110 protein-coding genes, 1 tRNA gene and 2 pseudogenes are annotated in these 115,343 nt (G+C 57.5%); 90 read left to right on the forward strand and 23 right to left on the reverse strand.

Going from position 1 to position 115,343, the window contains the following annotated elements:
- On the reverse strand, positions 1–506 hold a 506-nt coding region (locus J3352_RS00005), incomplete at its 3' end, for a sigma-E processing peptidase SpoIIGA (protein WP_207700484.1).
- Positions 507–831: 325 nt separating this feature from the next.
- Between J3352_RS00005 and J3352_RS00010 the strand changes: the two genes are divergently transcribed.
- The 9 genes from J3352_RS00010 (at position 832) to J3352_RS00050 (ending at position 9,664) form a co-directional block, all read left to right on the forward strand.
- A tRNA-Asn gene (locus J3352_RS00010) sits at positions 832–908 on the forward strand.
- Positions 909–1,380: 472 nt separating this feature from the next.
- The gene (locus J3352_RS00015; protein ID WP_156067475.1) at positions 1,381–3,738 is read left to right on the forward strand and encodes a peptidase domain-containing ABC transporter; all 2,358 of its coding nucleotides are present in this window, start codon (positions 1,381–1,383) and stop codon (positions 3,736–3,738) included.
- A gap of 110 nt (positions 3,739–3,848) precedes the next feature.
- Positions 3,849–4,256: a hypothetical protein gene (locus J3352_RS00020; protein ID WP_156067473.1), complete on the forward strand. Its 408-nt coding sequence runs from the start codon at positions 3,849–3,851 to the stop codon at positions 4,254–4,256.
- 319 nt (positions 4,257–4,575) lie between these two features.
- Positions 4,576–4,968: an endonuclease domain-containing protein gene (locus J3352_RS00025; protein WP_005932154.1), complete on the forward strand. Its 393-nt coding sequence runs from the start codon at positions 4,576–4,578 to the stop codon at positions 4,966–4,968.
- A gap of 248 nt (positions 4,969–5,216) precedes the next feature.
- Positions 5,217–5,672 carry a hypothetical protein gene (locus J3352_RS00030; protein WP_035393983.1) on the forward strand — a complete coding sequence of 152 codons (456 nt, stop codon included), beginning with the start codon at positions 5,217–5,219 and terminating at the stop codon, positions 5,670–5,672.
- Between the two features lies 1 nt (position 5,673).
- The gene (locus J3352_RS00035) at positions 5,674–6,786 is read left to right on the forward strand and encodes an HlyD family secretion protein (RefSeq protein WP_156067471.1); all 1,113 of its coding nucleotides are present in this window, start codon (positions 5,674–5,676) and stop codon (positions 6,784–6,786) included.
- 36 nt (positions 6,787–6,822) lie between these two features.
- Entirely contained in the window at positions 6,823–8,325 is a 1,503-nt protein-coding gene (locus J3352_RS00040; protein WP_156067469.1) for an Ig-like domain-containing protein, read from the forward strand.
- A 143-nt stretch (positions 8,326–8,468) separates the two neighbouring features.
- The gene (locus tag J3352_RS00045; protein WP_005932167.1) at positions 8,469–9,464 is read left to right on the forward strand and encodes an SPFH domain-containing protein; all 996 of its coding nucleotides are present in this window, start codon (positions 8,469–8,471) and stop codon (positions 9,462–9,464) included.
- Positions 9,464–9,664 (forward strand): PTS ascorbate transporter subunit IIC, encoded by a 201-nt coding sequence (locus J3352_RS00050; protein WP_005932170.1) that lies wholly within the window; start codon positions 9,464–9,466, stop codon positions 9,662–9,664. Before J3352_RS00045 ends, J3352_RS00050 begins: the two co-directional genes overlap by 1 nt.
- Before the next feature lie 147 nt (positions 9,665–9,811).
- On the opposite strand, the gene J3352_RS00055 is transcribed toward J3352_RS00050, so the two are convergent.
- From J3352_RS00055 to aroF, 3 genes are all read right to left on the reverse strand, one after another.
- Entirely contained in the window at positions 9,812–10,909 is a 1,098-nt protein-coding gene (locus tag J3352_RS00055) for an FAD:protein FMN transferase (protein WP_154276426.1), read from the reverse strand.
- Positions 10,906–11,328 carry a DUF3783 domain-containing protein gene (locus J3352_RS00060; protein ID WP_156067467.1) on the reverse strand — a complete coding sequence of 141 codons (423 nt, stop codon included), beginning with the start codon at positions 11,326–11,328 and terminating at the stop codon, positions 10,906–10,908. The genes J3352_RS00055 and J3352_RS00060 overlap by 4 nt, the downstream gene beginning before the upstream one ends.
- 116 nt (positions 11,329–11,444) lie before the next feature.
- Positions 11,445–12,458, reverse strand: a complete 1,014-nt coding sequence (aroF, locus tag J3352_RS00065; protein ID WP_035393988.1) for a 3-deoxy-7-phosphoheptulonate synthase — start codon at positions 12,456–12,458, stop codon at positions 11,445–11,447.
- 211 nt (positions 12,459–12,669) lie between these two features.
- Here aroF and ybaK point away from each other — a divergent pair, with 211 nt between their 5' ends.
- From ybaK to J3352_RS00175, 22 genes are all read left to right on the forward strand, one after another.
- On the forward strand, positions 12,670–13,152 hold the full coding sequence (gene ybaK / locus J3352_RS00070) for a Cys-tRNA(Pro) deacylase (protein WP_005932182.1): 483 nt from the start codon (positions 12,670–12,672) through the stop codon (positions 13,150–13,152).
- Between the two features lie 470 nt (positions 13,153–13,622).
- The gene (gene purE / locus J3352_RS00075) at positions 13,623–14,123 is read left to right on the forward strand and encodes a 5-(carboxyamino)imidazole ribonucleotide mutase (protein ID WP_005932189.1); all 501 of its coding nucleotides are present in this window, start codon (positions 13,623–13,625) and stop codon (positions 14,121–14,123) included.
- A 9-nt stretch (positions 14,124–14,132) separates the two neighbouring features.
- A complete protein-coding gene (purF, locus tag J3352_RS00080) occupies positions 14,133–15,611 on the forward strand; it encodes an amidophosphoribosyltransferase (protein ID WP_097770595.1) in 1,479 nt (492 codons plus the stop codon).
- A 4-nt stretch (positions 15,612–15,615) separates the two neighbouring features.
- Positions 15,616–16,662 carry a phosphoribosylformylglycinamidine cyclo-ligase gene (gene purM / locus J3352_RS00085; protein WP_156067465.1) on the forward strand — a complete coding sequence of 349 codons (1,047 nt, stop codon included), beginning with the start codon at positions 15,616–15,618 and terminating at the stop codon, positions 16,660–16,662.
- Positions 16,656–17,252 carry a phosphoribosylglycinamide formyltransferase gene (gene purN, locus J3352_RS00090; RefSeq protein ID WP_156067463.1) on the forward strand — a complete coding sequence of 199 codons (597 nt, stop codon included), beginning with the start codon at positions 16,656–16,658 and terminating at the stop codon, positions 17,250–17,252. The genes purM and purN overlap by 7 nt, the downstream gene beginning before the upstream one ends.
- A gap of 122 nt (positions 17,253–17,374) precedes the next feature.
- Positions 17,375–18,175 carry an IMP cyclohydrolase gene (locus J3352_RS00095; RefSeq protein WP_207700485.1) on the forward strand — a complete coding sequence of 267 codons (801 nt, stop codon included), beginning with the start codon at positions 17,375–17,377 and terminating at the stop codon, positions 18,173–18,175.
- Positions 18,176–18,199: 24 nt separating this feature from the next.
- Positions 18,200–19,381: a phosphoribosylaminoimidazolecarboxamide formyltransferase gene (locus J3352_RS00100; protein ID WP_005932199.1), complete on the forward strand. Its 1,182-nt coding sequence runs from the start codon at positions 18,200–18,202 to the stop codon at positions 19,379–19,381.
- Between the two features lie 203 nt (positions 19,382–19,584).
- Entirely contained in the window at positions 19,585–20,886 is a 1,302-nt protein-coding gene (gene purD, locus J3352_RS00105; RefSeq protein WP_156070717.1) for a phosphoribosylamine--glycine ligase, read from the forward strand.
- A 20-nt stretch (positions 20,887–20,906) separates the two neighbouring features.
- Entirely contained in the window at positions 20,907–24,599 is a 3,693-nt protein-coding gene (locus tag J3352_RS00110) for a phosphoribosylformylglycinamidine synthase (RefSeq protein WP_207700486.1), read from the forward strand.
- A 140-nt stretch (positions 24,600–24,739) separates the two neighbouring features.
- Positions 24,740–26,185, forward strand: a complete 1,446-nt coding sequence (purB, locus tag J3352_RS00115; protein ID WP_035393994.1) for an adenylosuccinate lyase — start codon at positions 24,740–24,742, stop codon at positions 26,183–26,185.
- A 195-nt stretch (positions 26,186–26,380) separates the two neighbouring features.
- Positions 26,381–27,088, forward strand: a complete 708-nt coding sequence (locus J3352_RS00120) for a pseudouridine synthase (RefSeq protein WP_005932211.1) — start codon at positions 26,381–26,383, stop codon at positions 27,086–27,088.
- 258 nt (positions 27,089–27,346) lie between these two features.
- Positions 27,347–28,432 carry a CdaR family transcriptional regulator gene (locus J3352_RS00125; protein WP_005932217.1) on the forward strand — a complete coding sequence of 362 codons (1,086 nt, stop codon included), beginning with the start codon at positions 27,347–27,349 and terminating at the stop codon, positions 28,430–28,432.
- A 104-nt stretch (positions 28,433–28,536) separates the two neighbouring features.
- A complete protein-coding gene (ftsE, locus tag J3352_RS00130) occupies positions 28,537–29,268 on the forward strand; it encodes a cell division ATP-binding protein FtsE (RefSeq protein WP_082210781.1) in 732 nt (243 codons plus the stop codon).
- Positions 29,265–30,173 carry an ABC transporter permease gene (locus tag J3352_RS00135; RefSeq protein ID WP_097770602.1) on the forward strand — a complete coding sequence of 303 codons (909 nt, stop codon included), beginning with the start codon at positions 29,265–29,267 and terminating at the stop codon, positions 30,171–30,173. The genes ftsE and J3352_RS00135 overlap by 4 nt, the downstream gene beginning before the upstream one ends.
- 18 nt (positions 30,174–30,191) lie before the next feature.
- Entirely contained in the window at positions 30,192–31,499 is a 1,308-nt protein-coding gene (locus J3352_RS00140) for a murein hydrolase activator EnvC (RefSeq protein ID WP_179860368.1), read from the forward strand.
- 157 nt (positions 31,500–31,656) lie between these two features.
- A complete protein-coding gene (locus tag J3352_RS00145; RefSeq protein ID WP_156066275.1) occupies positions 31,657–33,042 on the forward strand; it encodes a S41 family peptidase in 1,386 nt (461 codons plus the stop codon).
- A gap of 167 nt (positions 33,043–33,209) precedes the next feature.
- On the forward strand, positions 33,210–34,064 hold the full coding sequence (gene rsmA / locus J3352_RS00150) for a 16S rRNA (adenine(1518)-N(6)/adenine(1519)-N(6))-dimethyltransferase RsmA (protein WP_097770604.1): 855 nt from the start codon (positions 33,210–33,212) through the stop codon (positions 34,062–34,064).
- Between the two features lie 451 nt (positions 34,065–34,515).
- Complete coding sequence (locus tag J3352_RS00155) at positions 34,516–36,546, forward strand: ABC transporter substrate-binding protein (protein WP_156066273.1); 2,031 nt, start codon at positions 34,516–34,518, stop codon at positions 36,544–36,546.
- 54 nt (positions 36,547–36,600) lie between these two features.
- Complete coding sequence (locus J3352_RS00160) at positions 36,601–37,551, forward strand: ABC transporter permease (protein ID WP_156066271.1); 951 nt, start codon at positions 36,601–36,603, stop codon at positions 37,549–37,551.
- Positions 37,551–38,492: an ABC transporter permease gene (locus tag J3352_RS00165; RefSeq protein ID WP_156066268.1), complete on the forward strand. Its 942-nt coding sequence runs from the start codon at positions 37,551–37,553 to the stop codon at positions 38,490–38,492. Before J3352_RS00160 ends, J3352_RS00165 begins: the two co-directional genes overlap by 1 nt.
- A 20-nt stretch (positions 38,493–38,512) precedes the next feature.
- Positions 38,513–39,568, forward strand: coding sequence for an ABC transporter ATP-binding protein (locus J3352_RS00170; protein WP_005932249.1), 1,056 nt, complete (start codon positions 38,513–38,515; stop codon positions 39,566–39,568).
- Entirely contained in the window at positions 39,561–40,502 is a 942-nt protein-coding gene (locus J3352_RS00175) for an ATP-binding cassette domain-containing protein (RefSeq protein WP_156057481.1), read from the forward strand. Before J3352_RS00170 ends, J3352_RS00175 begins: the two co-directional genes overlap by 8 nt.
- Positions 40,503–40,656: 154 nt before the next feature.
- Here the strand turns inward: J3352_RS00175 and J3352_RS00180 are convergent, their stop codons facing one another.
- The gene (locus tag J3352_RS00180; RefSeq protein WP_156066266.1) at positions 40,657–42,672 is read right to left on the reverse strand and encodes an ABC transporter substrate-binding protein; all 2,016 of its coding nucleotides are present in this window, start codon (positions 42,670–42,672) and stop codon (positions 40,657–40,659) included.
- A 359-nt stretch (positions 42,673–43,031) separates the two neighbouring features.
- Between J3352_RS00180 and J3352_RS00185 the strand changes: the two genes are divergently transcribed.
- From J3352_RS00185 to J3352_RS00220, 8 genes are all read left to right on the forward strand, one after another.
- Complete coding sequence (locus J3352_RS00185) at positions 43,032–43,454, forward strand: hypothetical protein (protein ID WP_099357215.1); 423 nt, start codon at positions 43,032–43,034, stop codon at positions 43,452–43,454.
- 12 nt (positions 43,455–43,466) lie between these two features.
- Entirely contained in the window at positions 43,467–46,064 is a 2,598-nt protein-coding gene (locus J3352_RS00190; protein WP_156066264.1) for a translation factor GTPase family protein, read from the forward strand.
- Positions 46,065–46,228: 164 nt separating this feature from the next.
- On the forward strand, positions 46,229–47,122 hold the full coding sequence (locus tag J3352_RS00195) for an NAD(P)H-hydrate dehydratase (RefSeq protein ID WP_097772382.1): 894 nt from the start codon (positions 46,229–46,231) through the stop codon (positions 47,120–47,122).
- 109 nt (positions 47,123–47,231) lie between these two features.
- Entirely contained in the window at positions 47,232–47,957 is a 726-nt protein-coding gene (locus J3352_RS00200) for an NAD-dependent protein deacylase (RefSeq protein ID WP_097772381.1), read from the forward strand.
- Between the two features lies 1 nt (position 47,958).
- On the forward strand, positions 47,959–48,921 hold the full coding sequence (locus tag J3352_RS00205; protein WP_097772380.1) for a D-2-hydroxyacid dehydrogenase: 963 nt from the start codon (positions 47,959–47,961) through the stop codon (positions 48,919–48,921).
- Between the two features lie 16 nt (positions 48,922–48,937).
- Complete coding sequence (locus tag J3352_RS00210; RefSeq protein WP_097772379.1) at positions 48,938–49,825, forward strand: aldose 1-epimerase family protein; 888 nt, start codon at positions 48,938–48,940, stop codon at positions 49,823–49,825.
- Between the two features lie 245 nt (positions 49,826–50,070).
- Positions 50,071–51,201: a sodium ion-translocating decarboxylase subunit beta gene (locus J3352_RS00215; protein WP_097772378.1), complete on the forward strand. Its 1,131-nt coding sequence runs from the start codon at positions 50,071–50,073 to the stop codon at positions 51,199–51,201.
- A 13-nt stretch (positions 51,202–51,214) separates the two neighbouring features.
- Positions 51,215–51,343 (forward strand): oxaloacetate decarboxylase, encoded by a 129-nt coding sequence (locus J3352_RS00220; RefSeq protein ID WP_097770616.1) that lies wholly within the window; start codon positions 51,215–51,217, stop codon positions 51,341–51,343.
- Positions 51,344–51,398: 55 nt separating this feature from the next.
- Here J3352_RS00220 and J3352_RS00225 read toward each other — a convergent pair whose 3' ends face one another.
- Both J3352_RS00225 and dapF read right to left on the reverse strand, forming a co-directional pair.
- The gene (locus tag J3352_RS00225; protein ID WP_097772377.1) at positions 51,399–52,586 is read right to left on the reverse strand and encodes an LL-diaminopimelate aminotransferase; all 1,188 of its coding nucleotides are present in this window, start codon (positions 52,584–52,586) and stop codon (positions 51,399–51,401) included.
- A 176-nt stretch (positions 52,587–52,762) separates the two neighbouring features.
- Positions 52,763–53,602, reverse strand: a complete 840-nt coding sequence (gene dapF, locus J3352_RS00230) for a diaminopimelate epimerase (RefSeq protein WP_097772376.1) — start codon at positions 53,600–53,602, stop codon at positions 52,763–52,765.
- 287 nt (positions 53,603–53,889) lie between these two features.
- On the opposite strand from dapF, the gene acpP reads away from it, so the two are divergent.
- The 6 genes from acpP to mgtE all read left to right on the forward strand — a co-directional run bounded on the left by acpP (position 53,890) and on the right by mgtE (position 59,383).
- Positions 53,890–54,123: an acyl carrier protein gene (acpP, locus tag J3352_RS00235; RefSeq protein ID WP_005932296.1), complete on the forward strand. Its 234-nt coding sequence runs from the start codon at positions 53,890–53,892 to the stop codon at positions 54,121–54,123.
- A gap of 133 nt (positions 54,124–54,256) precedes the next feature.
- Positions 54,257–55,696 carry a proline--tRNA ligase gene (gene proS, locus J3352_RS00240; RefSeq protein WP_097772375.1) on the forward strand — a complete coding sequence of 480 codons (1,440 nt, stop codon included), beginning with the start codon at positions 54,257–54,259 and terminating at the stop codon, positions 55,694–55,696.
- 143 nt (positions 55,697–55,839) lie between these two features.
- Positions 55,840–56,211: a GntR family transcriptional regulator gene (locus J3352_RS00245; RefSeq protein WP_005932304.1), complete on the forward strand. Its 372-nt coding sequence runs from the start codon at positions 55,840–55,842 to the stop codon at positions 56,209–56,211.
- Between the two features lie 3 nt (positions 56,212–56,214).
- On the forward strand, positions 56,215–57,057 hold the full coding sequence (locus J3352_RS00250; protein WP_156066260.1) for an ABC transporter ATP-binding protein: 843 nt from the start codon (positions 56,215–56,217) through the stop codon (positions 57,055–57,057).
- A complete protein-coding gene (locus J3352_RS00255) occupies positions 57,054–57,704 on the forward strand; it encodes an ABC-2 transporter permease (protein WP_156066258.1) in 651 nt (216 codons plus the stop codon). The genes J3352_RS00250 and J3352_RS00255 overlap by 4 nt, the downstream gene beginning before the upstream one ends.
- Before the next feature lie 299 nt (positions 57,705–58,003).
- Positions 58,004–59,383 (forward strand): magnesium transporter, encoded by a 1,380-nt coding sequence (gene mgtE / locus J3352_RS00260; protein ID WP_347562992.1) that lies wholly within the window; start codon positions 58,004–58,006, stop codon positions 59,381–59,383.
- A gap of 164 nt (positions 59,384–59,547) precedes the next feature.
- On the opposite strand, the gene J3352_RS14435 is transcribed toward mgtE, so the two are convergent.
- The 6 genes from J3352_RS14435 to J3352_RS00290 all read right to left on the reverse strand — a co-directional run bounded on the left by J3352_RS14435 (position 59,548) and on the right by J3352_RS00290 (position 67,459).
- Positions 59,548–60,693: a GNAT family N-acetyltransferase gene (locus tag J3352_RS14435; protein WP_005932317.1), complete on the reverse strand. Its 1,146-nt coding sequence runs from the start codon at positions 60,691–60,693 to the stop codon at positions 59,548–59,550.
- Between the two features lie 265 nt (positions 60,694–60,958).
- A complete protein-coding gene (locus tag J3352_RS00270; RefSeq protein ID WP_156066254.1) occupies positions 60,959–61,441 on the reverse strand; it encodes a YhcH/YjgK/YiaL family protein in 483 nt (160 codons plus the stop codon).
- Positions 61,442–61,444: 3 nt separating this feature from the next.
- Complete coding sequence (locus tag J3352_RS00275; RefSeq protein WP_005932322.1) at positions 61,445–62,350, reverse strand: SPFH domain-containing protein; 906 nt, start codon at positions 62,348–62,350, stop codon at positions 61,445–61,447.
- A 16-nt stretch (positions 62,351–62,366) separates the two neighbouring features.
- Complete coding sequence (locus tag J3352_RS00280) at positions 62,367–62,816, reverse strand: NfeD family protein (protein ID WP_005932324.1); 450 nt, start codon at positions 62,814–62,816, stop codon at positions 62,367–62,369.
- 149 nt (positions 62,817–62,965) lie between these two features.
- Positions 62,966–64,822, reverse strand: a complete 1,857-nt coding sequence (locus J3352_RS00285) for a glycoside hydrolase family 13 protein (RefSeq protein WP_156066252.1) — start codon at positions 64,820–64,822, stop codon at positions 62,966–62,968.
- A 240-nt stretch (positions 64,823–65,062) separates the two neighbouring features.
- Entirely contained in the window at positions 65,063–67,459 is a 2,397-nt protein-coding gene (locus tag J3352_RS00290) for a glycogen/starch/alpha-glucan phosphorylase (RefSeq protein WP_098922739.1), read from the reverse strand.
- Positions 67,460–67,790: 331 nt separating this feature from the next.
- Here J3352_RS00290 and zapA point away from each other — a divergent pair, with 331 nt between their 5' ends.
- The 9 genes from zapA (at position 67,791) to mgsA (ending at position 76,943) form a co-directional block, all read left to right on the forward strand.
- Positions 67,791–68,180 carry a cell division protein ZapA gene (gene zapA / locus J3352_RS00295; RefSeq protein ID WP_156066248.1) on the forward strand — a complete coding sequence of 130 codons (390 nt, stop codon included), beginning with the start codon at positions 67,791–67,793 and terminating at the stop codon, positions 68,178–68,180.
- Between the two features lie 39 nt (positions 68,181–68,219).
- Positions 68,220–70,289 (forward strand): U32 family peptidase, encoded by a 2,070-nt coding sequence (locus J3352_RS00300; protein WP_156068722.1) that lies wholly within the window; start codon positions 68,220–68,222, stop codon positions 70,287–70,289.
- 166 nt (positions 70,290–70,455) lie between these two features.
- Complete coding sequence (gene dut, locus J3352_RS00305) at positions 70,456–70,902, forward strand: dUTP diphosphatase (RefSeq protein WP_035394001.1); 447 nt, start codon at positions 70,456–70,458, stop codon at positions 70,900–70,902.
- Between the two features lie 5 nt (positions 70,903–70,907).
- Positions 70,908–71,462, forward strand: a complete 555-nt coding sequence (locus tag J3352_RS00310) for a nucleoside triphosphate pyrophosphatase (protein WP_156066244.1) — start codon at positions 70,908–70,910, stop codon at positions 71,460–71,462.
- Between the two features lie 184 nt (positions 71,463–71,646).
- On the forward strand, positions 71,647–72,669 hold the full coding sequence (locus J3352_RS00315) for a rod shape-determining protein (protein ID WP_005932353.1): 1,023 nt from the start codon (positions 71,647–71,649) through the stop codon (positions 72,667–72,669).
- A 66-nt stretch (positions 72,670–72,735) separates the two neighbouring features.
- Positions 72,736–73,566, forward strand: a complete 831-nt coding sequence (gene mreC / locus J3352_RS00320) for a rod shape-determining protein MreC (RefSeq protein WP_099357213.1) — start codon at positions 72,736–72,738, stop codon at positions 73,564–73,566.
- A gap of 12 nt (positions 73,567–73,578) precedes the next feature.
- On the forward strand, positions 73,579–74,112 hold the full coding sequence (mreD, locus tag J3352_RS00325) for a rod shape-determining protein MreD (protein ID WP_098922735.1): 534 nt from the start codon (positions 73,579–73,581) through the stop codon (positions 74,110–74,112).
- 26 nt (positions 74,113–74,138) lie between these two features.
- Entirely contained in the window at positions 74,139–76,376 is a 2,238-nt protein-coding gene (locus J3352_RS00330; protein WP_156066242.1) for a penicillin-binding protein 2, read from the forward strand.
- A 162-nt stretch (positions 76,377–76,538) separates the two neighbouring features.
- On the forward strand, positions 76,539–76,943 hold the full coding sequence (gene mgsA / locus J3352_RS00335; protein WP_097770635.1) for a methylglyoxal synthase: 405 nt from the start codon (positions 76,539–76,541) through the stop codon (positions 76,941–76,943).
- Positions 76,944–77,020: 77 nt separating this feature from the next.
- Here mgsA and J3352_RS00340 read toward each other — a convergent pair whose 3' ends face one another.
- The 4 genes from J3352_RS00340 to J3352_RS00355 all read right to left on the reverse strand — a co-directional run bounded on the left by J3352_RS00340 (position 77,021) and on the right by J3352_RS00355 (position 80,268).
- Positions 77,021–77,533, reverse strand: coding sequence for a nitroreductase family protein (locus tag J3352_RS00340; protein WP_005932370.1), 513 nt, complete (start codon positions 77,531–77,533; stop codon positions 77,021–77,023).
- 96 nt (positions 77,534–77,629) lie between these two features.
- Positions 77,630–78,526 carry a hypothetical protein gene (locus J3352_RS00345; protein ID WP_156066240.1) on the reverse strand — a complete coding sequence of 299 codons (897 nt, stop codon included), beginning with the start codon at positions 78,524–78,526 and terminating at the stop codon, positions 77,630–77,632.
- Positions 78,527–78,528: 2 nt separating this feature from the next.
- Positions 78,529–79,320, reverse strand: a complete 792-nt coding sequence (locus J3352_RS00350) for a DUF975 family protein (RefSeq protein WP_156066238.1) — start codon at positions 79,318–79,320, stop codon at positions 78,529–78,531.
- Between the two features lie 117 nt (positions 79,321–79,437).
- Positions 79,438–80,268 (reverse strand): AraC family transcriptional regulator, encoded by an 831-nt coding sequence (locus J3352_RS00355; RefSeq protein ID WP_243137852.1) that lies wholly within the window; start codon positions 80,266–80,268, stop codon positions 79,438–79,440.
- Between the two features lie 216 nt (positions 80,269–80,484).
- Here J3352_RS00355 and J3352_RS00360 point away from each other — a divergent pair, with 216 nt between their 5' ends.
- From J3352_RS00360 to J3352_RS00375, 4 genes are all read left to right on the forward strand, one after another.
- Positions 80,485–81,873 (forward strand): MFS transporter, encoded by a 1,389-nt coding sequence (locus J3352_RS00360; protein ID WP_097772359.1) that lies wholly within the window; start codon positions 80,485–80,487, stop codon positions 81,871–81,873.
- Positions 81,874–82,629 carry a S9 family peptidase gene (locus tag J3352_RS00365; RefSeq protein WP_097770641.1) on the forward strand — a complete coding sequence of 252 codons (756 nt, stop codon included), beginning with the start codon at positions 81,874–81,876 and terminating at the stop codon, positions 82,627–82,629. It abuts the gene before it with no gap.
- Positions 82,630–82,641: 12 nt separating this feature from the next.
- A complete protein-coding gene (bilR, locus tag J3352_RS00370; protein WP_156066234.1) occupies positions 82,642–84,567 on the forward strand; it encodes a bilirubin reductase, long form in 1,926 nt (641 codons plus the stop codon).
- 255 nt (positions 84,568–84,822) lie between these two features.
- Positions 84,823–85,299 (forward strand): hypothetical protein, encoded by a 477-nt coding sequence (locus J3352_RS00375; protein WP_156066232.1) that lies wholly within the window; start codon positions 84,823–84,825, stop codon positions 85,297–85,299.
- A gap of 148 nt (positions 85,300–85,447) precedes the next feature.
- Here the strand turns inward: J3352_RS00375 and J3352_RS00380 are convergent, their stop codons facing one another.
- Both J3352_RS00380 and J3352_RS00385 read right to left on the reverse strand, forming a co-directional pair.
- Positions 85,448–85,807, reverse strand: coding sequence for a DUF2500 domain-containing protein (locus tag J3352_RS00380; RefSeq protein ID WP_005932392.1), 360 nt, complete (start codon positions 85,805–85,807; stop codon positions 85,448–85,450).
- A gap of 1 nt (position 85,808) precedes the next feature.
- Complete coding sequence (locus tag J3352_RS00385) at positions 85,809–86,156, reverse strand: DUF6054 family protein (protein ID WP_156066230.1); 348 nt, start codon at positions 86,154–86,156, stop codon at positions 85,809–85,811.
- A 155-nt stretch (positions 86,157–86,311) separates the two neighbouring features.
- On the opposite strand from J3352_RS00385, the pseudogene J3352_RS14200 reads away from it, so the two are divergent.
- A pseudogene (locus J3352_RS14200) lies at positions 86,312–86,614 on the forward strand (sigma factor); the annotation flags it as partial.
- On the opposite strand, the gene J3352_RS00395 reads toward J3352_RS14200, so the two are convergent.
- Positions 86,546–88,399, reverse strand: coding sequence for a recombinase family protein (locus J3352_RS00395; RefSeq protein WP_242699826.1), 1,854 nt, complete (start codon positions 88,397–88,399; stop codon positions 86,546–86,548). The pseudogene J3352_RS14200 and the gene J3352_RS00395 sit on opposite strands and share 69 nt — an antisense overlap.
- Positions 88,400–88,557: 158 nt before the next feature.
- Here J3352_RS00395 and J3352_RS00400 point away from each other — a divergent pair.
- Positions 88,558–89,154 (forward strand): annotated as a pseudogene (locus tag J3352_RS00400) (replication initiator protein A); the annotation flags it as partial.
- Here J3352_RS00400 and J3352_RS00405 read toward each other — a convergent pair.
- On the reverse strand, positions 89,139–90,362 hold the full coding sequence (locus J3352_RS00405; RefSeq protein WP_097772354.1) for an ATP-binding protein: 1,224 nt from the start codon (positions 90,360–90,362) through the stop codon (positions 89,139–89,141). The pseudogene J3352_RS00400 and the gene J3352_RS00405 sit on opposite strands and share 16 nt — an antisense overlap.
- A gap of 452 nt (positions 90,363–90,814) precedes the next feature.
- On the opposite strand from J3352_RS00405, the gene J3352_RS00410 reads away from it, so the two are divergent.
- The 6 genes from J3352_RS00410 to J3352_RS00435 all read left to right on the forward strand — a co-directional run bounded on the left by J3352_RS00410 (position 90,815) and on the right by J3352_RS00435 (position 93,994).
- On the forward strand, positions 90,815–91,114 hold the full coding sequence (locus J3352_RS00410) for a helix-turn-helix domain-containing protein (protein ID WP_005932405.1): 300 nt from the start codon (positions 90,815–90,817) through the stop codon (positions 91,112–91,114).
- Between the two features lie 85 nt (positions 91,115–91,199).
- A complete protein-coding gene (locus tag J3352_RS00415; RefSeq protein ID WP_005932409.1) occupies positions 91,200–91,661 on the forward strand; it encodes a DUF523 domain-containing protein in 462 nt (153 codons plus the stop codon).
- The gene (locus J3352_RS00420) at positions 91,646–92,422 is read left to right on the forward strand and encodes an HAD-IIB family hydrolase (protein WP_097772353.1); all 777 of its coding nucleotides are present in this window, start codon (positions 91,646–91,648) and stop codon (positions 92,420–92,422) included. The genes J3352_RS00415 and J3352_RS00420 overlap by 16 nt, the downstream gene beginning before the upstream one ends.
- 57 nt (positions 92,423–92,479) lie before the next feature.
- Complete coding sequence (locus J3352_RS00425) at positions 92,480–92,929, forward strand: low molecular weight protein-tyrosine-phosphatase (RefSeq protein WP_097772352.1); 450 nt, start codon at positions 92,480–92,482, stop codon at positions 92,927–92,929.
- 12 nt (positions 92,930–92,941) lie between these two features.
- Positions 92,942–93,529 carry a pentapeptide repeat-containing protein gene (locus tag J3352_RS00430; RefSeq protein ID WP_097772351.1) on the forward strand — a complete coding sequence of 196 codons (588 nt, stop codon included), beginning with the start codon at positions 92,942–92,944 and terminating at the stop codon, positions 93,527–93,529.
- A 12-nt stretch (positions 93,530–93,541) separates the two neighbouring features.
- Positions 93,542–93,994, forward strand: coding sequence for an aminoacyl-tRNA hydrolase (locus J3352_RS00435; RefSeq protein ID WP_005921358.1), 453 nt, complete (start codon positions 93,542–93,544; stop codon positions 93,992–93,994).
- 15 nt (positions 93,995–94,009) lie between these two features.
- Here the strand turns inward: J3352_RS00435 and J3352_RS00440 are convergent, their stop codons facing one another.
- Positions 94,010–94,891: a DUF5131 family protein gene (locus J3352_RS00440; protein WP_346655397.1), complete on the reverse strand. Its 882-nt coding sequence runs from the start codon at positions 94,889–94,891 to the stop codon at positions 94,010–94,012.
- A 114-nt stretch (positions 94,892–95,005) separates the two neighbouring features.
- On the opposite strand from J3352_RS00440, the gene J3352_RS00445 reads away from it, so the two are divergent.
- The 14 genes from J3352_RS00445 to J3352_RS14440 all read left to right on the forward strand — a co-directional run bounded on the left by J3352_RS00445 (position 95,006) and on the right by J3352_RS14440 (position 106,477).
- Positions 95,006–96,037, forward strand: coding sequence for a macro domain-containing protein (locus tag J3352_RS00445; protein ID WP_097772350.1), 1,032 nt, complete (start codon positions 95,006–95,008; stop codon positions 96,035–96,037).
- Positions 96,038–96,127: 90 nt separating this feature from the next.
- Complete coding sequence (locus J3352_RS00450) at positions 96,128–96,787, forward strand: vWA domain-containing protein (RefSeq protein WP_005932423.1); 660 nt, start codon at positions 96,128–96,130, stop codon at positions 96,785–96,787.
- Positions 96,788–96,801: 14 nt separating this feature from the next.
- A complete protein-coding gene (locus J3352_RS00455) occupies positions 96,802–97,602 on the forward strand; it encodes an ADP-ribosylglycohydrolase family protein (protein WP_156066226.1) in 801 nt (266 codons plus the stop codon).
- A gap of 165 nt (positions 97,603–97,767) precedes the next feature.
- A complete protein-coding gene (locus tag J3352_RS00460; RefSeq protein ID WP_156066224.1) occupies positions 97,768–98,595 on the forward strand; it encodes a purine-nucleoside phosphorylase in 828 nt (275 codons plus the stop codon).
- 10 nt (positions 98,596–98,605) lie between these two features.
- The gene (locus J3352_RS00465) at positions 98,606–99,082 is read left to right on the forward strand and encodes a hypothetical protein (protein WP_156066222.1); all 477 of its coding nucleotides are present in this window, start codon (positions 98,606–98,608) and stop codon (positions 99,080–99,082) included.
- 215 nt (positions 99,083–99,297) lie between these two features.
- Positions 99,298–99,762, forward strand: a complete 465-nt coding sequence (locus J3352_RS00470; protein WP_156061397.1) for an Hsp20/alpha crystallin family protein — start codon at positions 99,298–99,300, stop codon at positions 99,760–99,762.
- A 249-nt stretch (positions 99,763–100,011) separates the two neighbouring features.
- Positions 100,012–100,869 carry a YitT family protein gene (locus J3352_RS00475; protein ID WP_005932434.1) on the forward strand — a complete coding sequence of 286 codons (858 nt, stop codon included), beginning with the start codon at positions 100,012–100,014 and terminating at the stop codon, positions 100,867–100,869.
- 63 nt (positions 100,870–100,932) lie between these two features.
- Entirely contained in the window at positions 100,933–101,967 is a 1,035-nt protein-coding gene (locus tag J3352_RS00480) for an alcohol dehydrogenase (RefSeq protein WP_035394006.1), read from the forward strand.
- A gap of 173 nt (positions 101,968–102,140) precedes the next feature.
- Positions 102,141–103,880, forward strand: a complete 1,740-nt coding sequence (ade, locus tag J3352_RS00485; protein ID WP_156066220.1) for an adenine deaminase — start codon at positions 102,141–102,143, stop codon at positions 103,878–103,880.
- Between the two features lie 154 nt (positions 103,881–104,034).
- Entirely contained in the window at positions 104,035–104,517 is a 483-nt protein-coding gene (locus tag J3352_RS00490) for a GNAT family N-acetyltransferase (RefSeq protein WP_005935263.1), read from the forward strand.
- 60 nt (positions 104,518–104,577) lie between these two features.
- Positions 104,578–105,069 (forward strand): HD domain-containing protein, encoded by a 492-nt coding sequence (locus J3352_RS00495; protein WP_097772341.1) that lies wholly within the window; start codon positions 104,578–104,580, stop codon positions 105,067–105,069.
- A 2-nt stretch (positions 105,070–105,071) separates the two neighbouring features.
- Entirely contained in the window at positions 105,072–105,584 is a 513-nt protein-coding gene (locus J3352_RS00500) for an NAD(+) diphosphatase (protein ID WP_097772340.1), read from the forward strand.
- A gap of 138 nt (positions 105,585–105,722) precedes the next feature.
- A complete protein-coding gene (locus tag J3352_RS00505) occupies positions 105,723–106,310 on the forward strand; it encodes a hypothetical protein (protein ID WP_005932453.1) in 588 nt (195 codons plus the stop codon).
- Between the two features lie 50 nt (positions 106,311–106,360).
- Complete coding sequence (locus J3352_RS14440; RefSeq protein WP_143405736.1) at positions 106,361–106,477, forward strand: hypothetical protein; 117 nt, start codon at positions 106,361–106,363, stop codon at positions 106,475–106,477.
- 131 nt (positions 106,478–106,608) lie between these two features.
- On the opposite strand, the gene J3352_RS00515 is transcribed toward J3352_RS14440, so the two are convergent.
- Positions 106,609–107,613, reverse strand: coding sequence for a LacI family DNA-binding transcriptional regulator (locus tag J3352_RS00515; RefSeq protein ID WP_097772339.1), 1,005 nt, complete (start codon positions 107,611–107,613; stop codon positions 106,609–106,611).
- Between the two features lie 213 nt (positions 107,614–107,826).
- On the opposite strand from J3352_RS00515, the gene J3352_RS00520 reads away from it, so the two are divergent.
- The 10 genes from J3352_RS00520 (at position 107,827) to J3352_RS00565 (ending at position 115,198) form a co-directional block, all read left to right on the forward strand.
- On the forward strand, positions 107,827–108,894 hold the full coding sequence (locus tag J3352_RS00520; protein ID WP_005932462.1) for an iron-siderophore ABC transporter substrate-binding protein: 1,068 nt from the start codon (positions 107,827–107,829) through the stop codon (positions 108,892–108,894).
- Positions 108,891–109,892, forward strand: a complete 1,002-nt coding sequence (locus J3352_RS00525) for an iron ABC transporter permease (RefSeq protein WP_005932464.1) — start codon at positions 108,891–108,893, stop codon at positions 109,890–109,892. The genes J3352_RS00520 and J3352_RS00525 overlap by 4 nt, the downstream gene beginning before the upstream one ends.
- Positions 109,889–110,923, forward strand: a complete 1,035-nt coding sequence (locus J3352_RS00530; RefSeq protein WP_005932467.1) for an iron chelate uptake ABC transporter family permease subunit — start codon at positions 109,889–109,891, stop codon at positions 110,921–110,923. Before J3352_RS00525 ends, J3352_RS00530 begins: the two co-directional genes overlap by 4 nt.
- A complete protein-coding gene (locus J3352_RS00535) occupies positions 110,923–111,711 on the forward strand; it encodes an ABC transporter ATP-binding protein (protein WP_005932470.1) in 789 nt (262 codons plus the stop codon). The genes J3352_RS00530 and J3352_RS00535 overlap by 1 nt, the downstream gene beginning before the upstream one ends.
- A 614-nt stretch (positions 111,712–112,325) precedes the next feature.
- Positions 112,326–112,568: a hypothetical protein gene (locus J3352_RS00540; protein WP_035394008.1), complete on the forward strand. Its 243-nt coding sequence runs from the start codon at positions 112,326–112,328 to the stop codon at positions 112,566–112,568.
- Positions 112,549–112,938, forward strand: coding sequence for a hypothetical protein (locus J3352_RS00545; RefSeq protein WP_097786424.1), 390 nt, complete (start codon positions 112,549–112,551; stop codon positions 112,936–112,938). Before J3352_RS00540 ends, J3352_RS00545 begins: the two co-directional genes overlap by 20 nt.
- On the forward strand, positions 112,910–113,632 hold the full coding sequence (locus tag J3352_RS00550) for a hypothetical protein (protein WP_005934128.1): 723 nt from the start codon (positions 112,910–112,912) through the stop codon (positions 113,630–113,632). Before J3352_RS00545 ends, J3352_RS00550 begins: the two co-directional genes overlap by 29 nt.
- Positions 113,633–113,634: 2 nt before the next feature.
- On the forward strand, positions 113,635–114,432 hold the full coding sequence (locus tag J3352_RS00555; RefSeq protein WP_005934127.1) for a DUF6551 family protein: 798 nt from the start codon (positions 113,635–113,637) through the stop codon (positions 114,430–114,432).
- Between the two features lie 85 nt (positions 114,433–114,517).
- Positions 114,518–114,901 carry a type II toxin-antitoxin system PemK/MazF family toxin gene (locus J3352_RS00560; RefSeq protein WP_005934125.1) on the forward strand — a complete coding sequence of 128 codons (384 nt, stop codon included), beginning with the start codon at positions 114,518–114,520 and terminating at the stop codon, positions 114,899–114,901.
- A 60-nt stretch (positions 114,902–114,961) separates the two neighbouring features.
- A complete protein-coding gene (locus tag J3352_RS00565) occupies positions 114,962–115,198 on the forward strand; it encodes a hypothetical protein (RefSeq protein WP_005934123.1) in 237 nt (78 codons plus the stop codon).
- Positions 115,199–115,343 lie beyond the last annotated feature (145 nt).

Here is a 115,343-nt window from a genome sequence, read left to right on the forward strand (position 1 = left end):
CCCGTGCCTGTGTGGCCGAGTTCACCTTCTTCCTCGCCATCCCGGTTATGGCGGGGGCCGCCCCGCCCCAGGGGGGGCAGCAGCCCCAGCCCGCGCAGAGCCGCCCCGCCCGGGCCCGCAAGCGGGGCCCCCGGCGAAAGGGGCAGGTAGATGCAGCCGTTGTTGGTCTGGGCCCCGGGCAGGAGCAGCGCCCCCGTCAGCAGCAGATTTCCCGCGCAGAACCACCCCACAAGCCGGGCGAAGCATCGGCCCCCCGGCCAGCCGTAGGCAGCGGCCACCGTGAGGGCGGCGGTTGACACTTTATATAAGAGCGCGGCAGCGTCCGGCGCTTCCGGGGCCAGCAGGGCCAACGAGGAAGCTGCCCCCGCCGCCCCGCCCAACAGCAGCCGCCCGGCCCGGCACTCCACCCCTGCCAGCAGCCCCGCCGCCAGCAGGAACAGCAGCGTGAGCGCAAAATTTGTCAGCAGCAGGACATCGAGGTAGATCACAGTCTTGATGGGCGGCACCTTCTTTCTGGTATTGACAGGGTAACAGAAGCGTAAGAAAAAGGATGTCGGAACACGGGCTCGCCCTCTCAGGCGCTAACGCGCCAGCTCCCCCAAAGGGGGAGCCAAGACTGCCCCGGCCTTTAGCAGCTGCTTGCGGTGGTCCTGCCAAAGGCTCCCCCTTCGGGGGAGCTGGCAAAGCCGCAAGGCTTTGACTGAGAGGGTTGAGCCCTTTTGAAAAACTTTTTTCACAAATTTCCAAAAAAGGCTTGCAAAAGGGAGCGGGAAGAGTTATAATACATCTCGCAGTCAATTGTGCGCTGCGGAATTGCGTTTTGAAAGATGTGCCTCTTTAGCTCAGTCGGTTAGAGCACCTGACTGTTAATCAGGGTGTCGCCTGTTCGAGTCAGGCAAGAGGCGCCATTAGGCGGCGAGGGCAACTTCGCCGCTTGTTTTTTAACTGGATGCTGTAACCAATCTGAGACTTTTTTCACAAAATCTTCAAAATTAATGGTTTCTTAAAAAATGTCCTCTTGAAGATGCTGTCAGATTGTGGTATACTACACCCAAACCTTGGAACAGTTTTTAAACGTTCTGTGGTGATTGACTCAGATCAAAGGGTAGGCGCTCCCTTCTTTTGATAGCAGCGGACTTCTGCTTTGCCCTGGTTCTCCGCAGGGCAGGGCAAAGCAGAAGGCTATGCGCTGTTAAACCGGAGTGCAAAAAGAAAACCTTTTTCATTTGTCAGACCTACGGTCAAAACAATAGCAAACTGGGGCTTGTGCAAACAGACCGGGTGTGCTAGAATAAAAGCCGTAGTTTTGAAATAGACACAGTACATTGAAAAAGAGATCGTTTGCTTTTGGTTGTCGGTCTCTTGTAAAGGAAACATCGTATGCGTTATACCTATGTGCGGCAGCACGATTCTACGGACTGCGCGGCCGCTTCGCTCGCAATGGTGTGCCTCCATTACAAAAAGGAAATCACCATCACCCGCCTGCGGGATATGATGGGAACCGACATGAAAGGCACGAACCTCGTTGGCCTGCAGAAAGCAGCCAATGAGCTGGGCTTCAGCACGGCGGCTGTCCGTGTTGACCGCGAAAACTTTTTAAGCGATTTCACACTGCCCGCAATTGCGCAGGTCATTACCGACCAGGGCTTGACCCACTTTGTGGTCATCTTCAAAAAGACGACCATCAAGGAGGACGATGCCCGCCGCAAGCATGTGGTGCAGGAAGAAGAACGCAAGGCTGATGCAAGCAAAAAGTACAAATGCAAGGATTACGTCGTCATCGGCGATCCTGCAAATGAACTGAAAAAGATCGGCCTGGATGAGTTCTATAAAAACTTCACCGGCGTGCTGCTGCTGCTGAACCCCACAGCGGAGTTCAAGGGCGGCACCGGCAAGCATAAGGTGGAGGGCAAAGAGGAAGCCAAGGCAGCCCGCAACAACATGTTGAAGCGGTACATGGATCTGCTGCTTCCCCAGAAAAAGCTGTTTGCTTACGCTATTCTCAGTTCAGTGATCCTGACACTGATTGGCATCGTGTCCACCGTTTTTAACAAGGCGATCATGGACGAGGTGCTGCCTTATGGGCTGAAAAATTTGCTCATATCGCTCATTGTCGTGTTCAGTGTGGTCAACCTGACCAGCACGCTGCTCTCGACTGTGAGACAGTGGATCCTGATTTTTCTTTCCATTAAAATCGATATCCCGTTGATGCTGGGCTACTTCGAGCATGTGTACAAACTGCCGATGAAGTTCTTTGCATCCCGTAAGACCGGAGAGATCACCACCCGCTATTCCGATGCAAGCACCATCAAATCGGTGCTGACCAGCATTGCAATGAGCGTGGTCATGGACATTGTGATGGCCGTGGGTACAGGCTTTGTCCTGTTCCGGATGAACTCCTCGCTGTTCTCCATTACCCTGTTTACCACCGTTCTGAGCCTGCTGCTCGTCATCATCTTCAAGCAGCCCTACAAGCGGATCAATGAAGAGACGATGGTGCAGTCGGCCGTTCTGAACAGCCAGATGATCGAGAGCCTGCGCGGCATCGAGACCATCAAGTGCAACGCCTGCGAAGAGCGTGAGCTGGAAGCCCTTGAGCGTGAATACATCAAGAGCCTGAAGATCAGCCTGCGTTCCAGCAAGATCAGCACCGGCCAGAGCCTGATCTCCAGTGTGATCATGACCGTGTTGAACATGGTCACCACCTATGTGGGCATCACGCAGGTGCTGAATGGCCAGCTGACGCTGGGCGGCTACATGGCGTTCAGCACCCTTTCGGGCTACTTTACTTCTCCGGTGAGCGAGCTCATCAGTATGCAGATGTCCATTCAGGAGGCTTCCATCTCCATGAAGCGCCTGACGGAGATCATGGATTATGAATCCGAGCAGGACGATGACCGCGAGTACACCGAGATGGAGAGCATGGAGGGCGACATTGAGTTCAAGGATGTCACCTTCCGGTATGGCAACCGCACCCCGGCACTGGACCACATCTCCTTCACCATCCCGCAAGGCAAGAAGGTGGCGCTGGTTGGTTCCTCGGGTTCTGGCAAGTCTACCATCACCAAACTCCTGCTCAAGTATTACGAGCCGGAGAGCGGCACCATCAGCGTGAATGGCGTTGATCTGGACGAGTACAGCAATGCATCCGTCCGCCGCTGCATTTCCTATGTCCCGCAGAACGTTGAGCTGTTCAGCAAGACGATCTTCGAGAATATACGCATCTCCCGCCCCGAGGCTACCCTCGATCAGGTACGGGAGGCGGCCAAGAAGGCCGACGCACACGAGTTCATCCGCAAGCTGCCGCTGCAGTACAACACCTATCTGGAGGAAGCCGGCAACGGCCTGTCCGGTGGTGAGAAGCAGCGCATTGCACTGGCCCGTGCGTTCCTGAAGGATTCGAGCCTTTACATCTTTGATGAATCGACCTCCAGCCTGGACTTTGGTACAGAGAATACCATCTTTGATATGATCTATAACCAACTGGCTGACCGTTCGATGCTGATCGTGGCACACCGCCTTTCCACCATCCGTGACTGCGACCTGATTTTAGTCATGGATCACGGCCAGATCGTGGAGCGCGGCACCCATGACGAGCTGCTGGCAAAGCAGGGCAAGTATTACGAGCTCTGGAACCTGCAGCAGGGCATCTTCCGCCGCAAGAAGGAAGAGCCTGCACCCGTTGCCCCCGCGGCAGTTGTTGAAGAAGACGACGATGGCGAGGCAATGACCTATTAAGTTGCAGCCGAGTGCGCACTCGGTTACATAAATGATCTTTGGATGGATGCGCAGCCGGAAAAAGATCGCTAAAATAAGTTTTTTCATTCATTTGAAGGGAGTAATTCATTATGATGATGCCTGCAAACTACTCTGTTATCGCAGAGAACGAGATGTCCTATGTCAACGGTGGCGCTAACTTCATCGACGCTATCGGCGCTGTCACCGCTCCTATCTGGACTCTGGACAACGTTAAGACCTTCAACACCAACATCGTGACTCTGGTTGGCAACACCTTCCTGCAGTCCACCATTAACCGCACCATCGGTGTCCTGTTCAGCGGCAACACCACCTGGAAGGAAGTCGGCAACATCGGCAAGAACCTGTTCGGCACCAATGTTAAGGGCGACCCGATCGAGAAGAACAACTTTGGTGACTATGCTATGAACGCTCTGGGCATTGCTGCTGCTGTCTACAACCTGGGCGTGGCTCCCACCAAGAACACCGTCAAGGAGACTGAAGTTAAGATCACTGTCTAATTAGACGTGATCTGAAATTATGAAGCGTTGAGGAAACTGCACCGCCCTACTTGTTAGCGCGGGGCAGACAACAATGCCTCGTTATGGTGTGCCAGGAGGCGTGTGCCTCCTGGCACACCTTATTTTTATGTTGCTTATCGCGTTGCGGTAGGCAATTGTGTGTGGGAAAATCCGGCCTGCGGGGGTCAAACCTCTCAGCCGTCGCTATCGCTCGGCAGCTCCCCTAGTAGGGGAGCCCTTGGCATGGCGCTGCGTTTTCGAGAGTGAGCGCTTCGCTACCGCCTGCCCTGCTGGCGCAAGGCAAAATGAGGTGTCGCTTATGTCCATCACCAACCTGCCCTATGACCCGCGGATGCGTGAACGTGTGCAGGAACTGCGTCATAAAATGACACCCATGGAGAAAAAGCTGTGGTATTCGTTTTTACGCACATATCCAGTGAAAATGTACAAACAAAGGCCAATTCGTACGTTTGTGGCGGATTTTTATTGCCCTTTGGCAAGATTGGTTATTGAACTTGACGGCTCACAGCATTATACTGAACAGGGAATGCAATATGATATGGAACGCAGTGCTGTGTTTGAACAGTACGGTGTGCAGGTGTTGCGTTTCCGAAATCAGGATGTGAGTGCACATTTTGAAATGGTGTGTGAGCAAATTCACGAAGCTGTTGTGAAACGTTTAGAGGAATTGGAGCGGGGCAAGGAGGGTTGAACCTTCCGGCTTGTACTGTGGTCGGCTTTGCTGATGTTTTGCCTTGCGGCAGAAGATGCCTTTGGAGCCGCAGGCGATTTTTGCGAAAAATGAATCTTCTGCCAAGGCCTCCCCTATTAGGGGAGGTGGCATCAAGCGAAGCGATGATGACGGAGAGGTTTGATCTTCAGATGCCGTATTCCTGAATTGCCATTTTTCCCCCAGACAATTGCTTATTGCAAACAAAAAAGAAACAGGTGGACATTATTATGAGAGAGATCCAAGTTGCAGAAAACAAGACCCTGAAGCTGACCAACGTTCTGGCACGCAAGATCGATGCCAGTGAGCTGGGCAACCTGGGCGTGATCCTGACCCAGATGCAGAACTTTATCAAGAGCCACAGCGCCATGCCGGTTGGCCCTGTGATCCAGTGCGTCAAGTTTACCTCCGGCCCCAACCCGGAGCCGCAGATCTATTTTATGATGCAGGTCAACCAGCTCATCCCCCGCCTGGAGCCGGGCTACGAGCAGGACGCTGTGCTGCGGGTGAAGGGCTGCCTGTACGCCCACTTCACCGGCCCCATGGACCACAGCAGCCTTGCCAGCCAGAAGCTGAACATCTATGCCTACGAGCACGAGATCGAGCTGACCGGCACCACCTACAGCATCTACGTCAATCAGGACAGCGAAAACGGTGTCATGGACGTTTTTATGGAGACGAAGTAATATGACCACTCGCATTCAGAATCTTTCCGACCTGCAGGACCGCCGCATTATGATGGAGAAGAAGCTGCCGGCCTTTGGCTACGCGCTCATTCTTCTGGTGGCTTTCCTCATGGTGTTTCTGGTGATCTGGAGCACCCAGAACAAGCGCACCTACGTCAGCCAGTCCACTGGCTCAGTGCAGGCGGCCAACAAGACCTATATCATGTCCAGCTACTCCGGCTCCATCACTGAGCTGAACATCTCGGAGGGCAGCTATGTCACCGAGGGCGACCTCATCGCCCACATCAAGAGCACCGATCTGGACATCCAGCAGGACAGCTACCAGAAGCAGCTGGACATCTACAAAAAGCAGAAGAGCCAGTACGAAAAGCTGCTCAAGTCCATTCAGGACGACAAGAACTACTTCAGCGAGACCGACGTCGACGATCAGCCCTATTACTACCAGTACGAGAGCTACAAGAGCCAGGTCAGCCAGAAGGCGTTTGATGCTTCGCCCTATCAGGCCGCCGGTTACACCGATGAGCAGATCAAGACCCTGATGGAGCAGAACCAGAGCGAGGTGGAAAGCCTGTACTACTCCACCCTGCAGTCCATTTCTGCCAACCTGACCAGCGTGCAGGCCAACATTGACAACATTGAGGCCCAGCTGGATGCCCTGAACACCGGCGCGAACGATTACTATATCTACGCTCCCACCTCCGGTGTCATCCACATGGACACCCCCTACAAGGTGGGCATGGTGCTCAGCGCAGGCTCCGCTCTGGCCACCGTTGCCAGTGAGAACAGCGACCTTGAGATCGTGGCGGCTGTCACCGTCAACGACCGGCCGCTGATCAATGTGGGCGACCCCTGCAAGATCGCCATCACCGGCCTGTCGGAGTATTCCTACGGCACCCTGACCGGCACTGTTACCTCCATCGACAGTGACGTGACCTCCAGCACCAACGGGTCCTACTACAAGATGACCATCAAGCCGGATAACACCTATGTCGTGAGCACCAGCGGCGACAAGGTGGATCTTTCCAACGGCATGAGCGTCACCGCCCGTGTGGAGTACGATGAACTGACTTACTTTGACTATGTGATGGAGGCCCTGGGCGTGCTGTTCCGTTAAGCGCCCGCCGATTCCACGCCCAAGAGGTACGAAAGAATGAAACTGAACCCGAAACAGCTGGCCGCCAGCGCGGCTCTGCTGGGTGTGCTGGCCTGTGCCGCCGCCCTGCCTGCGTCGGCTGCCGGCCCTGTTACCACGCCGCTGGCCCTCACGCTGCCCAAGGTGAGCTTTCCCTGGGATAAAGTTACCGCCGAGAGCATCGAGACCGGCAGCTACGATGCCGCCCCGCTGGCGGGCACAGCCCAGCAGCTCTCCCCGGTGACCACCCCCGCCAATGCCGCCAGCAAGAACGGCGTGACCTATGTCTCTGATAACCCCAATGTTGTCTCGGTGGACAGTGAGGGCGTGGCGCAGGCTGTGGGCCTGGGCACGGCCAACATCACCGCCACCTGCGGCGGGGTGAGCTGCACCTATACCATCACCCCCCAGCCGGATGCCAGCATGATCGCCACCGAAATGGATATCACCCTTGCATCCAGCACCATTGCCGTGGGCGAGACCACCAGCCTTTCGCTGGCAGTGCTGCCCACCTCGGCGGCCAACTATATCAACGTCAGCCTGAGCTCTTCCAATGAGAAGGTGGCCACCGTCAACAACTTTGGCAAGGTGACCGGCGTTGCCCCCGGCAAGGCCACCATCACCGCCACGGACGGCAACGTGAGCTGCACGGCCACCGTTACGGTGGTTGCGGCCAACACCAGCACCGTCTCCAGCCAGTCCATCTCCCTGAACACCAACTATGTGGTGCTCAAGCCGGGCTCCTCCAAGACCATCACCGGCAAGGTGTCGCCGGCCTCTGCCAGCCAGAGCCTGACCTTCAAGAGCCAGGACAAGAGCATTGCCACCGTCAGCGGTTCCGGTGTCATCACCGGCGTTGCCACGGGTGCCACCTCCGTGGTGGTCTCCAACGGCACCGCCTCCACCTCGGTCACGGTCATCGTCAACCGCACCGCCTCCACCTCCGGCAGCAGCAGCGACCCCAGCGGTGAGGGCACCGAGGACAACGTCACCACCGATGCCACCGTTGCCGCCATCCAGAACGCCGCAGGGGAGGAAGTGTCCCTCTATCAGAGCGACGTACCCGCCATCACCGGCGAGATCCTGAGCGCCCTGCGCACCACAGGCCGCAGCCTGATCGTGCTGGGCGAGGATTATACCCTGCGGATCGATGGCACCAGCATCAAGAGTACCCAGGGCGGGTTCAGCACCGCCCTGACCTTTGCCCCCGATGAAAACGGCCTGAGCTTCCAGCTGGGCGAAAGCGGCGCGCTGCCCTGCGTGGTGCAGATCACCCTGACCGGTGAGAACGCCGCTTACAGCCGCCTGTATCTGCACAACACTGCCAGCGAAAAGTGGCAGTTCCTGAACAGCTACAAGGATGGCACCATCACCGCCGATACGGCTGGCAGCTACCTGCTGACCAACCAGAATCTGCGCTTCACCAATATCAACTGGACCTTCTTCATCGCCGCCGGTGCGCTGACCGTGGTCTGCCTGATCGTGTATATCGCCGTCAAGAAACGGTATTGGTTCTGGTAATTATAACTGTACGTAATAAAACCTCCCGCTCATTCGAGTGGGAGGTTTTGTGTTTATCGGAAGTTCTTGACAATCATAATACAATATGATATGATTTTGATATCAGAAAGAAACTTCCGAACCCTGTAAAGGAGGGACATTTTATGGAAGAGAAGATCTTACAGACCAAGAAGAACGGCATGACCATGCTTCTGCTGACCCTGCTGGGCTATGTGGCTGCGGTTGTGGTGGGCGGCATCGGTTTTGTAATGCTGTATACCACCTTCCTGGGTTTTATCCCGCTGGCGATCGCTGTCATCTATGCCATCATCGGTATTTTCCTGTTCGCGGGCCTGAAAGTCCTCAAGCCCGAGGAAGCGCTGGTGCTGACCCTGTTCGGTGATTACATCGGCACCCTGAAGGGGGAGGGCTTCTACTGGGTCAATCCCTTCTGCACTGCTGTCAACCCGGCTGCGGGCACGGTCCTGAGCCAGAGCGGTGATGTTCAGCAGCGCCCTGTGGTGCAGGCTGACCGTGAGAAGGACGGCAAGAAGATCTCCCTGAAGGTGATGACCCTGAACAACTCCCGCCAGAAGATCAACGATTGCCTGGGCAACCCGGTGGAGATCGGCATTGCGGTGATCTGGCGGGTGACCGACACCGCCAAGGCCGTGTTCAATGTGGACAACTATAAGGAATACCTGTCCCTGCAGTGTGACAGCGCCCTGCGCAACGTGGTGCGCATCTACCCCTACGATGTAGCTCCCAACGTGGACACCACCGGCGACGGTGTGGCCGACGAGGGCAGCCTGCGCGGCTCCTCGGAAGTGGTGGCAAAGCGCATCCAGGGCGAGATCCAGAAGAACGTCACCGCCGCCGGGATCGAGATCATCGAAGCCCGCATCACTTATCTGGCCTACGCCCCCGAAATCGCAGCGGTTATGCTGCAGCGTCAGCAGGCAAGCGCCATCATTGATGCCCGTAAGATGATCGTGGACGGTGCCGTGGGCATGGTGGAGATGGCGCTGGACCGCCTGAGTGAGAACAAAGTGGTGGAACTGGACGATGAGCGCAAAGCGGCAATGGTCTCCAACCTGCTGGTGGTGCTCTGCGGCAACCGTGACGCGCAGCCCATTGTGAACAGCGGCAGCCTGTACTGATGGCAGAGCCGAAAAAGCAGATCCCCCTGCGCCTGAATGCGAAGCTCTACGATGCCCTTGCCGCGTGGGCTGAGGATGACTTCCGCTCGGTGAACGGGCAGATCGAGTATCTGCTCACCGAGTGTGTGCGTCAGCGCAAGAAGAACGGCAAGTACGTCTCTGACCAGATCGACGTGCCGCCCGAACTGGATATCAAGTAAAAGAACGACCCTCTCAGTCAAAGCCTGTTGGCTTTGCCAGCTCCCCCGAAGGGGGAGCCTATCGCTGGCCTGGGATAAAGGCAGCATAGCCTCGCCCTTCGGGAGAGGTGGCATTGCGAAGCAATGACGGAGAGGGTCGTTCCTTATTTAATTCGTATGCTCGCTCCACCCGCTGGAGGTGACCACTTCGCCATCGGTGGTGCACCAGAGGGCTTCCACGCCGTCCAGCGATTCCACGAGCTGCTTGCCCTCTTCCAAAGGCAGGCAGAACAGGCCGGTGGTCAGGCAGTCGGCCACACCGGAGTCCGGAGCCAGCACGCTCACACCGTCAAAGTAGGCGGCGGGCCAGAGGGTGGCCGGGTCGATGAGGTGGTGGTAGCGCACACCGTCCACAACGTAGTAGCGCTGGTAGTCGCCGCTGGTCACAAGGGAAAGGTCGCTCATCTTGACGGCGGCTACAGTGGAGCTGCCGTTGGTGTAGACCTCGGAGGAGTTCCACGGGTTTTCCACGCCGCCTACCCACTGGGAGCCGTCCGGCTTGGTGCCGATGGCCCGCAGGTTGCCGCCCACGCTGATGAGGGCACTGGTCAGGCCCCGGGCTTCGGCGGCCTGTGCGGCCTGTTCCACGGCGTAGCCCTTGCCCACGCTGCCCACGTCCAGCGACATGGCCGGGTCGGCCAGATAGACCGTTTTGGCATCTTCATCAATGATGAGGTTGGCGATATCGCAGTGCTGCGCGGCGGCATCCAGCTCTTCCTGCGTGGGCAGCTGGTTGTTGCTGTCGTTGTCATCAGCCAGTGCGGCCTCGCGGTAGTTGTGCCAGATGTTCAGCACACTGCCCAGCGCAATGTTCAGTTTGCCGCCGGTGGTGTCGTACATGGTCTGGGCCAGCTCCAGCATCCCGAGGATCTTGTCATCCACTGTCACCGGGGCAATGCCCGCATTGTCGTTGATGGTCTTGATGTTGGTCACGCCATCGTAATCATTATAAATATCATAGAGCTGGTTGTACTCCACAAGGTCGGCGTGGAGTGCGTCCATCTGGGCGGTGAATTCTTCCTCGCTGTCGCAGTAGGCGATGACCTGCGTCACGGTGTCGAACACATCATAGAACACGGTGGAGTAGCGCTGCGGGCCATCGGCGGCGCTGGAGGCGGTGGAGCCGGAGGTGCTGCCGCAGCCAGCCAGCAGGCTCAGGCTGAGCGCAGCCGCCAGCAGGGCGGAAAAAATACGCTTGGTCATCATGCTTTGGCGGTCTCCTTTGCGGCGGTAAAGGCGGTGTGCTCTTCCTGCAGATGTGCCAGCAGGTCACCGAACACCCAGTTCTTGCTGGTGGGGGTCACAACGGCCTTGAGGGGGATGTTCACCTGTGCCTGCTTCATCAGGTCGAGCAGGGTATCCACATCCTTATCCTTGAAGTTGGCCAGCACCAGCGCCGGGGGATAAGCACCCGGCTCCAGCACCAGGGTGCGGGTGGTCTTGACCTCCACCTCGCCCAGCAGCTGGGCCACGGTCCTGCCTGCATCGGCAGGGGAGACCAGCTGCAGCTTCATCCCGAAAGCGGGGGCCATCCCCTCCAGAATGCCCCGGTCGGCGGCAGAAAGGTTCCAGCCCAGCGCCAGCGGGATGCCGGCATTCTGGTTGCGTGCAATATGAGCTTTCATAGAAATACCTCGTTTCAAGGGTGAATTCAAAATACACCATAGTATACCATATTTGATGACAAAAGAAAACAACCCCCTCAGTCACGCTGCCGCGTGCCGAGAGGGTCGTTCCATTCTCAGTTCATCTTCTTGCCAAAGAACTCGACTTCTTTGGTGATAAAGCCCATCAGTTCATCGAACTGGTCGGGGGTCAGGCTCTGGGCACCATCGCACTTGGCCTTGGCGGGGTTGTTGTGCACTTCGATCATCAGACCGTCGGCACCGGCGGCCACAGCGGCCTTGGCCAGCTGGGGCACCATCCAGGCGTGGCCGCAGGCGTGGCTGGGGTCCACCACAACGGGCAGGTGGGTCATTTTGTGGAGCATGACCACACCGGCCAGGTCCAGGGTGTTGCGCATACTGGTCTCAAAGGTGCGGATGCCGCGCTCGCAGAGGATAACGTTTTCGTTGCCCTCGGCCATGATGTACTCGGCGCTCATCACAAATTCTTCCAGCGTGTTGGCCAGGCCGCGTTTGAGCAGCACGGGTTTTTTCTGGCGGCCCACGGCCTTGAGCAGCTCAAAGTTCTGCATATTGCGGGCACCCACCTGGATGAGGTCTACATTCTCGAACAGGGGCAGGTGCTCGGTGTTCATGATCTCGGTGACGATGGGGGAGCCGGTGGCGCGGCGGGCCAGCTTGAGCAGGTCCAGGCCCTCGCTCCGCATTCCCTGGAAGGAGTAGGGGGAAGTGCGGGGCTTGAACGCGCCGCCGCGCAGCAGGGAAGCGCCTGCATCCTTGACGCGCTGGGCGCAGTAGGTGATCTGCTCCTCGCTCTCGATGCTGCAGGGGCCTGCAATGACGGCGAAGTTGCCGCCGCCGATCTTCACGCCGTTGACATCGATCACGCTGTCGTCGGGGTGGAACTTGCGGTTGGCTTTCTTGTAAGGCTCAGACACGCGGCGGCAGGTCTCGACCACGGGGTTGGCCAGCACCCAGCTCTCGGCAATGGCCTTGGTGTCGCCGATCAGGCCCAGAATGTGGGTGTCGCTGCCCTTGGAGTCGTTGATCTGCAGCCCCATATCCTGCAGCTCGTGGCAGAACTCGCGGACCTGTGCGTCAGGGGCATCCTGTTTCAGTACAATGATCATGGTGGTCGTCTCCTTATCCTTCTCACACAAACGGCACAGGAGACCGGCTCCATTGCCGTGATTTATTTTCGTGAAGTTCAGTTTCCTGAAGCATGGGCCTATGATAACACTTCAGGGAACTGAAGTCAAGAGAAATTTTGAAATTTAGGAAAGAAAGTGGTAGAATAGGGGCAGCCTGAGAGGGTAAGGAGTTTACAAGGAGCGATCATCAATGGGAAAAGAAGCAAAAACGAATGCCATGCGCATCCTGGAACGGGCCAAGGTGCCCTATACAGCCCACGAATATGCCCACGAGGAGGGCGTGGCGGTGGACGGCGTGACCGTGGCCGCCAGCATGGGGGAGGACCCGGCTTGCGTATATAAGACGCTGGTGACCCAGGGCAGCAGCAAAAACTACTTTGTGTTCGTCATTCCGGTGGCGGCAGAGCTTGACCTGAAGGCCGCTGCCCGCAGCGTGGGCGAAAAAAGCGTAGCCATGATCCATGTGGCCGATATCAATAAGGTCACCGGCTATGTGCGCGGCGGCTGCAGCCCGGTGGGTATGAAAAAGCAGTACACCACCGTGTTTGATGAAAGCGTGCTGGCTCAGGAAAAGGTCTATGTCTCCGGCGGCCGCATTGGTACGCAGGTGTGCTGCGCACCCGCCGACCTCATCCGGGCAGCAAGGGCAGCAACAGCGAAGATCATCTTCTAAGGTAAAACGCCCTTACTGCCAATGCAATGACGGAGAGGCTGTACAGAGCGGGGCCTGTCCCAGTGAGATAAAACTTACTTTATTATATTTTCTAAAAAAGTCATACTTAAAAAGAAATACGGTGTCGAAACTGCACAAAACTTTTGAAAGTTTTTTGACGCGGGAGAACACAAGGGAGAAATTGCCCCAAGGGCCTTTGCAAAGTGGAATTTTTGCCGTAAACTGTATGTAGTACAGGGACGGTACCCCGGCGGATGCCGGGTGCCGCCTGAAAAAGCGCAGAGCAAAAGGGGAACTTCAAAGATGAAGATGCTGTCGGGCTTCACAGAACAGAACACCATTCGTGCTGTTCAGGGGCATCGTGCAGCTTTGTGCAAAGCGCTGGGAGAGCATACGCAGAAATAAAGGCCGTGGTGCAGGTGTACCACAGCTTTTTTTTGTTTTGCAGACGGAGAAAGAGAGGTTCGGATATGATTCGGAAAGTTGCAGTGATCATGGGCTCGGACAGTGATTGGCCGGTGGTAAAGGGGGCCTGTGCCCAGCTGAAGGCGCTGGACATCCCCTTTGAGGCACACATCCTTTCGGCCCACCGCACCCCTGCCGAGGCCGCGGATTTTGCCAAAAATGCCCGGGCCAACGGTTTTGGTGTGATCCTGTGCGCGGCGGGCATGGCGGCCCATCTGGCCGGTGCCTTTGCCGCCAACACCACCCTGCCTGTCATCGGCATCCCGATGAAGGGCGGCGCGATGGACGGTCTGGACGCGCTGCTGGCCACGGTCCAGATGCCCAGCGGCATCCCGGTGGCTACCGTGGCCCTGAACGGGGCCAAGAACGCCGCCTGGCTGGCTGCCGAGATCCTGGCCCTGAGCGATGACACACTGGCCGGGAAGCTGGAGGCCGAGCGGGTGAGCATGGCACAGCAGATTGCAGCCAAGGAAGAAAAGCTGCAGAACGAACTGAAAGAGTTGTAAGGAGAACCAATGTCTGATTTTGCATATCCGCTGCACGAGGAATGCGGCGTTTTTGGCATCTATGACCGGGCGGGCACTGAGGATGTGGCCGCTGCCGCCTATTCTGCCCTGTATGCGCTGCAGCACCGCGGGCAGGAGAGCTGCGGCATTGCGGTCAACGATGACGGTGTCATCCAGGGCCACCGCGACCTCGGCCTGGTGAACGAGGTGTTCACCCCCGCCGTGCTGGGCAGTCTTTCCACCCCCACGGCCCACATGGCAACGGGCCATGTCCGCTATGCCACGGCCGGCAGCCGGGTGCGGGCCAACGCCCAGCCCATGATCGTCCGGCATGGCCGGGGCACCATGGCCCTCTGCCACAACGGCAACCTGACCAATGCCCTGGAGCTGCGCCGTCAGCTGGAGAACGAGGGTGCCATCTTCCACGGCTCCTCCGATACCGAGGTCATCTGCTACCTCATCACCCGCAACCGCCTGCGGATGGGCAGCATTGAGACTGCCATCAGCAAGACGATGGATGTGCTGGAGGGTGCATACAGTCTGGTGATCATGTCCGCCACCAAGCTCATTGCGGTCCGGGACCCCCGGGGCTACCGCCCCCTGTGCATCGGCACCCTGCCCGGCGGCGGCTACGTCTTTGCCAGCGAGAGCTGTGCGCTGGATGCTGCGGGCGCGACCCTGCTGCGGGACGTGGAGCCCGGCGAGATCGTCATTGCCGACACCAAGACCGGTGAGCTGCGGAGCATCAAGGATCACTGCGGCCGCCCGGACACCCAGATGTGCGTGTTCGAGTTCATCTATTTCTCCCGCCCGGACAGCATCATCGAGGGCAGCTCGGTGCACGAGGCCCGCAAGCAGGCAGGCCGGTTCCTGGCACAGGAGCACCCTGTGGAGGCCGATGTGGTCATCGGCGTGCCGGATTCCGGTCTGGATGCGGCGCTTGGCTACTCGCAGGAGAGCGGCATCCCCTACGGCATCGGCTTCATCAAGAATAAATACATCGGCCGCACCTTTATCCAGGGCAGCCAGAAGCAGCGCGAAAACAGTGTGCGCATCAAGCTGAACGTGGTGTCCAGCACCGTCAAGGGCAAGCGGGTGGTGCTGGTGGATGACTCCATCGTGCGCGGCACCACCTCCGCCCGCATCATCAAGCTGCTGCGGGATGCCGGTGCAAAGGAAGTCCACTTCCGGGTCTCGGCACCCCCGTTCAAATACCCCTGCTACTTCGGCACCGACATCCCCGACCAGAAGCTGCTGGTGGCCACGGGCCGCAATGTGGAGCAGATCAATGAGATCATCGGAGCCGATACCCTGGGCTACCTGTCCACCGAGCATGTGGTGCAGCTGGCCAAGAACGCAAAATGCGGTTTCTGCACCGCCTGCTTTACCGGCGAGTATGCCGTGAGGCCGGAGGAGGTGCTTTCCACCGATATCCATGAACGCCACCTGAATGACCGTCCCAAAAACGAGAAAAAGTTAGGAGAGTAAGAAGATGGAAAAGAGCTATTCTGAGAGTTACGCAGCTGCCGGTGTGGATATCACCGCCGGTTACCGCTCCGTTGAACTGATGAAGCAGTATGTTGCCCGCACCATGAACGAGCACTGCATTGGTGGTCTGGGCGGCTTTGGCGGCCTGTTTGAGCTGGACTGCACCGGCTACAAGCACCCTGTTCTGATCTCCGGCACGGACGGCGTGGGCACCAAGCTGAAGATCGCCATGATCATGGACAAGCACGACACCATTGGCATCGACTGCGTTGCCATGTGCGTCAACGATGTGATCTGCGCCGGTGCAAAGCCGCTGGTGTTCCTGGATTACATCGCCTGCGGCCGCAACATCCCTGAGAAGATCGCCGAGATCGTCAAGGGCGTGGCCGAGGGCTGCGTGCAGGCTGATTGCTCTCTGGTGGGCGGCGAGACTGCCGAGCACCCGGGCATGATGCCGGAGGATGAGTACGATCTGGCCGGTTTCACTGTGGGCGTTGTGGACAAGGAAAAGATCCTGAGCAACGAGACCATGCAGGCTGGCGATGTCATCCTCGCTCTGCCTTCCACCGGTGTTCATTCCAACGGTTTCTCGCTGGTGCGCAAGATCTTTGATATTGACAACGATCCCGATGTTCTGCACACTACCCCCGCCGAGCTGGGCGGCAAGACCCTGGGCGATGCCCTGCTGGCTCCTACCAAGATCTACGTCAAGCCGGTGCTGAAGGTGCTGGAAGAGGTGGATGTCAAGGGCATCTCCCACATCACCGGCGGCGGCTTCTATGAGAACATCCCCCGCAGCCTGAAAAAGGGCTGCTGCGCCCGCATCAAGAAGGAAGATGTCCGCATTCCTGCCCTCTTCCACCTGATGCAGGAGACCGGCCACATCTCCGAGCACGACATGTTCAACACCTTCAACATGGGCGTTGGCATGGTGCTCACCGTTCCTGCCGCACAGGCTGACAAGGCGCTGGAGATCCTCCACGCCAACGGCGAGCCCGAGGCTTACAAGCTGGGTGTCATCGCTGAAGGGGACGGTGTGGAACTGTGCTGAATGTAGCTGTGTTGGTTTCTGGCGGCGGCACCAATCTGCAGGCCCTGCTGGACAGCGAAGCCCGGGGCGAGAACCCCAACGGGAAGATCACGCTGGTCGTGGCCTCCAAGCCCGGTGTCTACGCGCTGGAGCGGGCCGCAAAGGCCGGTGTGGAGGGTGTTGTGGTCCGCCGCAAGGACTACGCCACCAGTGAGGCCTTTGATGCGGCCCTGCTGGAAACGCTGAAAAGCCACAACATCGATCTGGTGGTGCTGGCCGGGTTCCTTTCCGTGCTGGGCCCCAGTGTCATTGAAGCCTATCCCCGCCGCATCCTGAATGTTCACCCGGCGCTCATCCCGTCCTTCTGCGGGCCCGGCATGTACGGCCTGCGCCCCCATCAGGCTGCTCTGGCCCGGGGCTGCAAGGTGACCGGTGCCACTGTCCACTTTGTCAACGAGGAGTGCGACGGCGGCCCCATTCTGCTGCAGAAGGCAGTGGAGATCCTGCCCGGCGACACCCCCGAGGTGCTGCAGAAGCGGGTGATGGAACAGGCCGAGTGGAAGCTGCTGCCCAAGGCAGTTGCCATGGTGTGCAGCGGTGAGATCGAGTAAAAACTCCTTCCGTCACGCCTGACGGTGTGCCACCTCCCTCAAGGAGGGAGGCTTGAGGCTCCCTCTCCGAGGGGGCTGTCGCCGTAGGCGACTGGGGGAGTTCCGTAATAGGAGAATTTGACATGGAAAAGATCAACCTGAACGATTATCTGGCCTCCAACGAGTACCCCGGCCGCGGCATTGCAGTGGCAATGGCTCCCGATGGCCGTCAGATGTTCATCGGCTACTTTATCATGGGCCGCAGTGAGAACAGCCGCAACCGCGTGTTCGACCCCGTGCCCGAGCGCGGCGGCATCTGCACCATGGCTGCAGACCCCGACAAGCTGGAGGACCCCAGCCTCATCATCTATAACCCCGTGCTGACCCTGGGCAAGACCCACATCGTGACCAACGGCGACCAGACCGATACCATTTTTGACCTGATGAGTCAGGGCAAGAGCTTTGCCGATGCCCTGCGCACCCGCACCTTTGAGCCGGACGGCCCCAACTACACCCCCCGCATCTCTGCTGTGGCGTACGCTGATGGCAGCTACCAGATGAGCATCCTGAAATCTGCCGACGGCAACGGCGACAGCGTCCAGCGCTATTTCTTTGATTACCCCCAGCCTGTGGCCGGTGAGGGTCATTTCATCAGCACCTACAAGCACAACGGAAACCCCATCCCCAGCTTTGAGGGCGAGCCCCTGCGCTTTGCCTGCCCCCGCACCATCGGCGATTTTGCCCATGGCCTGTGGCAGAACCTGAACCCCGACAACAAGGTCAGCCTGTTTGCCCGCGTCATCGACCTGGACAGCGGCGAGACCGGCGATATGATCTTCAACAAATACGATGCTGTCAACAGCGATCTGGACGACCCTGAGGAGCCTGAACTGCTGCCCGAGGAGCTGGAGCTGCTGGCAAAGCTCGATGCCGAAGCGGAATAACGAAGACTTAAGGAGGATGCATCAATGAACGAACTCGCACTGAAGTACGGCTGCAACCCCAACCAGAAGCCCAGCCGCATCTATATGGAAGATGGCTCCGACCTGCCCGTGACTGTGCTGAACGGCAAGCCCGGCTACATCAATTTTCTGGATGCCCTCAACTCCATCCAGCTGGTCAAGGAGCTGAAGGCGGCCTGCGGCCTGCCCGCTGCCGCTTCCTTCAAGCATGTGTCCCCGGCGGGTGCCGCCCTGGGCCTGCCCCTGACCGATGTGGAGCGCAGGATGTACCACATTGCTCCGGACTTTGAGCTCTCTCCGCTGGCCTGCGCTTACGCCCGTGCCCGCGGTGCTGACCGCATGTCCTCCTTTGGCGACTGGATCGCCCTCTCCGATGTCTGCGATGTGCCCACCGCAAAGCTCATCCAGCATGAGGTCTCTGATGGCATCATTGCCCCCGGTTATGAGCCGGAGGCTCTGACCATTCTGGCCGGTAAGAAAAAGGGCAACTACAATGTGGTGGCCATTGACCCCGACTACAAGCCCGCCCCTGTGGAACACAAGCAGGTGTACGGCATCACCTTTGAGCAGGGCCGCAACGAGCTGACCATCAACGCCGACACCATGCTGACCAACTGGGTCACCGAGAACAAGAGCGTGACCGAGGAGCAGAAGCGGGACCTGATCATTGCCCTCATCACCCTGAAATACACCCAGTCCAACAGTGTCTGCTACACCGCAGGCGGCCAGACCATCGGCGTGGGTGCCGGCCAGCAGAGCCGCATCCACTGCACCCGTCTGGCAGGCCAGAAGGCCGACAACTGGCAGCTGCGCCACATGGACAAGGTGCTGAATCTGCCCTTCCGTGACGATGTCGCCAAGCCCAACCGCGACAATGCCATTGATGTTTACATCGGTGACACCCCCGAGGATGTCATCGGCGACGATGTCTGGGCCGAGACCTTCACCGAGCAGCCCGCACCCCTGACCGCTGAGGAAAAGAAAGAGTACCTGAGCCACGTTACCGGTGTCTGCCTGGGTTCCGATGCCTTCTTCCCCTTTGGCGACAACATCGAGCGTGCCCGCCGCTCCGGCGTGACCGCCATTGTCCAGCCCGGCGGCTCTATCCGCGACCAGCAGGTCATTGACACCTGCAATAAGTACGGCATTGCCATGGCGTTCTGCGGCATCCGGCTGTTCCATCACTAAAAGGAAAACTGGTTCGCCCTCTCAGTCAAAGCCTGTCGGCTTTGCCAGCTCCCCCAAAGGGGGAGCCTTTGGCAGCATCCCGTTAGTAGCTGCTGGTGTTAGTGCCAGTCTTGGCTCTCCCTTTGGGAGAGCTGGCGCGAAGCGCCTGAGAGGGTGAGGACGCTGACAGAGAAGCAGAAACGAATATTTTAGGAGATGTTAAAATGGCTAAAAAAATCTTAGTGGTCGGCGGCGGCGGCCGCGAGCACGCCATCATCAAGGCACTGAAGAAGAGCCCGGACTGCGGCGAGATCTGGTGCGCTCCGGGCAACGGCGGCATCAGCTATGATGCCAAATGCAAGAACATCAAGGCTACGGACGTAGAGACCATGGTGGCCTTTGCCGCCGAGGAAAAGTTTGATTATGTGGTTGTGGCGCAGGATGACCCGCTGGCGCTGGGCATGGTGGACGCACTGGCTGCAGTGGGCATCCCTGCCTTTGGCCCGGACAAGGCCGCTGCCCGCATCGAGGCCTCCAAGGTGTTCTCTAAGGACCTGATGAAGAAATACGGCATCCCCACCGCAGATTATGCCACCTTTGATGACCCCGCCAAGGTCATGGATTACATCAAGGCAAAGGGCAAGTACCCCGTGGTCATCAAGGCCGACGGGCTGGCACTGGGCAAGGGCGTGCTGATCTGCGAGAACGAGGAACAGGCCGCCGACGGCGTGAAGGAGATCATGCTGGACAAAAAGTTCGGCGCTTCCGGCAACCATGTGGTGGTGGAAGAGTTCCTCACCGGCCCTGAGGTCAGTGTGCTGAGCTTTACCGACGGCAAGGTGGTCAAGCCCATGGTTTCCAGCATGGACCACAAGCGTGCCAACGACCACGACACCGGCCTGAACACCGGAGGCATGGGCACCGTGGCCCCCAACCCCTACTACACCCCGGCCATTGCTGCCGAGTGCATGGAAAAGATCTTCCTGCCCACCATTCAGGCCATGAACGCCGAGGGCTGCCCCTTCAAGGGCTGCCTGTACTTCGGCCTGATGCTCACCCCGGACGGCCCCAAGGTCATCGAGTACAACTGCCGCTTCGGCGATCCCGAGACCCAGGTGGTGCTGCCTCTGCTGGAGAGTGACCTGCTGAAGATCATGGCGGCCTGCACCGAGGGCACGCTGGCCGATACCGAGGTCAAATTCTCCGAGGGCGCGGCCTGCTGTGTCATTCTGGCCTCCGGCGGCTACCCGGTATCCTATGAAAAGGGCAAGCCCATTTCCGGCCTGACCAACGGCCAGCTGGAAGGGGAGAGTAACATCACAGTCTACCACTCCGGCACGGCACTGCGTGAGGACGGCACGCTGGTCACCAACGGCGGCCGCGTGCTGGGCGTGACAGCAACTGCGCCCCGCCTGACCGCCGCCATCACGCAGGCATACGCCGCCGCTGAGAAGATCAGCTTTGAAAAGCTGCACAAGCGCACGGATATTGGTATGAGAGCGCTGAAAGCAATCGCTGAACAATAAAAAAAGAGGGGGATTCACCCATGGTCTATCGTATTTATGTAGAAAAGAAGCCCGGCTTTGATGTGGAAGCCCAGGGCCTGAAAAATGAGCTGGTGAGCTTGCTGGGCATCCAGTCCCTGAGCGGCCTGCGCCTGCTGAACCGCTATGACGTGGAGGGCATCGATGAGGCACTGTTCAACCAGTGCGCTACCACCGTGTTCAGTGAGCCGCCGGTGGACAACACCTATGCGGAGCTGCCTGAATTCGAGGGTATTTCCTTTGCTGTGGAGTACCTGCCCGGCCAGTTCGACCAGCGCGCCGATTCTGCCGCCGAGTGCATCCAGCTCATCAGCCAGGGCGAGCGCCCGCTGGTCCGCTCTGCCCGTGTCTACCTGCTGGAGGGTTCCCTGACCGAGGAGCAGGTGGCAGAGATCAAGAAGTACGTCATCAACCCGGTGGAGGCCCGCGAGGCTTCGCTGGAGACCAAAGCCACCCTGAAGATGGAGTATCCCGTGCCCACCGCTGTGGCCACGCTGGAGGGCTTCAACGAGCTGGACGAAGAGGGCCTGAAGAAGTTCATCGACGAAAAGGGTCTGGCCATGGACCTGGGCGATATCAAGTTCTGCCAGGAGTACTTCCGCTCTGAGCACCGCGACCCCACCATCACCGAGATCAAGATGATCGACACCTACTGGTCCGATCACTGCCGCCACACCACCTTCGGCACCATTCTGGATGATGTCCAGATCGACGATGCCGTGGTGCAGGCAGCGTTTGACCGCTACATGGCCATGCGCGCCGACCTGGGCCGCGAGGAGAAGCCCCGCTGCATGATGGATCTTGCCACCATCGGTGCCAAGGAGCTGAAGAAGCAGGGCATCCTCAAGAATCTGGACGAATCCGAGGAGATCAACGCCTGCACCGTCAAGATCAAGTGCGATGTGAACGGCAAGGATGAGGACTGGCTCTTCCTCTTTAAGAACGAGACCCACAACCATCCCACCGAGATCGAGCCCTTCGGCGGTGCGGCCACCTGCATCGGCGGTGCCATCCGCGACCCGCTGTCCGGCCGCAGCTATGTCTATCAGGCCATGCGTGTAACCGGCGCAGGCGACCCGCTCAAGCCTGTCAGCGAGACCCTGCCCGGCAAGCTGTCCCAGCGCAAGCTGGTGACCACTGCCGCTGCTGGTTACTCCTCCTACGGCAACCAGATCGGCCTTGCCACCGGCCAGGTGGATGAGATCTACCACCCCGGCTATGTGGCAAAGCGGATGGAGATCGGCGCTGTGGTGGGTGCGACTCCCGCTTCCCATGTCCGCCGCGAGTGCCCCGCCCCCGGGGATGTCATCGTCCTGCTGGGCGGCCGCACCGGCCGCGACGGCATCGGCGGTGCCACCGGCTCCTCCAAGGCCCACAATCTGGGCAGCCTGGACCACTGCGGTGCCGAGGTGCAGAAGGGCAATGCGCCCATCGAGCGCAAGCTCCAGCGCCTGTTCCGCCGTGAGGATGCCTGCAAGATGATCAAGCGCTGCAACGACTTTGGTGCGGGCGGCGTTTCCGTTGCCATCGGCGAGCTGGCCGACGGCCTGTATATCGACCTGAACAAGGTCACCAAGAAGTATGACGGCCTGGACGGCACTGAGCTGGCCATCAGCGAGAGCCAGGAGCGCATGGCTGTGGCCCTTGCCCCCGAGGATGTGGACAAGTTCATCGCCATTGCCACCGAGGAGAACCTTGAGGCGACCCCCGTGGCAAAGGTCACCGAGGAAAAGCGCCTGAACATGGTGTGGAACGGCGTGTCCATCGTCAACATCAGCCGTGAGTTCCTGAACTCCAACGGTGCGGAGAAGCACCAGAACGTCCATGTGGAGCAGGGTACCGTCTGGCAGCCCCAGTGGGCCGGCATCACCTTCAGCCAGAAGATGAAGAACATGGTGGGCGACCTGAACATCTGCAGCAAGAAGGGCCTTTCTGAGCGGTTCGACAGCACCATTGGTGCCGCCACCGTCCTGATGCCCTTTGGCGGTGCTTACCAGCTGACCCCCCAGAACGCCATGGTGGCAAAGCTGCCCGTGGATGGCGAGACCAACACCTGCTCCGGCATGGCCTGGGGCTACAACCCCTACCTGATGAGCGCCAACCAGTATATCGGCGCACGGATGGCCGTGGTGGACAGCGTCACCAAACTGGTGGCCTCCGGCTTCCGCTATGAGGATGCCTACCTGACCTTCCAGGAGTACTTTGAGCGCCTGGGCACCAAGCCCGAGCGCTGGGGCAAGCCGCTGGCCGCTCTGCTGGGTGCTCTGGATGCCCAGATGGGTCTGGGCATTGCCTCCATTGGCGGCAAGGACAGCATGTCCGGCTCCTTCGAGCAGCTGGATGTGCCCCCCACGCTGGTCTCCTTTGCCACTGCCATCGGCAAGGCCAGCAAGGTGGTCTCCACCGAGTTCAAGAAGCCCGAGAGCACTGTTGTCCTCATCCGGCCCATTCTGGACCCCGAGACCGGCTGCCCCAACTTCTTCTCCCTGAAGGCAAACTACAAGATCGTGGAGCAGATGATCGAAGAGGGCATGGTGGCATCTGCCTGCGCCGTGGGCTACGGCGGCATTGCCGAGGCCCTGTTCAAGATGGGCCTGGGCAACCGCATCGGCTTCAAGATGCGCGCTGATATGCCCACCCACCGGATGTTCGAGCCCATGTACGGCTCCATCGTGCTGGAAATGGTTTCTGATTCCCCCGCAGGCGAGCTGCTGGGCGAGACCACCAAGGAGTATACCTTTGAAAGCTGCGGCGAGACGCTGGATATGGCAGAGCTGCAGGAGATCTGGGAGAGCAAGCTGGAGCCTGTGTACCCCTACCGCAAGGCAGGCCCCACCGTGGAAAAGATCAACGGCAAGCTGAACGCCCCTGCTGCCCCCAAGATCGGTGTGGCAAAGCCCAAGGTGATCATCCCCGTGTTCCCCGGTACCAACTGCGAGTACGATACCGCCAAGGCCTTTGCCCGCGCCGGTGCCGACCCCGAGATCCTGGTCATCCGCAACCTGACCCCGGCGGACGTTACCGCCAGCTGCGAGGCACTGGTCAAGGCCATTGGAGAGAGCCAGATCGTGATGCTGCCCGGCGGATTCTCCGGCGGCGACGAGCCGGACGGCAGCGCCAAGTTCATCGCCTCCTTCTTCCGCAGCCCTGCGGTCACCGAGGCGGTCCGCGACCTGCTACAGCACCGCGACGGCCTGATGCTGGGCATCTGCAACGGCTTCCAGGCCCTGATCAAGCTGGGTCTGGTGCCCTACGGCGATATCCGCCCCATCACGGCCTATGACCCGACCCTGACCTTCAACACCATCGGCCGCCACCAGAGCATGCTGGTGCGCACCCGCGTTGCTTCCACCGGCAGCCCCTGGCTGTCCCACTGCGATGCAGGCAGCGAGTACGAGATCGCCATCAGCCACGGCGAGGGCCGCTTTGTGGCACCCCAGAATGTGCTGGATCAGCTGGTTGCCAACGGTCAGGTGGCTACCCAGTATGTTGATCTGGAGGGCGAGCCCACCATGGATCAGCGCTACAACCCCAACGGCTCTCTGCTGGCCATTGAGGGCATCACCAGCCCGGACGGCCGCGTGTTCGGCAAGATGGGCCACTCGGAGCGCAGCGGCGAGTACCTGTACAAGAACGTTACCGGCGACAAATATCAGCCGATCTTTGAGGGCGGCGTAGACTATTTCAAGGTTTGATGGTAGAATAGAGAAAAACTCCTTCCGTCATCGCTGACGCGATGCCACCTCTCTCTCCGAGGGAGGCTGAAAGGCCCCCTCCTCGAGGGGGCTGTCGCCGGAAGGCGGCTGGGGGAGTCACTTTCAGGAGGAAACAACCAATGTCACAGCATGATCGTTATATCAGCCCCTTCTCTACCCGTTATTCTTCCGACGAGATGCAGTATATCTTCTCGGATGACAACAAGTTCCGCACCTGGCGCCGCCTGTGGGTGGCGCTGGCCCGGGCCGAGATGGAGCAGGGCCTGACCAATATCACCCCCGAAATGGTGGCCGAGCTGGAAGCCCATGTGGACGACATCAACTACGAGGTCGCCATTGCGCGCGAGAAGCTGGTGCGCCATGATGTGATGAGCCACGTTTACGCCTACGGCCAGCAGTGCCCCAAGGCAGCAGGTATCATCCATCTGGGTGCCACCAGCTGCTATGTGGGTGATAACACCGATATCATCGTGATGCGGCAGGGCCTGGAGCTCATTCGCAAAAAGCTGATCGGTGTGCTGGCAAAGCTCTCCCGCTTTGCTGAGGAGTACAAGGACATGCCCTGCATGGCCTATACCCACTGCCAGCCTGCACAGCCCACCACCGTGGGCAAGCGCGCTACCCTGTGGGCCAACGAGCTGGTGATGGATCTTGCCGAGATCGACCACCGCCTTGCCACCCTGCAGCTGCGCGGTGTCAAGGGCACCACCGGCACCCAGGCTTCCTTTATGGAGCTGTTCAAGGGCGATGCAAACAAGATCCGCGCTGTGGATGCTTCCATTGCCAAGGAGATGGGCTTTGCCCCGGATGCGGTGATCCCCGTGTCCGGCCAGACCTACAGCCGCAAGGTGGATGCCTTTATCCTGAACGCTCTGGCAGGCATTGCCCAGAGCTGCATGAAGTTTGCCACCGACCTGCGCCTGCTGGCCAACTTCAAGGAGATGGAAGAACCCTTTGAGAAGAACCAGATCGGTTCCTCCGCCATGCCTTATAAGCGCAACCCCATGCGGTGTGAGCGCATCTGCGCCCTGAGCCGCTACCTGATGGTGGATGTGCTGAACCCCAGCTTCACCACCGGCACCCAGTGGTTTGAGCGCACTCTGGACGACAGCGCCAACAAGCGTGTTGCCATGGCCGAGGGCTTCCTGGCTGCCGATGCCATCCTGAACATCATGCTCAATGTCACCGACGGCATCGTGGTCTACCCCAAAGTGGTGCACAGCCGCCTGATGGCAGAGCTGCCCTTCATGGCCAGCGAGAACATTATGATGCAGGCTGTGGAAAAGGGCGGCAACCGTCAGGAGCTCCACGAGCGCCTGCGCCAGCACGCCATTGCCGCTGGCAAGCAGGTCAAGGAAGAGGGCCTGCCCAACGATATGGTGGACCGCGTTGCCGCTGACCCCGCCTTTGGCCTGACCAAGGAGGAGATCGTGGCCGGTCTGGTGCCCGAAAACTTTGTGGGCCGTGCACCCCAGCAGGTGGAGGAGTTCATTGCAAATGTGCTCCAGCCCATCTTTGATGCCAACCCCGATGCTGTGGAACAGCACGCTTCTCTGAGCGTTTAAGGGTGTGGCCCGGCAGCTTTCTCCTCGGACACGGCTCGGGCCATTCCATCGCCCGCCCTACTGCCTGCGGCAGCAGGGTCCCACCCCAGCGGACGGTCCTCGGAGAAACTCCCGGTCCACTGAACTGCAAAATCTATCGCTGCGCTCCGCCTTTGGGCAGGGCGCAGCTTTGCTATAACCGGAAAAGGAGAACCTATGCGACTAGACAAATATCTGGCCGAGACGGCCCAGTGCACCCGGAGCGAGGCAAAGACCCTGCTGAACAGGGGACGGGTGACGGTGAACGGCGCGGTGTGCAAAAAGGGGGACACCCAGCTCAGGGAAGGGGACAGCGTGGCGGTGGACGGTGCGCCGCTTGCTTACCGGCAGTTCGTCTACCTGATGCTCAACAAGCCTGAGGGCGTGGTGAGCGCTTCCACCGACAAGCGGGATACCACCGTGGTGGATCTGATCGGGGATGCCTACCCCCGGCGGGAGCTGTTCCCGGTCGGCCGGCTGGACAAGACCAGCACCGGCTTTGTTCTGCTGACGGATGACGGCGGCTTCGCCCACGAGATCCTTGCCCCGAAGCGCCATGTCTCCAAGACCTACACGGTGGTCATTGACACACCGCTGACCGAGGAGATGCGCAGGGGCTTTGCCGAGGGCGTGACGCTGGCGGATGGCACCGCCCTCTCCCCGGCAGAGGTGGAAGCCCTGACCCCGGACGGCCTGACCGTGAAAGTCAGGCTCAGGCAGGGGGTGTACCACCAGATCAAGCGGATGTTCGGTGTGTACGGCGCGGGCGTGAACGCCCTGCACCGGGATGCCATCGGCGGGCTTGCGCTGGACCCGGCCCTTGCACCGGGGCAGTGGCGGGAGCTTTCTGCGGAGGAAGTGACAGCAATTACCACCGGAGCCTGACTGCTTTTCACCTGATTTTCAAAAAAACATCACATTTTGCCGGTAAAATATTCACAAGAACCACGCAAAACAGTGCTTTTTGGGCCTGAAAATACCCCCGAAAGATAATTTCACCAAGAAAGTCAAAAATATTTTGGTGAAATATGTTGCAAAAGTAAATTCTTTTGTGTAAAATAGATAATGTAAAGCGGCGAAATTGTTAAAAACGACAATCTCGCCCCTGCGGCTTGCACAAAAGAGGAAAAGGGGTATCCATTTATGGCCAATAGAGTATTCCAGAGCGTGATCTACCAGATGAAAGATGCCATCGATCGTGTGGTCGGTGTGGTGGATGAGACCGGCGCTGTGATCTCCTGCTCGGAGCTGAACCTGATCGGAGAGGTGCGCGAGGGCTTTATGGCAGAGCGCCTGACGGCCGGTGACCGCTTTGTGCGGGATGGCTACACCTATCAGCAGTTCTCCAGCGCAAAGCATAACGACTATGCCGTGTTTGTGGAAGGCGCGGACGAGACTGCGGGCCAGTTTGCGGCCCTGCTCTCCATCAGCCTGCAGAGCATCAAGCAGTACCACGATGAAAAGTTCGACAAAGCCAACTTCATCAAGAACGTGGTGCTGGACAACATCCTGCCCGGCGATATCTACGCCAAGGCCCGTGAGCTGCACTTTGCCACCGATGTTTCCCGTGTGGTGTTCATTGTGCGCGTGACCTCCGGCGGCGACATCTCCGCTTACGATGTGGTCAGCAGCCTGTTCCCGGACAAGCAGAAGGACTTTGTGTTCAACATCAGCGAGACCGACACCGTGCTGGTCAAGGAGATCCGCAAGGGCATCGACCGCACCGATATGGAGAAGCTGGCTGCCAGCATCGTGGACACCCTGTCCGGTGAGCATTACATCAAGGCTGTGGTCGGCATCGGCACCCCCATCTCCAATGTGAAGGATCTGGCTACCTCCTTCAAGGAAGCCCAGATCGCCATGGAGGTCAGCAAGGTGTTCGACACCGAGAAGCAGATCATCCGCTACGACAACCTTGGCATTGCCCGCCTGATCTACCAGCTGCCCACCACTGTCTGCGAGATGTTCCTGCGCGAGGTGTTCAAGCAGGGCAGCATCGAGAGCCTGGATCAGGAGACCCTGTTCACCATCCAGCGCTTCTTCGAGAACAACCTGAATGTGTCTGAGACCAGCCGCGGCCTGTTTGTCCACCGCAACACGCTGGTGTATCGTCTGGAAAAGATCAAAAAACTGACCGGTCTGGATCTGCGTGAGTTCGACGATGCCATCGTCTTTAAGGTGGCGTTGATGGTCAAGAAGTACCTGTCCAACAACCCGGCCAAATATTAAGCAAACGCTTGCGGCGCAAAGCCGTCGGCGCAGAACCGGCCGCTCGAAACCGATGCTGGCCGGTTCTTTTTGGTTTGGAGAAAATTATTGGGAGCGAAAAACGCATGATAGATTTTGAACACGTTTCAAAGCAGTACAAGCACAACGCAAAGCCTGCCCTGGAGGATGTCAACTTCCATGTGGATGACGGCGAGTTTGTTTTTCTGCTGGGTCACTCGGGCGCGGGCAAATCCACCCTGCTCAAGCTGATCCTGCGCGAGGAGACCCCCACCGAGGGCCGCGTGCTGGTGAACGGGCAGGATGTTGCCCGCCTGCGCCGCCGCAAGATCCCCTACCTGCGCCGTCAGATGGGCATCATCTTTCAGGATTTCCGGCTCATCCCCACCATGACCGTTTACGAGAACATTGCCTTTGCCATGCATGTTACCAACATCGGGCACAAGCAGATCAAGGAGCGCGTGAATTACATGCTGGAGCTTGTCCACTTGGAGGACAAGGCAAAGGTCTACCCCGACCTGCTCTCCGGCGGTGAGCAGCAGCGTGTGGCTGTGGCCCGCGCCCTGGCTCACGCCCCCAAGCTGGTGATTGCGGACGAGCCCACCGGCAACATCGACCCCGAACTGAGCCTTGAGATGATGGAGCTGCTGGAGCGTGTCAGCGAGATGGGCATCACCGTGCTGGTGGTCACCCATGAGCACGAGCTGGTCCGTCACTTTGACCGCCGCGTGGTCACTCTGTCCGGCGGACACATCATCTCGGATGTACCCACGGGCTCCATGATCCCCCACCCGCCCGTAGACCCGAAGGAACTGGAAATGGAGGTGTCGCTGGTATGATGAAGCCTTCTACGTTCGGTTTCCTTGTGGTGCGCGGCGTGCGCAACCTGGGCAAGCACTGGGCCATGACCATTGCCTGCATCGCCTCCCTGAGCGTCTGTATGACCCTGAACACCTTTGCCACGCTGGCGGAAGTCAATGTGGACAGCATGGTGAACTATCTGGGCCAGCAGAACGAAATGGTGGTCTATGTGGACCCCGAAGCCGACGATGCCACCATCCAGTCGGTAGGGGAGCGCATCACTGCCACCCCGGGCGTGAGCCGGGTGCAGTACATGTCCAAGGAGGACGTGCTCAACCAGTACCGTGGGTACATGGCGGATTACGCCGTCCTGCTGGACGAATTTGAGAATGATAACCCCTTCAAGGCCAACTACCGTGTCTCTCTGGCAGACCTGAGCCAGATGCAGGCCATGAGCCAGAACTTCCAGAGCATCCCGGGCGTGTACAGCGTTACCGCCCCCATTGAGATGACCCAGACCTTTGTGGAGGTCCAGCAGGCCGTGACCAAGGTGGGCCAGATCGTGATCCTGGTGTTGATGGCGGTCAGCATCATCACGGTGGGCAGCACCATCCGCCTGAGCGTTTTTGCCCGCCGCCGTGAGATCGAGATCATGAAGTATGTGGGCGCGACCAACCACCTTGTCACCCTGCCCTTTTTTGTGGAGGGCCTGACCATGGGCCTGATCTCTGGTGCCATCACCTCGGTAGCCGGTATCTTCGGCTATGCCTACATCGTGCAGGCCTCCAGCACGCTGGGCGGGTTGTGGCAGCTGCTTATGGGCACCGCCATGGTGCCTGTGGATGCCGTCTGGCCCACCATCCTGACATACAGTCTGGCCGGTGGTGCGCTGGTGGGTGCGCTAGGCAGCATGTTCTCCATCCGCAAGCATCTGAATGTGTAAGCGAAAGGAGCCTTCTCTGTGAAACAAGCAAAACACTCTGCGGGCTTCCGCCTGCACCTCATGTATACCCCCACCCACGCAAAACCCGCCCCCGGGCACAGCCGGGCCATGCGCGCCGCCAGCCTGTTTCTGGCAGCGGCCTGCCTGCTGCTGAGCGTTTCGGTCTACCCGGCCACGGCGGCTACCAGCATGTCCAGCCTGCAGAACAAGCTGGATAAGCTCTCCCAGTCCATTGTACAGCACAAAAAGGAACTGTCCAATGCAAAAAAGAAGGAGCAGGCCGCCAAGGCGCTGGAATCGGAGCTGAAGGAAAAGGTCACGGTGGTTCAGAGCCAGATCAGCGTGCTGAAGGGCCAGATCGCCGAGGTGCAGAACAGCATCGGCCTGAAGGAACAGGAGATCGCCGCCAAGGAACAGCAGATCACCGAAAAAGAAGCGGAGATCGCCGACCAGTGGGGGGATTTCAAGCAGCACATGGCCGCCATGCAGGAGCTGCGGGACGGCGGCAGCGTTGCTATGCTGTCTGCGGTGAACGACCTGTATGAGCTGCTGACCTTCAACGAGGTCATGCAGGACATCTCCATCAAGGACACCGAGATCCTGGACAACATGAAGAACGCCAAGGAAGCGCTGGAAAGCGATAAGCTGACGCTGGAATCCCAGCGCAGCGAGCTGCAAAGCAAAAAGGCAGATCTGGATGCCCAGAACAGCCAGATGCGTGCCAAGCAGAACGAGCTCAACTCCAGCGTGGCCGCCGCCCAGATGAGCGCTGCCGAGGCACAGCAGGCCCAAAAGGACGCGCAGGCCGCCATTGAATCGGACGAGATGAACTATGAGGCGGTCAAGAAGCAGATCCAGAAGATGATCGCTGCGGCCGCTGCCTCCAAGCCCACCCTGAGCTTTACCGGCTTCATCTGCCCGCTCAAGAGTTATAGCCGCATTTCCAGTGAGTACGGCTGGCGCAAGAACCCCGTTACGGGGGTCAACAAGCTCCACGCCGGTACCGACTTTGCCGCCCCGGGCGGCACGCCCATCTATGCAGCCGCCAGCGGTTATGTGCAGGTGGCGGGCTGGTCCAGCGGCGGCTACGGCAACTATGTCATCATCTACCACGGCAAAATGTCCGATGGCAACCAGTACAGCACCCTGTACGGCCACATGCGGTCGGTCGCCACCTCGGCGGGCAAGTATGTCCAGCAGGGTGAGATCATCGGTTATGTGGGCAGCACGGGCAACTCTACCGGCAACCACCTCCATCTGGAGGTCTGGAAGGGCGGCTCCAAGGCCAATGCCGTCAACCCCCGTGGTTATATCCCCATGAAATAATCTGCATTGTATCAAAGGAGGCCGTCAGGGCTTATGAAGGAAGAAAAACGCAAGCGCATCCTGCGCGTGGGCTGTCTGATCCTGGCAGGGATCTTTGCACTTTCCATGCTGGGCAGCGTGGTTATGATGCTGCTGGTCTGACAGAGGAGGGAAAAAGATGAACCGTAAGATATCGGTCGGCATGGCGGTCAGCATCGTCATCCTGGCCATGACCGTTACCTTTTCCATTACCATGCTGGTGGCGATGCGCCTGTTTGACAGCACCGTTTCCAGCGTGAAGGAAAAGGAAAGCATGTACAACAAGATCGCTGAGGTGGACCGCTATGTCCGCAGCAACGATTACTATCCCATCGATGAGACCACCCTCTACGACCGCCTGACGGCTGGCTACCTGCTGGGCACCGGCGACAAGTACGCCCGCTATTTCAGCGCCACCGCCTATACGGAGCTGATGAATACCCAGAACGGCACCCTGATCGGCATTGGCGTGGAGCTGGCTGTGGATCAGTCCGGCTATGCCAAGGTCATCAAGGTCTACGATGAATCTCCCGCCAAGGAGGCCGGCATCCAGGTCGGCAACTACATCACCGCTGTGGACGGCACCGATGTCAAGAGCATGAGCAGCGTGGATGCCATCCAGACCCGCCTGCGCGGCGAGAGCGGCACCACCGTCAATGTGACCTGGCTGGACAGCGAGGCCGCCGAGCACACCGCTGACCTGACCCACTCCGGCTACAGCTCCACCACTGTGGATTTCCAGATGGTGCAGGGCAATGTGGGCTACATCCGGATCCGCCAGTTTGATTCCACCACCCCCAGCGAGCTGGATTACGCCATCCGCAGCCTGAGCGCCAACGGCGCAGGCAGCCTGGTGTTTGACCTGCGTGATAACGGCGGCGGCCTGCTGGACGATGCCATTCAGTGCATCGACCTGATCGCCCCGGAGGGCACGCTGGCCTTTGCTGAGGACAAGAACGGCACCCAGACCCTGCTGGGCACCAGCACCAGCGAATCCCGGATCAACCTGCCCGTGGTCTGCCTGGTCAACGGCAGCACCGCCAGCGCTGCGGAGCTCTTTGCCAGCAGCCTGCGCACCCTGAATGGTGCCCGTCTGGTGGGCACCACCACGCAGGGCAAGGGCACCATCCAGAGCAGCCCCCAGCGCCTGTCCGATGGCAGTGCCGTGGTGGTCACCGTGGCAAAGCTGGTCTGCGGCGATGGCAGCTGCTTTGACGGCACCGGCCTGACCGTGGATGTGGAGCGCCCCCTGACTGCGGATGAACAGACCGCATACTATGATTACACTGTGGAAAACGATCCCCAGATCCAGCGTGCCGTGAGCACTGCCCAGCAGATGAGCGGCACCACCACCGTGAGCGGTGTCAACGAGGCTGCTTCCAGTGAAGCTGCCGACAGTGCCGCCGCCGAGAGCGTAGCGGAAGGGGACGCTGGGGCTGCATCTGCCGAGAGCACTCCGGCAGAGACTGCGCCCGCCGAAAGTGAAGCAGCAGGGGAGAGCACTGCATCCAGTAGTCAAGAATAAGAGAACAACCCTCTCCGTCAGCGCTGACGCGCTGCCACCTCTCCCGAAGGGCGAGGTCTTGGCAATTCATGCAAAGTTTGCGGTTTTGTCAAAAGCTCCCCCCTTTGGGGGAGCTGGCGAGCGAAGCGAGACTGAGAGGGTTATTTTGGAAAAGAAAGGATAGAGCCATGCCCGAACTGACCGACCTGTCTTATGTGCGCGCCCTGTGCGAAAAATATGATTTTGCCCTTTCCAAGGGCTTTGGCCAGAACTTTATCGTCAACCCCGGCCTGCCCCCCAAGATCGTGGATGCCAGCGGCGTGGACAAGCGCTACGGCGTGCTCGAGATCGGCCCCGGCATCGGCGTGCTGACCCGGGAGCTGGCAAAGCGGGCGGCAAAGGTAGTCTCCATCGAGGTGGACGAGCGTCTGCCGCCCCTGCTGGCCGAGACCATGGCCGGTGTGGACAACTTCAAGCTGGTCCTGCAGGATGTGCTCAAGGTGGACCTGAAAGCCCTGATCGCGCAGGAGTTCCCCGGGATGCCGGTGGCGGTCTGCGCCAACCTGCCCTACTATATCACAAGCCCCATTGTGATGAAGCTGCTGGGTGACCGCCTGCCCATCGAGAGCCTGACCGTGATGGTGCAGAAGGAAGCAGCCGATCGTCTGGCTGCCGCCCCGGGCACCCGGGCCTCCAGCGCCATCAGCTGTGCGGTGAGCTATTACGCGACCTCTAAGATGATGTTCACCGCCGCCCCGGGCAGCTTTTACCCGGCCCCCAAGGTGACCAGCGCCGTGGTGCGGATGGAGATCCGCCCCACCCCCGCCGTGCAGGTGGAGGACGAGGAAGGCTACTTTGCCCTTGTCCGCGCGGCCTTTGGCCAGCGGCGCAAGACTGCCGCCAATGCCATTGCCAGCGGCCTGGGGATGCCCAAGGATGCCGTGACCGCTGCCATTGAAGCCGCCGGTTTCGATGCCCGCATCCGTCCCGAGGCCCTGACGCTGGAGGATTTTGCAAAGATCCAGAACGCACTGGCACGGTGACTTGTTTTAATAATTCGGTTTTCCAAAAGCAGGAGCTCTTCGCAAAGCGTGGAGCGCCTGCTCTTTTAGAATATAAAGCAGAAAATACAGTGTCTTTTTGACGAGAACAATTTCGGTTGTTTTGTCCGCAGCATTGTCTGTTAAATTTCCTGCACGCTTTACCATGTAAAAGCAAATATATTTCATCGTTTTTGTGCGGCAGACTTTGCTTTTTGAAGAAAAAGCTGTGTGTGCTCCATTGACATCTTTTTATTTCAATGGTACAATATATGACGTGTTAAGGTTTTGCGGGAGGAGCACAGGTGCAGACAGAGGGGTCTGTTTCTGCGCTCTTTTGTATTCCCTGGCAATACAGGATTCAAAAACCTCCGCAGAATAGTGGGAAAACAGCAGGACATCCCGCCCTGCACCATGCACTGAAGCACGGAATTATTATAGGGAGGAAAACACAATGAACAACAACTACGAGTCTCATGCAATCAGCCGCCGCAGCTTTCTGAAGGCTTCCGGTGTCGTTGGTGCCGCCGGCATTCTGGCCGCCTGCGGCGGCAACTCTGGCAGCAGCTCCACCGCTGCTTCCTCTGGTGCTACCAGCGCTCCCAACACCACCGGCGCTACCCCGCTGAAGGAGTTCATCTCCTGGGAGAGCACCAACCGTGAGCTGGAGAGCTGGAACATGCTGTACAGCCAGATGGCTTCCGACATGAATGTCACCACCAACCTGTGGGAAGGCCTGCTGAGCTTTGACTGCTACGGCAAGGCTGTGCCTTCCGTGGCCAAGGAGTGGAGCCACAATGAGGACTCTTCCGTTTGGACCTTCAACCTCCGCGACGATGTGGACTGGGTGGATGTGAACGGCGAGGTCAAGGCTCACCTGACCAGCAAGGACTTCCTCGTGGGTCTGGAGTGGGTGCTGAACGCAGCCAAGAACCAGGCCAACAACACCTCCATGCCCAACGAGACCCTGACCGGTGCTGCTGATTACTATCAGAAGACCAGCGATATGGGCGATGCTGCTGCCGACCTGACCTACCAGGATATGCTGGATGCAGGCGTGGGCGTTGAGGCTCCGGATGACTACACCCTGGTCTTCACCTGCAAGGATCCCTGCCCCTACTTCGATACCGTTGCTGCCTACACCAGCTTCTACCCCGTCTCTGAGGATCTGATCAACGAGCTGGGCATCGAGGGCTTCCGTGCCTGCGATTACACCAACATGTGGTACAATGGTCCCTATGTGGTGGAGGAGTTCATCAGCCAGAACACCAAGAGCTACATCCCCAACCCCAACTACTATGCAGCTGACGATGTGTCCCGCTTCGACCGCTTCACCGTCACCATGATCAGCGACGGCACCGTCACCTTCCAGCTGTATCAGAACCGTGAGCTGGACGAGATGGATGTGGGCGAGAGCACCCTGACCACCATCCAGGCCGATCCCAACAGCGAGTACAATGCTCAGCTGTGTGAGAAGCGTCCCAAGAAGTTCAGCTACCAGATGCACTTCAACTACCAGAAGAACAACGAGGACGGCACCCCCGACGACAACTGGAACAAGGCAATTGCCAACACTGCCTTCCGTCAGTGCTTCTACAAGGGCCTGAATCTGACCAACTACTATGCCCGTACCAACAAGATCAACCCCCTGAAGTGCGAGAACGACTACTACACCATGCCGGGTGTCTGCTATAACACCCAGGGCCAGGAGTACACCACCCTGGTGGCCAAGGAGATGGGCTTCGACGGCGAGGCTTACGACGGCAAGACCATGATCCGCCTGCGTTCTAACAACGGCGACATTGCTGACCTGAAGAAGCAGGCCATGGACGAGCTGAGCGCCATCGGCGTCACCTTCCCCGTCCACGCTGCTTACCACATCATCGCTGGTTCCACCACCGCTCTGGATACCGCAACGGTTCTGAAGCAGTGCTTCACCGACAGCTTCGGCGATGACTTCATCGTGCTGGACATCAAGACCTACGTCTCCTCCATCACTCAGGAAGTCCGCAATCCTCAGCTGCAGAGCTTCGTCATCAACGGCTGGGGCGCTGACTACGGCGATCCTGTCAACTTCGTTGGTCAGGAGATCCTGCACGACGACAACGCTTACTACAGCTGGTACTACTCCAACATCGCCAAGATCGTCGAGGCCGGCCCCGCTGACTGGCAGAAGGATCTGGTGGCCTGCTACGAGGAGTTCACCGATCTGGTCAACACCGCAAAGGCCATCGTCGATGATACCGATGCCCGCTACGCTGCCTTCGCAAAGGCTGAGGCCAGCATGCTGAACAGCGTTCTGGCCTGCCCCTGCAACTTCGATGTTTCCTGGACTCTGACCCACGCCAACGAGTACAGCAAGATCAACGCTATGTATGGTCCCTGCAACTACAAGGCTGTCAACTGGGAGACCAGCGAAGAGGCTTACACCACCGAGCAGTACGAGGAGTTCGCCGCTGCATTTGACGCAGCTACCAAGGCTTAAGTTCCCCGTTTCCCCGCCCGAAAGGGCAAGAATAAAAGTTAAGGGTTCGATAACATGTTAAAATACACGGTTAAGCGGCTGCTCCAGTCGCTTGTCACAATCTTTCTGATCGCAACAGCAGTTTTCCTGATGATGCGCTGCCTGCCGACGGACTACTACTTCACTGAGGAACAGCTCATGAAGTTTACCGATCAGCAGAAGACCGCCGCTCTGGAGGCTGCTGGCCTGACCGATCCCATCCCCACCCAGCTGGTCAAGTTCTATAACAACCTGCTGCATCTGGATTTCGGCACTTCCCGCCGCATTCAGAACGGTGCCCCGGTGGTCAAGGTCATTGGCAAAAAGTTTGGTGTCTCCATGCGTCTGGGCCTCATCGCCTCCGGCATCTCTCTGGTGGTCGGTGTGCTGATGGGCATCCTGCAGGCGGCATTCAAGGACAAGGTATTCGACTGGATCGGCACGGCCTACACCGTGTTCGTCAACGCGGTCCCGTCGCTGGTGTCGTATTCTCTGGTGCTGGTCTTTGGTTCCAAGTACCTGGGATTCCCCACGCTGTATTCCACCCGCAATGTGGGTGCTTCCAGCGTGCTGCCCATCACCTGCCTTTCGCTGGCATCCATTGCAGGCTATGCCCTGTGGACCCGCCGCTACATGGTGGATGAGCTGACCCGCGACTATATCAAGCTGGCCCGTGTCAAGGGCCTGAGCTCCCGCGAGATCATGTTTAAGCATGTTCTGCGCAACGCCATGGTTCCCATGGTGCAGTATATCCCCCAGTCCATCCTGCTGACGGTGGGCGGCTCCCTGCTGATGGAACGGTTCTTCTCCGTTCCCGGCATGGGCCCCCTGCTGACGGATGCCATCCAGCGCTATGACCTGAACGTTGTGCAGACGTTGGTTATCCTCTACGCTGTGCTGGGCATCGTGGGCGTGTTCCTGGGCGATGTGCTGATGATGGTGGTTGACCCCCGTATTACTCTGACCGGAAAGGAGGAAGCACGCTGATGGCTAAGGCATCTGATTTTGAAGGCAAGAAGCAGGACGAGCTGTTCTACTTCGTGGAATATTCGCCGGAAGAAGCGGAACGCATCGGCTACTCCAACTATTCCTATTGGGGTTCTGTCATCCAGAACTTCCTCAAGCAGAAGGTCGCTGTCTTCTGCCTGATCCTGTTCCTGGCGCTGACGGTGTTCTCCTTCATTGCGCTGGGCATCGGCAAGTATCACTACACCACCCTGATCTCTGATTCCAGCAAGGCTTTCATCAAGCCCAACAGTGAGTACTGGTTCGGTACCGACAACCTGGGCCGTGACTACTGGTGCCAGGTATGGTATGCCACCCAGGTTTCCATCCGTCTGGCTCTGGTGGTCGCCGTGGGCGAGAGCATCGTGGGCGTGATCTTCGGCTTGATCTGGGGCTATGTGCGCAGTCTGGACCGCTTCTTCACGGAGCTGTACAACCTGATCGACAACGTGCCCTATATCATCTATATGACCCTGATCGCCCTGATGGTGGGCCAGAGCTTCTGGATCATGGCCATCTCCATGATCGCCATCAACTGGCTTTCTATGGCGCGCCGTGTCCGCAACATGGTCTTCATGTTCCGTGACCGCGAGTATAACCTCGCGTCCCGCTGCCTGGGCACTCCGCTGTGGCGCGTGCTGACCAAGAACATCCTGCCGTATCTGGTCTCTGTTATCATCCTGCGTATGGCACTGTCCATCCCGGGCACCATCAATCTGGAATCCACGCTGTCCTACCTGGGCCTGGGCCTGGGCATCGACACGCCTTCTCTGGGCCTGATCCTGAGCAAGGTGCGCGGCTTCTTCCTGGATTATCCGTACCTGCTGGTTTTCCCTGCATCCATCGTGTCCATCATTTCCATTTCTTTCTATATCATGGGCAACGCTTTGTCGGATGCGGCTGATCCGCGCAACCACGTTTGATAGATTGGAGAGAGACGTAAATGGATAGACAACCGATTATCTCTGCCAAAGACGTGGAGATCACTTTCAGCCTGCGCGGCCGCAAGCTGAACGCCATCCGCAAGTGCTCGCTGGACCTGTACGAAGGCGAGACCCTTGCCATCGTGGGCGAGTCCGGCTCGGGCAAGTCCGTATTCACCAAGACCTTTGTGGGTATGCTGGATGCCAACGGTATGATTACCGGCGGCTCCATCATGTACGAAGGCCGCGATATGACCAAGTTCACCGAGAAGGATTGGCTGGGTGTCCGCGGCAAGAAGATCGCCATGGTCATGCAGGACCCCATGACCAGCCTGAACCCGCTGAAGAAGATCGGCAAGCAGATCCAGGAGAGCATTGAGCATCACCAGGGTCTGAAGGGTGAGGAAGCCAAAAAGGCTGCCATCGAGATGCTGGGCAAGGTGGGTATCCCCGACCCCGAGCGTCGGTACGAGCAGTACCCCCACGAGTTCTCCGGCGGTATGCGTCAGCGTGTCGTCATTGCCATTGCAGCGGCCTGCCGCCCGCAGATCCTGATCTGCGACGAGCCCACCACTGCACTGGACGTGACCATTCAGGCACAGATCCTGCAGCTGATCCGCGACCTGCAGAAGGAGCTGGGCATGTCCGTTATCTACATCACCCATGACCTGGGCGTTGTGGCAAACGTGGCAGACCGTGTGGCCGTGATGTATGCCGGCCAGATTGTGGAATACGGCACCGTGGAGGAGATTTTCTACGACGCATGGCACCCCTACACCTGGGCTCTGCTGCAGGCTCTGCCGCAGCTGGGCACCAAGGGTGAGGCTCTGCCCAGCGTGGATGGTACTCCCCCGAACCTGTTCAATGAGATCAAGGGTGACGCATTTGCGCCCCGCAACAAGCATGCGCTGGCAATCGACTTTGTGCAAGAGCCTCCGTTCTTCCAGGTGTCCGAGACCCACGCCGCAAAGACCTGGTATCTGGACCCGCGCGCTCCCAAGATCGAGCGGCCGCACTCCATCCAGAACCTGCGTGAGAAAATGGGAAAGATGGGAGGCGCCAACTTAAATGGCTGAACGCGAAAAGCTGATTGAGCTGAAAGACCTTCAGATCACCTTTGGCTCCGGTAAGAAGAAATTTGTTGCTGTCGATCATGTCAACTTTGACATCTATAAGGGCGAGACCTTCTCGCTGGTCGGCGAGTCCGGCTCCGGCAAGACCACCATTGGCCGTGCCATCTGCCGCATCAACCCGACCTCCGGCGGCGACATCTTCTTCAAGGGCCAGAAGATCAACGGCAAGATCTCCAAGGAACTGGACAAGGAGGTCATCCGTAAGATCCAGATGATCTTCCAGGACCCCATGGCTTCGCTGAACGAGCGCGCCAAGGTGGAGTATATCATTGCTGAGGGCCTGCTGAACCATCATCTCTACAAGGATCAGGAAGACCTGCATGAAAAGGTGATGAACGCCCTGCATGAGGTCGGCCTGCTGCCGGAGTTTGCCTCCCGCTTCCCCCACGAGTTCTCGGGCGGCCAGCGCCAGCGCATCGGCATTGCCCGTGCACTGGTCATGGAGCCGGAGTTCATTGTGGCCGATGAGCCCATCTCTGCACTGGATGTCTCCATCCGTGCACAGGTGCTGAACCTGCTGAACGAGATGAAGAAGAGCCGCGGCCTGACCTACCTGTTCATTGCACATGACCTGTCGGTGGTCCGGTTCATCTCGGATCGTATCGCCGTTATCAGCAAGGGCCGCATCGTGGAGCTGGCTGAGGCGGAGGAGCTGTTCCTCCATCCGCTGCATCCCTACACCAAAGCCCTGCTGAGCGCGGTTCCCATCCCTGACCCCAGCCTTGAAAAGCACAAGAAGCTGCTGGTCTATGACCCCTCGATCCACGATTACAGCGTGGATAAGCCGGTCTGGGAAGAGATCGCAAACGGCCACTTCGTGTATGGCAACCAGCGTGAGCTGGAAGGCTACCGCAAGGAGTATGAAAGCCAGCAGTAAGCTGAACCGCTTTCCTGTATTTTAACACAATGACCCCGCCGCGCTGGGAGCTTTCCCGCGCGGCGGGGTCTTGTGCTGTCAGGGAGAAAAAAAGAACCGGACGCTTCAAAAACGTCCGGTTCTGCTTTTTGCGATTGGCTACTGGTTCACGCGATCAGGCCTGAGTGGCTGCGTCGAATGCGGCGGCAAACGCATCGTACTGTTCGGTGGTGTAAGCCTCCTCGCTGGTCTCCCAGTTCACAGCCTTGTAGTTGCAGGGACCATACATTGCGTTGATCTTGCTGTACTCGTTGACGTGGGTCAGGCACCAGGTGATATCGTAGACGGTGGGGAAGATCAGGTTCTCGTCCAGGAAGTAAGCCTCGGCCTTGGCAAATGCAGCGTAGCGTGCATCGGTGTCGTCAACGATGGCACGGCCCTCGTTCACCAGATCGGTGAACTTCTCGTAGGCGGCAACCAGATCCTTCTGGTAGCTGGCGGGGCCATTGTTCACAATGCCTGCGATGTTGGTCATGTTGCAGCTGTAGTAAGCATTGTCGTCGTGAACGATGATCTGGGTCAGGAAGTTGATGGGATCGCCGAAGTCAGCGCCCCAGCCCATGTGGACGAAGCTCTGCAGCTTGGGCGCCACGACTTCCTTCATGGTGGAGGACACGAAGGTGTTGATATCCAGCACGATGAAGTCATCGCCGAAGCTGTCGGTGAAGCACTGCTTCAGCACGGTTGCGCTGTCCAGAGCGGAGGTGGAGCCGGCCAGAATATAGTAGGAGCAGTGAACAGGGAAGGTGACACCAATGGCGCTCAGCTCTTCCATGGCCTGCTTCTTCAACTCGGTGATGTCGCCGTTGTTGGCGCGCAGGCGCTTCATGGTCTTGCCATCGTAAGCCTCGCCGTCCAGACCCATCTCCTTGGCCACCAGGTTGGTGTAGTCAGTGCCGTCAGAGGTGTAGCACAGGCCCTTCATGGTGAAGAAGTCGTTCTCGCACTTCAGGGGATTGATGGGGTTGTAACGGGCGAAGAACTTGTTCAGCACCATGCCCTTGGAGAAGCACTGACGGAAGGCCTTGTTGGCAATGGCCTTGTTCCAGTTCTCATCGGGGGTGCCATCGACGTTCTTCTTGTCGTAGTTGAAGATGAAGCAGTAGCTGAACTTCTTGGCACGCTTCTCGCACAGCTGCTGATTGTACTCATTGGAAGGATCGGACTGAATGGTGGTGATGTTGCTCTCGCCCAGGTCCACCTCGTCCAGCTCGCGGTTCTGATACAGCTGCAGGCTGATGGAACCGTCGCTGATCATGGTGACAGTGAAGCGCTCAAAGCGGCTGACGTTGGCAGCATCGTAGTAGTTGGGGTTGGGGATGTAGCTCTTGGTGTTGCCCTGGATGTACTCCTCCACCACATAGGGTCCGTTGTACCACATGGTGGTGTTGTCGCAGCTCCGGAAGCCATCGACACCCAGCTCCTCGATCAGAGCAGGGGCCACGGGGTAGAAGCTGTTGTAGGCGGCAACGGTATCAAAGTAGGGGCAGGCGCTGGGGCAGGTGAACACCAGAGTGTAATCATCCGGAGCCTCAATGCCCACACCGGCAGCCAGCATGTCCTCGTAGGTCATGTCAGCGGCAGCGTCACCGGCTTCCTTGGTCAGCTCGTAGTACTCGTAAGCGCCCACAATGGTATCGTTGGGCATGGAGGTGTTGTTGGCTTCGTTCTTGATGGCGTTCATCACCCATTCAAAACCAACCAGGAAGTCCTTGCTGGTCAGGTGAGCCTTCACCTCACCGTTGCAATCCACCCAGTCCACGTCGTCCCGCAGGTGGAAGGTCCAGACAGTGGCATCCTCATTGTGCTCCCAGCTGGAAGCGATGGCGGGCACCACCTTGCCGTAGCGGTCAAAGCTCAGCAGACCGTCCCACAGGTTGGTGACCACGTTGGCATCTTCAGCCTTCTGGGTGTACAGCATATTCCAGCTTTCCAGCTCACGGTTGCCGCTCTCAAAGGAGATGAACTCCTTCAGGGGGGTAGCGCCGGTGGAGTTGGGGGCAGCAGCGCCGCTGGCGGCAGCACCATTGCCGGTGTTGTTGGACTTTTCGCCGCAGGCTGCCAGCAGGCTGGCGGCACCCACAGCACCTGCACCCTTCAGGAAGGTGCGGCGATCAAAATTGAAGCTCATTGGATGATCCTCCCAGATCTTGCGCGGACAGAGCCGCGCGTTTTTCCTTTTCCTAAACGCAGTGAGGCTGTCTGCCTTTCCAAAAAGTGCACAGGAAAGACAAAAGTCACACCACTGTATATTTTAGCACTTTACTGAAAAGAAGTCAATCCGCCACAGCATAGAATTGGAAACAAAACGGTGACAAACACTTTCATAGGAAAAGAATATGAAAAAATTACTATAAAATGGAAAGAACTGTATATCTGCGAAGAACAGGCGAAAGAGAGAAACTGTTCACGCAGTGCGCACAAAACAGCTATCTTTTTTCACAAAAACATGATACAATAAAGTGTATCTGTATCAATAAGGAGCGCACCATGAAGAAACTGACCTCGATGTACAAACGCTACATGTTCCACCCCATTTTATATAAGACCGTGACCCGCACCTCCATTGTGGCCGTGCTGATGCTGCTGTGGCAGCGCTATGTCAGCGATGGCACGTTTACCATCTGGGAGGCCCCGGGCTTTCTGTGCGGCGTGGTGCTGCTCATCTGGGCCTGGGTGGACTACCTGCGGCTGGATGGCGTGACCATCCACCATCTGCTGGAGGAATTCAAGGGGATGGGCAAGCGGCAGAAAAAGATCCACTCCACCCGCTCCATCATCGACTATGCGGATGAGAAGATCGTCTCCTTTGAGGAGCTGGAACCCGAGGAGCGCACCTATTGCAGCCTGCTCTCCAATCTGGTGCTGGGTCTGCCGCTGGTCGCTGCTGCGCTGATCGCCAGCGTGCTGTAAGGGGGCCGCGGCATGGAACAAGAGCACAAGCAGCTGGTCATCGGCATTCTGGCCCATGTGGACAGCGGCAAGACCACCCTTTCCGAGGCCCTGCTCTACGGCACCGGCACCATCCGCAAGCTGGGCCGGGTGGACCATAAGGATGCCTTTCTGGACACCGACGCGCTGGAAAAGGCGCGCGGCATTACCATTTTCTCCAAGCAGGCCCTCTTCACGGCGGGCAATACCGATTTTACCCTGCTGGACACCCCGGGCCATGTGGATTTTTCCACGGAGACCGAGCGGACACTGCAGGTGCTGGATTATGCGGTGCTGGTCATCAGCGGCACTGACGGCGTGCAGAGCCATACCGAGACGCTCTGGCGACTGCTGCGGCGGTACCGCATCCCCACCTTTGTGTTCGTGAACAAGATGGACCTGCCCGGCCCGGGCAGGGAAGCGCTTCTGACCCAGCTGAACCGTCGGCTGGGGGATGGCTTTGTGGATTTTGGGGCAGAGCAGGCCGACCGGGACGAGGCGCTGGCTCTCTGCGATGAGCGGCTGATGGAGACGATGCTGGACCGGGGAAGCCTGACCGATACCGACCTCATCCCCGCCATTGCCCGGCGGCATGTGTTTCCCTGCTGGTTTGGCTCAGCCCTGAAGCTGCAGGGTGTGGATGCGCTGGTGGAGGGCCTGGACCGCTATACCCGCCCGGCCCCCGCGCTGGAAGCCTTCGGGGCCAAGGTGTTCAAGGTGAGCCAGGATGAGCAGGGAAACCGCCTGACCTGGCTGCGGGTGACCGGCGGCGCGCTCAAGGTGAAAGCCCAGCTCACCGGAGAGGTCGACGGGGAGCCATGGGCCGAAAAGGCCAACCAGCTGCGGCTCTACTCCGGCGCAAAGTTTACGCTGGCAGAGTGCATCGGCCCCGGTCAGGTGTGCGCCGTTACCGGCCTGACCAAAGCCCGCCCGGGCGAGGGTCTGGGGGCGGAACGGGACAGCGACCTGCCGGTGCTGGAGCCGGTGCTGAGCTATCAGGTGCTGCTGCCCGAGGGCGCAGACGTGCACGCCGCGCTGGGAAAGCTCCATCGGCTGGAAGAGGAGGAGCCCCAGCTCCATGTGGTCTGGAACGAGACCCTGGGTGAGATCCATGTCCAGCTGATGGGCGAGATCCAGCTGGAGGTGCTGAAAAGCCTGCTGGCCGAGCGATACGGGCTGGAGGTCAGCTTCGGCCCCGGCGGCATCCTGTATAAGGAGACCATCACCGAAGCCATGGAGGGCGTGGGCCACTACGAGCCCCTGCGCCACTACGCGGAAGTCCACCTCAAGCTGGAGCCGCTGCCCCGGGGCAGCGGAATGCAGTTTGCCGCCGACTGCCGGGAAGAGGTGCTGGACAAGAACTGGCAGCGGCTGGTGCTGACGCATCTTGAGGAAAAGCAGCATCTGGGTGTGCTCATCGGGGCTCCCCTGACCGATGTGAAGATCACCCTCATTGCGGGCCGCGCTCACCTCAAGCACACCGAGGGCGGCGACTTCCGGCAGGCGACCTACCGCGCCGTCCGGCAGGGCCTGATGATGGCAGACCAGATCCACAAGACCCAGCTGCTGGAGCCGTGGTATGCCTTCCGGCTGGAGCTGCCCTCTGACAACGTGGGACGCGCCATGAATGATATCCAGAACATGGGCGGCAGCTTTGACCCGCCCGAGACCGGAGCCGACGGGGATACCACCCTGCTCACCGGCACGGCACCGGCCTCCACCATGCGCAGCTACCCCATGGAGGTGGTGGGCTACACCCGGGGCAGGGGACACCTGACCCTGACGCTGGACGGCTACCGCCCCTGCCACAATGCAGCGGAGGTCATCGAGGCTGCGGGCTATGAGCCGGAACACGACCTCGACAACCCGGCAGATTCGGTGTTCTGCGCCCACGGGGCCGGATTTGTGGTGCCCTGGGAGCAGGTGCGCAGCCACATGCATGTAGACAGCGGCTGGGGCAAGACTGCAAAGACCGAGGAAGCGGTGCAGGCCCGTCCCCGCCGGATGGCCGCCTACCGCGCTACTTTGGAAGAGGATGCTGAGCTGCTGAAGATCTTTGAACAGACCTATGGGCCCATCAAGCGGGACCCGCTGGCGGCGTTCCGCCCCACCCAGAAGCGGGAACGCCCCGATTTTAACGCCGAGCAGTGGGAGATCCAGCCCGAATACCTGCTGGTGGACGGCTACAACATCATCTTTGCATGGGACGAGCTGAACGCACTCTCCAAAGAAAGCCTGGAAGCGGCCCGCCACAGGCTGATGGACATCCTCTGTAACTATCAGGGCTTTAAGAAGTGCGTGCTCATCCTTGTGTTTGATGCCTACCGTGTGCCGGGCAGCCCCGGCAGCATAGAGCAGTACCACAATATCCATGTGGTCTACACCCGGGAAGCCGAGACCGCTGATATGTTCATCGAGCGTGTCACCCATGAGATCGGCAAGGGCCGCCGCGTCCGTGTGGCCACCTCCGATGGCATGGAACAGGTCATCATTCTGGGCCATGGTGCCCTCCGTGTCTCTGCCCGCATGTTCCATGAAGAGGTGCAGGAGGCGGAGAAGGAGATCCGGAGGTATTTGCAGGGGGAAGGGTAACATCCTCGCCCTCTCCGTCAGCGCTTACGCGCTGCCACCTCTCCCAAAGGGAGAGGCAATGCTGCCTTTATCCAAAACCCGCAATAGGCTCCCCCTTTGGGGGAGCTGGCAAAGCCGTAAGGCTTTGACTGAGAGGGCGAAATCTCACCCGAAAGGAGTCGCCTATGTTCGAAACAACTTCTGATTTTGTCTGGCAGGCCATCCAGCCCCGTCCCCGGGATGCGCATAAGGGGACCTTTGGCTCCGTGCTGGCAGTGGCGGGCAGTGCGTCCTACCGGGGCGCGGCGGCGCTGGCCGTGGAAGGTGCCCTGCGCACAGGGGCCGGTATCGTTACGCTGGCAAGTGTGGAACCGGTGCTGGCGGCAGTGGCCGCTCGCCTGCCCGAGTGCTGTCTCTGCCCCTGCGAAGCGGGGGCCGAGGGCGGCATCTCGCCCCAGAATATCGACCGCATCCGGCGGCAGAAGGCCTCTGTCCTGCTGGTGGGCCCCGGGCTGGGCTATACGGCCCAGAGTGCGGCCCGTGCCGCCGAGACCCGAGCGCTGGTAAAAACACTCCTGCCCGGTTTTTCCGGCAGTGCAGTGCTGGATGCGGACGGCCTGAACGCCGCCGCTGACCTGCTCCAAACGGAAAAAATACTTCATCCTCAAGGAGAACTGATTTTAACGCCCCACCCCGGCGAGATGGCCCGGCTGACCGGGCGCTCTGCGGCAGAGATCAATGCGGACCGGGAAGGCACGGCGCTGCGCTATGCGAAAGTATGGAATGCTGTGGTGGTGCTGAAGGGGGCACATACCGTCATTGCAGGGCCGGATGGCCGCTGTGCGGTCAATCCCACCGGCAACCCGGGGCTTTCCCGGGGCGGCAGCGGGGATGTGCTGGCGGGCATGACCAGCGCCCTGCTGGCCTGCGGTCTGCCTGCCTTTGAGGCCGCTGCCTGTGCCGTTTATCTCCACGGTGCAGCTGCCGACCGTGCCGCTGCCCTGCACGGGGAAACCGGGATGCTCCCGCATGATCTGCTGGATGCGCTGGGGACCCTGTTTGCCGAAAACGGGCGCTGAGCAAGGGGACGATCCCATCAAGAAAAGAAACGCTTCCTTTCCGCTGGATTTGTGTTATACTGGAGCTATCCAAAACACAACGATCTGCCGGAAAGGAAGCGTTTCTTTTATGGTTCCTGCACTGGAAAAAATCATTGCCGAGAGCGACCGTATCGTCTTTTTTGGCGGCGCGGGGGTCTCCACCGAAAGCGGTATCCCTGATTTCCGCAGCGTGGACGGCCTGTACCACCAGAAGTACGATTACCCGCCCGAGACCATCCTGAGCCACACCTTCTGGGAGGAGAACCCCGAGGAGTTCTACCGGTTCTACCGGGATAAGCTCATTGTGAAGGGGGCAAAGCCCAACGCTGCCCACCTGCGGCTGGCAAAGCTGGAGCGGGAGGGCAAGCTGAAAGCCATCGTCACCCAGAACATCGACGGCCTGCATCAGGCGGCGGGCTCCAAGACCGTTTACGAGCTCCACGGCAGCACCCTGCGCAACTACTGCGTGAAGTGCGGCGCGTTCTACGATGTGGACTTCATTGCCAACAGTACTGGCGTGCCCCGCTGCCCCAAGTGTGGCGGCATCGTCAAGCCGGATGTCGTTCTGTATGAGGAAGGGCTGGACGAGGAAGTGCTCTCCGGGGCTGTGTCTGCCATCCGCAAGGCGGATACTCTCATCATCGGCGGCACCAGTCTGGTGGTCTACCCGGCGGCGGGGCTCATCCGGTACTTCCGTGGCCGCCACCTGGTGGTCATCAACATGCAGCCCACCGGGGCCGATGCGCAGGCCGACCTGTGCATTGCAAAGCCCATCGGTCAGGTGCTGAGCGAGGACGTTTTGTTGGAGGACTGAGATGAAAGCTGTCATTCTGGAAAGCTATGTCATGGAGGAAGGCGACCTCGACTGGTCGGGGGTAAAGGCGCTGGTGCCGGATACCACCAGCTATGTCCGCACGGCCTACGAGGAGATCGCCCCCCGCATTGGAGATGCGGACATCGTTCTGCTGAACAAGTGCCGCATGGATGAGGAGATCTTGCAGCAGTGCCCGAACCTGAAATGGGTGGGCATCATCGCCACGGGCACCGACAACCTGGATCTGGAAGCCTGCCGCCGCCACGGCGTTGCAGTGGCCAATGTGCCGGGCTATTCCACTTACAGCGTGGCCCAGATGACCTTCAGCCTGCTGCTGGCCATCTGCCAGTGCGCGGAGCGCTACAACCGTGCCGTCAAGCAGGGATGCTGGCAGCTGGATATCCCGGAGAGCATCGGCCTGCTGCCCCAGATGGAGCTCTACGGCAAGACCTATGGCGTTTACGGCTATGGCAGCATCGGGCGGCAGTCGGCCCGCATTGCCAGAGCCTTTGGCATGGAGGTGCTGGTCTGCACCCGCACCGTCCGGCCCGAATACGCCGCCGACGGTGTGGAGTTCGTGGATTATGATACCCTGCTGAGGCGGTGCGATATCCTCAGCCTGCACTGCCCGGCCACGCCTCAGACCCGGGGCCTTGTCAACGCGGAGGCGCTGGCGAAGATGAAGCCCGGGGCCATTCTGCTCAACACAGCCCGGGGCGCGCTGGTGGATGAGGAGGCCGTGGCAGCGGCCCTCCACAGCGGTCAGCTGGGCTTTTACGGGGCCGATGCCTTTGTCACCGAGCCTCTGCCTCAGGAAAGCCCCCTGCGGGCAGAACCCCACGCTATCCTCACACCGCACATTGCGTGGACGACCCGGGAGGCTTTGCAGAACCTGATGGACATTACCACCCGGAACCTGCGCACCTGGCTGGAAGGAAACAGCGAGCACATCGTCAACAGATAAAAAGGAGAGATGAATCATGCAGGCAACCATTCACAACGAATTCCTGACCCTGACCGTGGATACCCATGGTGCCGAAGCAGTCAGCCTGAAAAATGCCGCCGGGCAGGAGATGCTCTGGCAGGCTGACCCGGCTGTCTGGAAGCGCCACGCCCCCATCCTTTTCCCCTGGACGGGCAAGCTGACCGGCGGGGCCTTTACCCATAAGGGAAAGACCTACCCCGGCGGTCAGCATGGCTTTGCCCGGGACGTGGAGCACACCCTGCTCTGCGCCGAGGGCGACACCATCCGGCTGGAGCTGCGCTCGGATGAAAAGAGCAAGGCAGAGCGCTTCCCGTTTGATTTTGTTCTGACCAGCACCTTCCGGCTGGAGGGCAGGACAGTGAACCACACCCTGACCGTCACCAACCCCGCCGATGCCGCCGAGGAGCTGCAGTTCGGCATCGGCTACCACCCGGCGTTCCGCATCCCCTTTGATGACAAGCACACCACCACCGATTACGAGTTCCGCTTCGACCAGCCGGAAAGCCCGATGATCCTGGACGCTTACCCCAACGGCTTGCTGACGGGCAAGTGCGGTTACCGGTGGAAGAACGAGCAGAGCATCCCCCTGACAGACGATCTGTTTGAGAACGACAGCTTCTGCATGGCCGGTCTGCGCAGCCGCACGCTGGGCATCTACGAGAAGGACACCGGCAAGGGGATCGTCTGCAATGTGGAGGGCTACCCCTATACCCTCATCTGGTCGGCTCCGGCAAAGCCTGTGCGCTTTGTCTGCATTGAGCCGTGGCACTCCCTGCCCGGTGCCCAGACCGATACCCAGGAGTGGAGCCAGCGCGCCGCTGCCGCCTGCCTTGCCCCCGGCCAGACTTGGGAGACCACCCTCAGCACAACGTTTGAGCGCTGAAGCAAAGTTTGGCAAAGAAATGCAGGAACCCCTTGACAGAGGGGACTGCCTTCTGATTTAATTAGAATCGATAAAAGGGAGTAAAGGGCATTCCGCAGGGCCTGCGGGGTGCTGCATGGCAGCGTCATCACGGCAGAAATGCCCGATGTCATGTGTTGGCTTGAGACTTTTGTCACAGACAGAGTGCTGTGGCAGGGGTCTCTTTTTTCTTGCCCGGCACCGGAACACAAGGAGGAAAAATAAATATGGATCTTCTGAACACATTCGCCAGTCTCTTTTCCAATTTTGGGAATCTGACCTGGCAGATGGTGGTGATGTGGGGCATCGGTGCACTGCTCATCTACCTTGCCATCGCCAAAAAGATGGAGCCGAGCCTGCTGCTGCCCATGGGCTTTGGTGCCATTCTGGTCAACCTGCCCCTCTCGGGTGCCATCACGCAGGGGGATACGGTCGGCCCCATCTCTGCATTGTTTGAAGCAGGCATGTCCAACGAGCTGTTCCCGCTGCTGCTCTTCATCGGCATCGGTGCCATGATCGATTTTGGCCCGCTGCTGGAAAAGCCGTGGCTGATGCTCTTTGGTGCGGCGGCCCAGTTCGGCATCTTCTTTACCCTGTTTCTGGCGGGCTTCTTCTTTGACCTGAAGGATGCTGCCTCCATCGCTGTCATCGGTGCGGCAGACGGCCCCACCGCCATTTTCGTGGCCAATACGCTCAACTCCCAGTACCTCGGTGCCATCATGGTGGCAGCCTACAGCTACATGGCGCTGGTGCCCATCGTGCAGCCGCCCGTGATCCGGCTGCTGACCACGCAGAAGGAGCGCCGCATCCGGATGTCCTATGAAAAGGGCAATGTTTCCCAGCTGACCAAGATCCTGTTCCCCATCGTGGTCACGATCATTGCAGGCATGGTGGCTCCGGCCAGTGTGGCGCTGGTGGGCTTTTTGATGTTCGGCAATCTGCTGCGGGAGTGCGGGGTGCTGAATGTGCTGAGCGAGACCGCCCAGAATGTGCTGGCAAACCTTATCACCATCGTGCTGGGCCTGACCGTTGCCGGGCAGATGACCGCCGACAAGTTTGTGCGGCCCGACACCCTGCTCATCCTTGCACTGGGTCTGGTGGCCTTCGTCTTTGACACGGCAGGCGGCGTGCTGTTTGCAAAGCTGCTGAACCTTTTCCGGCCGGAGGGCAAAAAGCTGAACCCCATGATCGGCGCGGCCGGCATCTCGGCCTTCCCCATGAGTGGCCGTGTGGTCAACAAGATGGGCCTGGAAGAGGACAACCAGAATTTCCTGCTGATGTATTCCATCAGCGTCAACGTTTCGGGACAGATCGCGTCCGTCATTGCAGGCGGCCTGATCCTGACCCTGATGGCTTAACGGAGGTGATCGCATGCTTCATCTTACTTCGTGGATGACCACGCTGCCGATGATGCTGATCGGGATGGTCGGCATCATCCTTGTCATCGGTATCATTGTTCTGGCAGTGATGCTGCTCAACCGGCTGACGGGCCGGAAATAAAAGAAAAAGGCGATGCAGCTGTTCAAAACTGCATCGCCTTTTTGCTTGTGTAAGATTACAGAGCCTGGATGGCGGCCTTGATGCGCTGGGCGGCGACCTTGGTCTTTTCGGCATCGCCGAAGGCGGTCAGGCGGAAATAGCCCTCGCCGCACTCGCCGAAGCCGACACCCGGGGTGCCGACCACGCCGCAGTTCTCCAGCAGCCAGTCGAAGAACTCCCAGCTCTTCATGCCGCCGGGGCAGCGCAGCCAGATGTAGGGGCTGTTCTTGCCGCCGCAGTACCACACGCCGCACTCGTCCAGCGCGTCGGCAATGACCTTGGCGTTCTGGCGGTAGTAATCGAGGTTGGCCTGGATCTCAGCCATGCCGCTCTCGGTGAACACGGCGGCAGCAGCGCGCTGAACGACGTAGGGCACGCCGTTGAACTTGGTGGTCTGGCGGCGCAGCCACAGCTTGTTCAGGTTCATGCCCTCGCGCTCCAGCTCGTGGGGCACGATGGTGTAGCCGCAGCGGGTGCCGGTGAAGCCTGCGATCTTGGAGAAGGAGCAGATCTCAATGGCGCACTCGCGGGCACCCTCTACCTCAAAGATGCTGCGTGCCAGAGCGGGATCGGTGATGAAGCACTCGTAGGCGGCATCGTACAGGATAACGGCGTTGTTCTTTTTGGCGTAGTCCACCCAGGCCTTGAGCTGCTCGCGGGTGTAGGCGGCACCGGTGGGGTTGTTGGGGCTGCAGATGTAGATGATGTCAGCCTTCACGCTGTCATCGGGCATCCCCAGGAAGCCGTTCTCCTGGCTGGTGCGGCCGTAAATGATCTTGCGGCCGTCGGTCACGTTGTCGTCCACATAGGTGGGGTACACGGGGTCCGGGACCAGAACGGTGTTATCCACATCAAACAGACCCAGCACGTTGGCCAGGTCGCTCTTGGCACCGTCGGAGATAAAGATCTCGTCCTCAGCCAGCTGGGTGCCGCGGCCTGCGTAGTAGCCCTGAATGGCCTGCTTCAGGAACGGATAGCCCTGCTCGGGGCCGTAGCCGTGGAAGCCCTCCTTGGTGCCCATCTCAGCGGCGGCATCCTGCATGGCGGTGACCACGCACTTTGCCAGAGGCTGGGTCACATCGCCGATGCCCAGGCGGATGATCTCCTTTTCGGGGTGTGCTTCCTGATAGGCGGCCACCTTGTGGGCAATGTCCACGAACAGGTAGCTTGCCTTCAGCTCGCCGTAATGGTGATTCATTTTCATAAGTTGTTCCCTCACTTTATAAGATTGCCCGCCCTCTCAGGCCGCTTCGCGTCCAGCTCTCCCAAAGGGAGAGCCGATGCAGCGTCTACGCCAGCAGAAGCTGACCGTTGAGCCGCAATTGCCTCTCCCTTTGGGAGAGGTGGCATTGCAAAGCAATGACGGAGAGGGCGAGGATGTTAAACTTCCGCAACTCCCTCGTACACCGTGACAGCGCTGCCGGTCATCAGCAGCTGCCTGCCGGGCAGTACCCGGATGACCAGCTCACCGCCGCGCAGCTGCACATGGATATCTTGCCCGGCGGGGCAGATGCCCAGCTCGGTCAGAGCCGCCACGGTGGCACAGGTGCCGGTGCCGCAGGCCCAGGTCTCGCCGCTGCCGCGTTCCCACACCCGCATCTTCAGGTGGGCGGCATCCACCACCTGCACAAACTCGGTGTTGATGCGCTCCGGGAAGTTGGCGTGATGCTCGAACGCCGGGCCGATGGCTTCCAGCTTCAGGCTGTCCACATCCTCCACCACGGTCACGCAGTGGGGGTTGCCCACGCTGATGCAGGTCACCTTCCACACTTTTCCCTCTACGGTGAGCGGCTGATCCACCAGCGGGCCTTCGCCCATGTGGATGGCCGGCAGGTCGGTCGGCAGGGTGCTGTAAGCGCCCATCTCCACCTGCCACAGCTGTGCGCCCTGCCGGCTGATGCGCTTGACACCGCTGTTGGTGTCGATGGTCAGGACAGGCTTTTCCACCCCGTGGGTGTAGAGCCACTCGGCCACACAGCGCACGCCGTTGCCGCACATCTGGGCCTCGCTGCCGTCCGCGTTGAAGATGCGCATCCGGCCATCGGCCCCGGGGGTCACAGGGGCGCAGATGCAGATGATGCCGTCCGCACCCACGGAAAAATGCCGGGCAGAGAGCCGCTGTGCAAGCGCGGCAATGTCTGCGGGCACACCGGATGCACGGCAGTCCAGATAGATGTAATCATTGGCACAGCCCTGCATTTTGGTAAATGACAATTTCATGGAGCATTCTCCTTTACAGGCGGGACCTCTGCGGCCATGCTGATGCAGCACGGCTGAGAGGTTTGGTTCGTCACATATAATCATAAGAATCAAACGGGCTTCTGTCAAGCAAAAAAGAGGGCTTTGTGCAATTTTCATCGGTTTTTTCTGCCCGTAAAGGGCCGGAATGCAAAACAGGGCTTGACAAGATACGGCCCATGGGATATAAAAAGAGAGAGTGCTTTTGCACGCCGGAGAGGGCGTGCGGGCAGAGAAGAAAGAATCATTGACAAAAGGAGACCGCGACGATGGATACTTTTGAAAAGATCCGTGCACTGCTGGCAGAGCAGCTGGATATTGACCCTGCTAAGATCACGATGGAGAGCGACATTATGAGTGATTTCGAGGCCGACAGCCTGGATATCGTGGACATGGTGATGACGCTGGAGGATGAGTTTGGCATTGAGGTGCCGGACGATGCCATCGAGAATCTGCGCACCGTGGGCGACGTGGTGGAATTTGTGGACAGCCACAAGGGCTGATAACAGTTTTGCAAAAAGGCCCCGCACCCGCAGCGCTGCACACGGCGGCACTGCAGCGGGGCTTTTAATATGAGCTCGTGCGGAACGGCTGGAACACAGGCGTTTGGCGCACGGCTTAGGAGGATATAACAAAATGGCAAAAGACAACAAGAAGCTTGTGCAGGCGATCACCAGCCAGGAAGAAAACTTTGCACAGTGGTACACCGACATCTGCGTTAAGGCAGAGCTGGTGGAGTACTCCAGTGTCAAGGGCTTCATCATCCTGCGCCCCTATGGTCAGGCCATCTGGGAGCTGATCCAGAAGGACATGGATGCCCGGTTTAAGGCAACCGGCCACGAGAACGTGGCCATGCCCGTGCTGATCCCCGAGAGCCTGCTGCAGAAGGAAGGCGAGCTGGTCAATGGCTTCGCGCCGGAGGTGGCGTGGGTCACGATGGGCGGCTCCGACAAGCTGGAAGAGCGCCTGGCGGTGCGTCCCACCAGCGAGACCATGTTCTGTGACCACTGGTCCCGCGTGCTGCACAGCTACCGTGAGCTGCCCATGAAGTACAACCAGTGGTGCAGCGTGGTGCGCTGGGAAAAGACCACCCGTCCCTTCCTGCGCAGCCGTGAGTTCTGGTGGCAGGAAGGCCACACCATCCACGAGACTGCCGCCGAGGCCGAGGCCGAGACCCAGCAGCAGCTGAACTGCTACGCGGATGTCTGCGAGCAGGATCTGGCCATCCCTGTTGTCAAGGGCCGCAAGACCGATAAAGAAAAGTTTGCCGGTGCTGAGGCTACCTATACCATCGAAGCCATGATGAAGGACGGCAAGGCCCTGCAGAGCGGCACCAGCCATTACTTCGGCGATAAGTTCAGCAAGGCTTACGACGTGACCTTTACCGGCCGCGACAACCAGCTGCATCACCCGTTCCAGACCAGCTGGGGCGTTTCCACCCGTCTGGTGGGTGCCATCATTATGACCCACGGCGATGACGACGGCCTGATCCTGCCCCCGGCAGTGGCCCCCATCCAGGTCGTGGTCGTGCCCATCGCCGCCCACAAGCCCGGCGTTTCCGAGAAGGCTGCCGAGCTGGCTGAGAAGATCAGCAAGTATGCCCGCGTCAAGCTGGACGACAGCGACAACGCCCCCGGCTGGAAGTTCTCCCAGTGGGAGATGAAGGGCGTGCCCCTGCGCCTGGAGATCGGCCCCAAGGATCTGGAAAAGAACCAGTGCGTGCTGGTCCGCCGCGACACCCGTGAAAAGATCTTCGTGAGCCTGGATGAGCTGGAGACCGCGATCCCGGCCCAGCTGGAGGCCCTGCGCAAGGACCTGTACGAGCGTGCCCTCGCCAACCGCGAGAAGCGCACCTGGGCAGCCACCACCATGGAGGAGGTCAAGGAGCTGGCCAAGGCCAACACCGGCTACATCAAGACCATGTGGTGCGGCGACCTGGCCTGCGAGATGAAGATGAAGGAAGAGGCTTGCCTGTCCAGCCGCTGCATGCCCTTTGAGCAGGAGCACATCAGCGATGTCTGCCCCTGCTGCGGCAAGCCCGCCAGCAAGATGGTCTACTGGGGCGTGGCCTACTAAGCCGCTCCACAGTCAGAGCCTGATCAGATGAAAAAAGCAGCTTTCCCGTCCAACGGGAGAGCTGCTTTTTTGTATCTGCCTATTGACAATTATGTATCTACTGTATATACTGTAAATATACAGATGCAACGGAGGCGGCAGACATGAATCTCTTCATCGATAACAAGAGCGGTGCACCCATCTACGAGCAGCTCTACACCCAGATCAAGAACCAGATTTTGAGCGGGGAACTGCAGCCGGAGGAAGCGATGCCGTCCATCCGGGGGCTGGCGCGGGATCTGCGCATCAGTGTTATTACTACAAAGCGGGCCTACGATGAGCTGGAACAGGAGGGCTTTTTGTACGCCGTGCCCGCCAAGGGCTTTTTCGTGGCGGCGAAAAACACCGAGCTGCTCCGGGAAGAAAACCTGAAAAAAATCGAAGCACACCTGACGGAAGCCGTCCGGCTGGCGGCTCCCTGCGGGCTGACCAAACAGGAACTGACCGAAATGTTGGAATTGCTGTGGGAGGAATGAACCATGAACGCATTAGAACTGCACGGCCTTGAAAAGCACTACCCGGATTTTGCGCTGGGGCCCATTGATCTGGAACTGCCCGGCGGCACAGTCTGCGGGCTGATCGGTGAGAACGGCGCGGGCAAGAGCACGACCATTAAGCTGATCCTGGACATGATCGACGGGGACGCTGGCACTGTGAAGCTGTTCGGGCAGGAGGGGATCACCCCGCTTGCCAAAGCCGATATCGGCGTGGTGCTGGGCGGCGAGGGCATCCCCACCTGCCTGACCGCGCCGCAGGTGGGGAAAGTGATGGCGGGCATCTATCCCAACTGGGATGCCGCAGCTTACGCGGATTATTGTAAGCGCTTTGAACTGCCGGAGAAAAAGCGCTACGCCGATTACTCCACTGGCATGAAGATGAAGCAGTGCCTTGCCGTGGCGCTTTCCCACCACCCGAAGCTGCTGCTGCTGGACGAAGCCACCAGCGGTCTGGACCCGGTGGTGCGGGATGAGCTCATCGATTTGCTGCTGGACTTTGTGCGGGATGAGAACCATGCAATTTTGATCTCGTCCCACATCGTCAGCGATTTGGAAAAGCTCTGCGATACCATTGCCTTTCTGCACAAGGGGAAGCTCCTGCTCTGTGAGGATAAGGACACCCTGCGGGAGGAGTACGCCCTCTGGCACGGCACTGCCGGGCAATTGGAGGAGCTGGATAAGAACGCCATCGTCAGCCGTCGGGTGACAGCCTACGGGGCCGAGGCACTGGTGAAGAGGGAACTTGTCCCGGCGGGCAGCACCCTGACACCGGTGAGCATCGAAGAACTGTTCGTTTTGATGGTGAAAGGGGAGAATGTGCGATGAAAGGTTTGCTGTTGAAGGATTGGTATCAGGTCAGAACCAATATGAAGACCATGTACCTGACGGTTGCATTTGTGCTGGTGATCTGGGTGCTCAGCACATCGAGCGCCTATGTGTTCCCGGTGAGTTATGCGGCCATTTTTCTGGGCATCCTGCCGGTGAACCTGCTCACCTACGACCAGAGCGTTGGTTGGGTGGAGTATGGCCGGACGCTTCCGGTGAGCAAAAAGACGCTGGTGGCGGAAAAGTACCTCATCGGTCTGTTCTGCGCTGCGGCGGCTGTTGTGATCGGAGGACTGTTCGTAACGGTGATCCCTCTGCGCACCGGAATGGCCCCGGACAAGGATGTGCTGTCCCTGCTGGCGGGCAGTGTGTGTGCCATCCTGCTGATCAACGGCATTTCCCTGCCGCTGCTGTACCGCTTTGGGGCCGAAAAAGCCCGCATGATCTACGTCCTGACCTTTGCCGGACTGGGTGCCCTGCTGGGTGGCGGCGGTGCCGTGATGGATGAACTGCAGCAGAACGGCCCGGGAAGTGGGCCGCTGCCTGTGCCCCTCTGGCTGGCCGCAGTGCTTCTGCTGGCGGTACTGGCCCTGTATGCCGTGTCCTGGCGGGTGTCGGTGGCATGGTATGGAAAGTATAAGAAGTAAGCTCTTCTTTGTGCAATATAGCAATAATCCGGTAAAAAAACTGTAAAAGGGGTTGAAAAATCCGGCCCGGCGTAGTATGATAACGGGGCTGAAAGAAAAATCTTACACCAAGGAGGAGTTTGTTTCCATGTCCAGTGACCATACGGATCACCCCAAACAACGCTTCTCCTGCGATGCGGGCCGTGCAAACGTGTTAGCCGCATCCTGAACTGCATGCCCTTTGTACACCGCAGGAGTTGTAACCAGACCGATGCGGTGTATTTTTTATGCCCGAAAACGGGAAACGGAGGGACCAAACCATGCAGAAGAAAAATTATGTGCAGGAGATTCTGGACATCATCCACAGCGGTCTGCCCCAGGCAGAGCTGGCTGAAAAGCTGTCCGATTACCATGAAAACGACCTGGCCGATGCCCTGACGGCCCTGACACCGGAGGAGCGCCAGAAGGTGTACACCGTACTGGGCGTGGATACGGTGGCAGAGATCTTCTCCTATCTGGACGACGCAGAGCCTTACCTGAAGGAGCTGGACCCCGAGCGGGCCGCCCGGGTCATCTCCCACATGGATTCGGACGATGCCGTGGATGCTCTGGATGACCTGGAAGAGGACGATAAGGCAGAGATCGTCCACCAGCTGGACAAGGATGCCGCCGATGATGTGAAGCTGCTGCTCTCCTATCACGAGGACGAGATCGGCAGCTGCATGACCACCAACTACATCTGCATCCGCAGGGATATGACCATCCGGCAGGCCATGAGTGAACTGGTGAAGCAGGCAGGCGAGAACGATAACATCTCCACCCTGTATGTGGTGGATGAGAACGAGCACTTTTATGGTGCCATTGACCTGAAAGACCTCATCGTGGCCCGTGCGGAGGAGCGCCTGGAAAAGCTGATCGCCCGTTCCTACCCCTACGTCACCGACCACGAGAAGATCAGCGACTGCATCGACCGCATCGTGGACTACGCCGAGCGCTCGCTCCCTGTCCTGAACGACAGCGGGAAGCTGCTGGGCATCATCACCTCGGCGGATGTGGTCGAGCTGGTGGACGACGAGATGGGCGATGATTACGCAAAACTCGGCGGCTTGACCAGCGAGGAGGACCTGAACGAGGGTGTGTTCCAGAGTGTGAAAAAGCGCCTGCCTTGGCTGATTGCCCTGCTGTTCCTCGGGATGCTGGTGTCCTCGGTGGTGGGTGCGTTTGAATCGGTGGTGGCGGTGCTGCCCATCGTCATCTGCTTCCAGTCCATGGTGCTGGATATGGCCGGCAATGTGGGCACCCAGTCGCTGGCTGTGACCATCCGTGTGCTGGTGGACGAGAACCTGACCACTGCCAAAAAGCTCCAGCTGCTCTGGAAGGAAATGCGGGTGGGCCTGACCAACGGTGCACTGCTGGCCGTGCTGGCGCTGGGCTTCCTGGGCTGCTACATCCACTTCTTCAAGGCCTACGCCTGGGGTGAAGCCTTCCTGCTCTCGGGCTGTGTGGGCGTATCTCTGGTCGTGGCCATGGTGATCTCCAGCCTGGTGGGCACGGTCATCCCCATGCTGTTCCATAAGATCCACATCGACCCCGCCGTGGCTTCCGGCCCGCTCATCACCACCATCAATGATCTGGTGGCTGTGGTGGTCTACTATGGCCTGGCCGCCGTGGTGCTGATCGATATGTTCCATTTGGGCTGAAATAGAGAAAGGCTGCTGCCGACAACTCCCTCAGTCACGGCTTCGCCGCGCCAGCTCCCTCTTGGAGGGAGCCTTGACGTAATGGCAATCTGTGAAAGCCTCCCTCATTGAGGGAGGTGGCATCGCGTGAGCGATGACGGAAGAAGTTTGGCAACAGCCTCTTTTTACTTATTCTGTATCCAATACCGCTGTGTCAGCGTTCCATCGGAGGAATCAAACTGCTCATCCTCCAGCACGCCGCCGTTGGCGCGGATGGTCTTTGCTGAGGCAACGTTGTAATGGTCGCAGCAGATGCGCACCTTTTCGATGTCTCGTTCTTTTGCCTTTTCCAGCGTCAGGCGAAGCATCTGGGTGGCGTAGCCATTCTGCCGCTCCGAGGGGCGGACGCTGTACCCGATGTGCCCGCCGTAGGTCAGCAGGTAATCGTTGAGCCGGTGGCGCAGGTTGGTCATGCCCACCAGATGCTCGTGCTCATCCAGAGCAAGATACTCCGTGGCGGGCACGAGACCGGCGGGGGTTGTGGCCGGGTCTTTCAGCTTGCGGAGTTGGGCCAGCCAGGCATCGAAGTCGGCATATTTGTCCAGAGCCGAGGTGCCGTCCATCCGGGAGTTAATGGCCAGAAATTCTTCCCGATAGGCCATTACCTGTTCCCGGTCGCCCTCATCCGGCTCCCGCAGGTGGATCTTCTGGGGTGAGGTGCGCCGGGTGGCGGTGCGGAAATCCGGAGCCTTCATCAGGCCGTGGCAGTTGCAGTAGAAGTAAAGCACACCTGCGCCCCGCAGGGAGAAGCGGGCAGAGGCATCTCCCTCGGGGTAGAGCTTGACCAGCTGCAGCTTATCGCCGGTGAGGTAGGCCAGAAACGAGATGTAATGGTTTTTCTCCATGGGGTGGTGCAGGGTGACGAAGAGCTCGTCCTCCACCCGCTCCACGGTCAGCTGATGATGCTCGTCGGCATCCTCGGCTTCGGCGATGTCCAGCGCAGGCAGGGTGATGCCGCAGCAGCTCACCACGGCCTGCCCGGTGGCGTGGAGCACATTGCCGCAGAGAGGGCAGACGTAGAGCTTGCTCCGCAGCAGGTTGGCTGCCCGGTTCCGGTTGATGATGGGTTCTCCCTGCATCAGCTCCAGCACGCTGACCCCCAGAGCCGCAGCCAGCGGTTCCAGCAGGGAGATATCGGGCAGACCCTTGGCGGTCTCCCACTTGGAAATGGTCTTGGCGCTGACAGAAAGCGTTCCGGCAAGCTCTGCCTGGGTCAGGCCCTTGGCTTCCCGCAGCTGCCGGATGGTGCTGCCTGTGACGTATGTGTTCATAATGAATGAAACCTCTCAGTCTCGCGTTGCTCGACAGCGTACGGGTTGCGGCTCCCAGCATCCACTTCGCACAAAGTATTGTGCTCGTGTCTTGCTGGCCGCGGCCCCAACAACTCCTCCCTTCATCCGCCACTGGCGGCGGTCGTCGTCGTTGCCTAATAGGGGAGCCCTTGGCAAGTCGGGCAAGCGTAATTGTTGAACCAGAGTATACTATACAAAAAAACTCCACGCAACCTACGCTGCGTGGAGTTCGTGCTTTCAGGAATTATTCGGCCTCGGTCTCGTCTTCCTCGTCCGGATCCAGCTCCATGGTGAACACGGCCTTTTTCAGCTTGCCGCAGCCCTGGGCCTTCAAGCCGGATTTGTACGGCTCCCCGGCCAGATAGAGGGCAAAGCGGCCCTCGCAGAGCATTCCGGCAATGCTGGTGCCGGCGGTGCCCACGGTGGTATCAGCGGCTTCGTCAGCGGGCCGGGTGGGGCTGAACTCGCCCAGGGACACTTCAAACAGCTCGCTGCCTTCGAGGTCGGTCTCAAGGGTCAGGTGGCTGTCGTGCCGGACAAAGGGGGCCTTGTCGCTGGCCTGCGGGGTCACGGTGCTCACCATGACCACAGCCTTGTCACCATCGATGCGGGTGCGCCCGGCGGGCAGGTTGTTGATATCCCGCGCCATGATGAACTCGATGACGCTGTCCAGACTGCTGCACAGGCCCAGATAGTTGGGGAGATTGTTCAGGGTATCGTAGATCATGGATCAGTCCTCTTTCGGGTCGGTCAGAAGCTCCTTGATGCTGGGCACAACGCCGCCCAGATTTTGCAGCTCCGACGGAATGATGATCTTGGTGGCCTTGCCGTTGGCGACCTTGGCCAGTGCCTCCAGGCTGCGCAGAGCCAGCACCTTGTCGTTGGGCATGGCCTCGTTCAGCAGGCGGATGGCATCGGCGTTGGCCTTCTGCACCGCGAGAATGGCCTGCGCCTCGCCCTCAGCTTCGAGAATGCGCTGCTGTTTGACGGCATCGGCACGGAGGATGGCGGCTTCCTTTTCGCCCTCGGCGGCGGTGATGGCGGCCTGCTTCTCACCGTCTGCCTTCAGGATGACGGCGCGCTTTTCGCGCTCTGCCTTCATCTGCTTCTCCATGGCTTCCTGGATCTCGCGCGGCGGGATGATGTTCTTGACCTCCACGCGGTTGACCTTGATGCCCCACTTGTCGGTGGCTTCATCGAGGATGGCCGTGATCTTGCCGTTGATGACATCGCGGCTGGTCAGGGTGTGATCCAGCTCCATCTCACCGATGATGTTGCGCAGGGTGGTGGCGGAAAGGCTCTCGATGGCTGCGATGGGCTGGTTGACACCGTAGGTGTAGAGCTTGGCATCCATGACCTGGAAGAACACCACGGTGTCGATCTGCATGGTAACGTTATCGCGGGTGATCACAGGCTGGGGAGGGAAGTCCGCGACCTGCTCCTTCAGGCTGACCTTTTTGGCGATCCGCTCAATGAACGGGATCTTGACATGCAGGCCGGCCGACCAGGTGTCGGAGTAGCTGCCCAGACGCTCCACAACGTACACCATGGACTGAGGCACGATGACGATGTTGGTGACGACGATGAGCAGGATGACAAAGATGAGCGCGAGGATCACGAACAGCATGATAGGCATAGAGACGCTCCTTTTTTCAGTGGTTGATGGATTCGGTCAGGATGGGTTCCACGATGAGCAGGGTGCTGTGGATCTCGGTGACCCGGCAGGCCTGCCCGGGGGTCAGGGTATCGCCTGGGGTGGCGCAGCGGGCGCTCCAATCCACGCCATCCAGCCGCACCCGGCCCGTCTGCTGGGCAGAAACGGGGGTCAGCACCCGGGCCTCCCGGCCAAGGGCGCGGTCACCGTTGGTGGGGGTGGGCTGCTTGTGCAGCCGTTTGGCCAGCGGCTTGAATGCCAGCAGGCAGACCGCGCTGACCGCAATGAACACCACCGCCTGCACCCGGAACGAGTGGGTGAACAGGCAGCAGAGCAGGGCTGCCGCGCTGCCTGCCGCAAACCAGACGGATACCATGCTGAAGGTCATGCCCTCCAGCGCCAGGAAACCGACGGCGGCAAGGAGCCAGAAAATGGGGTCAATGGACATCGAACATCCCTCCTTCTTCGTTTATTATATAACAAAGACGTGGAAATGACAATATGTTGTTATTTAAGGGCGAGTGCTGCTCTGTCCAACCTCTCAGTCGCAGGCTTCGCCGCGTCAGCGAAGATGACGGAGAGGTTTAATCCGTCTCCTTATACATAATCATAGTAGCTGTGGTTCGGGTTATGCCCCACCTCTTCCACCACGATGGTGAAGCCCATGGGATTCACCTCAGTGCTCTTGCCGCTGGCAAGGGTCTCCACGATGATATGTTCGGTGCGGTTGACGATGATCTCCGCGGTCTCCACCTTGCCCACCCGTTGGTAGTGCAGGATACCGTCCTCGGCACGCAGGACCCGCAGCTGGCCGGTGCGGAAGGCCTCGCAGGTGTGGCGAAGCTGTGCCAGCTGTGCCAGCACGGGACGCAGGCGCTGTTCGTGGGCATCCCACCGGAAGAAAGCCCGGTTGAAGGGGTCCCGGTAGCCCTGCATGGCGATCTCGTCGCCGTAGTACAGGCAGGGCACACCCGGCAAGGTGTAGATGATGGCGTAGGCCATCCGCAGGCGGAGCAGCCCCTCCTCGTAGGCATCGCCGGTCACACAGCGGCCGCTCTGCCACGCGCGGCCCCGGCCATTGGCGGGCTCGTCAGCGATCACGGTCAGGGCACGCTCGGTGTCGTGGGTGGAGAGGAAGTTCAGGGCGGTATCCATAGCGGGGGCAGGGTAGTGCTCGCAGATGGTCAGAATCTCCGTCATGGCCTGCTCGGCGGGCTTGCCCTTGACGAAATCCAGCACGGCGTTCTTGAAGGGGTAGTTCATCACGCTGTCCAGGCCCTTGCCCAGCAGGTAGGTGCGGCGCTTGTTGAAGCCGAACTTGGTGGTGGCATCCTCCCACACCTCGCCCAGCAGGAACTTTTCGGGGCTGACCCGCTTGACGGCGGCGCGCACCTTCTCAATGAATTCGTCGGGCAGCTCGTCGGCTACATCCAGCCGGAAGCCTGCCGCGCCGCGCCGCAGCCAGGTGTCGATGACACCGCCCGGGCCGGTGATGAACTCCACATAGGAGGGGGGCTCTTCGTCGACCTCGGGCAGGGTCTCAAAGCCCCACCAGCTGCGGTAGCCGTCCTTGTACTGGGGGCCGAAATCGTACCAGCAGCGGTAAGGGGAGTTGGGGTCCCGGTACGCGCCGCCCTCGCCATAGCGGCCCTCGCGGTTGAAGTAGCGGCTGTCGGAGCCGGTGTGGCTGAACACGCCGTCCAGCACGATGCCAATGCCGTATTTTTTGGCGGCGGTGCACAGTGCCTCAAAATCCTCGTTGGTGCCCAGCAGGGGGTCCACATTCAGGTAGTCGGCGGTGTTGTAGCGGTGGTTGGAGTGGGCCTCAAAGATGGGGTTGAGGTAGATGAAATCCACCCCCATCTCGTGCAGGTAAGGGAGCTTTTGCTGGATGCCCTTGAGGTCGCCGCCGAAATAATCCTCATTCAGGTGGCCGCCCACCTCGTTGGGCTGCCAGAAGGGCTCGGCGTGCTTGTCGGCCTGATAGATGCGGTCGGCAAAGGGCATGGGCTTGTTCTCCACCCCTTCGCAGAAGCGGTCCGGGAAGATCTGATAGAACACCTTGCCCTTGATGCTTTCAGGGGTCTCAAAGTCCTGCTCATAGACCGTGATCTGCCAGCTTTCGCCATCCTGCCAGCTGATCACGCCGCAGTTGTCGGGGCCGCGCACGATGCGGCGGAAGTCGGTGTAGAGGTCGAAGTAATAGAAGTAGAGGCCCGGGTCATTCAGAGGCACTTCCACGGAAAAGTGGTTCTGCCTGGGGGTCTGGCCGTCGAAGTTCATCCGGTAGTAGACGGGAACATCGAACTTGCCCTCTTTTTTCAGGACAAGGTGCGGGTCTACATAGCCCAGCTCCTCGGGGATGCAGAGCGACAGCCGGACAGTCTGCCCGGCGCGCACCGCACCAAAGGGCTGCTTGAAATAGGGGTCAAAACTGTTGAACAGACAAGACAAGTGGGGTCGTTCCTTTCTCAAAAAAAGCCCCGGTTCCGTAATGGCTCCGGGGCAGAGATATATTTGTGCTAAACCCTTCCGTCAATGCTTCGCATTGCCACCTCCCCTAGTAGGGGAGGCCTTGGCAGAACGGTGAAGTCTGTGCGTAAAGGAAAAGCTGTAAAACTTCCCGTAACGCCAGAGGCCCCACTACTAGGGGGGGGCTGTCACCGTAGGTGACTGGGGGGTTGACTTTTCCAATTACTTCACAGCAGAAGCGTGCCAGATATCGCGGGCGTAATCCAGCACAGAACGGTCTGCGCTGAAGATGCCGCTGTTGGCGGTGTTCTTCAGGCTCATCTGTGCCCACTTCTCGCGGTCAGCATACAGGCGCTGCAGGTCGGCCTGAGCACGGCGGTAATCCTTGAAGTCGGCCATGACCATATAAGGATCGCTGGTGCGCAGGTTCTCGGTGACCTCGTGGAAGTCCTCGCCGTTCCAGCCGCGCTCCAGGAAGTTCAGAGCGGCATTTGCCACGTCATCGCCCATGATGAAGGCGCTGGGGTGGTAGCCCACCTGCTTGAGGTTGTTGACCTCGGGGGTCAGCATACCGAAGATCAGCTCGTTCTCCTTGCCGGCAGCATCGGCAATCTCGACGTTTGCGCCGTCCAGCGTGCCCAGCGTGATGGCACCGTTCAGCATGAACTTCATGTTGCCGGTACCGGAAGCCTCGGTGCCAGCCAGAGAGATCTGCTCAGAGACCTCGGCAGCGGGCATCAGGTGCTCGCTCAGGGAGACGCAGTACTCTTCCAGATAGACCACGCGCAGCTTGTCGCGCACGGCGGGATCATTGTTGATCAGGTCGCCCAGCTTGCAGATCATCCGGATCATCTGCTTGGCCATGTAGTAGCCGGGGGCAGCCTTTGCGCCGAAGATATAGGTCTTGGGGATGAAGTCAGCGTTGGGGTTCTCCTTCAGGTACAGGTACTGAGCGGCGATGTTCAGGGCGTTCAGGTGCTGACGCTTGTACTCGTGCATCCGCTTGACCTGGCAGTCGAAGATGGAGTTGGGGTCGATGACCTGGCCGGTGCTCTTCTCGAGATAGGCGGCAAAGTTCTTCTTGTTGTTCAGCTTGATCTCATTGATGCGCTTCAGCACGGTCTTGTCGTCCGCATACTTGTTCAGCTTGGAGAGGTTGGAAGCGTCGTGCTTGTACTCCTCGCCGATGGTCTCGTCCAGCAGTTTGCACAGCTCAGGGTTGGAGGCCAGCAGCCAGCGGCGGTAAGCGATGCCGTTGGTCACGTTCTTGAAGGCCTGAGGCTTGAACAGGTAGTAATCGTGGAACACGCTCTCTTTAATGATCTCACTGTGCAGCTTGGACACGCCGTTGATGCTGTTGGCGGTGTAGGCGCAGATGTTTGCCATGCGGACCTGGTTGTCGCCGATCAGGGCCATGTAGTTGATCTTGCCCTCGTCGCCGGGGAATGCCTTCTCCAGCTCCTCGCGGGCACGGCGGTTCATCTCGACCACGATCTGGTAGATGCGGGGCAGGGTCATCTTGAAGATGTCCACATTCCACTTCTCCAGAGCCTCGGCCATAACGGTGTGGTTGGTGTAGGCAAAGACCTTCTGGCAGATCTCAAAGGCCTTATCCCAGTCAAAGCCGCACTCGTCCAGCAGGATGCGCATCATCTCGGGGATGGCCAGCGTGGGATGGGTGTCGTTCAGCTGGATGGCGACCTTGTCGGCCAGATTCTCCAGCGTGCCGTAGGTGGACAGGTGGTTCTGCACGATATCGCCGATGGATGCGGCAGAGAGGAAGTACTGCTGGCGCAGGCGCAGGATCTTGCCTTCAATGTGGTTGTCGTTGGGGTACAGCACCTTGGAGATCAGCTCGGCGCTGGCGTTCTTGCTCATGGCAGTGTTGTAGTTGCCCAGAGAGAAGCTGGACATATCAAAGTCAGGAGCCTTGGCCTGCCACAGGCGCAGCTTGGCAACGCCCTTGCCGTCGTAGCCCTGCACATACATGTCGGAGGGCACAGCCATAACGCTGTTGTAGTTGGTGTGCTGGATATAGTGGAAGCCGTGATCCCAGTTCTCGCGGATCTCGCCGTCAAAGCGGACCTCGATGGCCTGATCGGGGTGGCTCTTCAGCCAGACCTGACCACCGGGCAGCCAGTTGTCAGCGCGCTCCTGCTGCCAGCCGTCCACGATCTTCTGCTTGAAAATGCCGTACTCGTACAGGATGGAGTAGCCGGTGCCGCAGATGCCGGTGGTGGCCATGCCGTCCAGATAGCAGGCAGCCAGACGGCCCAGACCGCCGTTGCCCAGGCCTGCATCGGGCTCTTCCTCAAAGATGCCCTCGATGTTGATGTCGGCATCAGCCAGCACCTTCTGGGCAACATCTTCCAGACCCAGGTTGAACAGACTCATCTTCAGGCTGCGGCCCATCAGGAACTCCATGCAGAGGTAGTATACCTGCTTGGTGCCGGTGCCAATGGCCTTGGACTGGAACTTCTTGTGGTTCTCACTCATCATCTGACGGCAGATCAGGGCAAGAGAGCGGTAGATCTGCTGCTTGGAAGCAACGCTCAGATCCACGCCGTACTCGCTGGTCAGCTTGTCCTGAAGAATTTTTGCAAATTCTTTTGTAGTCATAAGGAACTCCTATCCGCACACACACTTGTGCTGTTTTGAAATATCGTAACAGAGAATTTCTCCTCTTTCCCTCTCCCTGTTACCACAACAAGAACATTATAATCAGTTCTATTCGTAAAAGCAAGGAAAAACGCCGATTTTTGCCGTAACTGACATTTTTGTCACAATCTTTCTGGTAAATATGCAAAAAATTCAAAAATAACACTTTCTCTTGGAACGCATTTATATTATAATAAGAAGTGAACGGCTGTCCCGGCGGGGGTAAAAGCGTGCGCCGGGGCAGGAAACTCGGCCACAAACTCCGCTCAGAGTAATTATTAGTGAGGATACGATGGTTAATAAAGTGAGAGTGACCATTGCGGGCGCGCCCTATGCGATCGCAACGACGGATTCCGAAAAGTATATCGCCTCTCTGGCCAAACGGCTGGATGAGGATATCACCAAACTGCTGGACACCAACGAAAACCTTTCGGTGACCAAGGCGGCGGTGTTCTGCGCCATGGATTATCTGGATGAATACAAAAAGAGCACCGGCAGCGCCGAGAATATGCGCAGCCAGATCCAGGATTATATTGCCGATGCCGCCAGGGCAAAGCTGGCTGAGGATAAGGTGAAAACAGAAAATGAAACACTGCGGCGTGAAAACGATGCCCTGCGGGAGCAGCTGGCACGCCTGCAGGCCAAGCAGAAGGCCGACCGGGAAGCAAAGACGGAAGCGTGAATGGGGGCGCGGTGAGCGCGCCGGAACAAAGGGAGTATTATGCCAAAGATCGAGATCCTTGCCCCGGTGGGCAGTGAAGAGATGCTCCGCGCTGCGGTGTTCAGCGGTGCGGACGCGGTATATCTGGGCTTTTCGGGCTTCAATGCCCGCACAGGAGCCGGAAATTTTGATGCGGACAGCCTGAAGGAGGCGGTCCGGTTCTGCCACGCGCGGGGGGTCAAGGTGCACGTGGCACTGAACACCACCGTTTACGGCGGGGAGCTGGCCGCGCTGGCCGCTGCCGTGAAGGCTGTGGCCGAGAGCGGCGCGGATGCGGTCATCTGTCAGGATCTGGCGGTGGCGCAGCTCATCGGGCGGATCGCCCCCGACCTGCCCCGCCACGGCTCCACCCAGATGAGCGTCCACACCCTGCAGGGCGCACTGGAGCTGAAGGAGCTGGGCTTTACCCGGGTGGTGCTGGCCCGTGAGCTGAGCCTGCCCGAGGTAGAGCACATCACAAAGCACTGCGGCATCGAGACCGAGTGCTTTGTCCATGGCGCGCTCTGCATGTGCGTCAGCGGCCAATGCTATATGTCGGCCTTCCTGGGCGGCCGCAGCGGCAACCGGGGCTCCTGCGCCGGGCCCTGCCGCCTGCCCTTTGAGGCAAACCCGCTGCCCGAGGGCAAGCCGGGCCGTCTGCACCACCTTTCCCTGAAGGACAACTCTGTTATCGACAAGCTGGATCGGATGCAGGCCGTCGGCGTGGCATCGGCTAAGATCGAGGGCCGTCTGCGCACGCCGGAGTATGTGGCGGCGGCGGTCAGCGCCTGTCTGGCAGGCCGCGAGGGCCGCGCCTACGACCGTGACCTGCTGAAAAATGCGTTCAGCCGCTCCGGCTTCACCTCCGGCTACCTGGATGGAAAAATCGACGGCACCATGTTCGGCGTGCGCAGTGAAGCCGATGCAGAGCTGACCAAAAAGACCCTGCCTGCCCTGCGTGAGCTTTACCGCCGCGAGCGCAGCCGGGTGCCGGTGCAGTTCAGGCTGGAAATTGAAGAGGGCGGCGAGAAGCTGACCGTGACCGACGCGGACGGCAACAAGGCCTTTGCCTACGGCGATGCGGAACCGCAGCCTGCCCGCACCGACCCCACCGAGAGCCTGCAGCGCAGTCTTTCCAAGACGGGCGGCACCCCCTTTGCGGTGGAAAAGATCGATGTGGAGATGGACGGCGGCCCCTGGTTCGTGCCAGGCAGTGCCGTGAACGAGCTGCGCCGGGATGCGCTGGAGGCCCTGCTGAAAAAGCGGGAGGTCCTGCGCCCCTGGCCTGTATACGAGGCGGAGCCGGACGCTCTGCCCCTGCGCACCCTGCCGCCCCGCCGCACCCTGCGTGCCCGCTTTGAAACGTGGGATCAGGTGCCGGAGCAGGCCCTGAGCGGGGTGGAATATCTTATCCTGCCCATTGCTCAGGCCGACCGGGTGCCCCGGGAGTGGCGGGGAAAGACCCTTCTGGAGCTTCCGCGCGTGATGTTCGGCGCGCTGGAGGAGGACACCGCCCGCCGCATTGCCGCCACCCAGGATGCGGGTTTTGCGGGCTATGAGGTAAGCAACATCGCCCACCTGCGGCTCTGCCGTGGGCTGCCGATGACCGGCGGCTTTGGCCTGAATGTCACCAACCAGATGGCAGCACAGTTCTACGCCGACCATGGCCTGAACAGTGTGCTCATCCTGCCCGAAGTCAAGGACAGCGATATCAGCACCATTGCCCCCACCCATAACGGCAAGCCTGTGCCCACCGGTGTGCTGGTCTATGGCCACATGCCGCTGATGGTCACCCGTGCCTGCCCGCTGCAGAACATCCATGACTGCGCCCACTGCAATAAAGCAGGGGAACTGACCGACCGCAAGGCCAAAAAGTTCCCGGTGCGCTGCGGCATGGGCGTGCGGACGATCTATAACCCCGTACCTATTTATATGGGCGATAAGCCCGGTGCTCTGACTGTGGACTACGGTGTGGCCTACTTCACACTGGAATCCCGGGAAGAAGCAGCCGCCATTCTGGACAGCATCCGTGTCCACGCACCCTTTGAGGGAGAGTTTACAAGAGGACTTTATTTCAAGGGAACCAACTAAAGATGCGGTTTCCCCGGGCGGGAGCCGAGAGTTTCTCCGAGGACCGTCCGCTGGGGTGGGACCCTGCTGCCGCAGGCAGTAGGGCGGGCGATGGAATGGCCCGTTTCGTGTCCGAGGAGAAAGCTCCCGGAACACGCCCGAATATAACTTTAACAAGAGGTATACTATGGAACCAATCACCGTAAACTATAAAGTATTGGACCCCCGGGCCAAGGTGCCCGCCTATGCAACACCGGGGGCAGCGGCGGCCGACCTGTGCGCCGTGCTGGATGAGCCCCTGACGCTGGCCCCCATGCAGCGGGCACTGGTGCCCACCGGCCTTGCCATCGAGTTGCCCGGCCCCCACGCTGTGGCGCTGGTCTATGCCCGCAGCGGCCTTTCCATCAAGCACGGCCTGTGCATGGCAAACGGCGTGGGTGTGGTGGACAGCGACTATCGCGGGGAACTGAAGGTGCCCATGATCAATCTGGGCACCGAGGCCTATACCATCCAGCCCGGTGAGCGTGTGGCACAGCTCTGCATTGCACCGGTGTATACCGCCGCCTTTGCTCAGGCGGCCGAACTGGGGGATACCCAGCGCGGCGCGGGCGGCTTTGGCTCAACGGGGAAGTGAAGCGTATGAAAGATCTGATCCTGGCTTCTCAGAGCCCCCGCCGGAAAGAACTATTGAGCTTATACACGACGGATTTTACCGTCTGTGTCAGCGATTTTGACGAGGATGCCGTGACGGCGGATACCCCCGCCCGGCTGGTGGAACAGCTTGCCCGGGGCAAGTGCCTTGCTGTGGCCAAGGAACACCCCGGTTCCGTGGTGCTGGGCTGCGATACCGTGGTGGATGTGAACGGCGAGGTGTTCGGCAAACCCCACAGCCCGGACGATGCCAGACGGATGCTCCGTGCGCTGTCCGGCGCGACCCACTATGTGCACACCGGTGTCTGCGTTTCCGATGGTAGCCGCACTGAGAGCTTTGTGGATACCTGCAAGGTCACCTTTTTCCCGCTGAGCGAGGAGGAGATCGAGCGGTACGCCGCCACAGAGGAACCCTACGATAAGGCCGGTGCCTACGCCATCCAGGGCCGCGCGGCGGTCTGGCTGGATGCCATTGAGGGTGATTATTACACCATTATGGGCCTGCCCGTCAGCCGGACGGTCCGCCTGCTTGAACAGTTCTGACAGTTTGCGCGGCGGAATGCACAGAAAAATGAAAAATACGGAAAAACTTGACAAAACGCTTGAGAAAACGTTGACTTGCGGCTATAATAGAAACGTGTTATTCTGCGATAGGCGGTCAAACCCTGTGAAGTTTGGGCTGCTGTGCGTTTTGGAATAGACCGGAAATACGAAGGAGAGCTTCATTATGAGTTTTTTGTCAAAGGACGTTGGCGTTGATCTGGGTACTGCCAATACCCTGGTTTACATGAAGGGCAAGGGCATCATCATGCGGGAACCCTCGGTCGTGGCTGTGGATACCAAGACCGATGAGGTGCGCTGCGTGGGTGCTGAGGCAAAGGCTGTCATCGGCCGTACCCCCGGCAGCATCGTGGCAGTCCGCCCCCTGAAGGATGGTGTCATCGCCGATTTCGATATCACGGCAAATATGCTGGAGAACTTCCTGAAAAAGGCCTGCGGCAACAGCATGTTCTCCCGCCCCCGCGTGGTCATCTGCATCCCCTCGGGCGTGACCGAGGTGGAGCGCCGCGCTGTGCGTGAGGCGACCCTCAAGGCCGGTGCCCGTCAGGTCTCCGTCATTGAGGAGCCCATGGCTGCTGCCATCGGCGCGGGCCTGCCCATCAGCGAGCCCACCGGCAGCATGATCGTGGACATCGGCGGCGGCACCGCTGAGATCGCTGTCATCTCTCTGGGCGGCATCGTGGCCTCCCGCAGCGTCCGGATGGCCGGTGATATGTTCGATCAGGCCATCATCGCTTTCATCAAGCGCAAGTATAACCTGCTCATCGGTGAGCGCACCGCCGAGCAGATCAAGATCGAGATCGGCTCGGCCTACCCCATGGACCCCGAGATGACCATGGAGATCAAGGGCCGCAACCTGGTGGACGGCCTGCCCAAGAACATCGTCGTCCACTCTGAGGATGTGCGCGAGGCCCTGCTGGAGTGCCTGGTTAAGATCACCAGCGCCATCAAGGAGACCCTGGAGCGCACCCCGCCTGAGCTGAGTGCCGATATCATCGACCACGGCATCACCCTGACCGGCGGCGGTGCCCTGCTGCGGGGCCTGGATCAGCTGATCCAGAGCGAGACCGGCATTGATGTCCATGTTGCGGAGGACCCGCTGGATTGCGTGGCCAAGGGTGCCGGTGCGGTGCTGGATCATGTGGATGTTCTGCACGACGTGCTGGACACCGATGGAGCTCACATGTAACGATGTAACAGAGGGTGCGGACGGCTCTGGGCTGTCCGCGCCCTTTTGCAATCGGAGGAAAACCCCTTGAAAGACTTTTTCGATACCTGGAAATTCAAGATCCTGGTGGGCATCGCGGTGTTTCTGGTGGGCATCATGGCCTACGCCGGTGCCAACGGCCGCCTGACTGCCGCTCCGCAGGAGCTGCTGAGCGTGGCGGCTGCTCCATTCCAGAAAGTGGCTGCTGTGGTCAGCGGCGGTGTGGCCTCCCTGTGGGAAAAATACACCAGCATCGACGACGTGATGGCTGAGAACGAGACGCTCAAGGCCGAAAACGCCGAACTGCGCCAGCAGATGGTGGATTACGACCGCGTCAAGGCCGAGAACCAGGCCTACAAGGCACTGGAAAGCATCCAGAGCCAGCGGCCCGAGATGAGCTATCTTTCCAGCTTTGTCATTGGCCGTGACCCGCTGGATTCCTTCTATGGCTTCACGCTGGACCGCGGCACGCTGGATGGCGTGGCCGTCAACGATGCCGTGGTCAGTGACCAGGGCTACCTGCTGGGCATGGTGGTGGAGGCTGAGCCCACCAGCTGCAAGGTGATGACCATTCTTCACCCCAACTTCAACGCGGCGGGTGTGGTATCCCGCACCCGTGACAACGGCATCGTCACCGGCAGCTCCGAATACGCCGCCGATGGCCTGTGTGTGCTGACCAACCTTGCGCGCAACACCCTGACGGAGAAAAGCGATCAGGTGGTTACCACCGGGCTGGGCGGGGTGTTCCCGGCTGACCTGCTGGTGGGCGTGGTACAGGAACTGGTGCCCGAGGTCAGCGGCAAATCGACCATTGCCGTCATCAAACCCGGTACCGACCCCCGCACGGTGCGCCATGCGTTCATCATTACCAGTTTCTGAGGAGGGACCCTGATGGAATCACGCCGGAAACGCAGCCGGGGCCAGATCGTCAAATGGATCTGCTATGCGCTGCTGGGCCTTCTTTGTGCTGTTTTGCAGACCACGCCCGGGCTGTTCCAGTTCGGGGCGGCAAAGCCGCTCTGGCTGCTGCCGCTGGCGCTGGCGGTCGCCGTGTTTGAGGGCGAGTTCGCCGGGGCTGTCTTTGGGGCGGTCTGCGGCCTGATGTGGGACTGGCTGGCCGGGCGCACCGTGGGTATGCTGGCGCTGGAGCTGCTGCTGCTCTGCTTTGCCGTTTCGGCGGTGATGCAGCTCTACTTCAAGAATTCGGCCGCAAACTTTGCACTCATTGCGTCTGCTGCCGCCCTGCTGGTGCTCACGCTGGACTGGCTGTTTTTCTACTACATGCCCGGTTACAGCGGCGCAGCCAGCCGCTGGCTGTGGTTCGTGCTGCCCACGGCGGCGCTCTCGGTGCCCGTCTGCTTCCCTCTGTTCGGGGTCGTGCGCCGCATCCACGAAGAATTTAAGATCGACAACGGCGTGGTGTAACGCACCCCGCGCCGGAAGGAGAATCCATGAACCAAGAAGAACGGAAAACCGCCATCCGGCGGATGCGTGTTCTCGTTGCCGCCGCCTGCATCCTCATGCTGCTGTATGGGCTGCGGCTCATCTTTTTGCAGCTGGTCAACGGGGACGATTTCAAATCCCAGGCCACCAACACCACCGACTACAAGTTTACGGTCACGGCGGCACGCGGTGACATTGTGGACAGCCGGGGGGAGCGCATTGCCACCAGCGTCACGGGCTACAACGTGGTGCTCAACAAGCTGCTGATGGGAGACGAAGATCTGGACGGGATGCTCCAGAAGATCGTCGAGCTGCTGCGTGCCAACGGTGAGAGCTGGAACGATACTCTGCTCATCAGCCAGCCGGATGCAGGGGGCAATTATACTTTTACCGCTGAAGCGGGCAGCACCAGGGATCAGAAAGCCCTTGCCGCCATGAAGGACAATCTTGGTTTACAGCAGTATGCAACGGCCAATGATGTGATGGAGAAGCTGGTGGAGGACTACGACCTTGCCAGCTATCCGCTGAGCTGGCAGCGCACGCTGGGCGGCATCCATTACGAGATGCAGCTGCAGGCGTTTTCCAATGTGAACAACTTTATCATGGCGGAAAACGTCAGCGAGGCCACCGTGGCGACCATCAAGGAGCACAGCCTCTCGCTGCCGGGCGTGGAGATCGTGGAAACGAGTACCCGCAGCTATGAGCAATCCACGGTGCTGCCCCATGTGCTGGGCCGGGTGGGCAAGATCACCGCTGAAAAGTGGAAGGTGACCGACGAAAACGGCCAGACCACCTACCCCCTGCGCGAAAAAGGCTACAACATGAACGACATCATCGGCATCTCGGGCCTGGAATCGGCCTATGAGGACGAACTGCGGGGCAAGGATGGCGTGGAGACCATCACCCGCAACTCCGATGGGGTCATTGTGGATACGGCCCTGACCACTGTGCCCGAGCCGGGCCACACCGTGCAGCTGACCATCGACAGCCGGTTCCAGAAAGCGGTGGACAAGGCATTGGCCGAGAACATCGACATGATCAACCGGGTCTACAACACCGGCAGCATGAAAGCTGCCGCCGTTGCCGCCGTGGTGCTGGATGTGAAGGACGGCAGTGTGCTGGCCGCATCCAATTACCCCAGCTTTGACCAGAACCTGTATGCCACCCAGTACAGCGAGTACAGCGCGGACGAGAGCCTGCCCCTGTTCAACCGGGCGCTGCAGGGCCTGTACACCCCCGGCTCCACCTTCAAGCCTGCCGTGGCGGTGGCGGCGCTGGATTCGGGCCTCATCAACCGGTATTCCACCGTGTTCTGCAACGGTGTGTACAATTATTACAGCGACTACCACCCCAAGTGTACCCGCCACGGCCACAGCGGCAACATCGACGTGATCACCGCCATCAAGTGGAGCTGCAACATCTTCTTCTACGACGTGGGCCGCCGCCTGACCAGTGAGGTCTACGACGCCTACGCCTACAAGCTGGGCATGGGTGTGCGCACCGGCGTGGAGGTCAGCGAGGCGCTGGGCCACCTGACCAGCAAGACCGACTCCAACTATATCGAGTCGCTGGACGTCCAGGCCGCCATCGGTCAGGGCAATACCGTGGTCAGCCCGGTGCAGCTGGCCACCTACGCGGCCACCATCGCCAACCGGGGCACCCGCTACCGCACCCACTTCGTCAAGGCCATCCTGGACTCCAACACCGGCGAGGTGCTGCAGGAGACCCAGCCCGAGGTCATGGACGTCATTGAGGACAGGGGCGAGACCTTTGATCTGGTGCAGCAGGGCATGATCGGCGTGTCCCAGACCATCCCGGTGCTGGCCAGCTACCCCTATACCATCGCCTGCAAGACCGGCACCCCCCAGCGCAGCGAGGGGTACTACGTCGGCAGCACCTATAAGCACTACACCAATACCACGATGATCGCCTACGGCCCGGCGGAGGACCCCCAGATCGCCATCGGCATCGTGGTGGAGTACGGCGGCGGCGGCGCCCGCGCGGGCAACCTGGTGGTGGACATTGCCAACGCCTACTTCGCCATGCAGGACGGCACCCTGAATGAGGATGGCACCATCGGCAAGCAGGAAACCGCCGCAGACAGCACTTCTGCTACCCAGACTGCCCCCGCTCAGACCGAAACCGGCACGGATGCGGCAGCAGATACGGCCACAGACCCCGCCGCAGGTACCACGGATGCTGCTCAGGAGACCGCACCCGCCGGGCAGGATGCTTTAGACAATTGAAGAAGGATAAAACGCTGAAACACTGCTTTTGGTGAATTCTGGCGCTTTTTTCCGAAAAAAGTATGAAGTTTGTCTAAAAAACGGTTGTAAAAGAACGGAAACTGTGATACTATGATATATGCAAGAAAATGCCCACTGGCAAAACAAAGGAGAGGTTGACCGATGACGATTGCACTGATTGCGCATGACTCCAAAAAAGAGCTGATGGTTCAGTTCTGTACGGCGTATTGCCGGATTTTGAGCCAGCATAAATTGGTGGCTACGGGCACCACCGGCAAGCTGATCTCTGAGGCAACGGGTCTGCAGATCCAGCGCTTTCTGGCAGGTGTTCAGGGCGGTGATCAGCAGATCGCATCCCGCATTGCCTGCAATGAGGTCGATCTGCTCCTGTTCTTCCGCGATCCGATCAACGCAAAGCCCAGCGAACCCAACGAGATGACCCTGCTGCGCCTGTGTGATGTGCATAACATCCCGCTGGCCACCAACATCGCCACCGCGGAGGTGCTTATCCACGGTCTGGAGCGTGGAGATCTGGATTGGCGGGATATCGTCCACCCGCAGAACTGAAAACTGGAATAAAACACAAGCCCCCGCATGTTGGCCGGAAAACCAACGTGCGGGGGCTTTTTTGCATCCCTGTGATGTTACAGGAACGTGACGGTTTCAGACAGAGGCTTGCGGGAGCTGTGGTTGGGCAGGGGGCCTGCACCCTCGGCAGCGTGGCCCAGATCAAGGAGCATCACGATCTCCTCGTTTTCGGGCAGACCCAGCGCTTTTGCCAGCTTGTCCGGGTCAAAAAAGTTGACCCAGCAGCTGTCCACGCCTGCATTGGCAGCGCCCAGCAGCAGGTGGGTGGCCACGATGGCGGCATCCTCCATGCCGGAGTTCATCCGCTCGCCGGGGTAAGTAAAGGTGTGGTTCTTGTCATAGGCGACCACCAGACAGACGGGGGCACCGTAGCGGCAGGGAGTGGCAGCATCGATCTTTGCCAGCCCCTCTTCGGACTGAACGACGTAGATGCGCTGTTCCTGGGTGTTCTTGGCGGTGGGTGCCAGCCGACCGGCTTCCAGAATGGTGTGGAGTGCTGCAGCGTCTACCTTGCCTGCACCAAAATTTTTGCAGGAATACCGCTGTGCAATAAGCTGAGTGAATTCCATAACGATCTCCTCCTGACTTGGATTGGACGGAACAGAGCGCCGCATGCGGGTGCTCTGTTATGCTGATTATACCACACTGCGCCGGTGGCGCAACCCTTAAAAGAGATCCAGCATGTTGTCCAGATAGATCGCCTCCCGGACGTGGATCTGATACTCCGGCCGGGTCAGATAATAGAGCAGAAACTCCAGCACCAGCGCGCTGCCCAGGCCGCGCCCTTCCAGCTTGAAATTGGAAAAGCCCAACGGCAGATAGCGCTTCCGGATGTCCGCAGTGCCGATGAACCCGGGGTTTTCCATCGCCTTGGAAAAGCGGTAGCCCTCCTGCGCGCCGGGGGCGGTGCACCGGTGTTCGCAGACCTCTCCCAGATTTTTGCGGCTGACGGCTTCGTAGCAGCGCCTGCGCTCGGTGCAGCCGAACCAGCAGCACTCGTTGCAGAGAAATTCTACCTTGTCCTTTTCGGGCTGGGAGAGCGTATCCAGGGCATCGAAGGACTTGTTCAGCCGGAAGTCCGGTACGACATACCGGAACTCCGGCCGCCGGACCTCTGCCTGAAACGCCTGAAGATCTGTCAGGACCTTGGTGGTGGAGGATACGAGATAAAGCTCCGGGTAATGCTGCTGCAGATAGTTCAAAAGCAGCTCGGAGTGGACGATGACCCCATTCTGCACAGTGCACCGCTGGGCAAACTGCTGACACACTGCGTTGCATTTCCGGTCTGAGAGGTGCTCCGGGCGGAGCAGGGAATTGCTGAATGTGAGCCGGGCAGAGATGCCGTATTCCTGGGTCAGGGCCAGAACTTCGGCGGGGGAGTGCTCCCCGGCCTCCACGCGGCCCCCGCCCCAGATGCAGTCCGGCGGCGCGCCGTAGATGGAGCCGATCTCGCACCAGTCATAAAAATATTCCCGGTGCTCCCGGAACAGGGGCAGGAACAGGCGGTAGAGCTCGTAGAACTCGAAGAGCCCGGGCAGGTGATAGCAGGCGGTATGTTTCATTCTCAGATTTCCTCGGTGTCAGAAGGTGCAGCGGTGATATCCCGGTAAAAGATCGCCCAGGCCGCTTCCTCGTAGGGGCGCAGAAAGAAAAAGCCGGCGCTCAGAGGGATGGACAGCAGAATCAGCGGAACAAGGACCGTATCCGCCGAGTGGGTGAAGGCAAAGACGAGAGAGAAACCAATCAGCATGGGCAGGGTGCAGAGCAGCTCCCAGCCCAGAAAGCTGAGATCGAGGCAGAACAGCCGCCACTTGTTGCCGTCCATGATGCGCCGGGATTCAGTGATGGCTTCGTTGGCCGTCAGGCCGGGGTGCTCGGCCATGATATAGGGGGTCATGGCATAGCTGTAGGCTTTTACCACGCCGGGGATGAACAGCAGCAGCGACCAGAGCGCCACATAAAGCCCCTGCAGGAAATTCATGCAGAAGCCGTCCCACAGGCGGTGCTTCTGGGAAGCGAGGTCGGAGAGGGCAGCGTCCCTGCCGTCTGCAAGGTTCAGGTTGAACCGGGCGTAGCCCAGCCGCGCCGCACCGCCCACGATGACGGTGAACACTGCCCAGGCAAGGATGCAGACCACAAGAACCGCCAGCACGCCGCCGCTGCCGGTGGAAAACAGCCCGGCAAACCCTGGGGTGTCGCCGTTGGCGTTCTGGCTCATGTTGGAGATGACCCTGTCTGAGCTGCTCACAATGTTGGCGCTCAGCAAACTGGCGATCAGTCCGGCCAGAACAGCTGTCTTCCATCTGCCACGCAGGGCATCCAGCGCAAGGGCACGATAATCAGCAGAAAATTTCATAGAGCTTTCCTCCTGTCTGTAATGGAGATCGTTCGTTGAAAAACGGCAGCTGCCGTTTTATATAAAATACGTTTCAGCCTGCACAAAAATTGCCGCCGGGACTTCTTTTGCAAAGGCTCATCCCCGGGCATCCTGCCGGGTGGTGCTGAAATATTCCTTGGGGGTCATACCGTACTCCTTTTTAAAGGCGCGGAAAAAGTGGTTATAGCCCCCAAAGCCGCTGGTTTTGTACACCTCGGTGATGGGCAGGCCCTGCTCAATGAGGGCGCAGCAGCGGTCCAGCCGGGCCTTTACGATGTAGCGGTGCACGGTCTGGCCGGTCTGGCGCTTGAATTCCCGGGCAATGTGCTCCCGGGAGACGAAAAACTCCTTTTCCAGACGCTCCAGCGTCAGTTCCTCGGTGAGGTGCGCCTGAATAAACAGGAAAACCTCATCCAGCATCAGGTGGTGGCGGCTGACCGAAGCGGTGTGGAATTCGGCATGGATGCAGGCACGCAGTGCCAGCACCACGAACATCTGCAGGATGCCGTGCTCGAACGCCGCCGCACCGAACTGGCTGCTCTCCTGGGGGAGCACCAGCAGCTTCCGGGCAAGATTCTTCAGCAGCATATAGATCTGGCTGTCCGGCCGGACAGCCACCTGCCGGAAGGGCACCACGTTGAAGCTTTTTTCAAAGTCGGTGTCCTCATCCGACAACTGCGCCAGCATCTGGGGAGACAACTGCACCCGGATGATCTCCAGCGGGCCGTAGGCTCCGGCATATTCCAGCCTGCCGCCCTGCCCGGGCTTGAGGATGATCAGATTCTGCTGCTGGGCGGGCAGCACCACCTCGCTGCACCGGAACACACCGCTGCCCCGCATGACCAGAAACAGGTCATAATACGCGCCCGAAAAAAATTCCCGAACAGTGCTTTGTTTGAAAAGATAACGTTTGGCTGTATAATTCACCAAAATTCCCTCCGTGGAACTGTCAGATGCGACAGTTTGTTGTACACAACTGAAAAGTACAACTGTCATAATTGCATAATACATCAATTTGCGATAGTTTTCAATCATTTTTTGGATATGCTTTGACGCAAAATTAACGTATAATGCAATCGAAGAGAAGAGGCTTGTGTGAAAAGCCTCGTGGTTTCATCTGTTTTTTAAGGAGGATAAAACGAAATGGACCAGAAAAAGACCGTTCGGCCCTTCTCCATGAAGGACAAGATCGGCTATACACTGGGCGATCTGGGCTGCTGCTTCACGGAGCAGTACCGTGCCATGTATCTGTCGATCTTCTACACCCTGATCCTGCAGGTCAACCCCTTCCATGTGGGTATCCTGCTGCTGATCACCAAGATCTGGGATGCCGTCAACGACCCCATCATCGGCGCTATCGTGGACTCCCGCAAGGCCACCAAGGGCGGCAAGTTCATCCCGTGGATCCGCGCTTTCTCGTTCCCCATGGCAGTGCTGTGTGTGCTGGCCTTTGTCAATGTGGGCAACATCAGCTACGGTCTGCGTCTGGCTTACATGTTCATCACCTATGTGCTGTATGAGGCACTGTACACCTGCGTCAACGTGCCCTTCGGCACCCTGTCCAGCGTGATGACCGATGATGTGAGCCAGCGCACCGCCCTGTCCCGTTACCGCAGCCTGGGCGGCACCATCTTTATGACCGTCATGGTCATGGTCGGCCCCCTGTTCCTGTATGTGGACAACCAGCCTGTGGCTGGCCGCTTCCTGATGCTGGCCTGCATCTGCGCCATGCTGGGCCTGCTGTGCCTGCAGATCACCTGCGTGTGGTGCAAGGAGCGTGTGGAAGTGCCTGAGCGTCCGCAGGGCGAAAAGCTGAACTACCTGCACGTTCTCAAGGAGATCTCCCACAACAAAGCCCTGCTGGGCGTGATGTTCTTCAGCCTGACCGGCATGATCGGTGCATCCGTAGTCAACGGCCTGAACACCTACCTGTACAAGGACTTCTTCGGCAACGTTAAAATTCAGGCTGTCTCCGGTATGCTGAGCGTTCTGTACGCTGTGCTGTCCTTTGCCATCACCCAGCCTCTGGCCAACAAGCTCGGCAAGAAGGAGTGGTGCTGCATGGGCGCAGGCTTTGCCGCCGTCGTGTTCGGCATCCTGTTCTTCTTCCCCATCCACAACCCTGTGGCCTTCATCGTCATCAACGGTATCTGCTACCTGGGCGCTTCCGGTATGCAGGTGCTGATCTGGGCCATGGTCAACGATGCCATCGACTACCATGAGCTGCAGACCGGCGAGCGCAACGAGGGCATCGTCTACTCCACCTACTCTTTCTTCCGCAAGCTCGCAAGCGCCATCTCCGGCAGCCTGTCCAGCTTTGTGCTGGGTGCCATCGGTTACAACGTCACCGCAGGCGCTGTGCAGACCGCAGGTGTTGTGAACGCCATCTGGAAGAGCTACACCGGAATCTACTTCCTGGGCTACGGCATTGCAGTGGCCATCCTGTTCTTCGTCTACCCCCTGACCAAGCAGAAGACGGCCGAGATGCTGGCAGAGCTGAAGAGCCGCCGTGCCGCAAAGGAGAGCAAGTAAATGAAAATCTTACAGGTCCAGTTTCAAAACCGTAATGGTCACACCCTGCGCGGCATCGTGACCCTGCCTGATACGGAGGGTAAGGTGCCCTTTGTGGTGCATCTGCACGGCTTTGCCGGCAGCTGCAGCGGCTACAAATCCATGTACACCCACCTGTCCCGCGCTCTGGCAGCGCAGGGCATCGGCAGCGCCCGGTTTGATTTCTACGGCAACGGCGAGAGTGACGGCGAGTTCGAGGATATGAGCTTCGATGGCCTGCACACCGATGCACAGGATATCTTTGCATGGGCAGCCCAGCAGCCCTATGTGGACAGCGAAAAGATGTTCCTCTCCGGCCAGAGCATGGGCGGCTACATTGCTGCCTCCTGCGCTCCGGTGATCCAGCCCCACGGCCTGATCCTGCTGTGCCCGGGCGCAGGGATGTGGTTCGGCTGCGCCCAGCGCGCCGATGGTGTGACCCAGACCGGCAAGGACTACGCCGACATGGAGGGACTGTGCTACAAGATGGCCTTTAACTATGAGATGGCCAAGCACCCCGATCCCTTTACCGAGGCCAAGGGCTACAACGGCCCGGTGCTTCTGCTGCGGGCCGACGATGACCGTCTGGTGGACGAGGGCACCTGCAGCCGCTATGCCGAGGGGTACACCGCACCCGAGGTGGATACCATTGCAGGCGGCGGACACAACTTTGCCACGCTGACCGCCCGTGCCGCCGTGGAGGAAAAGACCGCCGCATTCATCAAAGCACATCTGTAAGGAGGCATTTGTATGGAAAACATGATCCTGCAGCCCATTGTAGTGGGCGGACAGACCTTTAAGAACCGCATCATGTTCCCCCCGCTGACCACCGGCTACGAGAAGAACGGCATGATCAGCGAGCAGGACATGGGCTTTTACACCCGCCTGGCCAAGGGCGGCGTGGGTTACATCGTTCTGGGCGATGTGGCACCCATCAACAGCTTTTCTCCTACCCCCAAGCTGTTTGACGACAGCCAGATCCCGGCCTTCAAGGAGCTGGCCGACAGCGTGCACGCTTACGGCACCAAGCTGGGCATCCAGATTTTCCACCCGGAGTACGATGTGGACGCCATCAACAGCCTGTTCATGCAGAAGAAGTTTGACGAGATGCGTCAGCGCCTGCATCACGACATGATGTTCTTTACCGATGAGGTCAGCGAGGAAATGCTGATGGCCATCATCGATAAGATGTGCGCCTGCGCGGTGCGTGCCCAGAAGGCCGGTGTGGACGTGATCCAGATCCACGGCGACCGCCTGAACGGCTGCCTGTGCTCTACCCGGATGAACCACCGCACCGACAAGTTCGGCGGCAGTCTGGAGAACCGGGTCCGCTTTGCCCGGATGCTGACCCGGGCCATCCGCAAGGCTGTGCCGGATATGATCATCGACTACAAGCTGTCCATCGTTACCCCGCAGCGCGGCAAGGGCGGCATCGACGAGGCCGACGCCGTGCAGTTTGCTCAGTGGCTGGTGGAGGACGGCGTGGATATGTTCCACGTTGCCCAGGCCAACCACACCGGCAACATGGCCGATACCATTCCTCCCATGGGTGTGCAGCCCTACGGCTTCTTTGTCAGGATCGCCGGGGACATCAAAAAGGCTGTCAATGTGCCGGTCAGCGCCGTGGGCCGTATCGTGGATGCCGAGATGGCAGAGCGTGTCATCGAGAGCGGCATGGCTGATATGGTAGCTGTTGGCCGTCCGCTGCTGGCAGACCCTGATTGGGGCGCAAAGATCGCTGCCGGTAAGGCCTGCGATATTCGCCGCTGCATCAGCTGCAACAAGGGCTGCACCGATGCCATCCAGAACCGCCAGTTCCTGTCCTGCGTGCTCAATGCCGAAAATGGCTATGAGAACAGCCGCAGCATCCAGCCTGCCGCACAGAAAAAGAAGGTTGCTGTTCTGGGCGGCGGCCCTGCCGGTCTGGAAGCTGCCCGTGTGGCAGCCCTGCGCGGTCACGATGTGACCCTGTTTGAGAAGACCACCTCTCTGGGCGGTCAGCTGAACATCGCCTGCGTGCCTCCCCGTAAGGAGGAGATGCGCCGCGCCGCACAGGATCTGATCCGCGCGGTCTGCAATGCCGGGGTGCACCTGTGCATGGGACAGACCCGCACGGCAGAGCAGCTGAAGGAGGCCGGTTTTGAGGCTGTCATCAACGCTGTGGGTGCCCACAGCGCCGCACCCCGCATCCCCGGCATTGACGGCGTGAACGTGGCCGATGCCTGGAAGGTGCTGGCCGGTGAGCAGCAGGTCTACGGCACCGTGGCTGTCATCGGCGGCGGCATGGTGGGCTGCGAGACCGCAGAGTATCTGGCTGCCCGGGGCTGCAAGGTGTCTGTCATCGAGATGATGGACAAGATCGCAGCAGGCGAGAGCACCACCATTCTGCCCACCCTGATGGAAAACTACAAGACCTACGGCGTGGAGCAGTACCCCGGCCACAAGGTCAAGGAGTTCCGCATGGATGCCGTTGTCTGTGAGAACAAGGACGGCGCAGAGGTGACCATCCCCTGCGATTACATCGTGCTGGCTATGGGCGCACGCTCCAATGAGTTTGACGCTGCTGCGCTGGAAAATGCCAACATCCCGGTGTACTCCATCGGCGATGCCGCAGGTAAGGCTGCCGATATCTCCAACGCCATCCGTACCGGCTACGATACCGCCTGCCAGCTGTAAAGTAGTCTGAGATGCGCGTAGCGCATCGCAAAAAGTGCAAGCCCGGAAGGTCTGTGTGCCTTCCGGGCTTGCTTTTTCACCCTCTCAGGCAAAGCGCAGCGATGACTGAGAGGGTTATGACGCGGTGCCTTTTGCGATATTTTTCCGCCGGTTAAGCCTGGATATAGAAATCCGACAAGAGTTGTGTTAGAATAAGGCATCCGGGAGCGCCATGCGGCGGGTGCTCCGCTTCGACATGAAAAATGGAGGCTTTTTATGAAAAAGACCTATCGCTCGTTCTTTTGTCTGCTTGCAGTGCTGCTGCTCAGTATCAGTGCATTGCCCGCTGCCTCGGCACTGTTTTCGGAGCGGCTCTACTACTATGGTACGGTAGAAGAGATCAGCCGCGCTGCGGACGGTACAGTGGAGTCCGTACTGGTGACCGCAGAGGGGCAGGAGACCTATGAAATGGTGATCACTGAGCGCACCCAGTGGCAGGACCATGACGAAAAGACCACCTCTGACCCCGCTACCCTTGCAGTGGGGGAGCAGATCTGCGTGGTGCACGACCCTGCCGTGATGATGTCGCTGCCGCCGCAGTCGGTGGCTTATACCGTCATCCGCAATTTCCCCGAAGGTACGGATCTGGAGCAGGAAGCCCGCGACGCTGCCTGCCCGGTGAAGCAGTTCTTCGCCCGGACCCGCAAGGCCATTGAGGACTGGTTCTACCAGACCATGCCCATTGCGGAGTGAATCTGACTGCATCGTAAAAAGGAAAAACATCTGCTGTCTCACGCCGGAGGCTGTTACGTCCGGCAAAGGGGCAGCAGATGTTTTTTTGTGTGTAATCCTGCCTTGTTCAACTTACGATTCATCCAGTTGGGCAGCAGTGCAGAAACACTCAGTTCCGCTGGAACCCAAGATAGCGGGTGCCTTGAAAACTCAGCTTTCCAATGTCGCCCTCCACAAGCATTCCGTAGTCCGAACCACTTACGGTAAGCTCCATGCGGTCGCCGCTCTCTACCTGAAAGGTCACATAATAGGTGGTAAACGTATGCATCATCGTGTTGTCCGTGTGGTGATGAGAGACCTCCGTGCGCTTTGCCACCACCGCTGCCGGAACGGTGAGCCGCGGCGAATGGTTGTTTTTATTCCAGGTGCGGATATTTCCGATGATGGCATACAGGATCATGCCCAGAACCACAAGGAACAGGATGGGAAACAGGATGCTGAACAACAGATCAAATCCAGCGAAAAACATCTTACTCCTCCAAAATTTCTTCCAGCAGTCCCTTTACGTCCTCCAAAAAGGATTCCTCTCCAAGGGTGTTCACTTTGAAGAACACCGCCTGACTGCCGCCTGCGGTGATAGCGGATAACCGGATCGGGCTGTCCCCGTTCTGAAACATGGTCAGCGTCAGACTCAGGCGATTACCGCCCATCACGCTGTACCGTTCAAAGACGCGGACGCTGCACCGGGCATCGCCCTCTTTGAAATCACTTCCGGCTTCCAGCTCTGCCGACCAGCTGCTGTCCGGGATTTCATTTTCCAGCTTCCGAAGCAGCTTGTCAAAGTTTTTGTTTCGGATGGTCTTTTCAAAGATCGCCATAATGGTTCCTCCGTTTTACCAACAAAATTCGGTCCCTTATCCTTAATACGAACGAACCCGCAGGAAAATTGCAGAATGCCATCCCTGCGCTCCGGATTCGGAGGAATACTTTGTGATCTTCCAACAGCATACAGTAGCACCAGGGGGTGCTGTGTATGCTATTAACGCTGCTGCAATTTTTCGCTACAAAATTTCTGGTGCTGGCGCTGCATCTGGAAGCGGGGAGTTTTCCAAAGCCGCTCAGTGCACGGGAGGAGATCGAAACCTTTGCGGCCCTGCGGGCGGGGGACAGGAGTGCGCGGGAAAAGATCATCCGGCACAACCTGCGGCTGGTGGCCCATGTGGCAAAGAAATACTACGCCCAGCCCGGCGACCAGGAGGACCTGATCTCAATTGGAACCATTGGACTGATGAAGGCCGTGGATACCTTTGACACCACCCGCAAGGCGCGGTTTGCGACCTATGCCAGCAGATGCATTGAGAATGCTATCCTCACCCGAGCGAACGCCGGATGGAGAATCGGAACCATCTCCACCGCCCTCGGGATCGTTGTCGTCCTCTTCCGGGTCTACCGGGAAGGTGGTCCAGTCGATTTCATCCTCCGGTGAACCGAAGAGCACCACATGCGCCACCTTGCCGTCCCACACCACCTTGCGCACCACCGTGCGGATGGCAGCGCGCTTCTGCGTCACGGTCATGTCGTCGATGTTGTCGTGGAACACGGTCAGCAGCTGCCGCATTACGTCAAACTCGATGCCGCCCAGAACACCGTTGTCGGTGAGGCTTTCCAATTCCCGGATGCGGGAACTCAGGGCGGCATCCTGTGCATTCAGTTCCTCGATGCGCTTTTTCAGGTGGACAGCAGCGGTGCTGTCGCCGAAGTCAGCCAAGGAATCGATCAGGGCATTGATTTTCCGCTGCGTCTCGGCCTGCTCTTTGCGCAGGGTGGAAAGCTTGGTCTCAAACTCGGAGCGGTTGCCTGCGTGGGCGGACTTTGCCTTTTCCAACTGCTTCATAAAGTCGCTGGAATGGTCGGCAAGGTGCTTGACCTGCTCGCAGATGGCAGCATCCAGCAAATTGCCGTTGGCATTCCGGACATTACATAACTCTCTCCGGCTGCGCTCCTTCAGTTTGCACATATAGGGAAAGACCACCTGCCCGTCGGCAGTTTTGCGACCGGTGACCTTCGGGTACATCCGGCTGCCGCAGGAGCACCACAGCAGACCGGTGAGCAAAGCTTCGTTGCCGCGGGACTTGTGGTAGGACTTGGATTTGTTCCGCTCCAGCGACTCCTGCACCCGAATCCACCGGTTTGAGGAGATGATGCCGGGGTGTTCGCCCACCGAAACGATCCATTCGCTGATGGGATTGTAGACGGTGGCACGGCCTTTTTCCTGGTCGCTGCGGTTGTAGGCCAGCACGCCGCGCACACCGTCAAAATCGGACTCCGGGGCGAACAGTTCTGCCTCATTGTCCACAAAATACTGATAGGCGTCCTTGTCTGCAATCAGGTAGACAGGATTCTGCAAAATCGACTTGATGGAAAACCGGGTGAACGAACGCCCGGTTTTTGTTTTGATGCCCTGCCGCAGCAGCTCGGTCTCGGTCATGGTCAGGGAATCGTACTGCTCGTAGAGGTCGAAAATTTTGTAGATGATCTCGGCTTCGTCCGGCAGCAGCTTGAGCTTGCAGGCCTTTTTGGTCTTGCCGTCCACCGTGATGCTCTTGACGCTCTCGGAAGCATAGCCAGTGGGGGTCGTGCCGCCCAGCCAGCGCCCGGTCTTTGCCAGCTCGTGCATGTTGTCCCGGATGCGCTCCGCGATGGTCTCACGTTCCAGCTGACTGAACACGGATGCGATGTACATCATCGCGCGGCCCATGGGGCTGGACGTGTCAAAACTTTCACGGATGGACACAAAGTCGATGCCCAGCCGTCCCAGTTCTTCAATCAGGCTGGAAAAGTCGCTGATGTTGCGGCTGATGCGGTCCAGACGGTAGACCACAATGGCCTTGAATTTCCGGTCCTTGGCCGCAGTCATCATCTTTTTGAAATCCGGGCGGTTCAGGTTGCCGCCGGAAAAGCCCTCGTCCTCAAAGACAACGGCATGTTCCGCGGCGGCATCGCCGTAGTGAGTGCGGATATATTCGCGGCAGAGGTCGATCTGATTTCCGATACTTTCGCCCTTGCCGGTATAGCGGGACTTGCGGGAATAGATGGCAATGGTGTCAGCAGTTTTGACCATAAGATACTCCTTTCCTGTTGTCCGGTGGCCGTAGATGCGGCTATTGTAGCATGGCAGGCCATCTTTGTAAAGAAAAATAACGATAATCATACATATTTCATCACAAATGGAACGGAGGTGTCAAGGATGTAAACGGTCAAAAAAGGGGGGAAAACAGAATGTTTGACTATTTCTATGGGCAGTCGGGCGAGATGTTCTCGTATTTCCGGGTGCCCAAAATTTTATTCCGGGACATAAAATTCAAGGACCTGTCCACTGATGCCAAAACGCTGTACGGCATCCTGCTGGACCGCATGGGGCTGTCGGTGAAAAACGGATGGCTGGATGAGCAGGGAAGGGTGTATATCATTTTTCCTGTGCAGGAAGTGATGGATGCACTGGGCTGCGCAGACAACAAGGCAACCAAACTGTTCCGGGAATTGGAAAAGTTTGGACTGATTGAGCGCAAACGGCGTGGGCTGGGAAAACCCGATTTGATTTACGTCAAAAACTTTGCAGACCCGCGTTTCCGGAATCGTGAAAAGAACGGTTCCGGTGCCGCGGATTCAGCGCAGCAGGAAACGGCAAAATCACGAGGAAATAAGACTGAGTGGAATAAAACCGAGGGGAGTGAACCTGATCCTTTCTCTTCCGATGCGGAGGACGAACCGGATGAGCGCACACGGCTGGAAGCGTATTTTATGCAATCGTTGGAGGTGGACTTGCTGCTCCGGGTCTGCCCGGATGAGGAAGACACCATTCAGATAATCCAAATCGGAACGATATAGTTATCTCGATCTATGATGCCGACTTTTGGCTTCATGCAGACGATAGCACCTTTCCCGCGTGGGACAGAGGCTTTGTCCAGCAAAGAGAACACCTTCGTCAATTCGGTGCCGGGATTCGAGGTCTTTTTGATTTCGATGGGATTCAGAACACCATCCTGCTCCAGAACAATATCAATCTCTTTTGCATCTTTGTCGCGGTAGTAGTACAAAAACGGCTCACTGCCGGTATTCAGATAGGTCTTCGCAATTTCGGAAACAACATAGTTTTCGAGGATTGCACCGTTCATGGCACCATACTCCAGAACCTCTGCACTGCTCCACTTGGTCAGATAGCAGACCAATCCCGTATCATAAAAATAGAGCTTTGGGGTTTTTACCAAACGCTTCAGAAGGTTATTGGAATAGGGGTGCAGATAGAAGATGATACCCAGTGTTTCCAGAATGTGCAGCCAATCTTTTGCCTGCTTCTGATTGATGTCCGCATCCTGTGCAATTTCGGCAACATTCAGCATCTGGGAGCAGCGCGCTGCAACCGCTGTCATGAAACGCAGAAATTTCAGCGCATCGATGGCATCTGAAAGCTCTTTTACGTCGCGTTCAATATAGGTAGAAAGGTAGCTGCTGTAAAAAATCTGGCTGTTGGTATTTTTTCCGCTTGCAATAGCGGGCATGGAGCCCCGATAGATACGCTCAAAGATATCTTTGGTATCTGCGGGCACAGCTTTTTCCTCGCGGTTCAGCAGAGCGTCCAAATCCACACGGAAAGGCTCGGTATCTGCACCGTTTATTTCTGACTGCGAAAGAGAAGTCATTGACAGCACTGCAACACGCCCGGCAAGTGATTCCTGTACCCCGTGCATCAGCTTGAACACCTGTGACCCGGTCAGCCAAAAGGCACCCGGCTCATGGTGAGTATCTGCATAGACTTTGATATAGGTAAATAGTTCCGGTGCATATTGAACCTCATCAATCAGAACCGGCGGCTTATGCAGCTGCAAAAACAATTCTGGATCATTTTTTGCGAGTGCCCGCTCGTTCAAATCGTCCAGTGAAACATATCCACGGGAAGTTCCTTCCATGAGCTTTTGCAGCATAGTTGTTTTTCCTACCTGCCGGGGGCCGGTCACAAGCACAACCGGATATTCCTGCGTGACCTGCTGCACAACTTTCTCAAGACTTCTTGTAATGTAACTCATATTGATCACCTGCTTCCAATCTCGGCCGATTTTTCTTATGATTCCATTTTAGCCGAAAACTTTGTCTTTTTCAAGTACATCTGGGTGTTTTAATCGTATTATAAAAAGTTAGGAGTTGATGCTTATTGTCTTATCGCTTAGTAATCGCAGAAAAGCCCTCAGTCGGGGCTGCTTATGCAAAAGTTCTCGGTGCGACCAACCGTCAGGATGGCTACTGGGAGGGTACAGTGATGAAAACACTTGCTATAATATCGCCATGGCGCAGGTTTCAGTTGCGTAAGAGGGAAAATTGCCTGAAATGCATTAAAGGCTGATAATACTCCGTGAGCTGCTCACAAGAGCAGCTCCATCGAGTCGCGGTCATTGTGCATTTTCAAGCTGAAAACAGGCCGGGACTCGGAAAAGGAGTCTCGGCCTGTTTGTGTTTTCGGCGCAAAGGAAAGGATTGAACAATGCGATTTGATGCAAAAGAATTCGGCGGACGTATCCGCGATTTGCGGAAAAAGAAGGGGATTACACAGGAACAGTTGAGTATAATGCTGAACGTTAGTGCGAACCATCTTGCAAAAGTTGAAACGGGAAGCCGCTGCTGCTCGATTGAGTTGCTGCAGGATCTTTCGTCCTGCCTGAATGTCAGAACGGACTATCTGCTGAACGGAGATGCACCGCATAACAACCATCTGAGGGAAAGACTGACGTTTCTTGCACAGGAATTAGAAAAGATTACGGCGGACCTCCCGGTATGGGGATAGGAAAAGCAAAATCCTCTTTTTCAATGCCCAAAAGCGTGGTAGAATAGGTAAAAGATTCAGTATCTGAAAAACGGAGCGCGCAACAATGAAGATTCTGGTCAGCGCCTGCCTGCTGGGCGAAAACTGCAAATACAGCGGCGGAAACAATTACAATCAGGCGGTTTGTGATTTTGCGCGGGGGCATCAGGTGGTTCCGGTCTGCCCGGAGGTTTTGGGCGGCCTGCCCACACCGCGGTGCCCGGCGGAAATCGTGCAGGGCGTTGTCACGAACAAAGAGGGCATCAATGTGGACCGGGAGTTCCGAGCGGGCGCAGCCAAGGCCCTTGCCATCGCAAAAGAAAATGGGGTGGAGCTTGCCATCCTGCAATCCCGCAGCCCCAGCTGCGGCGTGAAGGAAATTTACGATGGAACGTTTTCCGGGACAAAGATTCCCGGACAGGGCGTTTTTGCCAAGATGCTGATGGACGAAGGCGTCCGTGTTCTGGATGCCGGGGAATTGCCTAAAATTATCTTGAAAAATGAGGACGGAAAATGTCAATCAAACTGATTTGCAGCGACATTGACGGTACGCTGCTGCAATACGGCAAAAAGGAACTGGAAGACGAGATCTTTGAGCAGATACGGGAGCTGCATCGGCGCGGCATTCTGTTTTGCCCGGCATCCGGTCGGCAGTATACCAGCCTGCGCAAGCTCTTTGCACCGGTGGCAGACTGCTGTGTGTTTCTTTGTGAGAACGGCGGCGTGATCTATAAAGACGAACAGTGCATCGCCAAGAACCCGATGCCGCGCACGCTGGCCGAAGAAATCGCCAACGACCTGTGGATCCGCAGCGACGGGCAGGGCGAGGTAATGCTTTCCGGTCAGAATACTGCATACCTGATGGAGCGGGGTCTGGGAATGCTCAAGCGTATTCAGTTCATCGGGAACAATTATCAAATCATCCATGACCCTTCCGAGGTGACGGAGGAGATCACAAAAGTATCGGTGTATCTGCACGAAGGCGTAGAATCTTACACGGAACGGTTTGTCCCACGATGGAAAGAGGCGAACTGCGCTGTGGCAGGGCCGTACTGGATCGACACCACCTTTGCCAACAAGGGCATCGGTGTGCGCAGCATCTGCAAGACTCTGGACATCGACCTTGCCGATGTGATGGCTTTTGGCGACAATTATAACGATGTGTCGATGCTGGACATTGTGGGTGTGCCCTACATTATGGATGGTGCCGCCGCACCGCTGCGGGAAAAGTACCCGAACCATACACCCCGCCCAGAGGATGTGCTGCGGGAGTTCTTGAAGCAGAACTGAATTTTGCACGCATGTGTGCAAAATTCAAAATGATACGATATAAGGGAATATTTTGACATGACGAAAGTGCTTTTCATCTGCCACGGCAACATTTGCCGCAGCCCAATGGCCGAATTTGTAATGAAAGACCTTGTAGCCAAAGCCGGGCTTTCTGATCGGTTTGAAATCGCATCCGCGGCCACCAGCACCGAGGAGATCGGCAACCCGGTCTATCCGCCTGCCAGGCGGAAGCTGGCCGAGCACGGCATCTCCTGCGAGGGTAAAATCGCCCGACAGATGACCCAGCGGGATTACGAAACCTACGATTACCTGATCGCCATGGATCACAACAACCTGCGCAATATGGCGCGCTTTGTGGGCGGCGACCCGGAGCATAAAGTGTCTCTGCTGATGGATCATACCCGCCGCCCCGGCGATGTGGCCGACCCATGGTATACCGGGGATTTTGAGGCTACCTGGCAGGATGTACTGGAAGGCTGCACGGCTCTGCTGGAAGAACTGCGCTGACAGGAGAATTTTATGATAGAGCGCTATTGTGAGGGTGAACGGTTTGCTGACCTGTCGTTCACCGAGGAGGCTTTTGAGGATTGCGACTTTACCGACTGCGTGTTTGTGGATTGCTCCTTTACCAAATGCGAACTGGATCATACCATGCTGAATGAGTGCAAATTCGTGCGGTGTGAGATCACAGGTCTGCGCAGCACCCATTCTTCGGTGCAATCGCTGGATTTTGAGGACTGCCGTTTGCAGGAAATCGAGTGGGCACCGCTGATGTCCAACGGTGCCTTCCCGGACCCTATCAATACGCTGAAAGAGTGCAGTCTGAAATATAACACCTTCACCGAAATGAACTTTAACCGCTTCGACTTTTCGGACGGCAACGAAATTGTCGGCTCCATGTTTGCCAAATGCGAGATGCAGCTGGCAAATTTCAAGGGTGTAGAACTTCACGAAACGGAGTTCTACCAGTGTGATCTGCGCAAGGCGGATTTCCGGGATGCCGCCGGTTATAAGGTGGACATTCTGGGCAGCCGCCTGAAGGATGCAAAGTTTTCCCTGCCAGAAGCGGTGAATCTGCTGGCAGATTTGAAGATCAAACTGTCGTAAGAAGGAGAAAAAATGCGTCAACTCATCATTGCCCGAAAAGATCTGCAGATGTCTCCCGGTAAGCTGGCGGCGCAGTGCTGCCACGCTTCGCTGGCATTCCTCACCGACCCCATCGGCATGGGACAGGGCGTGGAACCCATCGAGAAAGACGGAGAAATTACCGGCTATCGGGCAGAAATCATGTTGGAGAAAGCAACCTATGAAGAATGGTTCGATGGTTCGTTTACCAAGACCGTATGTGGGGCAAAGAACCGCAATCAACTGCTGAAAGCAAAGACCATTGCCGAGGAATTAGGCCTTGTGGAAAACAAAGACTTCTTCCTTATCCGGGATGCCTGCCACACCGAGCTGGAACCGGAAGAATTTGATGAAAACGGAGAGGGCATGACCCTGACCTGCATCGGTTTCCGCCCGCTGCCGGATGAAATTGCACACCAGATCAGCCATAAGTTCCATTTGTATTGATAGAATTCCTTTATTTTATAAGCATTTTCCGCAATCGCTGCAGCCGTTGCAGATCAACTTGCTGCCGCAGGTCTCGCAGTTTGCGCGGAAATGAGGCACATAGAGATCTTCCTGCGGGATGGGGTAGCCCCAGTCGTCCACGAGGTCAAAATGAATGGGCCTGCCCTGAAAATTCATGCCGGATTTACAGGCCATTCGGCTTTGCAGCTGCTTGTTTGGCAGGTGGTAGCGCCTGCCGTCCTTGATGAACACAGTGCCGGTCTCGATAAAGCAGAAGGTCACATTGGCATCCACGCATTCCTGCCGGAGAGACTTGACCCAATCAAAATTGCAGGGGCGGGCACCGTCATAGTTTTCGCCGCCGCAGATGACCTGCTCGATCTGCCCGGCGGAAAGGTACTGCCGGATACTCACCGGTCCGATGAAGGGCGCGCACATGATGCCCTTGTGCTTGAAGGGCAGGTCAAACAGAATGGGAATGCGCTCATCGGCGCGGCGCTGATTTTCACAGGTGACATTGAAAAAGATGTTGTCCCAACCGCTGCCCCAGTCCGGCGGCAGGCACTCCCGTACCCGCTGCGGCCGCTTTGTGAGCAGGAAAAACACCACGTCGCTGCGTTGGCGCATGATGTCCCACGCCTCAACCCGCCACGGGTCGGCTTCTTCCAAGAAGAAATCCGAGGTCATGCAGACCCGGATCTGCTCACCACTCTGGATTTTGTAGTGTCCGGTGCGGTCTTTCTGGAGCGGATAGGAAAAGCCGCTTTTCGTTTTGTAGATCTCGGCTCCGTTCTGGTCCCGCATCCGGTCGAGAAAATACATGTAGCAGTTCTGGCAGCCCTCGCTGCACTTGACGCAGCCGTGCCATGGATTCCAGATGTCGTGCAGGAAGCTCACCCTCTTTCTGTACCTATTATTATAATAGCTGCGCGGACAGGAAACAAGAGCACCCCTTGCACCGCCCCATCGGATGTGATAGGATGAAGAAAACCATGTGAGGGAGGAACCACCATGCCGTTTCTGATGATCCGCAACGACATCACCAAAGTGGCAGCGGATGCCATTGTCAACCCGGCCAACCGGAACCTTTTGCAGGGCAGCGGCACCAGCCGCGCCATCTATCAGGCGGCAGGGGAGCAGGAGCTGACCGCTTCCTGCGAAGCCATCGGCCGTTGCGATTTGGGCAGAGCCGTGTGTACCCCGGCGTTCGGTCTGCCCGCAAAATATATTTTCCATGCAGTCTGCCCAGCGTGGCACGGCGGCGGGTTCGGCGAAGCTGAACAATTAGCCGGTGCATACCACTCCGCATTGGAATTAGCCGCAGAGTACCACTGCGAGAGCGTGGCCTTTCCGCTGCTGTCCAGCGGAAACTATGGCTACCCCAAAGAACAGGCCTTCCGCATTGCGGTGGACACCATCACACAGTACGTCATGGAGCACGACCTGACCGTGTATCTGGTGCTTTACGACCGGGGCTCGCTGGCCGTGAGCCGGAAGCTGTTCGCCTCGGTGGAGGAGTACATTGACGACCACTATGTAGCACAGAACGATGAAAGCTACGGATTTGGCCGTCGGCGCAGGGAATTGTCAGAGCGGCGGAGGCTTCTGGAAGAAGATGCCGCCGTGCCGATGCTAGGTGCAGTTCCGGCATCCGCCGCGGCACCCAGGACAGCCCGCAGTCTGGAAAGCCTGATGGATAATCTCGGTGAAAGCTTCACCACCCGGCTGCTGCGGCTCATTGACGAGCGGGGGCTGAAAGACTCCACCGTGTACAAGCAGTCCAACATCTCCCGGCAGCATTTCTCCAAAATTCAGTGCAATCGCGACTACAACCCCAAAAAGAAAACGGTGCTGGCCTTTGCGGTGGGCCTGCACCTGTCCGAAGATGAAACCATCGACCTGCTCAAAAGCGCAGGCTACGCCTTCTCCGATGGCTCCAAGCGGGACTGGATCGTGCGGTATTGCCTGGAACACAAAATCTATAACATCAATCAGGTCAATACGCTGCTGTTTGAATACGATCAGGAACAGCTGGGTGCGTGATTTGTCGCCTGCCCGTTGACCTTTTGCCCTCCGGTTTGTGGTATCCTTTTGCCAACGAAAGCGATACACCACAAAACGGAGGGCATTGTTGTGAAGAAAAATCTTACCGAGCTTGTTTTCATTCTGGACCGCAGCGGTTCCATGGGCGGGCTGGAGCAGGATACCATCGGCGGGTTCAATGCTATGTTGACCCGGCAGAAGGAGCAGGAGGGCGAGGCCAACGTGACCACCATCCTGTTCGACCATGAGGTGCAGCTGCTGCACGACCGTTTTCCGCTGAAGGCTGTTGCGCCGCTGACCGAAAAGGACTACTACGTCCGGGGCTGCACGGCGCTGCTGGATGCCATTGGTTATGGCATGGAAAAGATGGTGAATATCCAGCGCCATCTGCCGGAGGACGAGCGTGCCGAAAAGGTCATCTTTGTCATCACCACGGACGGCTTGGAAAACGCCAGCAAGCGGTTTGGCTATGAGAAGATCCGCCGGATGATCGAGCGGGAAAAAGAGCAATACGGCTGGGAGTTCCTGTTCCTCGGTGCCAACATGGACGCCGTGAAGGAAGCTGCCCGCTTCGGCATCGGGGCAGACCGGGCGGTGCGGTTTGAGAATGACGCACAGGGCGTGGCGGTCAACTACCACGTTGTTAGCGAGACAGTCTCCCGGATGCGGGAAGCACCCTGCTGCGCGTCCATCGGCGCAGAGTGGAAAGAACAAATCGAAGCTGATTTTCAGAAGCGGCATCATAGGTAAGGGAGGAAACAGCCATGTTAGGAGCAATCTTGGGTGACATCGTGGGCAGTCCCTATGAATTTGACCACAACAATTACAAGCACAAGGATTTTCCGCTGCTGAGCAAGAAATCGCACTTCACCGATGATACGGTCATGACCGTTGCGGTGGCACGGGGATTGATTGCAGGTAAAGGCATCCCGGAGAGAACATTTGAAGAAACAAAGAGCGAGATGCGCATTTGGGGAGAAACATACCCTCATGCCGGTTACGGCGGGATGTTCCGCCGGTGGCTGCATGCAGAAAATCCGAATCCCTATGGCAGTTTCGGTAACGGCTCGGCTATGCGGGTGTCGGCAGCGGGCTGGCTGTTCGATACGCTGGACAAAACGCTGGAAATGGCAAAAGTGACCGCTGAAGTCACCCACAACCACCCGGAGGGCATCAAGGGCGCACAGGCCACGGCGGCAGCAATTTTTCTGGCCCGTACCGGCCACAGCAAGCCGGCAATCAAACAATATGTGGAGCAGAGCTTCGGTTATGACCTGAACCGTACCTGTGATGAAATTCGGCCGACCTATCATCATGTGGAGACCTGTCAGGAAACTGTGCCGGAAGCAATCATTGCTTTTCTGGAAAGCGTCAGTTTTGAGGATGCACTTCGCAATGCAGTTTCTCTGGGCGGCGACAGCGACACCCTTGCCTGCATCACAGGCGGCATTGCCGAAGCTTTTTACGGGATGCCGCAGGAACTGCGGGACGAGACTTTGAAACGTCTGCCGGAGGATATCCGGGAAGGATATGAGCTGTTTCGGTGGAACATCGGCCAGAGATAAGACATTCGGAGAACCAAGGAGCAGATACAACACACTCGTGATGTGAAGTATCTGCTCCTTGGTTTTTAATAAGACTCGATGAAGGGCGTCTTGCATCGGCCTGAAAAATCCGATATACTGAACCCAGAGAGTATATCGAATTTTTTGGGAAAAGGAGAGAACGGTATGGAACATCTTTATGAAAAGGCACTGGAAAGTGCGGAATATATCAAGACGCACACGAAAAAGCGCCCGAAGATCGCGGTGGTGCTGGGCTCCGGCCTTGGCAAGCTGACCGCGGACTTTACGGACACGGAAGAACTGTCCTACAAGGATATCCCCAACTTCCCGGTATCCACGGTGGCAGGACACAAAGGCGCATTGTTGGCTGGCAAGCTGGGGGACACGGAAGTCTACGCCATGGAAGGCCGCTTCCATTTCTATGAGGGCTACTCCATGAAGGAAGTCTGCTACCCGTTCTATGTGTTCAAGCTGTTGGACGTGGAAAAGGTGGTGTTGACCAACGCCTGCGGCGGCATCAACCGGGAGTTTGCGCCGGGCACCCTGATGCTCATTACCGACTTCATCAACATGATGGGCACGAACCCCCTCATTGGCCCCAACAATGAGCGCTTCGGCCCCCGCTTCCCGGACATGACCGAACCTTACAGTCTGGAACTGCGGAACCTTGCCAAGCAGACCGCCGATGAACTGGGCATTGCCTACAAGGAGGGCGTTTACATGGGCTTTATGGGCCCTTGCTATGAAACGGCGGCTGAAATTCGCGCCTTTGCGGGGATGGGAGCCGATGCCGTGGGCATGAGCACCGTGCCGGAAACCATGGTCTGCAACTACATGGGCATGAAGGTACTGGCCGTCGGCTGCATCACCAACATGGCCACCGGCATCCAGACGGTCAAGCATAGCCACGCCCGCGTGCTGGAGATCGCAAATCAGGCAGGCGATACCCTGTGCCGCTGGCTGGGTGCGGTGATCCAGAAGATGGAAGGATAGGGTAATTCGGATGAGAGAAAACATCGTTTTTGATTATTTGCTGGCAAATGCCTGGGGGCTGCCGCTTTGCCGTGTGTCCGTGTCAGAAGATGGCTTCGTTCAATGTCAGGAGAACAGAGAAAATACACAAGGACTGCAACTGGAAAAGGCAGAAGTAGATAAAATCAAATCAATCGTTTCAGAACATGCGCATATACTGGATTATGACAGTAAAGAACTTGAGTCGCCAGATGTGTTTGATGGAGTTATGAATTTTTTTGATTTTGAGGCATCTGATGGACGAAAAGTGAACTTGATGGCTTTTAATATTGGCGAAGTGAAAACCCCTGGCATGAGCTTTTCAAAAGGTCTCCTGGAGAAAGGAGAACCGGACGAAATCGTCGTTCCGGTAAAAGCAATGGAGGTAGTAAAGACATTCGAGGAAATCGCTGCTACTCTGGTGGCGAATGGAGTGGATGCCAAATGCTTAAGGCTGACATATGCCTGAAAAACGCCTAAGATTACATGAAAGATTATCAGAAAATTATCTTTCTGTGAATTTTAGCACTCTTCTATTGACACTGCTAATGAACGGTGCTATAACAGTGGCGTGCTCAGGAGGAAGGGCAAAAGGAGAGCCGCTAGGCTCCCCGGAAAGCCTTTCCGAGTGGACGCTTCAGATTTTTTGCCCCGACCCGAACGCCGGGATTGGAGGAATGATTTATGCTTATGCCGACTGTTTTCCATGAAAACCTGTTCGATGATTTCTTCGATCCGTTCTGGAATGACGCTGCACTGGAACGTATGATGAACCGTGAGGCTCGTGATACCTTTGGTAAGCGCGGTGCAAACATGATGAAGACCGATGTCAAACAGACGGACAACGGCTACGAAGTAGCTGTTGACCTGCCGGGCTGCAAGAAGGAAGACGTTCAGATGGATCTGAACGACGGCTACCTGACCATTCAGGCAGTGCGCAGCCACAGCAACGACGAAAAGGATAAGAAGGGCCGCTATCTGCGGCGCGAATCCTTCTCCGGCACCTGCGCGCGCAGTTTCTACGTGGGCGATGTGAAGAAGGAGGACATCCACGCAAAGTTCGAGGATGGTGTCCTGTACGTCGAGCTGCCTGCTCCTCAGCAGACGAAGGCTTTGCCTGAGAACCCGAACCTGATCGAGATCGAGTAAAACGCCGGTCGTGTGCGCCAAAGCACAACGCACATAAGATGCCCCCGGAGAGCCGCAACAAGCCCTCCGGGGGCATTTTTGTTTCGCTATCTTTTCCGCAAGGGAAAATCATGGTATACTGAGAACAGCAACTCGGAATTTATGGAGGTACTTCACTATGGAATACAAACGCTTTGGCGGTAGGCTCCTTGTCCGCATCGACAAAGATGAGGAAATCGGTGAAACAAATTTGATTTTAGGGGGACAAAGATGAGTGATGTAAAAGAAAAGACCGGCGCAGTCCTGAGGGAGACGGCAGTCCTGACCGGGGCGGTGGCGATCATTGCGGCGGGCGTTTTCTTTTTTCTGGTGCCGAGCCATACATCCGTCAGCAGCATTTCCGGCCTTGGCATCGTGCTGTCCAATTTTGTGCCGCTGCCCTTGTCGGTCATTACGATGATCCTGAACGTCGTGCTTCTCATCATCGGGTTCTTTACCTGCGGCAGAGAATTTGGCGCAAAGACCGTATACACCAGTGTGCTGCTGCCGGTGTTTCTGGGGCTGTTTGAAAAGCTGTTCCCGGAGTTCGGCTCGATGACCGGCAGTCAGGAGCTGGACGTGCTGTGCTATATTCTGGTGGTCAGCATCGGGCTGAGTATTTTGTTCAACCGCAATGCATCCTCCGGCGGGCTGGATATCGTGGCAAAGATCATGAACAAGTACCTGCACATGGAATTGGGAAAAGCCATGTCTCTGTCGGGAATGTGTGTGGCGCTTTCCGCGGCCCTGGTCTACGATAAAAAGACCGTGGTGCTGAGTATCCTCGGTACTTACTTCAACGGCATCGTGCTGGACCATTTCATCTTTGATAACAGCATCAAACGCCGCGTCTGCATCATCACCGAAAAAGAGGAGACGCTGCGTCAGTTCATCCTCCATGACCTGCACAGCGGTGCGACCATGTACGAGGCCATCGGTGCATACAATCTGGAAAAGCACAACGAGATCATTACCATCGTGGACAAGAGCGAATATCAGAAGCTGATGAACTTTATCAACCGGGAAGACCCCAAGGCTTTTGTTACCGTTTACAATGTGTCCAGCATGCAGTATCAGCCCAAGATCTAATCGGCGGAGAGCTGCGTGGTATACTCAAGTCCGGAAATATCAAAGCGCATGGAGGTAAAAAGCATGCTGACCTATACCTATGTTTCAGAGGGGACGTTTGCCCTGATGGAAAAACCAAAGCCGGTGCTGCAGCACGAGCGGGACGCCATTGTAAAGGTGACCCTTGCCAGCATCTGCTCCAGCGACCTGCACATTAAGCACGGCAGCGTGCCCCGGGCGGTGCCCGGCATCACCGTAGGGCACGAGATGGTGGGCATCGTAGAAGAAGTGGGCAGTGCGGTGACCAATGTGAAACCCGGCGACCGGGTGACGGTGAACGTGGAGACCTTCTGCGGAGAGTGCTTCTTCTGCAAAAAGGGCTTCGTGAACAACTGCACCGATCAAAACGGCGGCTGGGCACTGGGCTGCCGCATCGACGGCGGGCAGGCGGAGTATGTCCGGGTGCCCTTTGCGGATCAGGGACTGAACAAGATCCCGGACGGCGTCACCGATCGGCAGGCGCTGCTGGTGGGCGATGTGCTGGCCACCGGCTTTTGGGCGGCACGCATTTCGGAGATCACCCCCGAGGATACCGTGCTGATCCTCGGTGCAGGGCCGACTGGCATCTGCACGCTGCTGTGCGTCATGCTGCACAGTCCCAAGCGCATCATCGTCTGTGAAAAGGACGCAAGCCGCCTGCAGTTCATCCGTCGGCACTACCCGCAGGTGCTCACCGTGCAGCCGGAGGACTGCGCCGCCTTTGTGCGTGCCCACAGCGACCACGGCGGGGCCGATGTGGTGCTGGAGGTGGCAGGGGCAGACTCCACCTTCCGGCTGGCATGGGAGTGTGCACGGCCCAACGCCATTGTGACGGTGGTGGCACTGTACGATAAGGCGCAGACCCTGCCGCTGCCGGAAATGTACGGCAAAAACCTCACCTTTAAGACCGGCGGCGTGGACGGCTGCGATTGTGAAGAAACGCTGCGTCTCATCGCAGAAGGCAAGATCGATACCGAACCGCTCATCACCCACACCTACCCCCTGCGCCGGATCGCAGAGGGCTACGAGCTGTTTGAAAAGAAACGGGACGGCGTGATCAAGGTGGCAGTGGAGTGCTGACGGTGTGCGCCAAGTCACACACGCACATAAGGTGGCCCCGGAGAGCTGTAACAAGCCCTCCGGGGCCATTTTTGTTTCCCGACATCTTTTCCGCAGCGGCAGGGCGTGGTAGAATAAGGGCAGAACCGATCCACAGGTGAAAAAATCGAACTTCAGAGAGAGGAGATGTTTCTATGCAGTCCGATGAACTGAAACGCCGGATCTCGGCAGGCAGAGGAGATGCTCTGGCCGATCTGGTTTTGAGAAATGCCAGAATCGTCAATGTGTTTACTGATGAGATCGACACCGCTGACATTGCCATCAGCGGAAATTCGATCGTGGGCGTGGGAACGTATCATGGCCGGAAAGAAGTTGATCTGCACGGCAAATATGTCTGCCCGGGCCTGATCGATGGGCATATCCACATCGAAAGCTCCATGCTCTGTGGTCCGGCCTTCGAGCAGGCAGTGCTGCCCCACGGTACCACTGCGGTGGTCACAGACCCGCACGAGATCTCGAACGTTGCGGGGCTGGAAGGCTTGGATTTTATGCTGGAAACGACAAAAAATCTGACCCTTTCGGTTTATTTCATGCTGCCCTCCTGTGTTCCGGCCACGGATCTGGATGAATCCGGTGCGGTGCTGAACGCAGAACAGCTCCGGCCTTACTACGGCGATCCCCGTGTGCTGGGGCTTGCGGAACTGATGAATGCCTACGGAACGGTGCGCTGTGACCCGAAGATCCTGCAGAAGATCCGCGACTGCACCGAAGCGGGAAAGATCGTGGATGGCCATGCGCCGCTTTTGAGCGCTAAGGACCTGAATGCTTATATTGCGGCAGGCGTTCAGTCCGATCACGAGTGCTCCAACATCGAGGAAGCCATGGAAAAACTCCGGCGCGGACAATACATCATGATCCGGGAAGGAACGGCTGCCAAAAATATGGAGGCCCTGATGCCGCTGTTCCGGGAGCCCTATTGCAGCCGCTGTATGCTGGTGACGGATGATAAGCACCCCGGTGACCTGCTGGACAGCGGACACATCGATTCCAACATCCGTAAAGCGATCCGGCTGGGCGCAGACCCGGCAGTGGCCGTCAAAATGGCAACGCTGGTCCCGGCACAGTATTTTGGGTTCAAGCAGCGCGGTGCCGTAGCACCGGGGTACCGGGCAGATCTGGTTGTGGTTTCTGATCTGGAATCCTTTACGGTCGAACAGGTTTACAAGAATGGCACGCTGGTGGCCGAGCACGGAAAAACGCTGAAACCCGCACCGCTTGACATCGACCGTGTGAGATTTTCCCACGTTATGGATTCCTTTGATCTGGATGAGATCACACTGCAGGACCTGGAACTTCGGGAAAGCGGGGAGCAGGAGCGTGTCATCTGCCTGAACCGGGGCGAGCTGCTTACGGAGGAAAAAATCATCCCGTTCCAACGGCATCCGGGCAAGGCTCCCGGTGTGGACCCGGAACACAACATCGTAAAACTGGCCGTTTTTGAGCGGCATCATCACTCCGGCCATGTGGGCATTGGCTTTTTAGGAAACTTCAGCCTGAAATGCGGAGCCGTTGCATCGAGCATCGCACATGATTCCCATAACCTGATCGTGGCAGGGGACAACGATACCGATATGATGCTGGCCGGCAACACTGTGCGGAAAAACAAAGGCGGACTTGCGTTTGTGGCAGATGGACAGGTCGTGGCAGAACTTGCGCTTCCGGTGGCCGGATTGATGAGCACCGAAAGCGCAGAGAGCGTTGCGGCGAAAATGCAGGCGCTGAACGATGCCCTCAAGGCACATGGTGTAGTGGAAGATATCGGCATCTTTATGACCCTCGCCTTCGTCAGCCTTCCGGTCATTCCCAAACTCAGACTGAATACATACGGCATCATCGATGTAGCGCAGCAGAAAGTCGTTCCGGCTGTTTTTTAATAGGCGATAACAAAAATACTGCCGGAGACCGACCCGAATGGTCCGTCTCCGGCAACAGAACAGTTCGTTCCTACTCTTAGAAGCGAGCCGCATCAAGAGAAAAATTGACGGAAATTCTTATTTGATAAATCGGGATTTAGCGAGGTAAAGATATATGCTTCATTTAGAAAAAGTAAATGGTAATAATGTCTGGGATATCCTGAAACTGACGGTATCGGAATCGCAGAAGAACTTCGTTGCCACCAATGAGATCAGCATCATTGAAGCGTATACTGCAATTACGGGAAACGGTCATGCATTCCCGTTTGGTATATATGATGAGGATAAGCCTGTAGGCTTCCTGATGATTGGTTTTGATGTTGATGATTATTGGACGGATGCACCTGAAATTGCAAAGGGAAACTATAATCTGTGGCGTCTTATGATCGATAAGGCATATCAAAACAGAGGGTACGGGAAAGAAGCGGTCAGCCTTGCATTAGAGTTCATAAAATCTATGCCTTGTGGAGAAGCGGAATACTGTTGGCTATCATATGAACCCGATAATGCAGTTGCCCGTCAGATGTATCGCTCTTTCGGTTTCGAAGAAACCGGTGAAATGGACGGCGAAGAACTGATCGCTGTTCTGAGACTGTAATTAACAACTTCGCGTTTATCAAGGTGAACATTTAAGTGTTAAAAACGGGAGTGAAAACAAATGATGACCATTGCACAGATCATGGAAAAGATGATCGCCTTTTCCGAAGGGAATATCCATGACATCACGCACCTGAGCTGCGTGTGGACCTATGCCAAAACCATTGGTGAGCTGGAGGGGCTGGACGCAGACACGCAGTTTATTCTGGAGGTGGCGGCCATCACCCACGATATCGCCTGCCCGCTCTGCCGCAAAAAGTACGGCAACACCAATGGTAGATATCAGGAGCAGGAGGGTGCCCCGCTGGTGCGGGAGTTCTTGGCGGATACCGGCATGACAGCAGAACAGATCGACCGGGTGGCCTATCTGGTAGGGCACCACCATAGCCCGGCGCAGATCGACGGCATTGACTATCAAATTCTGATTGAGGCGGATTATATCGTCAATGCGTCCGAAAGCGGGTACGGTCAGCAGGCAATCCGAACCTTTATGGAACATACGATGAAAACGACAGCAGGTATCCGGCTGACGAAAACAGTGTTTGGAGTGTAAAAATGATTCAGAAGCATTGCTTTGAATGCGGTATGGCATTGATTGAAAAAGAACTGGAAGAAGAGGGCATTGTGCCTTATTGCCCGAAATGCCAGCAATACCGGTTCCCGATGTACAATGTGGCAGTCAGCATGATTGTTGTGGATGAGGAAACCGGGAAAATTCTGCTCATCCAGCAGTACGGCAAGCCCTCTTATATTCTGGTGGCTGGATATGTGAACCGCGGTGAGGCAGAAGAACACGCCGTGGTGCGGGAAGTCCGGGAAGAAACCGGGTTGGAAGTAGAGCACCTCCGGTTCAACCGTACTAAGTTTTTTGAGCCGTCCAACACGCTGATGTGTAACTTTACGGCTTTCGTCAGAACCGCAAAGGCGCTGCATATCAACCACGAAGTGGACCGCTGCAAGTGGTTCACCCCACAGGAAGCCAGAGAAAACATCCGTCCCAACAGCCTTGCAGCGGAATTTTTGAATGCGTATCTGGACGAAGTGGGGAATAAGCCGATGGAGATGTGATTCGTGGCTGTGCCACGGGAATTTTGACGGAAAGTATGGAAAAAAGTTGGTTCGGCCTGTTTCGGTTGACTTTTTTATAAAGAATCGATATATTGATACTATATAGTATCAATAAGTATCAACTGCGAGGTGGGCAGAATGGATGGGGCACAGTTTGCCAAAATGCTTTCAGATAAGCATTTGCTTGAACTCAATCGGATGGAATACAAGTACTCGACTGTCAGCGTCAAAGAATTTGCCGAATTGCTGCGGCAAAACTTTGCGCAGCCTCTGCCGTTGACTGATTTTTCTGGAAATAAGCTGTTTTACCTGCCGAACCTCGCGCAAATTTCAACAAATGGTATGAAGCAGTTGCTCTCTGTCCCTGTCAGTGGACAAAACTTCGGTTTGTCGGCGATGACCGAGGAAATTTATGCGACTTTTCAAATTGAAAGTATCCGCTCGACCCGCAGCAGTATCCGTTATATCCTCGATGGTTATGCCCCTCGTGATGAACAAGAAGCCCGCATCTATGGTATGAAGCGCGGACTGGAGTTTATCGCGAATCGTCAGAATACGATTACCGAGGAGAATCTGCATCACCTATATCAGATCAGCACAGGGGATTATGCCGCCAGAGCAGTCATATTGAAAGACATCTCGCCTGAAAGTGAATTCAGGCGGGACTTTTTGTTTTTTATTGTAAAGGCTGGTTCCTGTTCTTTTGCGGAGATGGCTACACATTAAAGAACTTTGGCCTCATTGGCCGTCAACTGGAAGGTTGCTCCCAGCATAATATGAAAGTTATTGAGATCGCAAATGCCGTCGGATATGAAAATCAAGGCAAGTTTGCGCAGGTATTCGCAGAAACTTATAGCGTCACCCCACTGGAATTCCGCAGTCTGTCTAAATGAATATGGATGTGGGGGGCTGTAACTGGCCATAAGGGATAAAAGCATATCCGCCAGTGTACCGTGTGATGGATTTCACATGATACACTGGCGGCATTTTGTATAAAGAGAACGGATGCAGCAGGCTCCTAGTATCAAATCGTAAAACTGGCATTCAGCATCAGATTGGACTGACAGCGAACATGCTCGGCGGCTTTTAGTTCCCCACGAGCAAGACGAAGTGCCAGCGTAAAGCAATCTTCTGCAATTAAAGACATCGGGATTCCAATAAAAGAGATTGAGGGAATATAGTTGCTCAGGTGATTCCGGTCTTCCATTCGTCCAAAACTGAGAAGTTCGGCCTGCTGCGTAAAAATAAAGTCATTTCGAGCCAGAAGAGGGATCGCACCAAAGGCAAGAGTTGTGTTCATCGTGATCACAAGTTCCGGCTTCTCAGAAAGGTTCAGGATACGTCTTGCTGCGATAGCCCCTCCTTGATAAGAGTTTTCTGTGGAGAAACATTGCTGGAGTGAAATCGGGATTCCCTGCTGATGCAAAATAATCATTAGCTGATTCAGCGTATCATCTTCGGAACAATCAGGCTGAACTCCGGATAGAATGACGATGTTGTGATAGTTTTTTGCGGAGATGATTTGCGCGGCCTGTCGGATGGAATCCTCTGTCTGGCAGGATACGCTGCAGAAATTACGACTTGTGCCATTGAAAAGAATCAACGGCAGCGTGTTTGGCAGTTTTTCCAATGCATTTCGGTCGGATTCGGATTCAGCAACAACAATGGCTGCGGTATATGCGGAAGGTGCAAGGTTCCGGATTCGCATTTCCAATTGACCTCGTTCGTAGAGGCAGAGCAGAAGATTAAAAGGGGTGTCTGTCTGTTGAATCTGTCGTTCCATTGCAGAAGCGAAGAGGTTGACTTCTGCGCTGAGAGAGACAGATGGAAAAAACAGTGCGATGGTAAGCTGAGAAGGGGAAATAACAGACGGCGCATTCAGCTGGTATCCCAAATCACGCGCAGCACAGAGTACTTTTTGGGCAGTTTTATCCGCAACTTTGTGCTCTTTTGCAGTTCCATTCAAAACAAAACTGACAGTCGAGATGGAAACGCCGGCCAGTTTTGCAACATCTTTCATTACAGCCATAAAGAAATACCCCTTTTGCAATGCTTTTTTCTATTTTGCATGAAGAATTAAATTTTGTCAAGAAATTAAAATAACTTTAGCTAAAAATAAAATTTTAATTGACAACCATCAAAAGGGAGTGTATAATATTCGCCGTTGACGTTAGTTACAACTTACTAACTGACGGAATGCATTTATGTTATCTGAAATGATGTTCTATTTTTGGAGGGAACTATGAGAAAGATTTCGCGTCGTAATTTTCTTCTGACCGCAGGTGTGGTCAGTGCCGCCGCTTTGCTGGCCGCTTGCGGCAGCTCCACTTCCTCTGCAAGCAGTGAATCTGCTTCCGAAAGCACGGCTTCTTCTGCGGAAAGTGCAGCTTCCAATGAAGCGGTGGAATATCCCATCACCATCCAGCATGCTTATGGCGAGACGGTCATTGAGGAGAAGCCCGAAAGCATTGTTGCAATTGCATGGGGTAATCCGGATGTGCCTCTGGCTCTGGGTGTCGTGCCCACTGGTGTTTCCAAAACAAACTTCGGCCCGGTCAACGAAGACGGCCTGCTGCCTTGGACTGCTGCCGCATTTGAAAAGCTGGGTGCATCGCCGAATGTCTTCAGTGATACGGACGGCTGGGATTATGAGGCCATCAGTGATTGCGCTCCGGACGTGATTCTGGCTGCTTACTCCGGTTTCTCCGAAGAAGAATATAATATGTTGAGCCAGATCGCTCCGACGGTTGCATATCCCAGCGTTGCATGGTCTACTACTTGGCGCGAAGAAACAATTGTAGATGCTACGGCGATGGGCATGAAGAGTGAAGGTGAAGCTCTGGTGGCTGAGACTGACGCTATGATTCAGAAAAAGTTGGCAGAGTATCCTGCTATTGAGGGCAAGAAGGCAGCCTTCTTCTGGCTGAGTGCTTCGGATCTGAGCACATTCTATATTTACACCACATTGGATCCGCGTGCCGCATTTCTGACGGATCTTGGAATGCCGCTGCCGGATAGTGTTGCCGCACTGGATAACGGGAAGGATTTTGCACTGACAGTCAGTGCGGAGAATGCAAATCAGTTCAGCGATGTGGAAATCATCATCACCTACGGTACAGATGAACTGCTGACCGCGCTTCAGGCTGATCCCCTGCTGAGTGAAATTTCGGCGGTGAAGAACGGTGCTGTGGTTCTGCTGGATTCCTCGGATGATCTGGCTGCTTCCAGCACACCCTCTATCCTGTCGATTCCGTATACGATTGACCGCTATCTGGAAGTCCTGAATGCTGTGGCAGAGAAAGCTGTATGAAGAATGGGCAGCGTGTGATTGGAATCACTCTGCTGGGTATGATCATTTTGGCAGGATGTATGCTGGCTTCCGTAGCATATGGTTCCAATCTTATTCCCATCGGGCAGGTTCTGCAGGCTCTTCAAAATCCAGATTCAGGAACTTTTGAGGCATCGGTCGTCTGGGCTCGTATTCCGCGCACTGTGTTTGGAGTACTGGCGGGAGCCGCACTGGGCGTATCAGGTGCTCTCATGCAGGCTGTGACCCGAAACCCGATTGCTGATCCCAGTGTACTTGGAGTCAATACCGGCGCATCCCTGTTTGTCGTGATTGGAATCGCGTGGATGCACATTACATCCAGCCAGCAATATATCTGGCTGGCCTTTGCAGGTGCGGCCTTGACTGCTGTTTTTGTCTACGGTATCGCATCGGTAGGTTATGGCGGTCCGACTTCGATCAAACTGGCATTGGCTGGCACTGCCACTGGCACGGCTCTTTCTGCCTTAGTCAACACCATTATGCTGCCGGACAGTTCTGTCATGAAAGAATTTCGCTTTTGGCAGGTCGGCAGCATCAGTGGTACAAGCTGGGGGGAGATACGCACCATTCTGCCATATCTTCTGGTGGGTTTTGTACTAGCGGTGATATTGATTCCAGCCTTGAATGCATTGGCTTTGGGTGATGAATTGGCTGCTGGTCTGGGTGTCAATGTGCAACTGGTGCGAGCACTGGCTGCACTGGGCGGTGTGCTGTTGTGTGCAGCCACCACTGCATTGGCAGGACCAATCGGCTTTGTAGGGTTAATGGTGCCGCACTTTGTCCGGTTGACGCTTGGTGCTGACCTTAAAACAGTAATTCCGCTTTCTGCATTATACGGTGCCGCCTTGCTGGTTCTCGCCGATGTGCTTGGCCGTGTTCTGGGCAGCCCTGGTGAACTGGAAGTAGGAATTGTAACGGCTGTTCTGGGAGCACCTGTCTTTATTCTTGTAGCAAAGAAAGCGAAGGTGCGCAGTTTATGAACAAACCGAACATTTCTGTGCGGCAGGGGTTTGCCCAAAGACACCGTCGCTCTGTTCTGGCAGCCGCTGTGCTCATCATTCTGAGCGTTGTTCTGGCTTGTCTGGTGATGACATGCGGCAACACTTACTATTCGTTGGCAGAAGTCTGGAAGATTCTTACCAGTGAAGGGACAAAAGGAGCTGCATTTACCATCAAAACTCTCCGGCTGCCTAAAATGCTCATTGGAATTCTTGCTGGAATCGCATTCGGGGTGTCCGGAAACACATTTCAAACCTTGCTTCGGAATCCACTGGCAAGTCCGGATATTATTGGTGTTACAAGTGGAGCCAGTGCAGCAGCAGTGTTTTGTATTCTGATGCTCAAATGGAGCGGCGGTATCGTATCGCTCGTTGCTGTGTTGGCCGGACTTTTCGTCGCAGCGTTGATTTACCTGCTGGCGCGTGACCGACATGGCTGTTCCGGCAGTCGGATGATCCTGATTGGCATCGGAATGCAGGCTATGCTCAATGCCTTGATTTCATGGATGTTATTGAAAGGCTCTGAATACGATGTTGCCACAGCATTACGATGGCTGCGGGGCAGCTTGAATGGTGTCCAGATGTCAGATGTTCCGGTGCTGAGCATCACAGTTTTGGTAGGTGGCTTCATTTTAATAGTGCTAAATCGAAGCTTGCAGGTTATGCAGTTGGGAGAAGAATACCCCATCACGCTTGGAGCGCCTGTCCAGCGTGTACGGTTGGGCTCCATTCTGTGCGCATTACTTCTTACAGCTGTGGCAACTTCTATCACTGGCCCCATCGCGTCCGTTGCTTTTCTGTCAGGTCCAATCGCATCAAGAATCGTTGGGAAAGGACGTACCAATCTGCTTGCTTCGGCACTGGTAGGTGTGGTTCTAATTCTGGCTTCAGAGCTGGTAGGACAAAATCTCTTTGCAGTGCGATATCCGGTGGGTGTTATCACTGGAATTTTGGGTGCACCATATCTGCTGCTGCTCCTGCTGCAAATCAATAAGAAAGGAGAGCGTGTCTGATGACAGAGCATACATTGCAAACTCAAAATCTCTCTGTGGGCTACGATGAAACCACCATCATTGAAGATTTGAATCTGGAAATCCCGGCTCACAAGGTTAGTGTGATCATTGGAGCGAACGGTTGCGGAAAATCCACCCTGATGAAAACCCTTTCACGGTTGCTGAAGCCCGAAAAAGGACAGGTGGTTCTGGACGGAAAAGCAGTTCACGGTTATCCTTCCACGCAGCTGGCGCAGATGCTTGGACTTCTTCCCCAGTCTCCAACGGTACCGGAGGGAATCACGGTGGCAGATTTGGTCGCACGTGGACGATATCCATACCGGAAGTTCATGCAGAATATGACCAAAGAGGACTATGCCGCAGTTGAGGATGCTCTGGAACGGATGGGAATCACAGAACTGGCCAACCGATGTGTGGATGAGCTTTCTGGCGGTCAGCGGCAGCGAGTGTGGATTGCTCTGGCACTGGCGCAGGAGACAGACATTTTGCTGCTTGATGAGCCGACAACCTATCTGGACATTGCCTATCAGGTGGAAATTCTTGATTTGCTGACAGAGTTAAACCGCAGAAAGGGAACGACCATCGTAATGATTTTGCATGATGTGAACCTTTCTGCACGATATGCGAATCATTTGTTTGCGCTCTGCCGTGGAAAATTGATTGCAGAAGGTAAACCGGCAGATGTCATTACAGAAGAGTTGATGCAAAAGGTGTATCAACTTAATTGCATTGTTATGAAGGATCCACTTTCTGGAGCACCACTCATTGTACCAAAGGGAAAATACTGATAAACCAAATAATTAGGCAAACCTCTCCTGACCATGTGATGGCCGGGAGAGGTATTTTGGGGCCTGTACCTGCCGCACAGGAGGCAACTGAAATTTTCTGAGACGTTCAGTATAACCTTTGAAGTTGATTTCAAGTCAATCCCTTTTTGAAATTTTATAGAAAGACATCCCGTCTGAGGGCAAAGCGAAGGTTTTGCTTTTCAGGCGGGATTTTTTTGCTTTTTGGGACTGTTGTATACAATATATGGACTAAGAGGGTGGGTGACTTGGACTACGAGTCCATAAACTTTTGCTCGAAAGTACGATACACTATTGTCACGGCAGCGGCCCACCTCCGAAAGGGATCGGGAGCCGCAGCCGGGCGGACCTTGAAAATTGAATATGCAGCTTCAGGTACTTCCAGATAATGATACTTCCGTAATTCGCGGCCCGGTCATAAAGAAGACGGGGTGGCCGAGAGGCCAATGGAGTGGTGCAAATCCAACGCCTGATTGTTTCCCTTTCTCAGGGGTGCCGGGGACAAATTAAGAGAAACCATACAAAACCTTTTCCAAACGCCGTTCGAGGGGAACCACGGACGGCGTTTTTATATATCAGCGAAAAGGAGTACGCAAATGAACCGCAAGACCACAAAAAAGGTGGACGAATCCACCCTGACAACTTTGTGCGCCGTCTGCCGAGGGGCATTTTTGGACGCAAAGGACGTCCGGCTCCGCAGAGCCGACCCCAGGCAGCTCGTCAAGGATGTCTGCACGTATTGCCAGACACGATATGGGTTTGACTACTACGTTCAGCCCATTGTCCGTAAATCGAAAATGACCGGAAAGGAGAACCGACGTGAAACTGAGCCAGCTTAAAATTGACCCGGAGTTTCAAAGCAAAATTCCGCCGCTGCAGTTTGAGGAAGAACAGCAGCTTGAGCAGAACATCATTGCCGAGGGCCGTCTTCTGAATCCCATCATCACATGGAATGGCTACATTCTGGATGGGCACACCCGCTACCGCATCTTGAAAAAGCACGGCTTTATCAAGTTTGAAGTGGAAGAAATCCAGCTTGCGAACAAGTACGAAGCGCTTGCATGGATCTGCAAAAATCAGCTTGGCCGCAGAAATCTCAGCCCGGAACGAAAGAAGTTTCTTCTGGGCAAAGAGTACGAATCGACCAAGCTGGCGGTGGGCGCACCTCTCGGCAGCAAACATGGAATACGAAAATGTGGTCAAAAATGACCACATTTTCACAGAATCCAGAACCTGTCAACGCATTGCTTCCGAGCACGGCGTTGGAGAAAAGACGGTGCGACGTGCCGAAAAATACTCGCAGGGCATAGATGCCGCTGAGGAAGCGGTGCCCGGAGCACAGGAGGAGATCCTGACCGGGCGCATCAAGGCAACGGATGCACAGATTGCTGCTTTGCCTGCGATCCCCAAGGAAGAGCGTCCGGCCATTTTGGACGAGCTTCGGAAAGAAAAAGGCAAACGGAACGAGAATCTGCTTTCCAGACTGAAGCCGGAGCGTCCGCCGCCAAAGTCTGCGCCGCCGAAACCGCCGGAACCTCCGCAGAACGAGGAACCCGCAGCACCGGAGCCGGTGACACCCTCCCCACCGGAGGAGGAAATCGAACCTGCCAGCAACGGACCACCAAGTTTTCTTCAGAAGATACAGGGGCACAAGCGCCACCTCTCGGAGGAGGACATGGCACGGTTGAAGGTATCGGTGGACAGCCGGTACCGAGACCGCATTGCAAAAAGTGGTTCCATCATGCTGTGCGAGTTGCAAGGCGCAGCAGAGGATTTTATGTTCCGATGGGGCATTATTTTCCAGAACTATCCGGATGTTTTAACCAATGAAACCAGCAGGGAAGAAGTTTCTGCATTGATCGACCGAATGACGACCTACCTGAACACTGTAAAGGAGATGTAAATATGTTGAATTCCAACCTGAACCTCAGCACCCTGCCCGAAAGCACCTTTACCTACCAGTTCGTGAACAGCGCATTGCTCTTCCCCTGCATGGAATACCAGCGCCTTCTGCGCACGGAGAAGGTGGCATCCATTGCGGAAAACTTCTCGGAGTACATTGCGAATGATCCGAAGGTCAGCTTCCGGGATGGCCGCTATTACGTTTTTGACGGGCAGAACACGGTGGAGGCACGTCGGGCCTGCAACGGCGGTAAGGACCTGCCCATCCGCTGCAAGGTTTTCCTTGGTCTGAGCAAGGAGGACGAAGCAACGCTCTTTGCGTTGCAGACCGGCATTTCCACCTGCCTGACGGCGGGCGAACGTCTGCGTGCCAATCTGGTGGCAAGAAACCCGGATGCGATCCACTTTGTGAGAGCCACCGTAGATACCGGTGTGGAGTTTGCCTACGACGGCATCCGGGCAGCCTGGAAGATCTACTGCATCGAAACAGCATACGAACTCTACAAGCAGTACGGCAGGGAGCGCTATATTGAGATGCTGAACATCATCAACGAGGCGTGGCGGGGCAATGTGGATGCCTACCTTGCCGGGGTGATCCGGGGCGTGACCCGGTTTATCTCCGTCTATGAGGGCGAATACGACCGGGAACGGCTGGTGCAGCAGTTGGCACGAACCCACCCCAAGACCATCACCCAACTGGCGCAGAAGGATACCGGCAGCTCTGCCAACCGTCATATGCGGCAGATTCTTCGTATCTATAACGGTGCCAGCCGTGAGATGAGTCTGCCGCTGAAAAACTGACAGTTTCGTTTTACCTCCTGAACAACAGCCGTCGTGGTATCCGTCTGCGGCGGCTGTTTCTTACATAAAAAGGAGGTTGATTTTTATGTTACCGAACAATTGGAGATATCTCAGAGGGGACATCTACTATGCAGACATGGAGCCGCATATCGGCTCGGAACAGGGAGGGAAACGCCCTGTGGTAGTTCTGCAGAACAACATTGGAAACCGTCATTCGCCTACATTGATCGTTGCAACTGTTACTACCTGGACGGAAAAGAAGAAAAACCAGCCCACCCATGTGCTGGTGGATTCCAACCCGGCTTTTGAAGAACCGTCCATGATTCTTCTGGAGCAGATCTTCACGATCGATAAACCCCGCATCGAACGCTTTATGGGCTATGCCAGCAAGGCTGAAATGCTCCGCATTGATATGGCTTTGCTGGTCAGTCTGGCTCTGAATGTTCTGAGCGGAAACCGCAGCGAATAGCGGACAACCAGTAACCCGTAAAAATGAGGTGATAGCGATGTAATCGGAGGTGAGTGAGCCATGCGAAAGAGTGCCCCCATTGAAGTGGTGGTACATTACCCCAAAACGAAAGAGGGATGGGACGAACTCGGAAAACTGGTCGCAACCGCCCACGCCAACTATGTGATCGAAAAAATCGACCGTCTGAACTGCCCCACATGGCAGAAGCTCGAATTGCTGCAGGCAGTGATCGATACTACCAAAGGAACTTACAAACCCAAGGAACACCAAAAGCCCGGCTGGCAGCCGAGCCGATAAACAAAGCCCCACGCTCAACATATGCTTTTCTGCTCTGACCGGAGACGGTCAGATTCAGAGGCAGTGTTGAGCGTGGGGCTTTTTGTGTTACATAAGTTTTTTGAAATACGGCTGACACAACAAAACTGTTGATTGTTGGCAGCCA

Source organism: Faecalibacterium sp. Marseille-Q4164 (assembly GCF_017377545.1).
Taxonomy (GTDB): Bacteria; Bacillota; Clostridia; order Oscillospirales; family Ruminococcaceae; genus Faecalibacterium; species Faecalibacterium duncaniae.

Bases quoted from the DNA above. Each gene is read 5' to 3' on its own strand.
- J3352_RS00565 (WP_005934123.1), top strand. From the start codon at position 114,962: ATGCGAAAGAGTGCCCCCATTGAAGTGGTGGTACATTACCCCAAAACG.
- J3352_RS00530 (WP_005932467.1), top strand. From the start codon at position 109,889: ATGAACAAACCGAACATTTCTGTGCGGCAGGGGTTTGCCCAAAGACAC.
- J3352_RS00245 (WP_005932304.1), top strand. From the start codon at position 55,840: ATGAATCTCTTCATCGATAACAAGAGCGGTGCACCCATCTACGAGCAG.
- J3352_RS00560 (WP_005934125.1), top strand. From the start codon at position 114,518: ATGTTACCGAACAATTGGAGATATCTCAGAGGGGACATCTACTATGCA.
- J3352_RS00040 (WP_156067469.1), top strand. From the start codon at position 6,823: ATGAAACTGAACCCGAAACAGCTGGCCGCCAGCGCGGCTCTGCTGGGT.
- J3352_RS00430 (WP_097772351.1), top strand. From the start codon at position 92,942: ATGATAGAGCGCTATTGTGAGGGTGAACGGTTTGCTGACCTGTCGTTC.
- J3352_RS00310 (WP_156066244.1), top strand. From the start codon at position 70,908: ATGAAAGATCTGATCCTGGCTTCTCAGAGCCCCCGCCGGAAAGAACTA.
- J3352_RS00155 (WP_156066273.1), top strand. From the start codon at position 34,516: ATGAACAACAACTACGAGTCTCATGCAATCAGCCGCCGCAGCTTTCTG.
- J3352_RS00205 (WP_097772380.1), top strand. From the start codon at position 47,959: ATGAAAGCTGTCATTCTGGAAAGCTATGTCATGGAGGAAGGCGACCTC.
- J3352_RS00555 (WP_005934127.1), top strand. From the start codon at position 113,635: ATGTTGAATTCCAACCTGAACCTCAGCACCCTGCCCGAAAGCACCTTT.
- J3352_RS00365 (WP_097770641.1), top strand. From the start codon at position 81,874: ATGAAAATCTTACAGGTCCAGTTTCAAAACCGTAATGGTCACACCCTG.
- J3352_RS00180 (WP_156066266.1), bottom strand. From the start codon at position 42,672: ATGAGCTTCAATTTTGATCGCCGCACCTTCCTGAAGGGTGCAGGTGCT.
- J3352_RS00020 (WP_156067473.1), top strand. From the start codon at position 3,849: ATGATGATGCCTGCAAACTACTCTGTTATCGCAGAGAACGAGATGTCC.
- J3352_RS00505 (WP_005932453.1), top strand. From the start codon at position 105,723: ATGGATGGGGCACAGTTTGCCAAAATGCTTTCAGATAAGCATTTGCTT.
- J3352_RS00455 (WP_156066226.1), top strand. From the start codon at position 96,802: ATGTTAGGAGCAATCTTGGGTGACATCGTGGGCAGTCCCTATGAATTT.
- J3352_RS00350 (WP_156066238.1), bottom strand. From the start codon at position 79,320: ATGAAATTTTCTGCTGATTATCGTGCCCTTGCGCTGGATGCCCTGCGT.
- J3352_RS00480 (WP_035394006.1), top strand. From the start codon at position 100,933: ATGCTGACCTATACCTATGTTTCAGAGGGGACGTTTGCCCTGATGGAA.
- J3352_RS00375 (WP_156066232.1), top strand. From the start codon at position 84,823: ATGAAAAAGACCTATCGCTCGTTCTTTTGTCTGCTTGCAGTGCTGCTG.
- J3352_RS00410 (WP_005932405.1), top strand. From the start codon at position 90,815: ATGCGATTTGATGCAAAAGAATTCGGCGGACGTATCCGCGATTTGCGG.
- J3352_RS00220 (WP_097770616.1), top strand. From the start codon at position 51,215: ATGCTTCATCTTACTTCGTGGATGACCACGCTGCCGATGATGCTGATC.
- J3352_RS00030 (WP_035393983.1), top strand. From the start codon at position 5,217: ATGAGAGAGATCCAAGTTGCAGAAAACAAGACCCTGAAGCTGACCAAC.
- J3352_RS00015 (WP_156067475.1), top strand. From the start codon at position 1,381: ATGCGTTATACCTATGTGCGGCAGCACGATTCTACGGACTGCGCGGCC.
- J3352_RS00445 (WP_097772350.1), top strand. From the start codon at position 95,006: ATGCCGTTTCTGATGATCCGCAACGACATCACCAAAGTGGCAGCGGAT.
- dut (WP_035394001.1), top strand. From the start codon at position 70,456: ATGGAACCAATCACCGTAAACTATAAAGTATTGGACCCCCGGGCCAAG.
- purF (WP_097770595.1), top strand. From the start codon at position 14,133: ATGTCTGATTTTGCATATCCGCTGCACGAGGAATGCGGCGTTTTTGGC.
- acpP (WP_005932296.1), top strand. From the start codon at position 53,890: ATGGATACTTTTGAAAAGATCCGTGCACTGCTGGCAGAGCAGCTGGAT.
- J3352_RS00190 (WP_156066264.1), top strand. From the start codon at position 43,467: ATGGAACAAGAGCACAAGCAGCTGGTCATCGGCATTCTGGCCCATGTG.
- purM (WP_156067465.1), top strand. From the start codon at position 15,616: ATGGAAAAGAGCTATTCTGAGAGTTACGCAGCTGCCGGTGTGGATATC.
- J3352_RS00525 (WP_005932464.1), top strand. From the start codon at position 108,891: ATGAAGAATGGGCAGCGTGTGATTGGAATCACTCTGCTGGGTATGATC.
- J3352_RS00125 (WP_005932217.1), top strand. From the start codon at position 27,347: ATGGCCAATAGAGTATTCCAGAGCGTGATCTACCAGATGAAAGATGCC.
- J3352_RS00405 (WP_097772354.1), bottom strand. From the start codon at position 90,362: ATGAGTTACATTACAAGAAGTCTTGAGAAAGTTGTGCAGCAGGTCACG.
- J3352_RS00270 (WP_156066254.1), bottom strand. From the start codon at position 61,441: ATGATCTACGATACCCTGAACAATCTCCCCAACTATCTGGGCCTGTGC.
- J3352_RS00100 (WP_005932199.1), top strand. From the start codon at position 18,200: ATGAACGAACTCGCACTGAAGTACGGCTGCAACCCCAACCAGAAGCCC.
- J3352_RS00120 (WP_005932211.1), top strand. From the start codon at position 26,381: ATGCGACTAGACAAATATCTGGCCGAGACGGCCCAGTGCACCCGGAGC.
- J3352_RS00435 (WP_005921358.1), top strand. From the start codon at position 93,542: ATGCGTCAACTCATCATTGCCCGAAAAGATCTGCAGATGTCTCCCGGT.
- J3352_RS00225 (WP_097772377.1), bottom strand. From the start codon at position 52,586: ATGAAAATGAATCACCATTACGGCGAGCTGAAGGCAAGCTACCTGTTC.
- rsmA (WP_097770604.1), top strand. From the start codon at position 33,210: ATGCCCGAACTGACCGACCTGTCTTATGTGCGCGCCCTGTGCGAAAAA.
- J3352_RS00540 (WP_035394008.1), top strand. From the start codon at position 112,326: ATGAACCGCAAGACCACAAAAAAGGTGGACGAATCCACCCTGACAACT.
- J3352_RS00095 (WP_207700485.1), top strand. From the start codon at position 17,375: ATGGAAAAGATCAACCTGAACGATTATCTGGCCTCCAACGAGTACCCC.
- aroF (WP_035393988.1), bottom strand. From the start codon at position 12,458: ATGATCATTGTACTGAAACAGGATGCCCCTGACGCACAGGTCCGCGAG.
- J3352_RS00145 (WP_156066275.1), top strand. From the start codon at position 31,657: ATGAACCGTAAGATATCGGTCGGCATGGCGGTCAGCATCGTCATCCTG.
- J3352_RS00520 (WP_005932462.1), top strand. From the start codon at position 107,827: ATGAGAAAGATTTCGCGTCGTAATTTTCTTCTGACCGCAGGTGTGGTC.
- J3352_RS00160 (WP_156066271.1), top strand. From the start codon at position 36,601: ATGTTAAAATACACGGTTAAGCGGCTGCTCCAGTCGCTTGTCACAATC.
- J3352_RS00470 (WP_156061397.1), top strand. From the start codon at position 99,298: ATGCTTATGCCGACTGTTTTCCATGAAAACCTGTTCGATGATTTCTTC.
- J3352_RS00415 (WP_005932409.1), top strand. From the start codon at position 91,200: ATGAAGATTCTGGTCAGCGCCTGCCTGCTGGGCGAAAACTGCAAATAC.
- bilR (WP_156066234.1), top strand. From the start codon at position 82,642: ATGGAAAACATGATCCTGCAGCCCATTGTAGTGGGCGGACAGACCTTT.
- mgtE (WP_347562992.1), top strand. From the start codon at position 58,004: ATGCAGAAGAAAAATTATGTGCAGGAGATTCTGGACATCATCCACAGC.
- J3352_RS00170 (WP_005932249.1), top strand. From the start codon at position 38,513: ATGGATAGACAACCGATTATCTCTGCCAAAGACGTGGAGATCACTTTC.
- J3352_RS00060 (WP_156067467.1), bottom strand. From the start codon at position 11,328: ATGAAAGCTCATATTGCACGCAACCAGAATGCCGGCATCCCGCTGGCG.
- J3352_RS00185 (WP_099357215.1), top strand. From the start codon at position 43,032: ATGAAGAAACTGACCTCGATGTACAAACGCTACATGTTCCACCCCATT.
- ade (WP_156066220.1), top strand. From the start codon at position 102,141: ATGCAGTCCGATGAACTGAAACGCCGGATCTCGGCAGGCAGAGGAGAT.
- purE (WP_005932189.1), top strand. From the start codon at position 13,623: ATGATTCGGAAAGTTGCAGTGATCATGGGCTCGGACAGTGATTGGCCG.
- J3352_RS00425 (WP_097772352.1), top strand. From the start codon at position 92,480: ATGACGAAAGTGCTTTTCATCTGCCACGGCAACATTTGCCGCAGCCCA.
- J3352_RS00280 (WP_005932324.1), bottom strand. From the start codon at position 62,816: ATGTCCATTGACCCCATTTTCTGGCTCCTTGCCGCCGTCGGTTTCCTG.
- J3352_RS00380 (WP_005932392.1), bottom strand. From the start codon at position 85,807: ATGTTTTTCGCTGGATTTGATCTGTTGTTCAGCATCCTGTTTCCCATC.
- J3352_RS00500 (WP_097772340.1), top strand. From the start codon at position 105,072: ATGATTCAGAAGCATTGCTTTGAATGCGGTATGGCATTGATTGAAAAA.
- J3352_RS00045 (WP_005932167.1), top strand. From the start codon at position 8,469: ATGGAAGAGAAGATCTTACAGACCAAGAAGAACGGCATGACCATGCTT.
- ftsE (WP_082210781.1), top strand. From the start codon at position 28,537: ATGATAGATTTTGAACACGTTTCAAAGCAGTACAAGCACAACGCAAAG.
- purB (WP_035393994.1), top strand. From the start codon at position 24,740: ATGTCACAGCATGATCGTTATATCAGCCCCTTCTCTACCCGTTATTCT.
- J3352_RS00200 (WP_097772381.1), top strand. From the start codon at position 47,232: ATGGTTCCTGCACTGGAAAAAATCATTGCCGAGAGCGACCGTATCGTC.
- J3352_RS00550 (WP_005934128.1), top strand. From the start codon at position 112,910: ATGGAATACGAAAATGTGGTCAAAAATGACCACATTTTCACAGAATCC.
- dapF (WP_097772376.1), bottom strand. From the start codon at position 53,602: ATGAAATTGTCATTTACCAAAATGCAGGGCTGTGCCAATGATTACATC.
- mgsA (WP_097770635.1), top strand. From the start codon at position 76,539: ATGACGATTGCACTGATTGCGCATGACTCCAAAAAAGAGCTGATGGTT.
- mreD (WP_098922735.1), top strand. From the start codon at position 73,579: ATGGAATCACGCCGGAAACGCAGCCGGGGCCAGATCGTCAAATGGATC.
- purD (WP_156070717.1), top strand. From the start codon at position 19,585: ATGGCTAAAAAAATCTTAGTGGTCGGCGGCGGCGGCCGCGAGCACGCC.
- J3352_RS14440 (WP_143405736.1), top strand. From the start codon at position 106,361: ATGAAAGTTATTGAGATCGCAAATGCCGTCGGATATGAAAATCAAGGC.
- J3352_RS00315 (WP_005932353.1), top strand. From the start codon at position 71,647: ATGAGTTTTTTGTCAAAGGACGTTGGCGTTGATCTGGGTACTGCCAAT.
- J3352_RS00195 (WP_097772382.1), top strand. From the start codon at position 46,229: ATGTTCGAAACAACTTCTGATTTTGTCTGGCAGGCCATCCAGCCCCGT.
- J3352_RS00165 (WP_156066268.1), top strand. From the start codon at position 37,551: ATGGCTAAGGCATCTGATTTTGAAGGCAAGAAGCAGGACGAGCTGTTC.
- J3352_RS00420 (WP_097772353.1), top strand. From the start codon at position 91,646: ATGTCAATCAAACTGATTTGCAGCGACATTGACGGTACGCTGCTGCAA.
- J3352_RS00385 (WP_156066230.1), bottom strand. From the start codon at position 86,156: ATGGCGATCTTTGAAAAGACCATCCGAAACAAAAACTTTGACAAGCTG.
- proS (WP_097772375.1), top strand. From the start codon at position 54,257: ATGGCAAAAGACAACAAGAAGCTTGTGCAGGCGATCACCAGCCAGGAA.
- J3352_RS00395 (WP_242699826.1), bottom strand. From the start codon at position 88,399: ATGGTCAAAACTGCTGACACCATTGCCATCTATTCCCGCAAGTCCCGC.
- J3352_RS00475 (WP_005932434.1), top strand. From the start codon at position 100,012: ATGAGTGATGTAAAAGAAAAGACCGGCGCAGTCCTGAGGGAGACGGCA.
- J3352_RS00515 (WP_097772339.1), bottom strand. From the start codon at position 107,613: ATGGCTGTAATGAAAGATGTTGCAAAACTGGCCGGCGTTTCCATCTCG.
- J3352_RS00255 (WP_156066258.1), top strand. From the start codon at position 57,054: ATGAAAGGTTTGCTGTTGAAGGATTGGTATCAGGTCAGAACCAATATG.
- J3352_RS00495 (WP_097772341.1), top strand. From the start codon at position 104,578: ATGATGACCATTGCACAGATCATGGAAAAGATGATCGCCTTTTCCGAA.
- J3352_RS00460 (WP_156066224.1), top strand. From the start codon at position 97,768: ATGGAACATCTTTATGAAAAGGCACTGGAAAGTGCGGAATATATCAAG.
- J3352_RS00050 (WP_005932170.1), top strand. From the start codon at position 9,464: ATGGCAGAGCCGAAAAAGCAGATCCCCCTGCGCCTGAATGCGAAGCTC.
- ybaK (WP_005932182.1), top strand. From the start codon at position 12,670: ATGGGAAAAGAAGCAAAAACGAATGCCATGCGCATCCTGGAACGGGCC.
- J3352_RS00535 (WP_005932470.1), top strand. From the start codon at position 110,923: ATGACAGAGCATACATTGCAAACTCAAAATCTCTCTGTGGGCTACGAT.
- J3352_RS00110 (WP_207700486.1), top strand. From the start codon at position 20,907: ATGGTCTATCGTATTTATGTAGAAAAGAAGCCCGGCTTTGATGTGGAA.
- J3352_RS00340 (WP_005932370.1), bottom strand. From the start codon at position 77,533: ATGGAATTCACTCAGCTTATTGCACAGCGGTATTCCTGCAAAAATTTT.
- J3352_RS00345 (WP_156066240.1), bottom strand. From the start codon at position 78,526: ATGAAACATACCGCCTGCTATCACCTGCCCGGGCTCTTCGAGTTCTAC.
- J3352_RS00055 (WP_154276426.1), bottom strand. From the start codon at position 10,909: ATGATGACCAAGCGTATTTTTTCCGCCCTGCTGGCGGCTGCGCTCAGC.
- J3352_RS00465 (WP_156066222.1), top strand. From the start codon at position 98,606: ATGAGAGAAAACATCGTTTTTGATTATTTGCTGGCAAATGCCTGGGGG.
- zapA (WP_156066248.1), top strand. From the start codon at position 67,791: ATGGTTAATAAAGTGAGAGTGACCATTGCGGGCGCGCCCTATGCGATC.
- J3352_RS00175 (WP_156057481.1), top strand. From the start codon at position 39,561: ATGGCTGAACGCGAAAAGCTGATTGAGCTGAAAGACCTTCAGATCACC.
- J3352_RS00275 (WP_005932322.1), bottom strand. From the start codon at position 62,350: ATGCCTATCATGCTGTTCGTGATCCTCGCGCTCATCTTTGTCATCCTG.
- J3352_RS00215 (WP_097772378.1), top strand. From the start codon at position 50,071: ATGGATCTTCTGAACACATTCGCCAGTCTCTTTTCCAATTTTGGGAAT.
- J3352_RS00290 (WP_098922739.1), bottom strand. From the start codon at position 67,459: ATGACTACAAAAGAATTTGCAAAAATTCTTCAGGACAAGCTGACCAGC.
- J3352_RS00490 (WP_005935263.1), top strand. From the start codon at position 104,035: ATGCTTCATTTAGAAAAAGTAAATGGTAATAATGTCTGGGATATCCTG.
- J3352_RS00025 (WP_005932154.1), top strand. From the start codon at position 4,576: ATGTCCATCACCAACCTGCCCTATGACCCGCGGATGCGTGAACGTGTG.
- J3352_RS00210 (WP_097772379.1), top strand. From the start codon at position 48,938: ATGCAGGCAACCATTCACAACGAATTCCTGACCCTGACCGTGGATACC.
- J3352_RS00300 (WP_156068722.1), top strand. From the start codon at position 68,220: ATGCCAAAGATCGAGATCCTTGCCCCGGTGGGCAGTGAAGAGATGCTC.
- J3352_RS00135 (WP_097770602.1), top strand. From the start codon at position 29,265: ATGATGAAGCCTTCTACGTTCGGTTTCCTTGTGGTGCGCGGCGTGCGC.
- J3352_RS14435 (WP_005932317.1), bottom strand. From the start codon at position 60,693: ATGAACACATACGTCACAGGCAGCACCATCCGGCAGCTGCGGGAAGCC.
- J3352_RS00035 (WP_156067471.1), top strand. From the start codon at position 5,674: ATGACCACTCGCATTCAGAATCTTTCCGACCTGCAGGACCGCCGCATT.
- J3352_RS00330 (WP_156066242.1), top strand. From the start codon at position 74,139: ATGAACCAAGAAGAACGGAAAACCGCCATCCGGCGGATGCGTGTTCTC.
- J3352_RS00250 (WP_156066260.1), top strand. From the start codon at position 56,215: ATGAACGCATTAGAACTGCACGGCCTTGAAAAGCACTACCCGGATTTT.
- J3352_RS00360 (WP_097772359.1), top strand. From the start codon at position 80,485: ATGGACCAGAAAAAGACCGTTCGGCCCTTCTCCATGAAGGACAAGATC.